Origin of the sequence: Parasedimentitalea huanghaiensis, from assembly GCF_009753675.1 — a bacterium.
GTDB lineage: Bacteria > Pseudomonadota > Alphaproteobacteria > Rhodobacterales > Rhodobacteraceae > Parasedimentitalea > Parasedimentitalea huanghaiensis.
Genome location: NZ_WQLV01000002.1, coordinates 510,486 through 625,828 on the forward strand (window position 1 = coordinate 510,486; position 115,343 = coordinate 625,828).

Annotated in this window: 108 protein-coding genes (2 of these 108 cut by a window edge); 62 read left to right on the forward strand and 46 right to left on the reverse strand. The window is 55.0% G+C overall.

Annotated elements, in window-relative coordinates:
* The 4 genes from GO984_RS06240 to GO984_RS06255 all read right to left on the reverse strand — a co-directional run.
* Positions 1-679: the 5' portion of an isocitrate lyase/PEP mutase family protein gene (locus GO984_RS06240; protein ID WP_157021676.1), read on the reverse strand. The gene continues 206 nt to the left of window position 1, outside the view; the window shows 679 of its 885 coding nt (coding positions 1-679); the start codon lies at positions 677-679; its stop codon lies beyond the left edge, outside the window.
* A gap of 5 nt (positions 680-684) precedes the next feature.
* Complete coding sequence (locus GO984_RS06245) at positions 685-1,956, reverse strand: TRAP transporter large permease subunit (protein ID WP_167740256.1); 1,272 nt, start codon at positions 1,954-1,956, stop codon at positions 685-687.
* Positions 1,956-2,444 carry a TRAP transporter small permease gene (locus GO984_RS06250; RefSeq protein ID WP_138161114.1) on the reverse strand — a complete coding sequence of 163 codons (489 nt, stop codon included), beginning with the start codon at positions 2,442-2,444 and terminating at the stop codon, positions 1,956-1,958. Before GO984_RS06250 ends, GO984_RS06245 begins: the two co-directional genes overlap by 1 nt.
* Before the next feature lie 76 nt (positions 2,445-2,520).
* Positions 2,521-3,510, reverse strand: a complete 990-nt coding sequence (locus GO984_RS06255) for a TRAP transporter substrate-binding protein (protein WP_157021678.1) — start codon at positions 3,508-3,510, stop codon at positions 2,521-2,523.
* A gap of 484 nt (positions 3,511-3,994) precedes the next feature.
* On the opposite strand from GO984_RS06255, the gene ugpB reads away from it, so the two are divergent.
* The 7 genes from ugpB to GO984_RS06290 all read left to right on the forward strand — a co-directional run bounded on the left by ugpB (position 3,995) and on the right by GO984_RS06290 (position 10,830).
* Entirely contained in the window at positions 3,995-5,308 is a 1,314-nt protein-coding gene (gene ugpB, locus GO984_RS06260) for a sn-glycerol-3-phosphate ABC transporter substrate-binding protein UgpB (protein ID WP_157021679.1), read from the forward strand.
* Positions 5,309-5,385: 77 nt separating this feature from the next.
* The gene (gene ugpA / locus GO984_RS06265) at positions 5,386-6,267 is read left to right on the forward strand and encodes a sn-glycerol-3-phosphate ABC transporter permease UgpA (RefSeq protein ID WP_157021680.1); all 882 of its coding nucleotides are present in this window, start codon (positions 5,386-5,388) and stop codon (positions 6,265-6,267) included.
* On the forward strand, positions 6,267-7,115 hold the full coding sequence (gene ugpE, locus GO984_RS06270) for a sn-glycerol-3-phosphate ABC transporter permease UgpE (protein ID WP_138161110.1): 849 nt from the start codon (positions 6,267-6,269) through the stop codon (positions 7,113-7,115). Before ugpA ends, ugpE begins: the two co-directional genes overlap by 1 nt.
* On the forward strand, positions 7,116-8,207 hold the full coding sequence (gene ugpC / locus GO984_RS06275) for a sn-glycerol-3-phosphate ABC transporter ATP-binding protein UgpC (protein ID WP_157021681.1): 1,092 nt from the start codon (positions 7,116-7,118) through the stop codon (positions 8,205-8,207).
* Positions 8,204-9,130 carry a glycerophosphodiester phosphodiesterase family protein gene (locus tag GO984_RS06280; RefSeq protein WP_157021682.1) on the forward strand — a complete coding sequence of 309 codons (927 nt, stop codon included), beginning with the start codon at positions 8,204-8,206 and terminating at the stop codon, positions 9,128-9,130. The genes ugpC and GO984_RS06280 overlap by 4 nt, the downstream gene beginning before the upstream one ends.
* Complete coding sequence (locus tag GO984_RS06285; protein ID WP_157021683.1) at positions 9,127-10,020, forward strand: HAD-IIA family hydrolase; 894 nt, start codon at positions 9,127-9,129, stop codon at positions 10,018-10,020. The genes GO984_RS06280 and GO984_RS06285 overlap by 4 nt, the downstream gene beginning before the upstream one ends.
* A gap of 30 nt (positions 10,021-10,050) precedes the next feature.
* A complete protein-coding gene (locus tag GO984_RS06290) occupies positions 10,051-10,830 on the forward strand; it encodes a DeoR/GlpR family DNA-binding transcription regulator (RefSeq protein WP_157021684.1) in 780 nt (259 codons plus the stop codon).
* 41 nt (positions 10,831-10,871) lie between these two features.
* On the opposite strand, the gene GO984_RS24060 is transcribed toward GO984_RS06290, so the two are convergent.
* From GO984_RS24060 to GO984_RS06325, 7 genes are all read right to left on the reverse strand, one after another.
* Positions 10,872-11,429, reverse strand: coding sequence for an Imm26 family immunity protein (locus GO984_RS24060; RefSeq protein WP_483414167.1), 558 nt, complete (start codon positions 11,427-11,429; stop codon positions 10,872-10,874).
* 478 nt (positions 11,430-11,907) lie between these two features.
* Positions 11,908-13,173, reverse strand: coding sequence for an ABC transporter permease (locus GO984_RS06300; RefSeq protein WP_157021686.1), 1,266 nt, complete (start codon positions 13,171-13,173; stop codon positions 11,908-11,910).
* Complete coding sequence (locus tag GO984_RS06305; RefSeq protein WP_157021687.1) at positions 13,170-14,090, reverse strand: ABC transporter permease; 921 nt, start codon at positions 14,088-14,090, stop codon at positions 13,170-13,172. The genes GO984_RS06300 and GO984_RS06305 overlap by 4 nt, the downstream gene beginning before the upstream one ends.
* A 14-nt stretch (positions 14,091-14,104) precedes the next feature.
* Entirely contained in the window at positions 14,105-15,217 is a 1,113-nt protein-coding gene (locus GO984_RS06310; RefSeq protein WP_157021688.1) for an ABC transporter ATP-binding protein, read from the reverse strand.
* A 145-nt stretch (positions 15,218-15,362) separates the two neighbouring features.
* Positions 15,363-16,487: an extracellular solute-binding protein gene (locus tag GO984_RS06315; RefSeq protein WP_157021689.1), complete on the reverse strand. Its 1,125-nt coding sequence runs from the start codon at positions 16,485-16,487 to the stop codon at positions 15,363-15,365.
* 318 nt (positions 16,488-16,805) lie between these two features.
* On the reverse strand, positions 16,806-18,491 hold the full coding sequence (locus tag GO984_RS06320; RefSeq protein ID WP_157021690.1) for a Na/Pi cotransporter family protein: 1,686 nt from the start codon (positions 18,489-18,491) through the stop codon (positions 16,806-16,808).
* A gap of 48 nt (positions 18,492-18,539) precedes the next feature.
* The gene (locus tag GO984_RS06325; protein WP_157021691.1) at positions 18,540-19,340 is read right to left on the reverse strand and encodes a DeoR/GlpR family DNA-binding transcription regulator; all 801 of its coding nucleotides are present in this window, start codon (positions 19,338-19,340) and stop codon (positions 18,540-18,542) included.
* Positions 19,341-19,523: 183 nt separating this feature from the next.
* Between GO984_RS06325 and GO984_RS06330 the strand changes: the two genes are divergently transcribed.
* A complete protein-coding gene (locus tag GO984_RS06330; RefSeq protein ID WP_157021692.1) occupies positions 19,524-21,059 on the forward strand; it encodes an alkaline phosphatase family protein in 1,536 nt (511 codons plus the stop codon).
* Between the two features lie 151 nt (positions 21,060-21,210).
* A complete protein-coding gene (locus GO984_RS06335; RefSeq protein ID WP_157021693.1) occupies positions 21,211-22,470 on the forward strand; it encodes a glycerate kinase type-2 family protein in 1,260 nt (419 codons plus the stop codon).
* A gap of 144 nt (positions 22,471-22,614) precedes the next feature.
* Here GO984_RS06335 and hpaR read toward each other — a convergent pair whose 3' ends face one another.
* Positions 22,615-23,049: a homoprotocatechuate degradation operon regulator HpaR gene (hpaR, locus tag GO984_RS06340; RefSeq protein WP_138161096.1), complete on the reverse strand. Its 435-nt coding sequence runs from the start codon at positions 23,047-23,049 to the stop codon at positions 22,615-22,617.
* A 127-nt stretch (positions 23,050-23,176) separates the two neighbouring features.
* Between hpaR and GO984_RS06345 the strand changes: the two genes are divergently transcribed.
* The 7 genes from GO984_RS06345 to GO984_RS06375 all read left to right on the forward strand — a co-directional run bounded on the left by GO984_RS06345 (position 23,177) and on the right by GO984_RS06375 (position 30,054).
* The gene (locus GO984_RS06345) at positions 23,177-23,575 is read left to right on the forward strand and encodes a 5-carboxymethyl-2-hydroxymuconate Delta-isomerase (RefSeq protein WP_157021694.1); all 399 of its coding nucleotides are present in this window, start codon (positions 23,177-23,179) and stop codon (positions 23,573-23,575) included.
* Positions 23,568-25,079 carry a 5-carboxymethyl-2-hydroxymuconate semialdehyde dehydrogenase gene (gene hpaE / locus GO984_RS06350; RefSeq protein WP_157021695.1) on the forward strand — a complete coding sequence of 504 codons (1,512 nt, stop codon included), beginning with the start codon at positions 23,568-23,570 and terminating at the stop codon, positions 25,077-25,079. Before GO984_RS06345 ends, hpaE begins: the two co-directional genes overlap by 8 nt.
* 38 nt (positions 25,080-25,117) lie before the next feature.
* Positions 25,118-26,098 carry a 3,4-dihydroxyphenylacetate 2,3-dioxygenase gene (gene hpaD, locus GO984_RS06355; RefSeq protein ID WP_157021696.1) on the forward strand — a complete coding sequence of 327 codons (981 nt, stop codon included), beginning with the start codon at positions 25,118-25,120 and terminating at the stop codon, positions 26,096-26,098.
* Positions 26,099-26,205: 107 nt separating this feature from the next.
* A complete protein-coding gene (locus tag GO984_RS06360; protein WP_157021865.1) occupies positions 26,206-27,615 on the forward strand; it encodes a pyridoxal phosphate-dependent decarboxylase family protein in 1,410 nt (469 codons plus the stop codon).
* A 2-nt stretch (positions 27,616-27,617) separates the two neighbouring features.
* Positions 27,618-28,475: a fumarylacetoacetate hydrolase family protein gene (locus tag GO984_RS06365; RefSeq protein ID WP_157021697.1), complete on the forward strand. Its 858-nt coding sequence runs from the start codon at positions 27,618-27,620 to the stop codon at positions 28,473-28,475.
* On the forward strand, positions 28,472-29,272 hold the full coding sequence (hpaH, locus tag GO984_RS06370; RefSeq protein WP_157021698.1) for a 2-oxo-hept-4-ene-1,7-dioate hydratase: 801 nt from the start codon (positions 28,472-28,474) through the stop codon (positions 29,270-29,272). The genes GO984_RS06365 and hpaH overlap by 4 nt, the downstream gene beginning before the upstream one ends.
* An 11-nt stretch (positions 29,273-29,283) precedes the next feature.
* Positions 29,284-30,054, forward strand: coding sequence for an aldolase/citrate lyase family protein (locus GO984_RS06375; RefSeq protein ID WP_157021699.1), 771 nt, complete (start codon positions 29,284-29,286; stop codon positions 30,052-30,054).
* Between the two features lie 43 nt (positions 30,055-30,097).
* On the opposite strand, the gene GO984_RS06380 is transcribed toward GO984_RS06375, so the two are convergent.
* From GO984_RS06380 to GO984_RS06390, 3 genes are all read right to left on the reverse strand, one after another.
* Positions 30,098-31,720 (reverse strand): DUF4139 domain-containing protein, encoded by a 1,623-nt coding sequence (locus tag GO984_RS06380; protein ID WP_157021700.1) that lies wholly within the window; start codon positions 31,718-31,720, stop codon positions 30,098-30,100.
* A 342-nt stretch (positions 31,721-32,062) separates the two neighbouring features.
* Positions 32,063-32,296, reverse strand: coding sequence for a hypothetical protein (locus GO984_RS06385; protein ID WP_209279379.1), 234 nt, complete (start codon positions 32,294-32,296; stop codon positions 32,063-32,065).
* A 252-nt stretch (positions 32,297-32,548) separates the two neighbouring features.
* Positions 32,549-33,571 (reverse strand): aspartate-semialdehyde dehydrogenase, encoded by a 1,023-nt coding sequence (locus GO984_RS06390; RefSeq protein WP_157021701.1) that lies wholly within the window; start codon positions 33,569-33,571, stop codon positions 32,549-32,551.
* Between the two features lie 224 nt (positions 33,572-33,795).
* Here GO984_RS06390 and GO984_RS06395 point away from each other — a divergent pair, with 224 nt between their 5' ends.
* Positions 33,796-34,950, forward strand: coding sequence for a DUF3095 domain-containing protein (locus tag GO984_RS06395; protein ID WP_157021702.1), 1,155 nt, complete (start codon positions 33,796-33,798; stop codon positions 34,948-34,950).
* On the opposite strand, the gene GO984_RS06400 is transcribed toward GO984_RS06395, so the two are convergent.
* A complete protein-coding gene (locus tag GO984_RS06400) occupies positions 34,940-35,590 on the reverse strand; it encodes a carbonic anhydrase (protein ID WP_138161084.1) in 651 nt (216 codons plus the stop codon). The genes GO984_RS06395 and GO984_RS06400 overlap by 11 nt on opposite strands.
* Positions 35,591-35,744: 154 nt before the next feature.
* Here GO984_RS06400 and GO984_RS06405 point away from each other — a divergent pair, with 154 nt between their 5' ends.
* The 3 genes from GO984_RS06405 to GO984_RS06415 all read left to right on the forward strand — a co-directional run bounded on the left by GO984_RS06405 (position 35,745) and on the right by GO984_RS06415 (position 38,338).
* Complete coding sequence (locus GO984_RS06405; protein WP_245226965.1) at positions 35,745-36,125, forward strand: hypothetical protein; 381 nt, start codon at positions 35,745-35,747, stop codon at positions 36,123-36,125.
* Positions 36,126-36,218: 93 nt separating this feature from the next.
* Positions 36,219-37,601: a leucyl aminopeptidase family protein gene (locus GO984_RS06410; protein WP_157021703.1), complete on the forward strand. Its 1,383-nt coding sequence runs from the start codon at positions 36,219-36,221 to the stop codon at positions 37,599-37,601.
* Positions 37,598-38,338 (forward strand): C40 family peptidase, encoded by a 741-nt coding sequence (locus GO984_RS06415; RefSeq protein WP_157021704.1) that lies wholly within the window; start codon positions 37,598-37,600, stop codon positions 38,336-38,338. The genes GO984_RS06410 and GO984_RS06415 overlap by 4 nt, the downstream gene beginning before the upstream one ends.
* A gap of 71 nt (positions 38,339-38,409) precedes the next feature.
* Here the strand turns inward: GO984_RS06415 and GO984_RS06420 are convergent, their stop codons facing one another.
* On the reverse strand, positions 38,410-38,754 hold the full coding sequence (locus GO984_RS06420) for a DUF2794 domain-containing protein (protein WP_157021705.1): 345 nt from the start codon (positions 38,752-38,754) through the stop codon (positions 38,410-38,412).
* A gap of 133 nt (positions 38,755-38,887) precedes the next feature.
* A complete protein-coding gene (locus tag GO984_RS06425; RefSeq protein WP_157021706.1) occupies positions 38,888-39,577 on the reverse strand; it encodes an ArsR/SmtB family transcription factor in 690 nt (229 codons plus the stop codon).
* 295 nt (positions 39,578-39,872) lie between these two features.
* On the opposite strand from GO984_RS06425, the gene GO984_RS06430 reads away from it, so the two are divergent.
* Entirely contained in the window at positions 39,873-40,304 is a 432-nt protein-coding gene (locus GO984_RS06430; RefSeq protein WP_245231013.1) for a c-type cytochrome, read from the forward strand.
* A gap of 75 nt (positions 40,305-40,379) precedes the next feature.
* On the opposite strand, the gene GO984_RS06435 is transcribed toward GO984_RS06430, so the two are convergent.
* The gene (locus tag GO984_RS06435; RefSeq protein WP_157021708.1) at positions 40,380-40,997 is read right to left on the reverse strand and encodes a TetR/AcrR family transcriptional regulator; all 618 of its coding nucleotides are present in this window, start codon (positions 40,995-40,997) and stop codon (positions 40,380-40,382) included.
* Between the two features lie 140 nt (positions 40,998-41,137).
* Here GO984_RS06435 and mbfA point away from each other — a divergent pair, with 140 nt between their 5' ends.
* The 7 genes from mbfA to GO984_RS06470 all read left to right on the forward strand — a co-directional run bounded on the left by mbfA (position 41,138) and on the right by GO984_RS06470 (position 47,297).
* On the forward strand, positions 41,138-42,112 hold the full coding sequence (mbfA, locus tag GO984_RS06440; protein ID WP_157021709.1) for an iron exporter MbfA: 975 nt from the start codon (positions 41,138-41,140) through the stop codon (positions 42,110-42,112).
* Positions 42,113-42,177: 65 nt separating this feature from the next.
* Complete coding sequence (locus GO984_RS06445; RefSeq protein WP_157021710.1) at positions 42,178-43,119, forward strand: AEC family transporter; 942 nt, start codon at positions 42,178-42,180, stop codon at positions 43,117-43,119.
* 100 nt (positions 43,120-43,219) lie between these two features.
* On the forward strand, positions 43,220-44,053 hold the full coding sequence (fghA, locus tag GO984_RS06450; protein WP_157021711.1) for an S-formylglutathione hydrolase: 834 nt from the start codon (positions 43,220-43,222) through the stop codon (positions 44,051-44,053).
* Positions 44,054-44,056: 3 nt separating this feature from the next.
* Positions 44,057-45,526 (forward strand): Si-specific NAD(P)(+) transhydrogenase, encoded by a 1,470-nt coding sequence (gene sthA, locus GO984_RS06455; RefSeq protein WP_157021712.1) that lies wholly within the window; start codon positions 44,057-44,059, stop codon positions 45,524-45,526.
* Entirely contained in the window at positions 45,526-45,975 is a 450-nt protein-coding gene (locus tag GO984_RS06460; RefSeq protein WP_157021713.1) for a YaiI/YqxD family protein, read from the forward strand. Before sthA ends, GO984_RS06460 begins: the two co-directional genes overlap by 1 nt.
* A 13-nt stretch (positions 45,976-45,988) precedes the next feature.
* Positions 45,989-46,624: a hypothetical protein gene (locus tag GO984_RS06465; protein ID WP_157021714.1), complete on the forward strand. Its 636-nt coding sequence runs from the start codon at positions 45,989-45,991 to the stop codon at positions 46,622-46,624.
* A 274-nt stretch (positions 46,625-46,898) separates the two neighbouring features.
* Entirely contained in the window at positions 46,899-47,297 is a 399-nt protein-coding gene (locus GO984_RS06470; protein WP_157021715.1) for a RidA family protein, read from the forward strand.
* Positions 47,298-47,386: 89 nt separating this feature from the next.
* Here GO984_RS06470 and GO984_RS06475 read toward each other — a convergent pair whose 3' ends face one another.
* Positions 47,387-48,625: a lytic murein transglycosylase gene (locus GO984_RS06475; RefSeq protein WP_157021716.1), complete on the reverse strand. Its 1,239-nt coding sequence runs from the start codon at positions 48,623-48,625 to the stop codon at positions 47,387-47,389.
* Positions 48,626-48,820: 195 nt separating this feature from the next.
* Between GO984_RS06475 and GO984_RS06480 the strand changes: the two genes are divergently transcribed.
* Genes GO984_RS06480 through GO984_RS06490 form a run of 3 tightly spaced genes read left to right on the forward strand, consistent with a single transcriptional unit; the run spans position 48,821 to position 51,332 of the window.
* A complete protein-coding gene (locus GO984_RS06480; protein WP_157021867.1) occupies positions 48,821-49,783 on the forward strand; it encodes a DMT family transporter in 963 nt (320 codons plus the stop codon).
* A 14-nt stretch (positions 49,784-49,797) separates the two neighbouring features.
* Positions 49,798-50,418: an HAD family hydrolase gene (locus GO984_RS06485; protein WP_157021717.1), complete on the forward strand. Its 621-nt coding sequence runs from the start codon at positions 49,798-49,800 to the stop codon at positions 50,416-50,418.
* The gene (locus GO984_RS06490; RefSeq protein WP_157021718.1) at positions 50,415-51,332 is read left to right on the forward strand and encodes an ornithine cyclodeaminase family protein; all 918 of its coding nucleotides are present in this window, start codon (positions 50,415-50,417) and stop codon (positions 51,330-51,332) included. The genes GO984_RS06485 and GO984_RS06490 overlap by 4 nt, the downstream gene beginning before the upstream one ends.
* A 116-nt stretch (positions 51,333-51,448) precedes the next feature.
* Here GO984_RS06490 and GO984_RS06495 read toward each other — a convergent pair whose 3' ends face one another.
* Positions 51,449-52,696 carry an MFS transporter gene (locus tag GO984_RS06495; protein ID WP_157021719.1) on the reverse strand — a complete coding sequence of 416 codons (1,248 nt, stop codon included), beginning with the start codon at positions 52,694-52,696 and terminating at the stop codon, positions 51,449-51,451.
* Between the two features lie 158 nt (positions 52,697-52,854).
* On the opposite strand from GO984_RS06495, the gene zapE reads away from it, so the two are divergent.
* Complete coding sequence (gene zapE / locus GO984_RS06500) at positions 52,855-53,922, forward strand: cell division protein ZapE (protein ID WP_157021868.1); 1,068 nt, start codon at positions 52,855-52,857, stop codon at positions 53,920-53,922.
* A 229-nt stretch (positions 53,923-54,151) separates the two neighbouring features.
* Here the strand turns inward: zapE and GO984_RS06505 are convergent, their stop codons facing one another.
* From GO984_RS06505 to GO984_RS06515, 3 genes are all read right to left on the reverse strand, one after another.
* Positions 54,152-55,426, reverse strand: a complete 1,275-nt coding sequence (locus tag GO984_RS06505; RefSeq protein WP_157021720.1) for a bifunctional folylpolyglutamate synthase/dihydrofolate synthase — start codon at positions 55,424-55,426, stop codon at positions 54,152-54,154.
* Between the two features lie 106 nt (positions 55,427-55,532).
* Complete coding sequence (gene accD / locus GO984_RS06510) at positions 55,533-56,489, reverse strand: acetyl-CoA carboxylase, carboxyltransferase subunit beta (protein WP_157021721.1); 957 nt, start codon at positions 56,487-56,489, stop codon at positions 55,533-55,535.
* Positions 56,490-56,551: 62 nt separating this feature from the next.
* Positions 56,552-57,442, reverse strand: a complete 891-nt coding sequence (locus GO984_RS06515; RefSeq protein WP_157021722.1) for a CPBP family intramembrane glutamic endopeptidase — start codon at positions 57,440-57,442, stop codon at positions 56,552-56,554.
* 314 nt (positions 57,443-57,756) lie between these two features.
* Between GO984_RS06515 and GO984_RS06520 the strand changes: the two genes are divergently transcribed.
* Together GO984_RS06520 and GO984_RS06525 are read left to right on the forward strand one after the other, a co-directional pair.
* Positions 57,757-58,518 carry a DUF6478 family protein gene (locus GO984_RS06520; protein WP_157021723.1) on the forward strand — a complete coding sequence of 254 codons (762 nt, stop codon included), beginning with the start codon at positions 57,757-57,759 and terminating at the stop codon, positions 58,516-58,518.
* Between the two features lie 11 nt (positions 58,519-58,529).
* Complete coding sequence (locus GO984_RS06525) at positions 58,530-58,907, forward strand: hypothetical protein (protein WP_157021724.1); 378 nt, start codon at positions 58,530-58,532, stop codon at positions 58,905-58,907.
* A gap of 81 nt (positions 58,908-58,988) precedes the next feature.
* Here the strand turns inward: GO984_RS06525 and GO984_RS06530 are convergent, their stop codons facing one another.
* The 5 genes from GO984_RS06530 to gpmI form a co-directional block, all read right to left on the reverse strand.
* The gene (locus GO984_RS06530; protein ID WP_157021725.1) at positions 58,989-59,741 is read right to left on the reverse strand and encodes an isocitrate lyase/PEP mutase family protein; all 753 of its coding nucleotides are present in this window, start codon (positions 59,739-59,741) and stop codon (positions 58,989-58,991) included.
* Positions 59,738-60,796 carry a bifunctional transcriptional activator/DNA repair enzyme AdaA gene (locus tag GO984_RS06535; RefSeq protein ID WP_157021726.1) on the reverse strand — a complete coding sequence of 353 codons (1,059 nt, stop codon included), beginning with the start codon at positions 60,794-60,796 and terminating at the stop codon, positions 59,738-59,740. The genes GO984_RS06530 and GO984_RS06535 overlap by 4 nt, the downstream gene beginning before the upstream one ends.
* 140 nt (positions 60,797-60,936) lie before the next feature.
* Positions 60,937-62,268, reverse strand: a complete 1,332-nt coding sequence (locus GO984_RS06540; protein ID WP_157021727.1) for a S41 family peptidase — start codon at positions 62,266-62,268, stop codon at positions 60,937-60,939.
* Positions 62,269-62,274: 6 nt separating this feature from the next.
* Complete coding sequence (locus GO984_RS06545) at positions 62,275-63,405, reverse strand: murein hydrolase activator EnvC family protein (RefSeq protein WP_425339641.1); 1,131 nt, start codon at positions 63,403-63,405, stop codon at positions 62,275-62,277.
* Positions 63,405-64,922, reverse strand: a complete 1,518-nt coding sequence (gpmI, locus tag GO984_RS06550) for a 2,3-bisphosphoglycerate-independent phosphoglycerate mutase (protein ID WP_157021729.1) — start codon at positions 64,920-64,922, stop codon at positions 63,405-63,407. Before gpmI ends, GO984_RS06545 begins: the two co-directional genes overlap by 1 nt.
* Positions 64,923-65,191: 269 nt before the next feature.
* Between gpmI and GO984_RS06555 the strand changes: the two genes are divergently transcribed.
* Positions 65,192-65,656 carry a DUF1203 domain-containing protein gene (locus tag GO984_RS06555; protein WP_157021730.1) on the forward strand — a complete coding sequence of 155 codons (465 nt, stop codon included), beginning with the start codon at positions 65,192-65,194 and terminating at the stop codon, positions 65,654-65,656.
* 571 nt (positions 65,657-66,227) lie between these two features.
* The gene (locus tag GO984_RS06560; protein WP_157021731.1) at positions 66,228-66,482 is read left to right on the forward strand and encodes a hypothetical protein; all 255 of its coding nucleotides are present in this window, start codon (positions 66,228-66,230) and stop codon (positions 66,480-66,482) included.
* Positions 66,483-66,570: 88 nt separating this feature from the next.
* On the opposite strand, the gene GO984_RS06565 is transcribed toward GO984_RS06560, so the two are convergent.
* Entirely contained in the window at positions 66,571-67,062 is a 492-nt protein-coding gene (locus GO984_RS06565) for a DUF6428 family protein (protein WP_157021732.1), read from the reverse strand.
* 84 nt (positions 67,063-67,146) lie between these two features.
* Between GO984_RS06565 and GO984_RS06570 the strand changes: the two genes are divergently transcribed.
* Positions 67,147-67,473 carry an ArsR/SmtB family transcription factor gene (locus tag GO984_RS06570; protein ID WP_157021733.1) on the forward strand — a complete coding sequence of 109 codons (327 nt, stop codon included), beginning with the start codon at positions 67,147-67,149 and terminating at the stop codon, positions 67,471-67,473.
* Positions 67,474-67,510: 37 nt separating this feature from the next.
* Here GO984_RS06570 and GO984_RS06575 read toward each other — a convergent pair whose 3' ends face one another.
* Entirely contained in the window at positions 67,511-68,440 is a 930-nt protein-coding gene (locus tag GO984_RS06575) for an ABC transporter ATP-binding protein (protein ID WP_157021734.1), read from the reverse strand.
* 71 nt (positions 68,441-68,511) lie between these two features.
* Here GO984_RS06575 and GO984_RS06580 point away from each other — a divergent pair, with 71 nt between their 5' ends.
* Positions 68,512-68,691: a zinc-finger domain-containing protein gene (locus GO984_RS06580; protein WP_157021735.1), complete on the forward strand. Its 180-nt coding sequence runs from the start codon at positions 68,512-68,514 to the stop codon at positions 68,689-68,691.
* 105 nt (positions 68,692-68,796) lie between these two features.
* Here GO984_RS06580 and GO984_RS06585 read toward each other — a convergent pair whose 3' ends face one another.
* Positions 68,797-69,261, reverse strand: coding sequence for a hypothetical protein (locus GO984_RS06585; protein WP_157021736.1), 465 nt, complete (start codon positions 69,259-69,261; stop codon positions 68,797-68,799).
* A 42-nt stretch (positions 69,262-69,303) separates the two neighbouring features.
* Between GO984_RS06585 and polA the strand changes: the two genes are divergently transcribed.
* Together polA and GO984_RS06595 are read left to right on the forward strand one after the other, a co-directional pair.
* Entirely contained in the window at positions 69,304-72,105 is a 2,802-nt protein-coding gene (polA, locus tag GO984_RS06590; protein WP_157021737.1) for a DNA polymerase I, read from the forward strand.
* 439 nt (positions 72,106-72,544) lie between these two features.
* The gene (locus GO984_RS06595) at positions 72,545-72,916 is read left to right on the forward strand and encodes a hypothetical protein (protein WP_157021738.1); all 372 of its coding nucleotides are present in this window, start codon (positions 72,545-72,547) and stop codon (positions 72,914-72,916) included.
* A 32-nt stretch (positions 72,917-72,948) separates the two neighbouring features.
* Here GO984_RS06595 and GO984_RS06600 read toward each other — a convergent pair whose 3' ends face one another.
* From GO984_RS06600 to GO984_RS06610, 3 genes are all read right to left on the reverse strand, one after another.
* Entirely contained in the window at positions 72,949-73,185 is a 237-nt protein-coding gene (locus tag GO984_RS06600) for a DUF2798 domain-containing protein (RefSeq protein ID WP_138161045.1), read from the reverse strand.
* A 93-nt stretch (positions 73,186-73,278) separates the two neighbouring features.
* Positions 73,279-74,031, reverse strand: a complete 753-nt coding sequence (locus GO984_RS06605; protein ID WP_157021739.1) for a hydroxypyruvate isomerase family protein — start codon at positions 74,029-74,031, stop codon at positions 73,279-73,281.
* A 126-nt stretch (positions 74,032-74,157) separates the two neighbouring features.
* A complete protein-coding gene (locus GO984_RS06610; protein ID WP_157021740.1) occupies positions 74,158-74,739 on the reverse strand; it encodes a DUF1285 domain-containing protein in 582 nt (193 codons plus the stop codon).
* A gap of 64 nt (positions 74,740-74,803) precedes the next feature.
* On the opposite strand from GO984_RS06610, the gene GO984_RS06615 reads away from it, so the two are divergent.
* From GO984_RS06615 to GO984_RS06630, 4 genes are read left to right on the forward strand one after another with little or no spacing between them, the layout of a single operon-like run.
* Positions 74,804-75,811: an AAA family ATPase gene (locus GO984_RS06615; RefSeq protein ID WP_157021741.1), complete on the forward strand. Its 1,008-nt coding sequence runs from the start codon at positions 74,804-74,806 to the stop codon at positions 75,809-75,811.
* The gene (locus GO984_RS06620) at positions 75,808-76,698 is read left to right on the forward strand and encodes a DUF58 domain-containing protein (RefSeq protein ID WP_167740243.1); all 891 of its coding nucleotides are present in this window, start codon (positions 75,808-75,810) and stop codon (positions 76,696-76,698) included. The genes GO984_RS06615 and GO984_RS06620 overlap by 4 nt, the downstream gene beginning before the upstream one ends.
* Entirely contained in the window at positions 76,695-79,466 is a 2,772-nt protein-coding gene (locus tag GO984_RS06625; RefSeq protein WP_157021742.1) for a DUF4159 domain-containing protein, read from the forward strand. Before GO984_RS06620 ends, GO984_RS06625 begins: the two co-directional genes overlap by 4 nt.
* On the forward strand, positions 79,463-81,505 hold the full coding sequence (locus tag GO984_RS06630) for a hypothetical protein (protein WP_157021743.1): 2,043 nt from the start codon (positions 79,463-79,465) through the stop codon (positions 81,503-81,505). Before GO984_RS06625 ends, GO984_RS06630 begins: the two co-directional genes overlap by 4 nt.
* A 169-nt stretch (positions 81,506-81,674) precedes the next feature.
* Here the strand turns inward: GO984_RS06630 and pbpC are convergent, their stop codons facing one another.
* The gene (pbpC, locus tag GO984_RS06635) at positions 81,675-83,687 is read right to left on the reverse strand and encodes a penicillin-binding protein 1C (protein ID WP_167740257.1); all 2,013 of its coding nucleotides are present in this window, start codon (positions 83,685-83,687) and stop codon (positions 81,675-81,677) included.
* Between the two features lie 110 nt (positions 83,688-83,797).
* Entirely contained in the window at positions 83,798-89,236 is a 5,439-nt protein-coding gene (locus GO984_RS06640) for an alpha-2-macroglobulin family protein (RefSeq protein WP_157021744.1), read from the reverse strand.
* 147 nt (positions 89,237-89,383) lie between these two features.
* Between GO984_RS06640 and GO984_RS06645 the strand changes: the two genes are divergently transcribed.
* Positions 89,384-91,801, forward strand: coding sequence for a response regulator (locus GO984_RS06645; RefSeq protein ID WP_157021745.1), 2,418 nt, complete (start codon positions 89,384-89,386; stop codon positions 91,799-91,801).
* 12 nt (positions 91,802-91,813) lie between these two features.
* On the opposite strand, the gene yaaA is transcribed toward GO984_RS06645, so the two are convergent.
* The 3 genes from yaaA to GO984_RS06660 all read right to left on the reverse strand — a co-directional run bounded on the left by yaaA (position 91,814) and on the right by GO984_RS06660 (position 95,078).
* Positions 91,814-92,587, reverse strand: a complete 774-nt coding sequence (yaaA, locus tag GO984_RS06650) for a peroxide stress protein YaaA (protein ID WP_157021871.1) — start codon at positions 92,585-92,587, stop codon at positions 91,814-91,816.
* Between the two features lie 30 nt (positions 92,588-92,617).
* Positions 92,618-94,666, reverse strand: a complete 2,049-nt coding sequence (recQ, locus tag GO984_RS06655) for a DNA helicase RecQ (RefSeq protein WP_157021746.1) — start codon at positions 94,664-94,666, stop codon at positions 92,618-92,620.
* 124 nt (positions 94,667-94,790) lie between these two features.
* Positions 94,791-95,078: a YggT family protein gene (locus GO984_RS06660; protein ID WP_138161035.1), complete on the reverse strand. Its 288-nt coding sequence runs from the start codon at positions 95,076-95,078 to the stop codon at positions 94,791-94,793.
* A 194-nt stretch (positions 95,079-95,272) separates the two neighbouring features.
* On the opposite strand from GO984_RS06660, the gene GO984_RS06665 reads away from it, so the two are divergent.
* The 11 genes from GO984_RS06665 to GO984_RS06715 all read left to right on the forward strand — a co-directional run bounded on the left by GO984_RS06665 (position 95,273) and on the right by GO984_RS06715 (position 104,400).
* Positions 95,273-96,637 carry an MFS transporter gene (locus tag GO984_RS06665; RefSeq protein ID WP_157021747.1) on the forward strand — a complete coding sequence of 455 codons (1,365 nt, stop codon included), beginning with the start codon at positions 95,273-95,275 and terminating at the stop codon, positions 96,635-96,637.
* 44 nt (positions 96,638-96,681) lie between these two features.
* Positions 96,682-97,503 (forward strand): penicillin-insensitive murein endopeptidase, encoded by an 822-nt coding sequence (mepA, locus tag GO984_RS06670; protein ID WP_157021748.1) that lies wholly within the window; start codon positions 96,682-96,684, stop codon positions 97,501-97,503.
* The gene (locus GO984_RS06675) at positions 97,476-98,384 is read left to right on the forward strand and encodes an esterase-like activity of phytase family protein (RefSeq protein WP_157021749.1); all 909 of its coding nucleotides are present in this window, start codon (positions 97,476-97,478) and stop codon (positions 98,382-98,384) included. Before mepA ends, GO984_RS06675 begins: the two co-directional genes overlap by 28 nt.
* Before the next feature lie 109 nt (positions 98,385-98,493).
* Positions 98,494-99,126: a queuosine precursor transporter gene (locus tag GO984_RS06680; protein WP_157021750.1), complete on the forward strand. Its 633-nt coding sequence runs from the start codon at positions 98,494-98,496 to the stop codon at positions 99,124-99,126.
* Positions 99,127-99,183: 57 nt separating this feature from the next.
* The gene (gene arfB, locus GO984_RS06685) at positions 99,184-99,603 is read left to right on the forward strand and encodes an alternative ribosome rescue aminoacyl-tRNA hydrolase ArfB (protein WP_157021751.1); all 420 of its coding nucleotides are present in this window, start codon (positions 99,184-99,186) and stop codon (positions 99,601-99,603) included.
* A 63-nt stretch (positions 99,604-99,666) separates the two neighbouring features.
* Positions 99,667-100,413, forward strand: a complete 747-nt coding sequence (locus GO984_RS06690; RefSeq protein WP_138161027.1) for an SDR family oxidoreductase — start codon at positions 99,667-99,669, stop codon at positions 100,411-100,413.
* On the forward strand, positions 100,410-100,769 hold the full coding sequence (locus tag GO984_RS06695) for a cupin domain-containing protein (protein WP_157021752.1): 360 nt from the start codon (positions 100,410-100,412) through the stop codon (positions 100,767-100,769). The genes GO984_RS06690 and GO984_RS06695 overlap by 4 nt, the downstream gene beginning before the upstream one ends.
* Before the next feature lie 3 nt (positions 100,770-100,772).
* Positions 100,773-101,798, forward strand: a complete 1,026-nt coding sequence (locus GO984_RS06700) for a P1 family peptidase (RefSeq protein WP_167740244.1) — start codon at positions 100,773-100,775, stop codon at positions 101,796-101,798.
* A 114-nt stretch (positions 101,799-101,912) separates the two neighbouring features.
* Positions 101,913-102,374: a c-type cytochrome gene (locus tag GO984_RS06705; RefSeq protein WP_138161021.1), complete on the forward strand. Its 462-nt coding sequence runs from the start codon at positions 101,913-101,915 to the stop codon at positions 102,372-102,374.
* A 146-nt stretch (positions 102,375-102,520) separates the two neighbouring features.
* Complete coding sequence (gene idi / locus GO984_RS06710) at positions 102,521-103,063, forward strand: isopentenyl-diphosphate Delta-isomerase (protein ID WP_157021753.1); 543 nt, start codon at positions 102,521-102,523, stop codon at positions 103,061-103,063.
* An 80-nt stretch (positions 103,064-103,143) separates the two neighbouring features.
* Positions 103,144-104,400: a flavin-dependent oxidoreductase gene (locus GO984_RS06715; RefSeq protein ID WP_157021754.1), complete on the forward strand. Its 1,257-nt coding sequence runs from the start codon at positions 103,144-103,146 to the stop codon at positions 104,398-104,400.
* 66 nt (positions 104,401-104,466) lie between these two features.
* On the opposite strand, the gene glpK is transcribed toward GO984_RS06715, so the two are convergent.
* The 3 genes from glpK to panB form a co-directional block, all read right to left on the reverse strand.
* Entirely contained in the window at positions 104,467-105,951 is a 1,485-nt protein-coding gene (gene glpK / locus GO984_RS06720; RefSeq protein WP_157021755.1) for a glycerol kinase GlpK, read from the reverse strand.
* 65 nt (positions 105,952-106,016) lie between these two features.
* On the reverse strand, positions 106,017-106,874 hold the full coding sequence (panC, locus tag GO984_RS06725; RefSeq protein ID WP_157021756.1) for a pantoate--beta-alanine ligase: 858 nt from the start codon (positions 106,872-106,874) through the stop codon (positions 106,017-106,019).
* 11 nt (positions 106,875-106,885) lie between these two features.
* Complete coding sequence (panB, locus tag GO984_RS06730) at positions 106,886-107,710, reverse strand: 3-methyl-2-oxobutanoate hydroxymethyltransferase (protein ID WP_157021757.1); 825 nt, start codon at positions 107,708-107,710, stop codon at positions 106,886-106,888.
* Positions 107,711-107,874: 164 nt separating this feature from the next.
* On the opposite strand from panB, the gene GO984_RS06735 reads away from it, so the two are divergent.
* Positions 107,875-109,353, forward strand: a complete 1,479-nt coding sequence (locus GO984_RS06735) for an ABC transporter substrate-binding protein (RefSeq protein WP_157021758.1) — start codon at positions 107,875-107,877, stop codon at positions 109,351-109,353.
* A gap of 41 nt (positions 109,354-109,394) precedes the next feature.
* On the opposite strand, the gene sigJ is transcribed toward GO984_RS06735, so the two are convergent.
* From sigJ to GO984_RS06750, 3 genes are read right to left on the reverse strand one after another with little or no spacing between them, the layout of a single operon-like run.
* A complete protein-coding gene (gene sigJ / locus GO984_RS06740) occupies positions 109,395-110,273 on the reverse strand; it encodes an RNA polymerase sigma factor SigJ (protein WP_157021759.1) in 879 nt (292 codons plus the stop codon).
* Complete coding sequence (locus GO984_RS06745) at positions 110,266-110,805, reverse strand: hypothetical protein (protein WP_245231015.1); 540 nt, start codon at positions 110,803-110,805, stop codon at positions 110,266-110,268. The genes sigJ and GO984_RS06745 overlap by 8 nt, the downstream gene beginning before the upstream one ends.
* Positions 110,802-111,188 carry a hypothetical protein gene (locus tag GO984_RS06750; RefSeq protein ID WP_157021760.1) on the reverse strand — a complete coding sequence of 129 codons (387 nt, stop codon included), beginning with the start codon at positions 111,186-111,188 and terminating at the stop codon, positions 110,802-110,804. The genes GO984_RS06745 and GO984_RS06750 overlap by 4 nt, the downstream gene beginning before the upstream one ends.
* A gap of 195 nt (positions 111,189-111,383) precedes the next feature.
* Between GO984_RS06750 and GO984_RS06755 the strand changes: the two genes are divergently transcribed.
* The 5 genes in view from GO984_RS06755 to GO984_RS06775 are tightly spaced (each overlapping or abutting the next) and all read left to right on the forward strand, a layout consistent with a single transcriptional unit that may run on beyond the window.
* Complete coding sequence (locus GO984_RS06755; RefSeq protein ID WP_157021761.1) at positions 111,384-112,331, forward strand: ABC transporter permease; 948 nt, start codon at positions 111,384-111,386, stop codon at positions 112,329-112,331.
* Entirely contained in the window at positions 112,328-113,143 is an 816-nt protein-coding gene (locus GO984_RS06760) for an ABC transporter permease (RefSeq protein ID WP_157021762.1), read from the forward strand. The genes GO984_RS06755 and GO984_RS06760 overlap by 4 nt, the downstream gene beginning before the upstream one ends.
* Positions 113,140-114,738, forward strand: coding sequence for an ABC transporter ATP-binding protein (locus tag GO984_RS06765; protein WP_157021763.1), 1,599 nt, complete (start codon positions 113,140-113,142; stop codon positions 114,736-114,738). The genes GO984_RS06760 and GO984_RS06765 overlap by 4 nt, the downstream gene beginning before the upstream one ends.
* The gene (locus GO984_RS06770) at positions 114,735-115,208 is read left to right on the forward strand and encodes a GNAT family N-acetyltransferase (RefSeq protein WP_138160997.1); all 474 of its coding nucleotides are present in this window, start codon (positions 114,735-114,737) and stop codon (positions 115,206-115,208) included. Before GO984_RS06765 ends, GO984_RS06770 begins: the two co-directional genes overlap by 4 nt.
* Positions 115,201-115,343: the start of an aldehyde dehydrogenase family protein gene (locus GO984_RS06775; RefSeq protein WP_157021764.1), read on the forward strand. It continues 1,315 nt past the right edge of the window; the window shows 143 of its 1,458 coding nt (coding positions 1-143); its start codon is at positions 115,201-115,203; the stop codon falls past the right edge of the window. Before GO984_RS06770 ends, GO984_RS06775 begins: the two co-directional genes overlap by 8 nt.

Consider the following 115,343-nt stretch of genomic DNA (forward strand, 5'->3'; position numbering starts at 1 on the left):
CGATATCCTGCAGCACCTCGCGCGACAGATCAGGTGTTTCGCCGCCTTCGACGATATTCGCCATATTGGGTGCATCCGTCGCTGCACAGATCTCACGCATTTCAGCTTCGGACCGTGGTGCCTCGACAAATAGAATATCCGCCCCCAGTTCACGAAACTTTTGGGCCCGCGTCAGGGCCTCAGCCAGACCATGCTCATGACGGGCATCAGTACGAGCCAGGATCAGGATATCCGCCCCTGATTCGCGCGCATCCACCGCGGCGCGGATCCGGTCATAGGCTTCCTCGCGGCCGACCACTGCCTTACCCGGCGTATGGCCGCAGCGTTTGGGCGCCAGCTGGTCTTCGATCATGACTGCCGCACAGCCCGCTGAGGCCATGCCTGCCACCGTGCGCCGCACATTCATCGCATTGCCATACCCGGTGTCGCCATCCCCAATCATTGGGATCGACACCGCGCCAGCAATGTTACGCGCATGATCCACCACTTCCCCATAGCTCATCAAACCCAAGTCAGGTGCGCCAATGCGACTGGCCGAAGCTCCAAACCCAGTCATGAAGGTCAGCGGAAAACCGGCCTGCTCAACAAGTTTGGCTGAGAGTGCATCATAGGCACAGGGCATGGTGTGCAAACGAGGTTGCGCCAGAAGGGCACGCAGTTGGTCAGCAGGAGTTGTCATGGCAATCACAGTTTGAAAGGAATGTAGAGGGCGAGGTCAGGAACCAAATACAGGATCACAACACAGAGGAACATCAGCAGCAGGAATGGTACCGCACCGCGTGCCACATCTCCCAGCGTTGCACGGGCTACCGATTGGATCACGTAAAGGTTCAGGCCGACCGGAGGAGTAATCAGCGCCGCTTCGACCATCAGCACCATGAAGATGCCAAACCAGATCGGGTCAAAACCCAGCCCCATGGCAGCGGGCAACAAAACTGGCGTCATGATCAGCACCATTGACAGCGCCTCAAGAACCAGCCCCATCACCAGCAAAATCAACGCCACCAGCACCACGAATCCGACCGGGCTGCTAACCGCATCGGACAAAAAGGCGCTAATGTCCTGAGGAATGCGGTACAGGGTGATGGCTTTGCCAAACACTTTGGCCCCGGCGACGATCATCAAGATCGCAACTGTGGTGGCCATAGCGTCTTTGGTTGCTTCCCAAAACTGTGGCCAAGAGAGTGTGCGCAGCACCAGCACGGTAATCACCACAGCGCCAGCAAAGCCAATTGCCGCTGCCTCGGTTGGGGTAAAAGCACCGCCATAGATACCGGCGACAACAACCGCCGCCAGCGCCATAGATGGAAAGGCGCGCAGCGTCGCGTGGCTGCGTTCTGGCCAACTGGCCTTCTCTGACCGCCCCATACCCCGCATTGACGCATAGACCATAGCGTAGCCGCCAAACAGCACCAGCAGCAGCAAGCCGGGCCCGACCCCAGCCAGGAACAGAGCAATCACTGATTCTTCGGTAACAAAGCCATAAACAATCATCGGGATCGATGGCGGGATGAGAATGCCCAGAGTACCGCCCGCCGCGAGCAAGCCAAAAACAAAACGCTTTTCATAGCCACGTTTCAGCATTTCGGGAATAGCTACGGTGCCGATCGTGGCTGCAGTGGCCACTGATGACCCCGAGATAGCCGCAAACAACCCGCAGGAAATCACCGTCGCAACAGCCAGCCCACCGGGCCAGTGGCCAACCCAGGCCTGTACAGCCGCGTATAGGTCTCTCCCCACTCCCCCTTTTAGCAAGACGTTTGACATCAACAGGAACAGCGGCACCGCCAGCAAGATAAACCCATCCAGCGTAGAGAGTATGGCCTGCGGTGCCATCAGCGGCGAAAACCCACCAACGACCAACATCGACAGGCCCAGCCCCCCCAATGCAAAGGCCACAGGAACACCCAACAGAAGCAGTGAAAACAGCGCCAGAAGAATCAGGAATACGGTAATCATTCATGTTCTCCTTCGGCTACTATTTCTCCTCGTGCAGCGCGTAAAACTTCAATTAGAGACTGAATAAACAACACAGCAAAACCAAAAGGCACGGCCAGTTCTACAATCCAGATCGGCAAGTCCAGCATAGAGCCTGTTGTGCGGCCTCTCACGAAACTTTCATGGAAGATCTTCCAGCCGTAAGCCCCTACAATTGAAGAAAATACCGCAACCGCTGCCATAGCAAAAACATCCGCAACGATGCGGCCAGATCGTGGCAAATGACCAATCACAGCGGTAATCCGGATATGTCGCCGCTCCCGCAGGCACCAAGGAGACGCAATCAGGGCGCCCCAGATCAAGCAACCTTGGCTTAACTCCGCAGCCCAAATCGTTGGGTTAACAAAGAAATAACGCGCCGCAACTTCGTAGGTGAGCATGATCCCGGCGACGACAAACAGAATCGCAGCCAGCCAGGCAAGCATGGTGACAAACCGGTTGAACATAGTCTTTTAACTTTCGGATTTTGAACAGCAAAAGGCCGGACCAATATTCAAGTCCGGCCTGATCTTTAGTTCAAGCTTAGTACTGCTCTGCTGCCGATAGGATCTGGGCGCCCAGATCGCCAGTTTTGGCGCGATATCCGTCATACACCGAAGCCGAGGCTGCTTTCCACGCGTCGATCTCTTCAGCGGTTGGGTGATAGACATTCATGCCTGCTTCCTCAGCTGCGGCATAGGCGCCAGCTTCGATCTCAGTCACCTTGTTGCGCACGGTCAGTTCTGCCATCAGCGCCGCGTCGCTCATGACCTTCTGATGCTCTGCAGACAGGCCATTCCACCAGTCAGTATTGGCTACAACGATGAATTCAATGTCTGCATGATTGGTCACGGTGATAGTGTCCATCACCTCCCACAGCTTGCGGGATTTAACACCAGATACGCCTGTCATACCAATGTCGACTGTACCACGCTGATAGGCGAGGTACTGCTCTGAACCCGAAATCAACGTCGGTGCGCCACCCGTTGAGGTGACGAAATCACCTAAGGTTTTACCAAATACGCGTGCTTTCTTTCCAACCATATCAGCTGGTGTTTTGACTGGGCCATCTTTGGACAACATAATCGCCCCGCCATAGGCCTGCCACCACATCACTGTAGACCCTGTTTCTGCAATGGCGGCATCAATTGGCCCACGCACATCACTACCCGGCGCGGTCGCTTTGCGTACTTTTTCTTCAGAATTGAACAGGAACGGCATATAGAACACGTCCACTGCGGGTACATCGCCAACGTAACGAGTCAGTGAAGCAACGCCCATTTCGATTGCACCAGATCCAACAGCGGCTGGAACTTCTTTGTCTTTGTACAGTTGCGCACTGTCATAAATCTCGACCGCGATTTCACCATTGGAATTTGCTTCGACCTCGGACTTGAACAGCGCAAGGTTTTGACCCAAATGACTTTTCAGCGGCAGTTGCAGTGAAATACGTGCGGTCACATCCGCTGCAAAACCTGGCACCGCAGTACCCAATGCCAGCGCGATACCCGTAAGTGTTGATGTCAGTTTCATAAAATTTCCTCCCAGAAAATTAGGAGGCATGATTATCAATCGTCTATTAGCCGTCAAGCACCCTGACAAAGTGGTCGAATAGCGCACGCAAAATTGGGTTCTTCCACGCCTTTTTCCATACAGGTACACATTGTACCAATGTATCAATCACGATTGTATCAAGAAGGGGTGCTCTTGTACTGCATATGGCAGATACATTGCTCTGCATGGTCGCTCTATTGAGTCAACTCATCCGTAGATTGTACCGAATCAAAGTACAGCCATTAACCAATATCAATTTACCGTAAGAGTCCAAACCAAAAAACAAGACCTCCCTCACCTTCGTTGTTGACTCAAAAGTTCATTTGAACGCAATGTGAATTCATATGAGCGTTACATAAGCGCTCTATGCTGCTTTAAGTGGGCACATGAACCCACACATATTACAATTCAGGGGACCAGACCGCGGTTCAGATGAACGTGGTACCGGTCGTAGGAGATCGAAATGAAACTGAAATCAATTCTTTCGGCAACCACGGTTCTTGCCATGGCTGCTACCACTGCTGCGGCTGACAAGGCCGAAGTACAGTTCTGGCATGCCATGGGCGGCCAACTGGGTGAGATCGTCGATAAATTTGCTGCAGACTATAACGGTGGCTCCGATAGCTGCCAGATCAACGCTGTCTACAAAGGCAACTACACAGAAAACATGACAGCTGCCATCGCGGCCTTCCGCGCCGGTGAACAGCCGCACATCGTGCAGGTATTCGAAGTTGGCACAGCGACTATGATGGCCGCTGGTGAAAAGGGCGCGATCTATCCTGTCCACGAACTGATGGCTGACGCCGGCGTTGACTTTGACCAGTCGGCCTACCTGCCCGCCGTTGTGTCCTACTATACCGACACTGATAACAAGCTTCTGTCGATGCCGTTCAACTCGTCAACTCCGGTTCTGTGGTACAATAAAACCGCCCTGGACGCTGCTGGTGTTGCTGTTCCAACCACATGGGATGAAGTCGAAGTTGCGGCCCGCGCACTAAAAGAAAGCGGCGTAACCAAACCATTCTCGTTTGGCTGGCAGTCCTGGTCCAACATCGAAAACTATTCAGCCTGGCACAACCTTCCGGTTGGGTCCGAAGAGAACGGTTTTGCCTCGTTGGAAACCGAATTCACCTTCAACAACGAAGCTGTTGTAAACCACATTCAGCGTATTGCTGACATGGGTAAAGAAGGCACATTTGTTTACGGTGGCCGCCGTGGCGATAGCCGTGCCCAGTTTGTGAATGGTGAAACAGCGCTCTGGATCAACTCCTCGGCCTATTATGGTGGCTTCAAGAAAGACATCACCGAGTTTGAATTTGGTCAAGCCATGTTGCCACTGGATACAGCTGTAGCAGACGCCCCGCAGAACTCGATCATTGGCGGCGCAACCCTGTGGGTTCTGCAAGGTCACGAGTCACCCGAATACGCCTGCGTTGCTGACTTCTTCCAGTTTGTGTCCGCTGCCGAGCAGCAGGCATATTGGCACCAGGAAACCGGTTATGTGCCGATCACCAACGCTGCCTATGACCTGTCTCAAGAACAGAAGTTCTATGAATCAGATCCTATGACTGACACAGCCATCAAGCAGCTAAGCCTGAACACCCCGACCCCAGCGTCAAAGGGTGTGCGCTTTGGTAACTTTGTGCAGGTCCGTGACATCATCAACGAAGAGTTAGAAGCTGTCTGGTCGGGTCAGAAAGACGCGCAGACTGCGTTGGACGAAGCGGTTGCACGTGGCAATAAGCTGCTGCGCAAGTTCGAAGCTGCCAACAAGTGATAGCCTAGATTATCAGGCTCGGGAGGCCCCCTGCAGGGCCTCCCATTTTTCAAGACTTCCCCCAAAGGTTCCCCCGCATGCAAAAGCGTGTCGTCTTTCGCTCTCGGCTGCTGCCCTATCTACTGGTCCTCCCGCAGATCGCGATCACCCTCATTTTCTTCTTCTGGCCAGCCTATCAGGCGCTGGAAAGCTCCTTCTTCATCGAAGATGCGTTTGGCTTTTCACGTCAATGGGTTGCGATGCAGAACTATGTCGAACTGTTCCAGGACCCTAGCTATCTTCGCTCGTTCAAAACCACACTGATCTTTGGTGTCTCGGTTGCCGTGATGGCGATGTCGATTTCACTAGGGCTGGCCGTGGCGGCAAACCGGGTGGTTAAGGCCGCGACCGGATACCGGACCATGCTGATCTGGCCCTATGCGGTGGCCCCTGCCCTGGCTGGTGTGATCTGGTACTTCCTGATGAATCCCTCTTTGGGCATTGTGGCCTATTGGCTAAAAAATGTTGGTGTCGACTGGAACCACTACTTGAATGGGGATCAGGCACTGTTGCTGGTGATCGTCGCCGCCGCATGGAAGCAGGTGAGCTATAACTTCCTGTTCTTCCTCGCCGGGCTGCAATCGATCCCAAAATCCTTGATTGAGGCCGCAGCCATTGACCGTGCCGGACCTGTACGCCGGTTCTGGACCATTGTTTTTCCGCTGCTAACCCCAACCACGTTTTTCTTGCTGGTAGTCAATTTGGTTTACGCATTCTTTGACACCTTTGCGCTGGTCCACGCCACCACTGAAGGCGGCCCAGTTGATGCAACATCGATCCTGGTGTTCCGGGTCTACAACACAGGCTTTATCGGCCAGGACTACGGCTCTTCAGCTGCTCAGTCCGTAATCCTGATGGGTCTGGTGATCATGATGACCTTTGTCCAATTCAGATTTGTCGAACGCAAGGTGCAGTACTGATGGTTGAAAATCGCCCCTTCCTGACCTTTCTCACCCATGCGGTGCTGATCATTGGCGTCTTGTTCCTGTGCTTCCCCGTCTGGATGGCATTGGTTGCGTCAACCCATGGCCCCGAGGCTTTGAGCAGTTCTCCGATCCCGCTGTGGTTTGGTGATCGTGCTTGGGAAAACTACAGCCAACTCTTGGTTGGAGGCCTGCCCGAAGCCGGCGGTGTACCGATCGGTTCGATGATGTTCAATAGCCTGATTATGGCGCTGGTCATCACATTCGGTAAAATCGCCATCTCCATCATCTCGGCCTACGCCATCGTGTATTTTCAGTTCCCATTCCGCATGGGTTTCTTCTGGATGATCTTCATCACTTTGATGCTGCCGGTAGAGGTCCGCATTCTGCCGACATTTGATGTGGTGGTGAAAATGGGGATGCTAAACACCTATGCAGGTCTAACCGTACCACTGATCGCATCGGCTACCGCCACCTTCCTGTTCCGTCAGTTCTTCCTGACGATCCCGGATGAGCTGGTCGAGGCTGCGCGTATCGACCGTGCAGGCCCTCTGCGGTTCTTCTGGGACATCCTGCTACCACTCAGCCGTACTAATATCGCGGCTTTGTTCATCATTCTGTTTATCTACGGCTGGAACCAATATCTCTGGCCCCTTCTGATCACGACCGACGAAAGCCTTTATACCGTCGTCATGGGCATCCAGCGCATGGTGAACTCGGGCGAAAGCCTGCCGGTCTGGCATTACATCATGGGCACCGCCGTGCTGGCCATGATCCCCCCGGTAATCGTTGTCGTTGCAATGCAAAAGCTCTTTGTCAAAGGGCTGGTGGAAAGTGAGAAATAAATGGCCACTCTAAGCATCAAATCTCTGGGCAAAGTATACCCGGGCGGTGTGACTGCGGTTTCCGACGTCAACGTCGATATTGCCGATGGTGAGTTCATCGTACTGGTCGGTCCATCCGGTTGTGGCAAGTCCACAATCCTGCGCATGATCGCCGGTCTGGAAGGCATCACCTCGGGCGATCTACAAATCGACGACCGTCGCGTGAATGACCTGGAACCCGGCGAACGTGACATCGCCATGGTGTTCCAGAACTACGCGCTATATCCGCATATGTCGGTCCGCGGAAACATGGAATATGGCCTGAAAAACGAAGGCCTGCCCAAAGCACAAATCGCAGAACGCATTGCTGAAGCAGCCCGCACCCTGCGGCTGGAGGAATTTCTGGATCGTAAGCCCGCCAATCTGTCTGGCGGCCAACGCCAGCGGGTTGCCATGGGTCGTGCCATTGTTCGCGATCCCAAGGTTTTTCTGTTCGACGAGCCTCTGTCGAACCTTGATGCGAAACTCCGCACCCAGCTACGCGCCGAACTAAAAGCCCTTCACAAACGACTGGGCGCCACGTTTGTCTACGTTACGCATGATCAGGTCGAAGCCATGAGTCTGGCTGACCGGATTATCATCATGAGCAACGGCAAGGTTGAACAAATCGGCACGCCGATGGATCTTTACCTGCGCCCCGCCTCTCGCTTTGTTGCGGACTTCATCGGTAGCCCATCAATGAACGTTTTGGATGGCACCGTCAGCTCTGACCGCCGCAGTTTGCAGCTGAATGGCAGTCACCAGATTGACTTTGGAACCGAATTGCCCACTGCAGCTGGCAACCAAATCGCCATCGGCATCCGCCCCGAACATCTGCATCAAAACACAGCCGGAGAGACCCGGATTGAGCTCTCAGTCGGATTCATCGAACAATTGGGGGCCGACACAGTGGTTCATGGAACCATTGCCGGTTCGCAATCACCACTGGCAGTTCGGCTAAACGGCGTGCAGGCGCGTGACAGCGGCGACAGCATCGCACTTAGCTGTGGGCGGGATCAGATCCATCTATTTGACGGCACAACAGGTCAGCGATTGAACTGGGACAACCAATGACCGCAATGCCAAAAGTTTTTGGCCACCGAGGTGCCCCGGTTGCCCTGCCCGAAAACACCCTAGAAGGTTTTCAATATGCAATAGACACAGGGGCCGATGGTCTGGAGCTTGATTTGCTGCTGACCCGAGACGGCATCCCAGTGGTCACTCACAACCCTCGACTGTCAGGTGACACCACCCGCAACAGTGCAGGTGAATGGTTGCAAAGTGAGGGCCCGGCCATCAGCGCGCTGACGCTCGAGGAATTGCGACAGTTTGATGTGGGCGGCATTCGCCCCGGCAGTGATTGCGCCCGAAAGACACCACATCAGGCGGTCCTACCCAACTGTCGCATTCCAACCCTGACCGAGTTCCTGTTGCTTATGAAAGACAACTCTACTGAGGTCGAGTTGCTGGTTGAACTGAAACACAGCCCCACTGCAAGTGATCAAGTCTCTGCGGATACCTTTGTTCAAATTGTTGCTGATGAGTTGCGACGCCATGGCATGGTCGAACAAAGCTATCTGCATGCCTTTAACTGGCAGATCCTCTCAGCCGCCGCACGCAGCTATCCGCAGCTGCGCCGTTCTCATCTGTCTCTCAACCGCAGCACCCATACGGACGGAACGCTGTTCCCTGGCTCGCCTTGGCTGGATGGTCTTGATCCTGAGTTTGCAGCTCTTCCAGAGCTTCTGAGCCAATCAGGCGCGGCGATCTGGAGCCCCTACTTCCGGGACCTTGACCGCGAAAGCCTAATGCACGCGCAGGAACAGGGGCTAAAAGTAATGACCTGGACGGTCAACGACAAGGATCTCCTGCGTGCTGAACTACAGTTGGGCGTTGATGGCATCATCACTGACGACCCCAAACTGGCGCTGGCATTGCGCGACGACGTGTCGGCAGCGCAGGGTCACACCCCCACTCTTGAGGACCAGTTGCAATGACACCGGATCAGGCCTTTGATCGCTACGAGGAAATTCGCTGTCGCTTGCCCGCCGCGTCAAACGCCGGGGCCTGTAAGAAGATCGCAGGCCTGCATGAGTTAGATGATCAAGTAGACGTTTTTGTGTTTGATGCATTTGGTGTTCTAAACGTTGGAGAAACCCCCATTGCAGGCGCGCATGATCGGGTGCAGCAGTTGCGCGACATGGGAAAACAGGTGTTGGTGCTGACCAATGCCGCCAGTTATACCCGTGCCCAAACTCAGGCAAAATTTGCCCAGTTGGGATTTGACTTCGCACCAGAAGAGATCATCTCGAGCCGTGATGTTTGCGAAGCACATCTCAGCATCGTCAGCCCTCATGGACCTTGGGGCGTGATCGCCCCAGCGGCCTTCAAAGCCGAAGACCTGAACGTCGACGCACAAGCGCTACTGGATGATCCGCGCGCTTACGATCGCGTTCAGGCCTTCCTGATGCTCAGCGCCGCTGACTGGAGCGCTGAACGTCAAGCCTTACTTCATGACAGCTTGCGCCGGAGGCCACGGCCCTTAGTTGTTGCAAACCCCGACCTGGTAGCCCCTCGCGAAAATGGCCTGTCGCTTGAACCCGGTTATTTCGCCCATGATTTGCAGGACCGTTTGGGCGTCGAGGTGATTTTCCACGGCAAGCCCTTTGCCTCAGTTTACGAGACTATTGAACGGCGCCTTCCAACAATCGAACGCAAGCGTATCGCAATGGTTGGCGACACTTTGCACACCGATGTCTTAGGTGCGCGGGCGCGTGGTTGGAGTGCGGCTCTTATTAGCGATCACGGGCTGTTTGCAGGTCTGGATGTGAAAAAGTTCATCACCACCAGCGGAATTTCACCGGATTGGATTGCGCCCTCCATTTGACAAGACATTTTATCTAGGCAATGCAAAGTCATGGACACTCTTTCCGATCTTAACGACCGTCAGCGCCAAATCGTTGAACAATTGCGCGGCGAAGGCTTGCTGTCGATTAATGACCTGGCCGAGTTTTTTTCGGTCGCCACCCAAACCATTCGGCGCGATATCAATGATCTTTGCGATCAGGGGCTGGCGCGACGCGTTCACGGTGGCGTTGCGCCACCTTCGAACCCAGTGAATCTCAACTTTCGGTCACGGGCAATTCTGAATGAACAGGTCAAGCGCGCCATCGCACGCACCGCCGCCGACCGGATACCAGCTGGATCAACCGTATTGTTGGGTATTGGCACAACCATTCAATATGTAGCCGAGGCTCTGGCACAGACGCCAGATACCACCATCGTCACCAATAACCTCGAGGTAGCCCGCCTACTCTGCAACGCCCCCTCCTGCGAAGTGCATATGGTTGCCGGGATGCTGCGCCCAGAGGATCGCGACCTTGTTGGTAGCTCGGTTTTGAACGGCTATAGCCGTTTTGCTGCGGATTATGGTGTAGTTGGCGCGGGCTCTCTCGATGCAGAGTTTGGTTTGCTGGACTTCAAGCAGTTCGATGCCGAGGTTAGTAATGTAATTCAAACCAATGCTCGCCAAGTGATATGCGTCGCTGATCACAGCAAGTGGAACCGCGGAGCATCACATCGGGTGGCCGCGTTTTCGCAGGTAGACGAGTTTGTCACTGACAGACTCCCGGAAGCCTTCGATCTGGCCCGCACCGCTCCCAATGTCGAACTCCACCTCGCCCCGTCTGGGATTTGAGTATTTTTGGCAAAAAGAAGCCTTCGGTCGCGCAATCACCTCTAGTGAACGTCATTCTGGTGCGCGGGGACTGTAGACAAATCTATAGCTAAAGAACTTGCCCACTTACATTTCCGACCATCACGCGTTGCGATGATCCGGTCTTCAACGTGGCCTGCCTCCCAAACAGCTACGCATTCCAATCCAAGACACTCACTTAAAAGCGCTGGCTGTTTCCAGTTCTGATCCTCAAATTCCGAATGATAAAGAGATAGAGCACCGGTATTTGTGTCCTGCATAAAACGGTATTCTTCATGGAGCACATCGCTCCGAGGCTCAACCCGGCCGATTTTCAGCCAGTACCCTTTGCTGATAACATCTTGATAGACAAAGGATTTGAACAAAATCGGGAGGTGAATGATGTCCTCTATTGATGGGGGGACCGAGAAGCATCCTTCAAAAACCGCAACGACATACTCTTCGCCTAATTGCCCATAGGCCCAGCAGTTTTCACCTAGTGGAATCTCAACCAGCGCACCAGCCTGCCATCGCTGTCGCTTGGTGGGTAGCCCTCTTTGAGCCCTTAAATTTATTTTTTGTCCATACCTTATGCATCGCATGTGGAACAAGTTTTCTCAATATTGAACGAGTGGCCAAAAACTGACTTTCACTTCAGGTGTGGCGCTCCCAATCAGACTGCTGTCCGATGGCATGCAGAACCTATTGCATAGCTCTACACCGTGCACCTCCTTTTTATTCCCACCCGCCTCACCCCAAAGGTGTTGCGCACCCAGCGTTCAGTCTGGTTACCACTTATCAGAACAGGTGTTGCAGAGTGCAGCCATTCGCGAATACCGCTGGGCCTATCAACCCCGGCACTTGGAACAGGGCCCCATCACGTTAGGGGCGCGCAGAGACAACGTTTAGCACGCGGGGTTTGATCCCCGTCCGCATCCGCTTTGGCGGTACCGCCTTTCTTATCACTGCACAGACGACAAACAGTATTGGAAGGATCGAAACCGATGGGGAAGCCCCCCAAGGCGGGGTTTTCGTATGCCGGAAAGAAAAGAGGCGGCCCCAAGGCCGCCTCTGGTACTTTTAGTTGCTTTGCAAATTACCGGGGTCAAAGACACCGCCAGACCCAGAGTTCTCTGGCTCCTCTTCAGGTGTCTCGGTACCGCCATCCTGCAATGTGCCAGGATTGAAGACATTGCCAAAACCGGAATCGTTGGACGGCTTTGGTGTCGCATCTGTAGCAGGGGCCTGATCAGACTGTTCGCCTTCCTCGGCTGCCCGACGGGCGGCTTCGTCAGCGCGACGCTGAAGCAATTCCTGAATACGCAGCTCAGTTTCCAATCGCTTCGTCTCTTTAACATCCGCGATACACTGTGCCGGGCTGTAGACCGTTGCTGTGCCCACAACCGCGATCGTGGCCATAGCAACAACAACCAACAGCACCGCCGCCGTGTTTGAACTCAGGAAGCCCGGCAAGCGCAGCTTGCCCGTTTCCAGCTCTTCCACGGTGGCCGTTTTACGGGCCGCTGCAACCAGTTCCTGACGACGAATTTTCGCCTCGTTGAACAGGGCTGCAAACACGGTTAGCAACACGATGATAAAGGCCAGGGCCGAAATCGCTGGTGTGATGCCGTAACGTACCTTTTGTGCCAGCTCGATGGTCAGAGTTGGGTATTCGCCAAAGGTAAAGGTGGTCGTGTTGTAGTTCTCGAACGAAGCGAGGAACGCCAGCACCGCAGCCGAAGCAATCGCCGGACGCATGAACGGCAGCAGAACCTTGCGGAAGGTCTGCGCGTGGCTGGCGCCCAGATCCAGTGCCGCTTCGGTCAGGGCATTGTCATACCGCTGCAGACGCGCCACCAGCACCAGCATGCAGTAGCTGGCAATAAAGGTGGACTGGCCAATAACGGTCAGGAACAAACCACTGCTGAGGAAGCTGTCAGCATCCAAGCCGAGCATACGATTGACGCGGTCCCAGAACACCAGTGTCGAAATACCAATGACCACACCGGGCACCAAGATTGGCGCAATGATGATGGTATAGTAAGTCGCCCGCAGTTTAGGCCAGATCTGGGTCAGCATCAGCGCCCCAGCCAAACCCATCGCCACTGACAGTATCACGGTACCGATGCCCACCAAGACCGAGTTCTTGATACCATTCAGGATACGTTCGTCCTGAAACAGCGCCGAGAACCATTCAAAGGTCAGGCATTCCCAAGGGGCCGCCCGAGGGAACCCCGGAGAGTTGAAGGCCGTGACCGACATGATCACCAGAGGACCCAGCAGGTAGGCAAAGAACAGGGCCAGATAGACCCAAATGCTTATGCGCATCAAAGAGAAGTTCTTCATTTGCCGATATCCCCCATGTTCACTTTGAACACGCGCATCAGTGCCAGAACCAGCAAGATACAGGTGACCAGTAGAACAACCGCATAGGCGGCGCCTTGTGGCCAATCGCTATTGTCGTTGAATTGCTGATAGATCAACTGAGTGAACCATAGGCTGCTTGGGCCGCCCAGAATTTGTGGCGCAGCCAGCGCACCGGCAGACAACATGAACACCATAGTGCAACCCGAACTGATGCCCGGCTTGGCATAGGGAATAACCACCCGACGATGAATACGGGTCCAGCTGGCGCCCATATCCCGTGCCGCCTCGATCTGGTTGCGATCCAGGCTTTCGATCACGTTATAGATCGGGAAGATCATCAGCAGGATATAGGCATAACCCAGACCCGCATACAGCGCGATGTCATTGCGGATAAAGTCGAACGGCGTGTCGAACACACCCGCGCCCACCAATAGGTTATTCAGCACACCAGTTTCGCCAAAGATAATCCGCAAAGCAAAGGCTCGCAGAATTTCGTTGATCCAGTATGGGATAATCAACATCAGCGCCAGAATGCGGATGTGATTGCCCTTGGTCTGAGCCAGATAGTAGGCGATCGGATAACACAGCATCAGATTGAACAGGGTCACAAGAATAGCTGCAATCAGCGTGCGGTAAAACACCTTCAGATCGACCGCGTTATAGTCCTGACTGCCACCTTCGGGGCCAAAGATCAGATATTTGTAGTTCTCCAGCGTATAGACATCCTTTGGACCACCGATTTCAGGCGGCGGCAGATTTGGCCGGAATGAAAAGTCGAGCATCGACAGCTGGGGCAGGATGATCAGGCCAATGGTCCAGAACAGGACCAGACCCAACATGACCGAGCCTAGCCCAACGCCGTTGCGGTTGAAATATTCCCTTAGGAAACGGGGCATCTGTCCAAGCCCCCCTATTCCGTTGCCAGCACGCCGGCAGGCAGTGCTACGGCATTATGAACGTCATACTCCAGGGTCATCGGTTCACCCCTGTGGCTTTCGAATGATTGCCCAAGGTTTGGCAGTGACACCTTCATCTCTTTGCCGCCTTCACCTTCCATGAAGATGTTAAAGACATTACCTTCAAACTCTTCCTTGTGGACCTCGGCAGTGACAAAGTGATCGCCCTGAGTGCCAAGCGGCGCCAGAGAGAAGGCTTCGGGACGGATGAACAACATGGCATCGTCACCCTCTTTCATCTTGCCCACATTGTTGGACGAGATGCGTGCCATCAGATCACCAGAGCGGTTGGTGTTGATCATGACTTCGTTGCCGATGACCTTTTTGACCGTACCGCGGAACACGTTGTTTTCGCCAACGAACGAAGCGGCAAAGGCTGTGCTTGGATCGTTGTAGATTGTTTTGCCATCACCAATTTGATCAATCACCCCGGCGCGCATAACTGCGACGTTGTCTGACATGGTCAGCGCTTCGCCCTGATCGTGGGTGATGTAGATAAAGGTAATGCCAACCCGTTTCTGAATTTCGCGCAATTCAGACCGCATGTGTTGGCGCAGCTTTAGATCAAGCGCTGACAGCGGTTCATCCAACAACAAAACATCTGGTTCAGCACAAAGCGCGCGGGCAATCGCAACACGCTGCTTTTGACCACCAGACAGTTCGGCTGGCAGCTTGTCGCCCTGACCAGTCAATGCGATCATGTCCAGCAGCTCATCCGCACGCTTGCGGCGCTCTTTAGCCGATGCACCTTTGATCTCCATCGAGAAAGTGATGTTTTCCCAGACTTTCATCAAAGGGAACAACGCCAGGTTCTGAAAGATCAGCGCAGTGGGGCGTTTGTTCGGGCCAATGCCCTTCATATTATTGCCACCGATCAGCACGTTGCCTTCGCTGGGCTCAAGAAAGCCTGAAACGGCTCTCAGAATGGTTGTTTTACCGCAACCCGACGGCCCGAGGAACGAAAAGAAATCGCCCCCGTTAATGTTCACGTTTGCGTCGCGAACCGCGACAAAATCTCCAAATCGGATCCAGAGATTTTCAAGATTTACGCCAACCCCAGCACTCATGTGGCTTCCCCCTCGGTGCAGCACAGCACAGACCCGGCGGTTTCCACCGGTCTAATCAGGCTGCATCCAGTTTCACATATTTGATTTTGCGCCATTGGCGCGAAAATGGCCCCCTCCAAACAGAGGGGGCCAAACGTTCAAAAGCTTAGGCGCTCTTGAACTTATTCACGAACTCAGTCCGTACATCTGCATACCATGGAGCTTCAGCAGGCCATGGGTTCAGATTGGCCAAGCTGTCGCCTGGATAGGCTTCGGCAAAGTTCTTCTTGTAGACGTCACCCGAGAAGGTGTCCGCGCCCAGAACTGGCGAGTTGTAGCCGTGGCTATCAATCGCAACACCAGCAGCTTCTTTGCCATAAGCAAAGTCGATAAAGGCGTAGATCTGATCGATGTTTTTCGCGCCAATAGGCATGGACATGCCGTCAACCCATGCCATCGCACCTTCGACAGGTGCCTGGTAGTGAACAGGCTCACCAGCAGATTTCAGTGCCAGCGGTGGACCATCCCAAGTCTGGCCAACAACAACACCTTCGTTCAGAAGACCGTTTTTCTGAGTGTCAGCGTCGTTCCAGATCAGTTTGATGCGCGACTTGCGCTCAACACACCAGTCAGCGATCTGACCCCAGACTTTGCGCATGGTGTCTTCGTCGTTGTAAGCCGCCCAGACAGATCCGGCATCCATTTGACCGGAGGCTTCCATGTACAGACCAGCACCCAGCATCATCGAGTGTGCGCGACCCATGGTCTTACCAGCATTTTCTTCGGACCAAACGTCGCCATAAGATGGTGCATCACCAGCTGGCAGCCATTTGTCGGTACGGTATGCGATACCTTCGGTACCCCAGATGTGCGGCAGCCAGTGTGCGCCAGCGTCGCCAAAGTTCCACGCATCGGTGCCGATTTTGGACATCGATGGGTTCACTTTGTCCAGCGCAACCTTGTTCAGATCAAACGGCTGAAGCAGCTCCAGCGGGCCCCACTGCAGCGAACGGTTGTTGGTGGGCGATACGATGTCGAAGCCCTGGCCTTTGGTGGCCTTCATCTTGTTGATGATTTCTTCGTTCGAACCAATACCAGTGTAGTTCACTTTGATGCCGGTCTCGGCCTGAAAGGCCTCAAGGAATGCTGGTGGCAGATAGTCCGACCACATCAGGATGTTGATTTCACCCGACGATGCCAGCGCACTTTTGGAATAAAGTGGTGCTGCCAGCGCTGCTGCGCCTGCTGTTTTCAGCAGCGAGCGGCGGGTTACAGATGTTTTGATAGTCATAGTGTTTTCCCCGTTGGAAGATTGTATTGTTTTTCTTGCTGTTTATTACTCGGTAGTTTTGCGGATGGTTGCGGCTCTCCTACAGTGACAGTTTCAATAATTGATAAGACCAGAATCGAATATTCCAAACTCAAATCGGTCCAGTTTGCGCAATGCCTCTGGATTGGGAAACCCAGGTAAAGACCTGCGGCATTCTAACCCACCTTACAGCTTGCGCTTGCATGTAGCCTTACGTCAACGGCGTAACTTCAGTATGACGTTCACAAATTAAGTGCCCAGTCTCTGTGACGTTCAATTCCAAACGAAAACAAAAAATTTTCAAGTTTCTAATTGCTCCTGCGGCATATCCTCGATCAGGCGTGTCTCAAGCAGCTGCCCATTCAAATACAGAATCGGATAAGCAATTGCGGCAATGTGGCTGTTAAATTCACGCAGGGCTCTTAGGGTTTCCAGATGGATATCTGAGGTTTCAAAACTATCAGTACTGCCACTCTGCAACCGTTTCAGATGGCGTTTGCGACTATCACGTTCAGCTCGTTTCAGCTCTGTCTTTTCTAGGCTGAGCAAGCGGGCGCTTTCCAAGTCGTCTGAGATAAGAACATTCGATGCCAGACACAGGTTGGCCAGAATGCTTTCATGCATGCGCGTCAGTTCCATCCAACCTTCATTCGAGAAATCAGCCCCATTTGCACCCATTTCACCGGCCAGCACACTCAGTCTCTTGGCCACAACATCGCCCGCGGTTTCTAATCGAATCGCATATTCCACCATATCCCGCGCCACTTTGGCGTTGGCCTTGCCAAATTCTTCGGGCGGAATAGCCGCGACAAATGAACGAATACCAGACAGGCAGGCGTTGACCTCAACATCGAGATCCTGAATCGCCTTAATCTGGGCTTTGTCACCCGATTTATACAGCCCTAGCACGGGTCGAAACATTGCCTCGACCAACCCCGACATCCGCAACAACTCACGCTTAAGACTAGAAAGAGCCTGCGTTGGTGGGCCAATGTTAGTGAGATCCAGCGTGCTTGCAGGCAGGCCGGTTGCAACCTCGATATTTTCCTTAACGGCCGGATCGGGCATCAGGCCTTCCATAACGCGCTGAAACGACATGCACACAGGAAGCGCCAACAGCAGTAGAGACGCATTAAATGCAAGATGGGCATAGACCAACATCTGTCCGCCTTGCGGATCTCCCAATGCCCCAGATCGTAACGCCAAATTGGCAGCAAACAGCGTGATTACAGCCCAAGTTCCGCGCAGGATCAAATTGGCAAAAGGAATTCGGCGCGCCGATAATGTCATACCCCGACTTAGCCAGACCGGGATAAATGCCGATCCAAAGTTCGCGCCCAGCACCAGTGACAGGCCCGCCGCAAAAGGAATCGCATCAATCTGTACCAGGGTCACACACATCAAAATCGCCGCCACCGATGAATGCATCACAAAGGCCAGCGCCGCGCCTACCAAAAAGGCTGTCATATAGTCCCGCGCAAGGTATTCGGCGACCGCAGGCAAAAAGGCACTATCACGAATCGGATCCATCGCCTCGCGCAGGAAACGCAGCGAAATCAGGATAAACGCCACGCCCATTAGGATTCGACCCAACTGTCGTACTTTTCTGGCTTCGGTTTTGACAAACATGTAACCGCCCACAGCCAACAGCAGCGGCACCAGCCAATCCAGCTTGAAGGACAGTATCTGAATGATCAGCGCTGAACCCAAATCGCCGCCCAGCACAATCGCCAGCCCAATTGGAAAGCTAAGCATTCCACTGGCGGCAAATCCCGAGGTCAGTAGCGCCACCGCTGCCGAACTCTGCAGCACGATTGCCAGTGCGACACCAACCAGGCTTGCCTGGGACAGGCTGCGCTGCCCGGTCAGCACCCGTTGAAATGAGGCGCCATAGCTCCGTTCGATTCCCGTTCGCACCATCCGCACCGCGAACAGCAATAACATGGTGGCCCCCATCAAACTGACCAGAAAGCTTACGATCGCCATGTTAGGCTCCTCTTTGCGGCGACCTGATACCAACAGCCTTTGCCAATACTACTTGCCATCTTCGCCGCTTCCGTCTTTGGCAATATCAATGCCGATCCCGTGGCCCGCCAATGCCGCCGTCAACTTCTTTCCCGGCGCCTTATCGCTGACAACTCGATCCAGATTTCCGAGCAAGGGTCCACGATGCGGAGCAGTCTCATCAAACTTGGGATGGGCCAGCGCCAACACGGTACATTCAGCGCAGTCTGCGACCACAGTCGCCAACTGGGCCTCGCCGGCGTTCTGATACAGAACACCGTGCTTGGCGGTCAGGGCATCCGCTGACAGCACCGCAACATCGAACACAAATCGGCGCGCCTGGTGTTCCGCCACATAACCAAATGTCCCGCGCTCATTGCTTTGCATTTCCCCGCCCAACAAATGCACGCGGTTGCCGTTGTGACTGGCCAGCGCCTGGGCCACGCCTATCGAATTGGTAACGACGGTTAAGTTGGATTTTCGCTGCAATGCCTCGGCGACATAGGCGGTGGTAGAGCCTACATCCAGAAAAACCGTCATTCCATCCCGAACGATCCGAGACACCTGCGCTGCGATCCGCTGCTTAACTGCGGAATCCTGGCCAAACCGGTGATAAAAACTGGGTTCACTTTGCGCACCAACGAGATGTGCACCGCCATGCACCCGCAACACTGCTCCGGCCTTGGACAAGGCCTTAACGGTGCGGCGTACAGTTTCTTCAGATACATCCAGTGCTTTGGCCAAATCTGCACTTCGAGCGGACCCACCCAAGCGGCGCAAAGCCCCCAGCAGCTCCAGTTCACGGTGGGAAAGGGATTGTGTGCCAGTCAAAGGTGGCTCTCTCGCGCAGTCAAAGTTAGCCCCAAAAATACACAAAAACCCACAACCATCAAGAAAATTTCCTCACCAAATCCACATTACCCCAAAATTCCATAGATTACCCACAAATACCCTCTTTTCTCCGAGCGCATTTCACGTTTATCTGACATTCAGACTCGGTGAAGGAGATGCACCATGGCCAATCCCAAAAATGTTTTGTTCATCCTGATCGATCAAATGCGGGCTGACTGCCTGTTTGGCGCCATGGCAGATCATGTTAAGCTGCCAAACCTGCGCTCCTTTATGCAGCAAGCAGTGACATTTGAACGCAATTATACAGTGGTAAACCCCTGCGGCCCGTCGCGCGCATCATTGCTAACCGGGCAATATGCGATGAACCATCGTTCGGTTCGCAACGGGACCCCTTTGCGCCACGACACGCCAAACATAGCGACAGAAATGCGCAAGGCCGGATACCTGCCGATGCTGTTTGGCTATACCGATACCTCGCAAGATCCGCGTGCTCATCATGCCAATGACCCTGCCGTTCGCTCCTATGAATACCAAATGAATGGTTTTCAGGAGATGCTGGAGATGCGGATGGAGATGTCTTATCCGTGGCGCTCGCACTTGCTCAATCAAGGGTATCAGTTTGACCACTACCCGGACGTTTACAAACCTGTTTCACCGACAGGTGGCACGCCCCGACTGAACGATCCTGCTCTTTACAGCGCTGAACACAGTGACACCGCATTTCTAACCGACCGTTTTCTGGCCACCATGCCAGCCTATGCGGATCAAAGTTGGTTTGCGCATCTCACCTATATACGCCCTCACCCACCACTGGTGGCACCGGCGCCCTATAACGATATGTATGATCCCGCCGCGCTCCCGCTACCGGAACGCCTTGATACACCAGATGCAGAAATCACACTCCACCCGTTCTTTGCCCCAACCCAACAAGCCTACACGCCTGCAGATTTCGTCATGGGCTTTCCCGATTTGCAGCCGACGGATGACAACATCCAAACCTTGCGCGCGCTCTATCTTGGGCTGGCAACAGAAGTCGACAACCATATTGGACGCGTCCTGCAGTTTCTGAAAGACAGCGGTCAGGAGGATGACACACTGGTGGTGATTTCAGCGGATCACGGTGAGATGCTGGGTGACCGCCACAGCTGGGGCAAGTTCTCGGTTTATGACGCAGCCTATCACACTCCACTGATCATTCGCCAGCCGAGCAATGAGGCTCGCGCCGGAGCTGTCGTGACCCAAATCACCGAATCCATCGACCTGACACCAACAATTCTGGACTGGATCGGGCAAGACATTCCAAATGCTATGGATGGGCGTTCGCTGCTGCCTTTGCTGCATGGTGAGACCCCAGCGGATTGGCGGCAATACTCTTTCTCCGAACTCGACTTTGCCAAACCAGGCTCTCCCTCCGAATGGGAGCAAACCCTGGGCACCACCCCCAGTAATTCATCACTTGGCATCCTACGTGATGAACGATTTACACTGGTGGAGTTCGCTGCTGATCTGCCCCCGATGCTGTTCGACCACCAAGGCGCGGGTGAATTCGAAAACGTCGCAGAAAAGCCCGAGTACCAGAAAGACCTAACGCGGCTTTTGCGGGGAATGCTGAAACATCGGATGCAAAATATGGATCACACTCTCTCTTTACATTCGATCACCGCAGATGGCCCGCAAATGTATAAACGGCGTTCTTGACCCAACCCCTGAGCTACGGATTGACCTGCCCGACCTTTTTCGGGCACAACCTGCCCAGCATTTAGCGTTAACATTCCCATCCCTGCCGTCAGGTAAGGTGCTCCGACACAGCGGGCGTCAGGATTGGGTATAATTCACGGACGGGACTTTTATGTCAGATCTTCGCACCACTGCTCTTTCTCTCTTTGACGCAGCAGTGAAACGCGCAGATCCTGCCGCGGCTCTTCGCAGGCAGTTGGCCGATCAACCGCTGCCTACCCTACAAAATGGCGGCCGCAACATTGTAATCGCCATTGGCAAGGCCGCTTCACCAATGATGAAAGAGGCCTTGGATCTGATCCCAGAACCACGTGTTGCATTGTCGGTGACCAACCCAGAAAACCTGTGCGACATTCCCGGCGCCACCACTCTCAGCGGTTCGCACCCGGTTCCGGACGAAGCCAGTGCCGCTGCAGGACGTGCAGTTATTGACCTACTGACCTCCGCTACTGACAATGATCGGGTCATCGCCCTGATCTCGGGCGGCGGATCCGCTCTTGTCGTTGCGCCAGCCGCCGGCCTGACCCTGGACGACAAGGCAGCCGTCAATGAACTGCTGCTGGCCTCAGGTCTTGAAATCAACGACATGAACCTGATCCGCCAACAACTGTCCGCAATCAAAGGTGGCGGCTTACTGCGTCATGCCGCCCCAGCCCCGGTCACCGCTTACATCCTATCCGACGTAATCGGCGATGATCTGCGGGCCATCGCCTCTGGCCCCAGCGTAGCACCCATTGGCACTCCGGCACAGGCGCGCGATGTCATGCAACAGGCCGAAATATGGGACGCAGCTCCTGCATCAGTCCATGCACACCTTGACGCAACACCTAACCAATACGCCTCTCTTCCTGAGGCATCCAACACCCTGATTGGATCAAACCGCCACAGCCTGCAATCTATGCTCGATACGGCGTCAGACTGGGATGCCCAACTGATCAGCGATCAACTAACCGGAGATGTCGAAGCCGCCGCGCAAACCATCCTTGATGCTGCGCTCGCGGCCCCAACCGACAGACCCGTGGCCTTGCTCTTTGGCGGAGAGACAACAGTGCAAATCAAGGGAACAGGCCTGGGTGGTCGCAATCAAGAGCTGGCGCTCTGGCTGGCGAAACTGGGTGCAGAACACCTCACCGGAGATTGGCTTTTCCTGTCTGGCGGAACCGATGGCCGCGATGGTCCGACACAGGCCGCCGGCGGGATAGTCACTGCCGAAACCTGGAACCAAATTCGCAAGAGCGGTGCCAACCCCGATGCCTTACTGGCCGATAACGACAGCAACGCAGCCCTCGCAGCGGCTGACGCCTTGCTGATCACCGGCGCTACCGGCACCAATGTGGCGGATGTGCAAATTTTCTTGCGACGCCCATCGTAAAACGATCCGCGTAGTATTTGCCTTGCCAAGCCGCGCTAAACGATGAGTGGGATCAGGATGCATTTGCTGAATGGCACCCATTTCAACACTGACACGCAAGGCGTCAACTGAGAGTTTTCACGTTACGACTGCAAGATGTGCGTACTACAACTCGATCCGGTCCAGTTCGTTCAGGAGATCCAATAGCGCCTCATAGCGGTCTACGCCCATTTTTGCGCGGGTTTCAGCGACCAGCGCCAGACTTGCTTCCAAGTTGGCAGCAATCACGGCCTCTCCTGCGGCAGTGATGGTAATCACCTGCTTGCGGCGATCCTGCTGATCTCGCGCACGACCAATCATCTGTTTGTCTTCCAGTTTTTGCAGAATGCGCGTCAAGCTGGGCAGCAACAAACAAGCCTGTTCAGCGATCTGTGTCGGATCAATTGAGCCGCTTTCCTGCACCACCCGCAGAACCCGCCACTGCTGCTCAGTCAGATCCACGTCGCTAAGAAGGGCTCGAATAGGTCCCATCACCCTCTCACGGGCACGCAGCAGTGCAATAGGCAAGGATCGGTCGGTGGTGGGAAGAGCTTTTGTCATGGCTAATTATCACCTTACATGCCCGCAAAGGCAATTGCCCGAATGAAGGAAGTTCAGGGCCAATTCAAAACTTGACCCCAAATCCTCAAATTGCTACACAAGTTAAGTAATTATCGGGTCACAAGCCATGCCACACATCACCCTGGACTATTCGGCCAATCTAGAGCCGCATCTAGATATCGCTGACTTGTGCGACACCCTTCGTCGAGCCGCGATCGACACCGGCGTATTGCCGCTGGCTGGCGTTCGGGTCCGTGCTTTTGCCGCCACGCACGTATCTATCGCAGATGGCTCTGACAAGCACAGTTATATCGACATATCGGTTCGCCTGCGTGCAGGGCGGGATCTGGACACCCGCAAACGGGCCACGGCTCACATATTTGATGCTGCAAGAACATACCTTGAACCGACTATGCAAACCCTCTCTCTCGCGCTGTCATTTGAAATGCGCGACATCGACCCCGAACTTTCGCCAAAATGCGGCACCATCCGCGATCACCTGACAAAGGTTGACTCCAATGACTGAACTCACCTCCAATATCGCAAAGTTGAATGGCTATCTTGAGCGGTTTCGCAAAAATGGCATTCAAAACCTGATTGGCGGCGAAAGCAGAGCTGCCCTGTCAGGTAAGACATTTGAGACGGTCTCACCCACCGACAAGAGCGTGATCTGCCAGGTGTCGCATGGCGGCGCCGCTGATATTGACACCGCCGCCCAAGCCGCCAAAGAAGCTTTTCCTGCCTGGCGCGACATGCCGGCACTGCAGCGCAAGAAAATCCTGATCCGCATTGCCGAAGGTATCGAGGCACGCGCCGAAGAGATCGCGTTTTGCGAATGCTGGGACACGGGTCAGGCGCTGCGCTTTATGTCAAAAGCGGCGCTGCGCGGAGCCGAGAATTTCCGCTATTTCGCCGATCAGGTGACAGCGGCCCGCGATGGTAAAAACCTGCAATCGCCCACTCTGATGAATGTCACCACGCGGGTGCCGATTGGTCCGGTTGGGGTGATCACCCCATGGAACACGCCATTTATGTTGTCTACCTGGAAGATCGCGCCGGCGCTGGCCTCAGGCTGCACGGTGGTGCACAAGCCGGCCGAACTGAGCCCGCTAACCGCGCGCATACTGGCCGAGATCGCCCATGAGGCCGGATTGCCTGCCGGGGTGTGGAACCTGGTAAACGGCTTTGGTGAAGAGGCCGGAAAACGGTTGACTGAACATCCCGCAATCAAGGCGATTGCCTTTGTTGGTGAAAGCCGCACTGGTTCCCTGATCACCAAACAAGGTGCTGATACCCTGAAACGGATGCATCTGGAGCTGGGCGGCAAGAACCCGGTGGTGGTCTTTGATGACGCTGATCTGGACCGCGCGTTGGATGCGGTGATCTTCATGATCTATTCGATCAACGGCGAGCGCTGCACCTCGTCCTCGCGTCTATTGGTTCAGGACAGTATCGCAGAAGAGTTTCAGGCAAAGCTGATCGAGCGGGTCAACAATATCCGCGTCGGCCATCCGCTGGACCCCAAAACCGAGGTTGGGCCGCTGGTTGCACAGGAACATTTCGACAAGGTGACCTCGTATTTCGAGATCGCCAAAGAAGACGGCGCAATCACGGCTGCCGGTGGTGCGGTTGTAGGTAACGAAGGTTATTTCATACGCCCCACCCTGTTCACCAATGCCAACAACAAAATGCGCATCGCGCAGGAAGAAATCTTTGGCCCGGTGCTGACGGCAATCACTTTTGAAACCGAAGAAGAGGCGCTGGAAATGGCCAATGACACCCAATACGGGTTGACCGGCTATGTCTGGACCAACGACCTGACCCGCGCGTTGCGGTTCACCAACCATCTGGAAGCCGGGATGATCTGGGTGAACTCGGAAAACGTGCGTCACCTGCCAACCCCGTTTGGCGGCGTCAAAGCCAGCGGCATTGGCCGCGATGGCGGCGACTGGAGTTTCGATTTTTACATGGAGCAAAAGCACATCGGCTTTGCTCTTGGTCACCACAACATCCCGCGCCTTGGCGCCTAAACAATTCCCGGAAACGCGCGCCTTCGGAGGAGACATATATGCCCATCCCTGCCCCCAATCTCTACCCGCCTTTCAACATCGTACGACTGTCCCATGTCGAATACATGGTCACCGACCTGGCTGCTTCGCGTGCGTTCTATGTCGACACGTTAGGATTGCAAGTTACCCAAGAAGACGACCAGCGCATCTACTTGCGCGCCATGGAAGAACGCGGTCACCACTGCATTGTGCTAGTGCAGGCAGACAAGGCCGAGGTCGGAGTGCTCGGCTTCAAACTGTTTGATGACCCCGACCTGGACAAAGCCGCCGAATTCTTTGCCTCCCGCGATCTACCGGTAGAATGGGTTGATCGACCGCACATGGGCCGTTGCCTGCGCACCCGTGATCCGTGGGGCATCCCACTAGAGTTCTACGTCAAGATGGACCGGCTGGAACCGATCCATCAGAAGTACAAACTATACAACGGTGTGAAACCGCTGCGTATTGATCACTTCAACATGTTCAGTGCCGATGTGGATGCCTCCGTTGCGTTTTACAACGACATCGGGTTCCGGGTGACCGAGTACACGGCGGACGACGAGAGCGGGAAAACCTGGGCGGCCTGGATGCATCGCAAGGGCGGCGTCCATGACGTGGCCTTTACCAATGGGTTAGGTCCCCGGCTGCATCACACGGCGTTCTGGGTGCCGACACCGCTGAACATCATCGACCTGCTGGATCTGATGTCGACGACTGGTTACATCGACAACATCGAGCGCGGCCCCGGTCGACACGGGATTTCAAACGCTTTCTTTCTGTATGTGCGTGATCCGGATGGCCACCGGATTGAGATTTACTGCTCGGATTACCAAACCTGTGACCCGGACCTTGAACCGATCAAATGGTCGCTGACTGATCCGCAACGGCAAACCCTGTGGGGCGCTGCTGCGCCGCGCAGTTGGTTCGAGGAGGGGTCGACCTTTGCCGGGGCTGAGACGAAACCAAGTGCCTTGACCGCGCAGCCGATTATTGCACCGTAGCGAAACATAAGGGCAGTGCCCGGACCGGCGGGTGGGCGTAAAGCGCGCTCCCCGTAGGGAGGTCCGGGCACTGTCCGTGCCATAGGCGCGGACCAAAGGATAAGATGATGAAATGGGATGAATTTTCCGAATGGGGCCGCCGGGTCGCTGACTGGACACAAGACTACCACCAAACCGTGGGGGATAAACCGGTTCGGGCGATGACTGAACCGGGTGATGTGCTGAACGCCCTGCCCGCGACCCCACCAGAATCTGGCGAAGGGATGGAGGCAATCTTCAGCGATTTCGAAGACATCGTGATGCCCGGCATCACCCATTGGCAGCATCCCCGGTTCTTTGCCTATTTCACCTCAAACGCCTCAGCCCCATCGGTGTTGGCTGAATTCCTGAGCAGCGCCATCGCGCCGCAATGCATGCTGTGGCAAACCTCGCCCGCCGCGACCGAGATGGAAACCCGGATGATGGACTGGCTGCGGCAGGCACTAGATTTGCCCGAACCGTTCCAGGGGGTCATTCAGGATAGCGCGTCATCAGCAACGCTCGCCGCGGTGTTGACCATGCGGGAAAAGGCGCTGAATTGGCAGGGCAATCAACAAGGGTTGTTCAAGCAAAAACCGCTGCGAGTTTACTGTTCATCCGAAGTGCATACCTCGATCGACCGAGCAATCTGGGTGTCGGGTATTGGCCAACAGAACCTTGTCCGCATCCCGATCAAAGGTGATTGGCGCGGCATGGATCCGGACGCATTAGAGGCCGCGATCGAGGCTGATATTGCAGCCGGATTGCAACCCGCGGGCCTAATCCTTTGTGTTGGTGGCACCGGAACCGGCGCAACTGATCCGGTGGAACAGTGCCTTGATATCGCAGAGAAATACGGATTGTATTCGCATATCGACGCGGCCTGGGCCGGGTCGGCAATGATCTGCCCCGAATACCGCCATTACTGGCCGGGTGTTGAGCGTGCCGACAGCATCGTGTTCAACCCACATAAGTGGCTGGGCGTGCAGTTTGATTGCTCGGCGCATTTCCTGAAGAACCCGGATGATCTGGTGCAGACGCTGGCGATCAGCCCCGAATACCTGAAGACACACGGTAAAGACGGCATCATCAACTACTCGGAATGGTCGGTGCCGCTGGGCCGTAGGTTCCGCGCGCTCAAGATCTGGTTTGTAATCCGAACCTATGGGCTTGAAGGATTGCGGCAACGGCTGCGCAATCACGTCAACTGGTCAAACCAACTGCATGACAAGCTGGCTGAAACCGATGCGTTTGAAATCATCACTGCGCCGATGTGGTCGCTCTGGACGTTCCGCTATGCGCCTGCCGGGGCCAGCGATTTGGATGATTTAAACCTGCGCTTGGTCAATGCCATCAACGATGATGGCCGCATCTACCTGACCCAGACCCGCGTGGATGGCGACCTGGTGATCCGGTTCCAGGCCGGACAGTTTGAAACAACCGAAACCGACGTGATGGCTGCCTATGATGTCATCACCGAGATTGCGAAAGGCCTGTGACTATGCGCTTTGCCACGTACACAGCAAACGATGAAACATTTTATGGCGCCGCCACCGATGCAGGCATGATAGCCCTGTCACCACAGTTTCCAGATTGGCCAACACTGCGCGAAGTCATTGCAGCGGACGGCTTGCACCAACTGGCAGTCGCCGCCAAAGGTCAGGAAGTGACCCACCCCAACGGTGGTTTCACCTATCAAATCCCAGTTCCCAACCCGCAGCGGATCCTCTGCGTGGGGGTCAATTTCCCGGACCGTAACGCCGAATACAAAGACGGCTCCAATCAGCCAAAACACATGTCACTGTTCCCGCGATTTCCGTCCTCCTTTACCGGCGCTGAAACGCCACTGATCCGCCCGCCTGAAAACCACACGCTGGACTACGAAGGTGAAGTGGCTGTCGTCATTGGCAAAGGTGGACGCCGTATCAAAGCCGAAGACGCCTATGATCACATTGCGGCCCTGTCCCTGTGCAACGAAGGGACCATTCGCGACTGGGTCCGCCATGCCAAGTTCAATGTGACCCAGGGGAAGAACTGGGACAACTCTGGCTCCATCGGTCCTTGGCTTGTGCCCTTTACCCATGCTGCACAGTTGGACAGCGCCAGGATTATCACGCGCGTAAATGGTGAAACCCGCCAAGACGACACCCTGAACCGTATGATGTTCCCAATCCGCGAAGAGATTGCCTATATCTCGACCTTCACAACATTGGAACCCGGCGACATTATCATCACCGGCACCCCAACCGGCGCAGGCGCGCGGTTTGATCCGCCCAAATACCTGGTACCCGGCGACATCGTAGAGATCGAAGTCGAAGGGATCGGTACCCTGCGCAACACAGTTGAGGACGAGGCATGACCCCCGATCAGCATGCTGAAGCTGCCGAATCTCTGTTTCGGGCGGAAGAGACAGGTCAGCAATGTGGGTTGTTGTCTCTGCAATACCCCGGCATGACATTGGACGACGCCTATGCGGTACAAAAAGCACTGGTGTCCCTCAAATTGGCCTCAGGACGACAAAAAATTGGCTGGAAGATCGGCCTGACCAGTCGCGCCATGCAGGATGCGCTGAAAATTGACACCCCCGACAGCGGTGTGTTGTTGGATGATATGTTGTTTGAAAGCGGTGCAACCGTGCCTGCGGGGCGATTTATCCAACCACGGATCGAGGCCGAGATCGCCTTTGTTATGAAAAGCCCATTGGCTGGAGAAGACTGCACGCGCGCGGATGTTTTGGTAGCAACCGACCACGTTGCGCCATCGCTGGAGATCCTAGATACCCGCATCCAGCGCGCGGACCCCGCAACTGGACAGGCCCGGATCATCACGGACACCATCAGCGACAATGCGGCCAATGCCGGCATCGTTCTAGGACGCGAGCGCCATTCGGTTGATGCGCAAGATCTGCGTTGGACCGGGGCAATTGTCAGCCGCAACAGCACCGTTGAGGAAACCGGGCTGGGCGCTGGCGTATTGAACGATCCGGTGACATCCGTTTTGTGGCTGGCCCGATGCATGGCCAGCTATGGACAACAGATCGAAGCCGGAGATATCGTTCTGTCTGGGTCATTCATCCGACCCATTGAATGCCCATCGGGCAGTAAAATAACCGCTGATTTTGGCCCATTTGGGTCGGTAGACATTTCTTTTGCCTAAGAGGTACCCCCATGGCTGCACCACACAATTCGTTCAAGCAGGCTCTTGCAGACGGGGAACGCCAGATTGGCTGCTGGGTCGGTCTGGCAGACGGGTACGCCGCTGAAATCATGGGCACCGCTGGATTTGACTGGCTGGTAATCGACGGTGAACACGCGCCCAACGATATCCGATCCCTGCGCGATCAGTTGATTGCACTGCAGGCAAGCGACAGCCACCCGGTTATCCGCCTGCCCGTGGGTGAAACCTGGATGGTCAAACAAGCACTGGATGTCGGCGCCCAGACCATTCTTGTGCCTATGGTAGAAAGCGCCGAACAGGCTGCCGAACTGGTGCGCGCCTGCACTTATCCCCCACATGGAACGCGCGGTGTTGGGGCGGCGCTGGCCCGGGCGACGCAGTATTCATCCGTCAGCGATTATATTCCCACTGCCGACGCTCAGATCTGCCTATTGGTGCAGGTGGAAAACCGGGCTGGCATTGCGGCCTTGGACGATATTCTTGCGATTGAAGGTGTGGATGGTGTCTTCATTGGCCCGGCAGATCTGGCCGCCGATCTGGGATACGGAGGCAACGCCGGCGCCCCTGAAGTACAGGCAGTGATTGCAGATGCGCTGGCCCGAATCAAAGCAGCAGGTAAGGCACCCGGTATTCTGGGTGTCACAGAACAGGCCACGCAGGGCTATCTGGATATGGGCGCGCAGTTTCTGGCGGTGGGAATTGATGTACTGATTCTAGCCCAAACCGCCCGCGCACTGGCAAAACACTGGAAAGCTAAGTAAGAGCCGCGCCCGGCGGATCTGCCGGGCGCTAATTTGGTGTAAGTTACCGTAATTCCATGCCCTCGGGCCAACTGAGGCTGGTTTCCAGCTCGATCTTACGGCTGTCGCCGGAAGCAATTTCCAGATCCCAGGCCAGAATACCGCGGCGTTTGTCGAGATCTTCTACACTGGGGCGCGGCGTGGCCGTCCAAGTGATTTGTAGATCCTCCTGCTCGGAATAAGGCACCCTATCCCGGAGGTGCAGTGGCCAAGTTTCTCCGGTCAGGTTTTCAATTTCAATCTCGACCTTTTGAACCTGCTGGTTGCTGCGAGAGATGATGCCGCGACCGCCTTCGCTTTGGTCCAGAGTATCCCGGCGGATTTGCAATCCTTCGATGGGACCAAAGCCAAGCTCGTCTTCTTCACCCGCTGCAAGACCGTCAAATTTATCGATCCCAATAAATGTACCGTCAATGTAGCGCGCGGCGTACTCAGCAGAGAGTAATTGCTCACCTGACGTATTGGTGAAACGAACGACACGATAAGCCATTTCATCCTGCATTGGGACGGCGCGGGCCATGACCTCTCCCGGTTCATTCAGAACATCCAATTCAAGGCGCAGTGTTTCCGCTCCCGTGGTGATCGATACGGGTTCACCGTAGGAATACGTCACACCAGTGTCATCCGTCTCAGCGCTCCACATGGAGCCTGCCTCTTCTATGATAACAGGTGGTTCCACTAAAGGTTCGGCGTAGCTACTTACCCTAGAGTCCAGCGCTACGGGTTCGGGATCTTCGATCCAACGGTAATGTGTACCAAGCAAACTTGGACTCACCTGACCGATGGGGGCCAGTGTCGACAGGTGGAGAGTAACATCGGTCCAATTCTCGCCGGTATTCTGTTGTACAAATGCGCCCCTTCCAATTGACAGTTTAGGGCTGTCTCCGGTCTCCAGCTTCAAATCGTAAACCGGGGTCCAAGAAGTTCCCCAACCACTCAGATAGTTCAGAACAATCGCACCCTCACTCGCCTCATCTGCCTCAACCTCGACTGCAATGAAGACTCGGTTTTCGCTCTCTACATCGAGTGCTTCGAGCGCCTGTTCGGCTGTGTCCAATTCATCCTCTAGCTCCTGCAACTGGCGCTCGATTCGGCGTGCTTCGATTTCGGCGTCCAATGCAGTTTGCCCTGCGGTTTCCGCTTCTGCAGAAATCATCCGGGCAATGTCACGCAGGGCATCGGGAGTGGCATCGGCCAGACCTTCGTTCTCGCCCAATTGACGCAGGAACCCGATCGAGACCTCAGCGGCCGCACCTTTTAGACCTGCCCGCGTGGCATCATCCTTGACCGCCTGAATGCGCTGTTCGATTTCGTCAATACGCGCCTCGGCCTCTTCGATTCTAGGATCATTGAATTCGCGTGGAGGTGCGTATTCATCGCGAAACACGGTGCCGATCTGGCGCGCGCCCGTCAGATCGATTCGTAGTGTTTCTAACGTCGCTGTGTTTGGCACCCCCTGCAGCACCAGCCGGTGTTTACCCGCCGAGATCTGGAATTCAGCGGTCCGCGTAATGGCTGCGCTGTCTGGGTACATGGTGACCTCGGTCACCTTGCTGGAAACGGGGATGGTGTCGGCCCAGGCTGCGGAAGCAGACAGTAGGGCGAGCAGGGAAAAACAAAAACGCATAAATATGACCTCAAATGACATTGGGTCTAATCTGGAGAATAGATCGGTACATGGCAAGAACCGGAGAGGCGTGCGCCTGAGGAAATTGTGGACTTGCGTGGCGGTCCAAATGGTCCAGCGGTCATTGACCACAAAAGAACTGGTTTGAAACAAAAATCTATGACCGGACAAGTTTAAGCCCAAGGAAGCAACCCGAAAGCTTCCTTGGGCCTGATAGCTTGAACTTAGCCTACCTGCTCATTGTTTTTATTAGCCTGCTTTTTTGATCGGCTCGTTCAAGAATTGGTCTGTCCCATTTCCCATTGCCTACCGCATTTTTGCGTGTTCGACTTAGGAAGTTAGTTAGCCTGCTGATGCTGCCCGCATTTCTGCAAACCTGGTCGTAAGTTGGGCCGAAGGAAACCCAAGGAAGCGGCAAGAACAGATATCTACATTGCTATAGGCGTCTCTTAGGCGGACGCTATCTTTGCCTTGCTTGAGGTAGAAGCCTTTGCTGATAAGGCGTCGACGCAGATCTAGCCAGCTGCGTGCTTTTGAAAACTCGTCATAAACGTAGGTCCGCAAAGAAACTGCCATTTCTGTGTCCCAGCGGTTGGTCTCCCGAGCGCTGGCCCATGCGGATTGCCTGAATGTTACGTCTTGCTTTTCCTGCTCTATGCTGTGTCTGGCGAACACTGTCCCGGCCTCCGTATTTGTGTTTCTATTTGCCCGTCTGCCTGTTGATATTGTGTATTTAGATTACGCATTTTATCCACAGGCTGTCTATTGGTGCAAAAGAAAAGGGGGCACCTCTTTCGAGACACCCCCTATCCTAAAGGTTAGTACGGCTTAGCCCTTTTTCAGAATTTCGCGCCCTAACAATTCAGCAATCTGTACCGCATTCAACGCAGCGCCTTTGCGCAAATTGTCGGAAACACACCATAGATTCAAACCGTTATCGATTGTGCTGTCCTGACGAATCCGGCTGATAAAGGTGGCAAAATCGCCGACACATTCCACTGGTGTTACATAGCCACCGTCTTCACGTTTATCGATCACCATGATGCCGGGCGACTCACGCAGGATGTCGCGGGCTTCATCTTCGTCCAGGAAATCTTCGAACTCGATATTGATCGATTCCGCATGACCCACAAAGACCGGAACACGCACACAGGTCGCAGTGACCTTGATGTTCTTGTCGACGATTTTCTTCGTCTCAGCGACCATCTTCCACTCTTCTTTGGTGGAACCATCATCCATGAACACATCAATATGCGGAATCACGTTGAACGCGATTTGCTTGGTGAATGTCTTAGGTGGCTTATCGTCGGTTGGATTGTAGATCGCTTTGGTTTGATCCCACAGCTCATCTATACCTTTGGCTCCGGAACCGGATACCGACTGATAAGTTGAAACCACCACCCGCTTAACCTTGGCACGGTCATGCAATGGCTTCAGCGCAACAACCATCTGGGCAGTCGAACAGTTGGGGTTAGCGATGATGTTTTTCTTGGCATAGTCGTGCACGGCCTCGGGGTTCACCTCGGGCACGATCAACGGAATGTCCGGATCATAACGGTATAGTGACGAGTTATCGATCACCACACAGCCGACTTTTGCAGCCTTAGGAGCATAGATCTTGGTCGCATCCGAGCCAACGGCAAACAATGCAATATCCCAGCCCGTGAAATCAAACGTATCCAGATCCAGGGTTTTCAAAGTTCGCTCACCAAAGCTGACTTCAGTTCCCAATGATCGGCGGCTTGCCAATACGGCAAGTTCATCAACTGGAAACTGGCGTTCAGCCAGGATATTTAGCATTTCACGGCCCACGTTGCCCGTGGCGCCGACGACGGCGACGCGATAACCCATAGTGTCTCTCCAAAAATAATGCCGATCCTATGACCGGCTGCGGTCTCATATCTGGAAACGGCTCCGCCGGAAAGGTCAGAACCGTCGCCGGGTACCGCTATGGTGCAGATATGTGCATTTATGCCTAATAATTGCGCAATTCCTGATCGGCTCCAATCAGCAAGTTATGGACCAGCCTGTGTTTTCAGCTAGTCTGGTACGGTATCAGGTCGCATGGGTCAGCAATGGTAAAACTCAACTTCTATGACAGCTTACCACGCACAACTAACTTTTCAGACCTTGCCCGAGCTGAAAATTTCACCCCCTTGCCCGATGATTGGTTTATTGGGTGCTGTGACATTGTTGATTCAACCGGGCTAATTGCAGCGGGTCGCTACAAGACCGTCAACATGATCGGCGCCTCGGTGATTTCGGCGCTAACCAATGCGATGCAGGGACGTGCCTTTCCCTATGTATTTGGAGGCGACGGCGCGTCCTTTGCCATCCCCCCCTCTGAAAAAGAGTCCTGCCAAACGGTACTAGCCAACCTGCGCAGCTGGGTTGCTATCGAATTTGACGTCGAATTGCGCGCTGCCTTGTTGCCGTTGCAGTGGGTCCGTGCCGAGAACTTGGACGTAAGGGTAGCCCGCCACGCCGTCTCTGCTGGCGTGGACTACGCAATGTTTAGCGGCGGAGGTCTGGCCTGGGTCGACAAACAAATGAAGCTAGGCGGCTTTTCTGTCTCCCCGGCTGAACACGTCATTCCACCAGATCTGACAGGGCTGTCCTGCCGCTGGAGCAACATCAAAGCGAGAAACGGCACCATCGTTTCTTTGGTCTTACTACCGTCCAAAGGTGGCGAAAGCCGTGCCTACACAGATGTTATCAGCAAGATCTTGGTGCTAGCAGCAAAGCTGGAACGCAACGGCCACCCTGTGCCACAGAACGGTCCGCCACTGGGCTACCCGCCACCGGGTTTGACACTTGAAGCCCAGGTTTCGCGCGGCAGCGTGCCGTTGGTACTGCGTAAACTTCGCCTACTGTTAAACACTGCAGTGGCCGGGTTGATGTTTTGGAGTGGTCGGACCTTTGGCGGATTTGACCCCACTCACTACCGTAGAACCTTAAGCGCCAATGCCGACTTTCAAAAGTTCGACGATGGACTAAAGATGACACTGGACTGTGACACTGACACCCGCAATCAGCTGACCGAACTGCTGCAGAGCGCAAAAACAGCTGGCCACATCCGTTACGGGCTACATGAACAGGACGAGGCCATGGTCACCTGCATAGTTCCATCTGCTTTGCGCGATGACCATGTTCATTTTGTCGATGGCGCGGCGGGTGGCTATACCAGCGCCGCCGCACGCATCAAAGCTGAGGAAGCGATCACACCTTAGTAAAAAGCTCCAGCTTTGGATCATAACATTCCAAGCCACCTTCACCGATATCAGTCCACAACCCATGCAGGCTCAGCGAACCATCCCGTACCTTTTCGTCAACAAAAGGAAAGGTCATCAGGTTTTCCAGAGAGGCAACAACAGACTGTCGCTCCAACTGACGCGCCTGCTGTTCTTCATCTTCGATATCTTGCACCAGTTGGTACTTTGGCTTCAGAATATCCATCCAGCGACCAACGAAGCTGGTTTTTTCTTCCAACTGCGGTGCATGACCTTTGCACATATCGATGCAGCCCTGAACGCCACCACATTGCGAGTGCCCTAAAACGATCAGATGCGAGACCTGTAACGCTGTAACAGCGTATTCGACTGTTGCACTGGTGCCATGGTGGTCGCCATCGGGCTGATAAGGTGGAACCAAATTAGCGATATTTCTATGTATAAAGAACTCGCCTTGGTCGGCGCCGAAGATCGAAGTTACATGAACCCGGCTGTCACAACAGGAGATAACCATCGCACGTGGGCGTTGTCCTTCGGTGGCCAAACGTCGATACCACCCCTTATTTTCCTGATAAGAAGTAGCTTTCCATCCGTGATAACGGGTCACCAGATAATTAGGCAGAGGCTTGGCAAATTCCATTTGTCGATCCCTGTGTTGACAGTTCGCTGGGCTGATACAATGCATTGATAGCAAATTCGAGAGATATGATCATCCCGAAGAAACCTTTTGAAAACCACTAACAGCCAATGTTGGTCCCGTGCCGTGGGGGCACTGAAATTTAGGGTGATATGTGGTGGCTAATATTCTTAACGTTATACACAACGAAACGGTCCGGCTTGATCCGGGAAAACTCAGCGAGCTCTATGCCCAACTGGGCGAGGTCGGCGCCGAAGATGTGATCTGTCGCGCGATTGAAGAGCTTGCGGTACGATTGTCACATTGCGAGCGGCTCTGGCGGCAAAACGATATGCCGAATTTGCGCAAGAGCGCACGGTCATTGATCGCTATTGCTGACCAGATTGGCATGAGTGCCATGGCTGGTATTGCACGCGATGTAACCTGCGTGATTGATGACGAAGATCACGCCGCAACAGCAGCGACGTTGTTTCGACTGCTGCGCGTAGGTGAACGCTCCTTAACTGCAGTTTGGGATCAGCAAGACCTATCGGTTTGATCGCTGACAAGCACACACCTTTAAGCAGGGCTTGCAGATAGCGCGGTGCCGGATACTCTGGGACAATATTGTCCCCACATCCGGAGTATCCTGATGCCGCCTGTCTTTGCCCTGCCTAACGATGCCGCTGTACCGCTGCATGTTCTAGATCAGGACAGCTGCGCCGATTGGCTAGAGCAACAACCGCAACACATTTCTCACTGGGCGCAGGCAAACGGGTTTACCGGTGCTTGCGGTCAGGCGCTGTTGATTCCAAATACTGACGGAAAACCAGCGCTGGCGCTGGCTGGGTATGGAACAGGGGCCCAACGGGCTCGGCGCCGGTATGTGCTAGCCGCAGCCGCTGAAAAACTGCCGCAAGGCACATACGCCATTGCATCAGGATTGTCTCATGACGCGCTGAACATCGAGTGTTTTGGCTGGCTTCTTTGCGGGTATCGCTTTGATCGTTATCGCGAGCAAAGCGCATTCAAAGCAAATCTTATTGCCCCTGCGGGGGTTGATGCTGCAGCAATCGAATCATTGGTTGCTGCCGAAAGCCTGACCCGTGATTTGATCAACACACCTGCGTCGGACATGGGCCCGGATGAATTACAACGTGCCGCTGAAACTTTGGCAGAAGCGTTCGACGCCTCGATTACAACAATTCAGGATGATGCGCTTTTGGCGCAAAATCTTCCAATGATCCATGCAGTTGGCCGTGCCTCAGACCTCCGCCCGCGCTTGATCGATATGAACTGGGGCGCTTCCGGCCCCAAGCTAACACTGGTCGGCAAAGGTGTTTGTTTCGACACCGGTGGGCTAAATCTAAAACCCGGCGCCAGTATGGGCCTGATGAAAAAGGATATGGGGGGCGCAGCTGCAGTGTTGGGGTTGGCTAAGGCAATCATGGCCGCCAATCTCCCTCTGCAACTGCGGGTGCTGATCCCTGCGGTCGAAAACTCGGTATCTGGGTCGGCGTTTCGTCCTGGCGATATCCTAACATCACGCAAGGGGCTGACCGTCGAGATCAACAATACTGACGCCGAAGGTCGGCTTGTGCTGGCTGATGCTTTGGCATTGGCAGATGAGGACAAGCCGGATTTGCTAATTTCGATGGCCACGTTAACCGGTGCGGCGCGAGTGGCGGTCGGGCCGGATCTGGCGCCCTTCTTTACCGACGACGAACAAGTCGCAACTGCGCTTGCGACAAATGCAGAGCCCAGCGCTGACCCTGTTTGGCGGCTGCCGTTTCACACGCCTTACGAGACCAAGATCGAGCCTGGCATTGCAGATCTCGACAATGCGCCCGCTGGAGGGTTTGCCGGATCGATCACCGCAGCGCTGTTCCTTCGCCGTTTTGCTGGGGACAGCCGCTATGTGCATTTCGACATTTACGGCTGGAACCCGACGCCCGCCGCGGCCCGCCCCAAAGGTGGTGCCGGCCAAGGAACCCGTGCCCTCTTTGCCGCCCTACCTGAACTGTTGAACCTATGAAAACTAAACAAATCATCCAGCCCGTCACTGATTTGTTCCACTCACCCTATGGCGCGCGTGATCGCCAAATGATCTATGGCGACCTAATCACCGTTGAGGCCGAGGAAAACGGGTGGGCACAGATACTGTCAGTCAAAGATGGATATCAGGGGTATTTGCCCAGTATCGCGCTGGGCGCACAGACCAAGGCTACACATAGGATCTCCGCTGCCTCGTCTCATATTTATGTGCAACCGGATTTCAAATCCCGCGATCTTTGCAGCCTCAGTTTTGGCAGTCGGGTTCAGGTGCTGACATACGGTGATCGTTTCTGCGAAACCCCAAATGGTTTTATACCGACACCACATTTGAAACCTGCTGACACTATAGATGCCGATCCTGTTGCACTTGCTGAACTGTTTCTGGGCACACCCTATCTATGGGGGGGCAACAGCCGTTTTGGCATTGATTGCTCTGGTTTGGTTCAAGCTGCCTTGCTGGCTTGCGGTATCCCCTGCCCTGGCGACACCGGCCCGCAAGAATCAACTGTGGGCCATACTCTTCCCCCTGACAGCGCCTATCAGCGTGGAGATCTACTGTTCTGGAAAGGCCATGTTGCATTTGTCTACGACCCTGAAACCATAATTCACGCCAATGCACATGATATGGCGGTTGCTCTGGAACCGCTGCAGGCTGCTATTGATCGGATTCAAGCTCAAGGCGATGGCCCGGTGACTGCGCACAAACGGCTGGCCTAACTCTTCACGACTACAATGAACCGAACATGGGTGAATACAGGGCGGTCGTCACGGTCTTTACAGATGCGCAGCTATTTCACTGCACGGATCAGTTTTCGTTCCAACACGCGAAGGACGGATTTTAGTTCGTGGCCCCGCTTCAAGATTTGCTGATCCATGCTAACCACAGAATACATCCCTTGGCGTTGCCTTAACTTGGGGCGCTTTTCTATCCGGTACAGCGGAGTTTCTGCTGTGCGTTTGAACACCGAAAACACCGCAAGTTCACGCTGGCAGGAAATACCATAATCGCGCCACTCTCCTGCAGCGACCATACGGCCATACAGGGCCAGAATCAGCGAAAGCTCAGATCTATTGAAAGCAACCTGAAGAGGGGCAGATGGGCTTGGAAACGATTGGGAGTTTTGAAAGCTCATAACGTAAGACTCGCCCTAATCCTGCAACAAATCAAGTCTCTTTGCACAATCGGGCCGATAGAACCTACCGGATCATGTGATAAATTCCTGCGCAACATGGGTCGTGCCTCGGTCATAAACGTCCGGTATCACGTTATGCAGAGGCTGCCACCTCGGGTCTTACATCCAAAATTTGATCATAGGCTACACGTCCTGGCGCCGTCACAACCAATCCTCGCTTATGCTTGTGGCGCTTTAACCATCCAACATCTAACCCATGGGTCAATATCTGCCGCCCCAAAGGCCCAGCCACATGAGGTTGACGTTCAGTCCAATCCAAACACGGCCGAACAAAGGGCTGACGACCCGGTCTGTCAGGAAGCAACACCCCAATTCGATGCCATAGATCTGATGGTACAGCGCGATACCCGCCGTTCTCATCAATCAGCATCCCTTGGGACAAAAAAGCCTTGGCCATGGCCACCGCAAGTGGTCCCGCAAGGTGGTCATAACAACTGCGAACCGTCGCCAACCCGCCAGCCTTGCGCTGTTGGGCGCGGTATAAGCTGTCAGCAGGGGCAATCGCCGCCAGCTGTTCCAACGCTTGCGCAACTTCTGGACCTGCGAGACGGTGATAGACACAGCGGCCGCTTTTTTCCGCCAGCACCAGACCGGCTTCTTTCAAAATACGCAAATGCGCCGTGGCCGTTTGTGGTGTGACACCAGCTGCGCTCGCCAACTCTTTGTTGGTAAAGGCACGGCCATCCAGCAGTTCGCATAACATGCGGGTGCGACTTGCATCGCTGATGGCCTGACCTAGAATATCAAAACGGGGTGTTGTCATACTTCAAGCATACTGCGCGCGCTATCAAAGCCCTACGAAAAACACTTCGTCATAGGGCGAAATGTCGGTCTTAGCGCCCAAGAAAAATCAGCGAATAGACAGCTCCAGATGAGGGACAGGCCATTTAACGCGGAAATAACCTACCTATTGGATAGTTCCGCTATCACGACCGCAGCCTCGACGCTGCGCGATCCGTGTGTGTTAAGTCAAAGTTTCGGCCATTGTGGCTGCTCAAACGGGGATCCAATATATGGCCTACTCGCTTTATCGCCTTCCAGTACTTGCCATACTTGTCATGACACTTGCCCTATCGACACCTCACCTGACGGCACAGGAGCAAATTACGAACAAAGGCGTAAAAAAGAGGGTGGCCCTGATGCTGACAGCCCAAGCTGCCGTTGCCACGCTCACCGATATGATGGCCGGGCGGGTGGTGTTTCACCCAACCAGAGCCCGCGCGGCACGACGCACTTTGATGCAAACTAGCCGCAACACCATCAAGCGTTTCAAAAGACCACATAGCGACCCATTGTCGAACGCTCGGCCTGAAATCTGGACCTACTGGAGCGATTTCAAAGCCAATGCAGAGGTCGCGGACGACGCTGCCAGACAGCTAAACGTAAATTCATTAGCCGGACTTCGACGCACCCTGCCGAATGTGCTGCAAAGCTGTCTGAGCTGCCATGATAGCTACCGGGTCGAACCCAACGAATTTACAACGCACTAAGATCCGGTTGTTTGCGAAGCAAACCTTCAAAAACCTAAAGTTGCCTCACACTCAAAACTGAACTCAGTCTTGGGTTCAGGCCCCATAGCGGGCCAGAAAAGTTTCTACAGCACCCTTGATTACTCGTTCACGCTCAACCTCGGTGAATTCAGTGTCTATATTGAACACAAGCCGAGGGAACAGATCCGCTTTGCACAGTTCGGCCAGTTGATCCGCGGCCAAGTCAAAGTCTTCAATCCTTAGTTCGCCCCGTGCGGTTGCCTGCTCTAGATATTCTTTGACCCGCGCGCGCACAACCATTGGGCCGCTCTCATAGAACTGCCGCCCCAAATCTGGAAAACGGTCGGCCTCGGCCACACAAATCCGGAACATTTTCTGGCCAAAGTCAGAAAGAATCACCGACAAGATCTGTCGCGCCGCCACTGCTATAGCTTCTGGAGGCGTACAGCAGGTTTCGACCATATCAACAGCGTCGCATGCTTGGCGGGCGCATTCATTGCGGGCCACTTCCATGAACAACAAACGCTTGTCGGGAAAATAGCTATATAAGGTGGCCTTGGACACGCCAGCTGCGCGGGCAATGTCATCGACGCTCGCCCCCTCAAAACCATCCGCCATAAACACGTCGCGTGCGCCTTCCAGCACCTGATCAAATTTGCGGCCGGTCCGCAGAATGGTGGCTGGATGGTTCATCGAGATCCCTTCAAAACACTGGCAATAGCTGTGTGAGTCAACTTAGCGTGCCAACCCTATCTTCAACAACCATTCTCGCGAAGACTTGTACGTCGTTCGAATATAGTTATCTTAGAATCATTCTAATATCGAGGTCAAATATGCGCTTCTTTTCGCACCGCAAGCATTTCTCAGACCTGAGTGAGCAGGAAATCATTGCACTCGCCATTTCATCGGAAGAAGACGACGCACGCATCTATCGTGGCTTTGCCGAGCGATTGCGCGGAGAGTTTCCTGCAACCGCCAAAGTGCTGGATGGCATGGCTCATGAAGAGGATGAACACAGGTCCAGGCTGATTGCGCTGCACCAGAGCAGATTTGGCCCCACCATTCCCTTGATCCGCCGCGAGCATGTCGCTGGATCTTATGCCCGCCGCCCGGTTTGGCTGCAAAACACATTGAGCCTTGAACGAATTCGTGGCGAGGCCAAGATGATGGAGCGCAACGCCGAGCGCTTTTACCTGGCCGCCGCCGCCCAAAGCCCGGACGCTGCCACACGTAAATTGCTGGGGGACCTCGCCGCTGAAGAAGCAGGTCATCAGGTTTCGGCCGAAGGGTTGGAGCAGGCCCACCTGACTAAGGATACCCTGGCGCAGGAGGACGATAGCGCCCAACGCCAATTTATCCTGACCTGGGTGCAGCCTGGGCTGGCGGGATTGATGGATGGATCAGTATCGACGCTGGCCCCAATCTTTGCCACCGCCTTTGCCACGCAAGACACCTGGACGACTTTCTTGGTTGGCATTGCCGCTTCCGTTGGTGCCGGAATATCGATGGGCTTTACCGAAGCCGCGTCAGATGATGGTGCGCTCTCTGGACGTGGATCACCGATCAAACGCGGTATTGCCTCTGGGGTAATGACTACAGTTGGCGGATTGGGTCATGCATTGCCCTATTTGATCCCCGACTTCTGGACCGCCACCGCCCTAGCCATGGTCGTGGTGTTTATCGAGCTATGGGCCATCGCATGGATACAGAACAGATACATGGAGACGCCCTTTTGGCGCGCAACGATGCAGGTCGTTTTGGGGGGCGCGCTGGTGTTGGGAGCCGGCATTTTGATTGGCAGCGGCTAGGAACAAGAAGAAAAGCTGTTCAATAGGTCTTTGCGTTTAGGCCCGATCAGAGTAGCAAGTCATCCATGGTCGATATCTTCCTCAGAACGCTACCCTTTTTCGCCATTATTGGCCTTGGTTATTGGGCCGGACGAACGCGGTTCTTTAGCGCCGAGGCCACAGCTTATCTAACCAAGTTTGTTTTCTTCTTTGCCCTTTCGGCTATGATTTTTCGGTTTTCAGCCAATCTGTCATTTGCCGAAATTTTCGACCTGCGGCTGATCCTTGGGTATCTGGCGGGCACAATGGCTGTTTATCTGCTGATGACACTGATCGCCGCCAGCCGTGGCTTAGACATGCAAACCGCTGCTGTTGAGGCGCAATGTGCAGCCATCGGCAATGTTGGTTTTCTTGGGCTGCCAATGATGGTGATTCTATTTGGCGAAGCGTCCATTGGCCCAATGATGCTGGTGCTCAGTGTCGATCTGGTCGTGTTTTCTTCGCTGATCGTCATTTTAATCAATGTCGGACGCGGTGCAGGAGTGGGGCTGGCAACCCTGCGATTGGTGGCAAACGGATTGATCAAGAACCCAATGATCGTGTCTATCTGTGCTGGGTTGATCTGGTCCGCGCTGGCACTGCCAATCCCGGCCCCCGCAAACGAATTTCTAACAATTTTGGGTGGCGCTGCCACACCGGGGGCCCTGTTTGCCATTGGTGCCTCTCTGGCCACCAAAGCCGCAGAGCGGGTTCATGTCGCTCTCTGGCTCAGTTTTGCCAAATTGGTGCTCCACCCGTTGCTGGTTGCGATCGCAGTCTTGCTGATTTTGCCATTGGACGGTTATTCCGCCACCATAGTGATTTCCGCTGCTGCGCTGCCCGTAGCGGGCAATGTCTATATGCTAGCGCAACACTATGGCGTGGCGCCACAGCGGGTCTCGGCAACGATCCTGTTTTCGACACTGGCTTCAATATTAACAGTGCCAATGGTGATCACCTGGGTAGGTGCGCTGGTGACGGTCCCCTAGCAAGGGTGGATATGCCACAAAAACAGCGCTGCTACATTGCATCCTCTGGACGATTGGCGCGCCGCCGGGTAGCGATGCATAACCATTTTGGAGGCTATCGATGGAAACTTTGTCGGAAAACCGAGCTTTTGGCGGCACGCAGGGTGTTTATAAGCACGCCAGCACAGCAACCCAATGCGATATGACCTTTGGTCTGTTCCTGCCCGAAGAAGCCCGCGATGGACCTGTGCCCGTGTTGTGGTACCTGTCCGGCCTGACCTGTACCCACGATAATGCCATGACCAAGGCCGGTGCGCAGACTTGGGCCGCCGAACAGGGCATCGCTTTGGTGTTTCCTGACACAAGCCCACGGGGTGAGGGCGTCGCAGATGATGATGCCTATGATCTGGGTCAGGGCGCAGGGTTCTATGTCAACGCAACACAGGCACCATGGGCACCTCATTTCAACATGTGGGACTATCTGGCCGAAGAGCTGCCTGCACTGCTGGGCGAAAAGTTTGCGATAGATTTGGATCGGCAGGCGATCACCGGGCATTCGATGGGCGGCCATGGTGCGCTGACACTGGCGATGGGGCTGCCGGGGCGGTTTCGGTCGGTTTCGGCCTTTGCGCCGATTTGCAACCCAAGTGCCAGTGATTGGGGTCGCAAACAACTGACCGCCTATCTGGGCGAAGATGAAGCCGTCTGGGCGCGCCACGACGCGACGCTTATGATGCGCGAAACGGGGTTTGATGGCCCCGTCCTGATCGACACAGGAACCAGCGATCAATTCATCGACCTGCTGCAACCCGAGGCGCTGGCCCAAGCTATTGCCGAAAAACGCCAAGAAGCGACCCTGCGTTTGCAACCGGGCTATGACCACAGCTACTTCTTTGTCTCCTCCTTTATGGAAGAGCATATCGCCTTTCACGCTGACGCGCTTTACCGGGACTAAGCCATGACTGAATTCGACTATGACCTCGTCATTATTGGCTCCGGCCCCTCCGGCCGGACTGCCGCCATTCAAGCTGGTAAGCTGAAACGCAAGGTGCTGGTAATCGATCGTCAGGATCGTCTTGGCGGTGTTTCCGTTCACACCGGCACAGTGCCTTCCAAAACCCTACGCGAAACGGTGCTGAACCTTAGCGGTTGGCGAGAGCGTAGTTTTTATGGCCGTTCTTACCGAGTGAAGGATCAGATCGGTGCCGAGGACCTCAAGGCCCGTCTGCACATGACGCTGGATCACGAGGTGGATGTGCTGGAGCACCAGTTCAACCGCAACCATGTGGACTGGCTGCCGGGGCTAGCGAAATTCGTTGGACCAAATGAGGTAGAGGTGGCAACCGAAGCGGGCGACACCAGCCGGGTAACGGGCAAGAATTTTCTGATCGCTACGGGCACCCGTACCTATCGCCCTGACACCGTGCCGTTCAACGGCAAAACCATTGTCGATGGCGACGAATTCATTGAAATGGCGGAAATTCCACGTTCCCTGATCGTGGTTGGTGCGGGCGTGATTGGTGTCGAATATGCCACTATGTTCTCGACCCTGGATGTACGTGTCACCCTGATCGAACCACGTGATACCTTCCTCGATTTCATCGACACTACACTGATTCAAGAATTCACCCACCAGATTCGTGAAAACGGCGTTGATCTGCGCCTTGGTGCGGCTATTGAAAAGGTCGAAGATGCAGGCAGCCATGTCGAGGTCACACTGGACAACGGTCGCCACGTACGCGGCGAAATGCTGTTGTTTGCAGCGGGCCGCATGGGCAATACCGGAGGCCTGAACCTCAAGGCAGTGGGACTGGAAACAGACCACCGCGGACGGTTGAGCGTCGAGCGTAAAACCTATCAAACTGCCGTGCCACATATCTATGCCACCGGTGATGTGATCGGCCACCCGTCGCTGGCCTCGACATCATTGCAACAGGGCCGCGTTGCCGCCTGCCACGCGCTGGAAACCCCTACCCTGCCAGAAAGCCCCTGGTACCCCTACGGTATTTATTCGGTGCCGGAAATGTCCACCTGCGGTATGTCCGAGGAAGAACTGCAAGAGCGCGGCATTCCCTATGAGGTTGGTGTGGCCCGGTTCCGCGAAACCTCGCGCGGGCATATCATGGGGCTGGAACACGGCATGCTGAAGATGCTGATCAGCCTGAAAACCCGCCGGGTTCTGGGCGTTCAGATTGTCGGTGAAGGCGCCACCGAACTGATCCACATTGGTCAGGCGGTGATGAACCTGCAAGGCACAGTGGATTACTTTGTCCAAAACACCTTCAATTACCCAACTCTGGCCGAAGCCTACAAGATCGCTGGTCTGGATGCCTTCAACCGGATGCCAATCCCGGAAGAATTCAAAGTACCGAAAGAACCGAAAGCTGGTAAAAAGCCTGCGGCTAAATCAACCAAGGCCAGTAAGTAATGGTGCTCTACATTGATGCGGATGCCTGCCCGGTCAAGGAGGAGGCTGAACGGGTCACCACCCGCCATAAGCTAAAGATGTTTGTGGTGTCTAACGGTGGATTGCGCCCCTCGCGCAATCCATATGTGGAAAATGTCATTGTGGATGCCGGTGCCGATGTGGCGGACATGTGGATTGCCGATCGTTGCGGCAAGGGCGATGTTGTGGTGACTGCGGACATCCCATTAGCCGCCAAATGTATCGCGACTGGTGCACGCGTGCTGCGCCACAACGGCGAGGCGTTTAGCGAGGCCAATATCGGCCAGCAACTGGCAATGCGCGATTTGATGGCCGACCTGCGTGCTGCCAACCCACTGGGGACTGGCGGTAGTGGCAAAGGGTTCACCAAGACCGACCGGTCGCGGTTTCTAGAGGCGCTGGAGAGGGAAATCCGGGCGGCGGCACGCTAATAGAATTTGAGGTATGACAATGAACACAGTGCGGGCTTCTTTATTGACAGTTGGTTTGCTCGCAAACAGCCATACAGCCGCAGCCATGTCATGTGCCGACCCCTTGGAAATCATCTCAGGCAGGTTTCACAGTGAGGAACCACTAACCGCGAGGAACCTTGCAGCTGGCCTTTATCACAATTACTTCAAAGTACCCGAACTGCAGAGTTCTGAACACATCGCAATCGGTACGTTCGAACTGAACCCAGAGCTGAAAGATGAACATGGCAACATGGCCGGTGTTGAACCATATAACACGGTGCGTCTGAAGACCAATTGGGCAGCACCCACCCGATTTGTCGGCATCGACTACAGCTTTCACGACGGAATTTGGTTTTCGGGAGTGTTCTTCAGCCCAGATGGCACCGAACACGATCTAAAGGGGGACTTCGACCTCAAGCTTCATTGTGATGAGTATTGCGCTGAGCCCCCGCGTACTCATGATCCTATCTTTTATAAACTGAACGGACCCAAACCCGAGTACTTTCGAATCAATGGATCCATGTGCGATGCTACTTTCGCTCCATCGGCTCAGCCTGAAGTTGTCACAGCCTTCCGCATCTGCATGCGTGATAGAGGTTGCAAGGACTGGCTCTACGGCAGCAAGTGAATCCTCCTTTGGAGAGGGTCAGGCGCGGTCCGGGCTCGCAGCTCCAACCACTTCAAACAATTTACCCTATCCTATTCACTTCCAAATGCGGATTTTCACAGTGACAGTGAAATCACACCGACGGCGCGTTTGCGGTTTCTGGAAGCGCTGGAGCGGCAAATCCGGGCGGGGGCACGGCAGATCTAGATCAAACTAGCAGCACTAAAGCCCGCAGCTTGTGACTTTGTCAGCCAAGCGGCAGTATTCCTGTAGTTTACTTCGATAGGATATTTCCATGGTTATACGTGCAGTTATTCCCTCTAAGCTTCGTACAGCAACTGAACAGCTCAAATTCTCGCCCGCAATTGTTTCCGGCAATCACGTTTTTCTCACCGGCTCCACCGGGGGGGATATGAATGGGAAGATGCCAGCGGACGCCGAAGCACAGTTCAGGAATGCCTTTGACAAAATTGAACTCATTTTGCGAGAGGAAGGTTTGACCTTTCAATCGGTCGTCGAAATGACAACGTATCACATCGGCCTACGATCGCACTTTGATCTATTCGACAAGATTCGACAGGAATGTTTTGACGCCCCCTACCCAGCCTGGACCGCCGTAGAAGTCGCCGGCTTACGTCGCGAAGGTGCAGTTATTGAAATACGCATAATTGCGAGCACTGAAGCCAACCTCTAACCCTTTTCTGTGTACGGCAAGATCGACTCGGACGGGGCATGAATGGGTTCCAGCAATTCTCTCACCCTAGCTCGATTCAGTAGCGCAACCTACGGTGTAAGCGCGGATTTCATGCTGGCTTCGGGGAAACAGGTGGCGGCGCGGCCTGTTCCTTCTTGCCAGCGGCCAATGGACCGACGGGTTTTAAAGCCCGGTAAGCCGTCAGCCCCACCAACATCGTGTCCCTGCCCTTCAAGTGCGCGCTGCATGACGGCCACATCCGAGCGGTACAACCCACCGACAGCCCCCCAGCGGGCCGAGAAATCACCGACGCCGTATTGGATGCGGTCCCCAACGTGGCCCACAAACAAAGCATACAGATCGCTTTTGTTATACTCTTTCAGAACATAGAAATTTGGCGTGACGATAAAGGCTGGACCGCTGCGTCCCGCTGGCATCAAAAGGTATCCCTCACCCTTCAACTCATGCTTGGGAAACGGTCGCCCTGACACACGTGTGATCCCCATCTTCTCCCATTTGGCAATGGACTGCCCCTGATCCGGGCCTTCCAGCGTACAAGACACCGAGGACGGTACGGTGACCTCAAACCCCCAATCGCGGCCACTGACCCAGCCGTGGCGGTCAAGGTAGGTTCCGATTGACGCAATTGTATCAGCTTCGGATCCCCAGATATCAGCGCGACCATCGCCATCGCCATCCGCGGCATATTCCAAGAAATTTGTCGGCATAAATTGCGGTTGTCCCAGTGCCCCAGCCCAGCTGCTTTTCATGGCGCTCTCGGGCGCATGACCCGCCTGCGCAATCATCAGCGCCGCCACCAGTTCCTTGGTGAAATAGTCCGCTCGCGTGCTCATAAAGCCTTTGGTGCCCAGAACTTGAAAAACATCGTGCGGAATTGAGACTCGCCCATAGCCACTTTCACGTCCCCAAATCGCCAAAATGATCCGACCCGGCACACCTGTGTCCTGTTCAACCTTAGCCAACGCGGATGCGTGACGCTGCATCATCTGCCGTCCAACCGAAGTCGCGCCGTCGATTGAGCCTCGGTTGAAGTATTTACCCGGTGAGCCAAACTCCGCCTGACGCTGGCGTTTTGGTGTCTGCGGTTGGGTCCCCGGGGGCACCAGATCCGGCAATTTCCAGTTTAACGTTACGCCTTTGAACGCATTATCGAACGTCCTGCGGGAAACACCCTTGGCCTTGGCTTGAGGCCAAACCGTCTGCTTCAGCCAGCCTTGGAATTGCCGTTCAACACTGGCGCGATCCTGCGCAAAAGCCGACCCAGAGAGAACAACCAGCGTGGCAAAAATGAAGATTGCGCGAAACATATTAAATGGGCTCCTGATCGAACTGTCACCGGTATGTCCACTGTACGCTTATGTGTAACTGCAACACCAGTTCCGTTACTCAGGTATGAGCAGAACATAAATCATCGGTTGAAAAACACACATTCAATTCTCCCCCCCATTGCCCTGCCCCAAAGTTTACGCCACTGATCAACCAATCACTACGCGAGGCCGATGATGAGCGCACAGGCAAAGGTCAATATCTGGGGCATTTTGGCTGCCCTTGGGGCGGGTGTCGCCTTTTCGATCATCGATACCATTTTCAAGTTTCTGTCCGGCGACTACCCGCTTTACGAAGTGGTATTGTTTCGATCGATCGTTGCGCTGGCAGTTTTACTGGCAGTGATCGTTCCATTGGAAGGTGGCTTTCACCTGCTCCGCACCCATCAACCACGTCTGCATGTGTTGCGTTGCCTGGCGGTGCTATTTGCCAACCTGTGCTTTTTCACCGGTCTGGCGCTAATGCCGCTGGCGGAAGCCGTGGCCATTGCCTTTGCCACACCGTTGATTGTCACCACCCTGTCCGTCATCTTCCTGAAGGAACACGTTGGGCCGTGGCGCTGGGGGGCCGTAGCCGTTGGGTTCTTAGGTGTACTGGTGATTATCCGGCCCGGCAGTGACGCATTTCAGCCCATCGCAATACTGCCGTTTCTAGGGGCCTGTGGCTATGCCACCCTGCATGTTCTGACCCGCCGCGCTGGGGGTTCTGAATCTGGTTCGACCCTGGCGTTCTATCCGATGTTGGGTTTTCTGGTTGTCAGCGCGCTTGTAGGGCTCACACTGGGCGATGGCCGGTTTTCTGACGGCAACAGCCCAGCGATTGATTTCATCCTGCGGGCTTGGGTCTGGCCCGCTCCACAAGATTGGCCTCTGTTCATCGGTGTTGGCATTGCGGGATCTTTCGGTGGTTACCTTGTGGGTCAAGCTTATCGGTTGTGCGAGGCTGGATTGGTCGCCCCGTTTGAATATATCGCCATGCCAATGGCCGTTTTGTGGGGGGTATTGGTCTTCAATGAATGGCCGGAAACGCCCGTTTGGATCGGCAGTGGTTTAATCATTGGGTCAGGCCTAGTTTCGGTTTGGCGCGAGACCCGCAACCATCGCCCTACAAGTCGCCCCAGACCCCGTTCCAACGGATAAAGAGGACATCAATTATGCCCATCCAAGCTATTGTATTTGATATCGGAAATGTTTTGCTGGAATGGCACCCTGAGCGATTTTATGACGCTCAGATCGGCCCTGAACGCCGTCGCGCCCTGTTTGCCGAAGTCGACCTACACGGCATGAACCTGAACGTGGACCGCGGCCACGACTTTTATACCTCTGTCTACAGTCTGGCCGAGCAACACCCAAAATGGCAGGATGAAATCCGGCTGTGGCACGACAGTTGGCTCGCCATGGCAACACCTGAAATCCCACATTCCACCCGGTTACTGCGAGCCCTGAAGTCCAACGGTCACCCGGTGTTTGCACTCAGCAACTTTGGTGTTGGGACTTTTGAACTGGCCTGCAAGGCCTATCCGGTCCTGACTGAATTCGACCGCAGCTATGTCTCGGGCTATATGCAGGTGATCAAACCCGACACAGAAATTTATGCCCAACTGGAATCTGATTGCGGCATCCCCGCTGCTCATTTGCTGTTTGCCGATGACAGGCCAGAAAATATCGAATCCGCGTCTGATCGCGGCTGGCAGACACATCTTTTCACCTCACCAGAGGGTTGGGCCGAACGGCTTGTCTCTGAGGGGTTGCTAACCAAGGAACAAGCCACATGAACATCCCCATCATTTCTTTCGACGAAGGCAATGCCCTGCTGGAATGGGTTGAGTTCACCGAGGCACTGGCCAAAGGACACAGCCTGCCCAAAGCAGAAATTGGGGACACGTTTTTATACCGCAAGCCTGACACGCTCCTGACCCGTTCGGCCTGGATTGATGGTATGGGACTGGCCGTTAAAACCGCCAATATTTTCCCCGGCAACCCCAAGGCTGGTAAACCGATGATCAACGGGTCGGTCAGTTTGTATTCTGACAGTGACGGTTCACTCGAGGCATTGGTCGATTTCCATCTGGTCACCAAATGGAAGACCGCCGGTGACAGCCTGCTGGGGGCGCTGCGATTGGCGAACCCCAATGCCGCAGAAATTTTGATCGTCGGGGCGGGAACCGTTGGCGGATCTCTGATTGACGCGTTTGCCGCTGGCTTTCCTCAGGCACAAATTCGTGTCTGGAACCGGACCTCCCCCAAAGCAAGTGACCTGGCAGCCAGCCGGCCCGGCACCCTGACGGCCCCTGATTTGGAATCCGCAGTACGGGCTGCTGATATCATTGTCACTGCTACCATGTCGTCATCTCCGGTTATCAATGGCGACTGGCTCAGGCCTGGCCAGCACCTGAACATGATCGGCGCCTACCGCCCTGACATGCGCGAAGCAGACGACGTCGCCCTGACCCGTGCGCAGATCTATACCGACAGTTTTGACACCACTCTGGACCATATAGGTGAATTCATGATCCCTCTGGCCGCGGGCGTGATCAAACGAGAGGATGTGCTGGCCGATTTTTACCAGCTGGATCGCTTCCCAGCCTACGATCCGTCCCAGATTACCCTGTTCAAGAATGGCGGCGGTGCACATCTTGACCTGATGACAAGCCATCATGTTTTACAAAAATGGAAGGTCAAAGCGTAATCTGGGAACAGCGACCAATTACGCGACACCTGATCCGTTTCTTCATCTAGCCACAAATATCCCGGGGTCCGGGGTTGGCCCCGGCCTGACGTGAAAAATTAATCAATCCAACGCAATCAGGCAGCCGCTGCCGCAACCTCTTGTTTTGGGTTTTCCCGGATCGGCAAATGCACGATCGCACTGAATGCACCAATACCCACGCCAATCCACCAAACCATAGTATAATCGCCGTAGATGTCATACATCCGGCCACCCAACCATACACCCAGAAAACTGCCCAACTGGTGGCTAAAGAACACGATACCATACAACGTTCCCATGTAACGCAGCCCATAGAGATGCGCGACCAACCCTGACGTCAGCGGCACAGTCGCCAACCACATCGACCCCATTGCAACCGAAAATATGATCACCGACATTGGCGTGATTGGCATCATGATGAAAACAGCCGCTGCAATCGTCCGGCCAGCGTAAATCCCAGCCAACAGATATTTCTTGGAATAACGTTTACCAGCCCAACCCGCCAACAATGTGCCACCAACATTGGCCGCACCAATCAGCGAGATAGCAATCGCGCCCAGCGAAGAGGTTGTTGTGATACCCAGACTGTGAAGCGCGCCTCCGGGCAGGATTGGGCCGCACATTTCGGTGATAAAGGCTGGAAAATGCGCGGTGACAAAGGCCAGTTGATAGCCGCAGCTGAAAAAACCCAGAAAAATCATCGTATACGAGGGGTCCTTAAAAGCCTTGAGCAGAATTGCCCCCATGCTTTCTTCCAGTTCAACCTTTGACGCCACTGCCGGTGCCCTCATCAGGGGTAAGGTCAGGATCAACGCCAAAATCACCCCGGCGAAAACCAGAAATACCTGCTGCCAACTGATAAACCCCAGCAGCCATTCCGCGGTTGGCGCACCAAAAATCTGCCCTGCCGAGCCTGCAGCGGTGACGATTGCCAACGACATTGAACGGTTATCGTCAGAACTGGCCCGTCCCACCACTGCCAAAATCACGCCAAAGCCCGTACCGGCAATGCCAAATCCAACCAGCCATTCATAGCTTTGCATTTCAAAGGCTGTCGTCGCCCCGGCACTCAACACCAAGCCAGCGGCATAGATCAGTGCACCCAATACGATAGCTTTCCGGTCACCAATCTTCTCAGCAACAGCGCCAAACAGCGGTTGGCCAATGCCCCAAGCCAAGTTTTGGATCGCAATTGCCAGCGAAAATTCACTGCGCGCCCAGTTGAATTCTTCGGCGATTGGAATCTGGAACACCCCAAATGACGCACGCACAGCAAAGCTGACCATGATAATCACGCAGCCGACAATCAAAACCGGTGTAAATAGAGGGGCCTGCCGCTGCATTGGATTCTCCTGTTAAGCGTCCGGCGACCCTATCGAAGCCAGCCCGTCTACTCAAATCAGGTTTTTTGCGGTCATGTATTAGAATAACTGATGTGACAGGGGTGGTGGATAAAGTCTCAGTGCTTTTCAAGGTTTCCGAGGCGCGCTATGGCTGGCTGATGACAAATTTGACCACGCTCTATACCGATAAGATTGCCAAGGGTGAATTGCGCCCGGATCCCGCGCAAGAGGCTGTGCTGCCACAATTCGACCGGATCAGTGACGGGCTACAGGCGGAACCGATCAAACGCGGGTTGTTCCGCCGTGCGACACCGCCCCCTCCTCCTAAAGGGCTATATCTGTGGGGTGGCGTAGGTCGCGGCAAGTCGATGCTGATGGATCTGTTTGTCGATAGTCTGGGCGACATTCCGGTGCGGCGGGTGCATTTCCATGCCTTCATGCAAGAAATTCATGCCGCTATGCACGAGGCGCGCCAAAACGGGGTCGAGGATGCCTTGGCTCCAGTTGCGGCTGACGTAGTCGCCAGCGTCCGAGTGCTGGCCTTTGACGAAATGCAGATCAGCGACATCACTGATGCAATGATTGTTGGGCGACTGTTCGAGGCACTGTTTGCCGCGGGTGTGGTTGTTGTCACCACATCAAACAGAGTACCGGATGATTTGTACAAAGACGGATTGAACCGCCAATTGTTCCTTCCGTTTATCGCATTGATCAAAGAAAAGATGGAACCCTGGGAAATGGTCAGCCCGACCGATTACAGGCAGGACCGGTTGCAGGGGTCGCAGGTCTATTTCACCCCTACCGGACCTGACGCCAGCACCGCAATCCAGGCAATATGGCAGGATTTGAGCGGTGGAACCGCGGACCCGCTCGTACTAAAAGTGAAAGGCCGCGATCTGGTACTCCCTGCGTTTCGCAACGGCGTAGCAAAGGCAACATTTTATGACCTCTGCGGCAAGATGCTTGGCCCTGGCGACTACCTGGCCATCGCGGCTGAGGTGAAGGTGTTGATTTTGGAAGACATTCCCAACCTTTCGCGCAGCAATTTCAACGAGGCCAAGCGCTTTGTCACCCTGATTGATGCACTGTACGAGGCAGAGGTGCGACTGATCTGCTCAGCCGCCTCTGCGCCAGAAATGCTGTATGTCGAAGGCGAAGGTACATTTGAATTTGAACGCACCGCCAGCCGATTGCGTGAAATGCAGGGCGAAGACTGGGGGACGTAGATCCGCTACACCTCTTTGCGTTTTTCGATCGCTTTGCTCTCTGACTTAAGGAAACCGGTTGTAGAGCCCATTTTTTCCTCAACGATGTCCAAACTTGCTAGAGCGGTCACGATTTTTGGCGTGATGTTGGAACTACCAAAGGAAATGGTTTGTTTGTGAGGCGTCTCACATTCTTGGACTAGGTTGGCGGCATTCCTCGGACTTTTGATCAATCACCGCATCAACAAGGTCAGCCATTTTCACGCAAGATTGCGCCTGCCAAATACAGCGAGCCACAAATCAGTACTCGGGCTTGTGGGTCATTGGCGATGATGGTGGACAGCGCTGTGGCAGCGTGTTCAGCCGTTGTCGTTGTCAGCCCAACCTTCACGGCAGCTGCGGCTGTGTCTTCTGCGGACAATGTGTTGACTTCATCCGGGATCGTGATCGCTGTGAGGCTGTCAGCATGGTCAGCAAGCGGACGCATATAGCCGGTCACGTCCTTGGTGTTCAGCATACCGCAGATCAAATGTGTTGGACGCTTGGGCAGATTGGCCAGCACCTCTGCCAACGCCAGACCAGCGGCGGCGTTATGGCCTCCATCAAGCCAAAGCTCGGCCTGTGGCGCTGACTCGACAAGTGGTCCGGATTTTAACCGCTGCATACGGGCGGGCCAATTGGCATCTGTCATTGCGGCCTCACAGGCCACCTCATCTGCGCCTAGGTGACGTAAGGCTGCCAGGGCTGCCCCGGCGTTTTGAACCTGATGGGTCCCAAGCAACGCAGGTAGCGGCAGATCCAGCAATCCGTTTTCATCTTGGAAGACCAGACGTCCGTGTTCTTCGTATACGTGCCAGTGTTGACCATGGGCAATCAATGGCGCGCCGAGACGGGATGCCGTGGCTTCAATGACATCCATGACTTCTTCGGGTTGCGGGCCAACCACACAGGGCACTCCGCGCTTGATAATGCCGGCCTTTTCAGTGGCAATCTTGGCCAGCGTATCCCCCAGGAACTGTTCATGATCGATCGAGATCGGAGTGATAACGGTCAACTCGGGTTTGTCGATGACATTGGTGGCATCCAATCGTCCGCCCAGCCCCACTTCGAGCAGGGTATAATCCGCTGGAGTTCGGGTGAAGGCCAACAGCCCTGCAACCGTTGTGATCTCAAAATAGGTGATGGTTTCACCACCGTTCTTCTCATAACACTCATCTAACATTTCGGTCAGGTGCTCTTCGCTGATCAGCTCACCTGCCAAACGGATACGCTCGTGAAACCGTGCAAGATGCGGCGAGGTATAGGCGTGAACTGATTTACCGGCCCCCTCTAGCCCGGCGCGGATCATCGCCTGAGTTGAGCCCTTGCCATTGGTACCTGCCAGATGAATGACGGGAGGAAGCTTCTCCTGAGGATTATCCAATGCCTCTAGCAACCGCCAAACTCGACCCAGTGTAAGATCCATCAGCTTTGGATGCAGTGCCATCATACGTGTCAGGATGGTATCGGAAGAAGTATGAGACATCGGAGTCTATTCCCTGAGGCAGGTCACTTAAGTAAAAACCGCCCGCCGTTTCGGGCAGGCGGCAATTGCAGGTGCGATGTCCTGCAGATAGTGCAGATTAATCTGCTTAGGTCGCGTCAGCTTTGTCTTCAGCGGCGTCCTGCACATCATTTTCGGCATCCGCAATCGCGTCGTCCAACTGTTCCGGGGCCGGAAGGTCGCCAACAACCTGCGGCGATTGCCCCATCAACATGCGAATGATCGTCACCAGTTCCTTGCGCATTTCGGTGCGTTTGGTCACCCGATCCAAGATACCATGATCCAACAGATATTCGGCGCGCTGGAACCCTTCGGGCAGCTTTTCACGGATGGTCTGTTCAATTACACGTGCCCCGGCGAAACCAATCAAAGCATTGGGTTCGGCAATATGGACATCGCCCAGCATTGCATAAGACGCCGTTACACCACCGGTTGTCGGATGTGTCAGCACCACGATATACGGCAAGCCCGCCTGCTTCAGCATCTGCACCGCAATGGTGGTGCGCGGCATTTGCATCAGGCCCAGAATGCCTTCCTGCATCCGCGCTCCGCCTGCAGCAGAGAACAGAACTAAGGGGCGTTTGAGTTCCACCGCGCGTTCGGCAGCAGCAAGAATGGCGTTTCCGACGTACATGCTCATGGATCCACCCATGAACGAGAAGTCCTGGGCTGCAGCAACAATTGGGGTGCGACCAATTTCACCTTCAACCACCAGCATGGCTTCTTTTTCGCCGGTTTTCTTCTGTGCCGCTTTCATCCGGTCTGGATAGCGTTTCTGGTCGCGGAACTTTAGCGGATCTGCCACCGGCTCGGGCACATCAATTTCAACAAAAATGCCGCCATCAAACAACGCATCAAAACGCGCGCGCGGAGTGATCGCCATGTGATGATCACAGTTGGTGCAGACATTCAAATTGTCGCTCAGCTCTCGGTGAAACAACATGGTGCCGCACTCAGAGCATTTCTGCCACAAGTTTTCGGGGACTTCACGGCGCGAGAAGATCGAATTGATCCGCGGCCGGACGTAATTGGTAATCCAGTTCATGATCCAGGCCTCTGCTGGGACGATTTGTGCACTCAGATAAGGCCCCTTGACGGTAAATGCAATCAGCGGCGTATCGCAAGTCGCGCAACCAGCCAGCCAATGAGCATCAGTGCAAAGTCAACGACCATCCAGGGCCTGAGCGCCTGAACATCTGACATCTCGTAAGGCAGTATATATAGGGCCAGCCCATTCAGGCTAGTTGGCGAGGCAAACAAGACAAGAGCTGTTAGGTTATTGAAAAGATGTACGGCAATTGCCGGTCCGAGTGTCCCAGAACGGGCTGTAAGATCAGCCATGAGGAAGCCGAACAACCCAGCCCAAACTGCGATTATTACTGCATTTTCACCTGCTTCAGCGGGCAAGTAATGACCTAAGGCAAACAATGCCGACGGTAGAACCAGCCAAATTATAGGGTGACTAAACCGCGCTGCCAGGGCTTGCTGGATATATCCCCGAAACAAAATTTCTTCGGCACTTGTCTGGATTAGTAGTGCCAACAATGACAGGGGCAGCAGGGCAAGCCAGGTCAAAGCCGGTAAGTTGGACACCATAGGGGCATCCATTTGATACGGCGGCAACAGCATCAGGACCACAAACAACGCCAAGAGAAAAAGACTAACCCGACCAAATTGAGAAACCAACAGACGTGGCACTCCGATGATGCTGGTCAACGAACGGTATTGCAGCAATCGCGCCGCTACCGCCACTCCAACAGTAATAAAGCCAAATCCCCCCAACAATGCTAACATGGCAGCCGGGTTGGAGCCATCTTGCAAACCAGCCACCCAATCGCCTGAAAATGTCCCCAACAGTACCGAGTACATCGCTGACGACAGCAAATACCCGACGATCACCACCACGACCAAACCTGCAATTAGCCGCCACAGTTGTGGGTGGGTCCGCGCATTGAAAACCAGCGCCTCATGTGCTGCGTAGCGAAGACTAGGCCGCATTACAGGTCACTCGGAACTAGACACGGCACGATCTTCGCAAAAGTTGGGTATCTCAGTTGATGCACCTGTGGAAGTGAAGTCATGATCTGCCCTTTTAGAAAAAGTCGTCCAGTTGAAACAGCGACAGTTTTGCTGACGGTATTCACCTACAGGTACAAATTCAAGACAGTGCCCCTCCTCCTGTCCGCAAACACAAAGGGACCCAACTGCGAAGCAAAACATTGCAACAAAAGCGAATTGCCGGTTTGGGTTACAAACGTTACATTGCAAGTAAATGCAGGGCAAAATCGCCCGCTGAACAATTTGAGGACAACATGGGCAGGATACTGGACCGGCTGTTACACCGACGTGCCTTGCGCCATTGGCGTCGGGATGCACATCTAGCCGACCACGCCCCATTGAGTGACTTGCGAAATCAACGCAACCGCGCCCTCCAGTTGCGTGCCCATCTAAATCAGCTACTGCATGTGGCCGAAGGGCGGCTGGCGCTGCCACAAATTGGATCATCCTACTTTTCCAAGCCCCAAGGCACTGACTGGTCCTGGCGGCCTGCCTTATGGCGAGGCCCATTGCCCGAACCTGGTATTTCATCTGTTCCCACCAAATCCAAGTTGGGCGATGAGGTGCAATTGTTCCACGATTGCACCTCTTCCGAGCTAACGCTGCGCCAGCTGCGCAATACCCGCGAACAAGATTTGGCTCCCTTTGGCCTGCGCATGGATGTGTTTCAATTTGACGGATCGTTTCTGTCGCTGGTCGTAGAATTGCCGCCTGAAGCTGCTGCGGACATGACCCGCCAGCATCTCTTACGTATCGATGCCATAATTGAGACTGAAAAACCGCAGGAAATATTTGCCCGGCTGAACATCAAGCATGGCCCAAACACGGAACAGCTGGTTCGGGAATTGCCGCTGAGCGAACAAAACGTCATGGTCGAGTTCGATCTAGCCTATTCACGTCTCAACGAAAAACGAATCGAAAAAATCTGGCTCGATCTGATTTTTGAATCACCTGATATGAATCAGGTGATCTTGCGTGACCTTACCTTCTCGCGCCATCTCCGCGCCGCCATCTGAGGAGTCCAAATATGAGCGAGCTGATCCTAACCAAAATTCATTTTGGGAATGGCCTGTGGAAGGGCAAAATCAGTAATGTGCCCGACACCGGCGCAAAGCCCGACATTCAGGTGCGATATCTGGACCAACTGGTGGAAGGCGTGACTGTCAAAGAGGGTAGCAACGGTACTGAATGGGATTTACAAGTACCGGTGCCTAGCCATGCTGTGGCAGACGGTGTGCATAGCTTTCTGATCCACGACGGTGCGACAGATACAAAGCTGGGCAATTTCACCTTGATTGCCGGTGAAACCGCTACTGACAACTTGCTCGCCGAAGTTGAGCTGCTGCGTGCAGAACTGGATATGCTGAAACGCGCCTTTCGTCGCCATTGTCTGGAAACCACTTAGCAGCGCATTTCGAAAAGTCTCTTTCACAGCGACCGGTCTGACCAACACTCTCGGGCCAGACCAGCGGAGCTGCAGGCCAATTTAGCCTAGCGCCTGAAACCTGTCCGTGATCGCCTGCATTGCGTCAACAAACGGCTGTGGGCCATAGCTGGCACGGGCAACCCCTGCTTTTGCGACCGATTGGCGTGTCATCGTATCACCGCGCATCATCACATTGACCGGCAGTGGGCAGGCCTCACATACCTGTGCGATCAGATCCAGATCCGTCAGCCCCGGCACAAAGAAGCCGCTGGCACCAGCTGCAGCAAAGGCCTGTGATCGTTGCACCGCCTCGTCCAGCAAACCTCCATGCTTGCTACTGTCACGCTCTTTCAGAAACAGATCGGTGCGGGCATTAATAAACAGATCCGCACCAGTCGCGCGAGCGGCACGCAAGCGTTGGGACTGTTCTTCAATGCTGTACAACCCTGCACCACCAACTATCTGATCCTCGAAATTGATACCAACTGCGCCGGCGCCAATCACTTGTGCAACATTGGCCGTCAGTTCCGCACCACCAGCAGCATAGCCTCCTTCGAAATCCACACTGAGAGGCACATCGACGCTGTGTGAAATGCGCGTGGCGATCTGCACAAGCAAAGACAGTGGAATTTGTTCGCCATCCCCATAGCCCTGCGCTCCGGCCACTGACCAGCTGCCTGTGGCGACCGCTGTTGCGCCCGCTTTGGCCACAGCCACGGCGCTGCCTGCATCCCAAATGTTGTATAAAACCAGGGGGTTTCCAGATACATGCAGGGCGGCAAAGTCCTGCGCCTTTTGCGATTGGGTTGTCATATTGCTCTCCTATAACTCTGCTCTATCTCGATCAGCCGCTGCTTGCGCCAAAGCCCGCCGCCATATCCGGTCAACGACCCATCGGCCCCCAGCACCCTGTGACAGGGCACGATCAGCGCCAATTGGTTGGTTCCGTTGGCCCGTGCCACTGCCCGCACCGCTGAGGGCCGTCCGATGTTTTGGGCCAGTTGCGAATAGCTCCGCGTCCCCCCCGCAGGAATTTCCTGCAAAGCCCGCCAAACCTGCTGCTCAAACTCAGTTCCATGCAGCGCCAGTGGCGTTGAAAACGACGCGTTTTCACCTGCAAAAAACTGTTCCAGTTCCTCGGCAACCTGTTCGGTTGGTTCCGGACGTCCAAAGCCAATACCGCAGTTCGAACTCTTTTGCAGTTTTGCCAACTCACGTGGCAACGCCTTGCGGTCAATAAACTCCAGCAGGTGCAGCGCGTGTTGGCAACTGACTGCGATCAAGGATCCCAGCGGCGTTTCGATCCAATCTGCCTGCAACAGTGCATCACGATTAAATTGCCCCGGTGGCTTTCCGATCAAACGGGAAAAGGCCGCACGAAAAGCACTGGATGATTCAAACCCAGCATCTATTTGCGCGGCAATCACGGGATCCCCGGCACTGAGCGCGGTAAAGCCATCGCGTAGACGGCGCTGACGCGCCATCTCGAGGAAGGTCATGCCAAAATGGCGTTTGAAACTGCGTCTCACAGTTGAAGCATCCAGCCCCATTGCCGCCATGTCGCCTTCGGACCAGCGATAGCCGGGACGTTCTTCGAGGGCTTGCAGCAACCGGTCGACAACGGGATCTGCCTCAGCCATAGGCGCCAGTGGGTGGCACCGTTTGCAAGGCCTGAACCCAGCATCAATGCAGGCCCCAACCGAACTATAGAACTGGCAGTTCTCTGATTTGGGTTTACGTGCGGGACAGGTCAGTCGGCAAAAAATACCGGTAGAGGTCACGCCCACATAGGCCTGCCCATCATAGCTGGCATCGCGCGCCACGAGCGCCTCATACAGGGTGTTGGTATCGGGTAAATCAAACATCATCGCACAGTAATAGCCAATGCAATCCCACTCCGTCGCCGGAAATCGGGCGTGAATGTAAATTGTGATTGTTTGTGATGGTCGGAAAGACAAAAGGGCCGCCCAAACTCGGACGGCCCCTTTGTTTTACATGCGTAACCTACTTATTTTGCCAGTGCAGACATACCGGTCAAAATATCGATGGCGTAGGCCAACTGATAGTCGTCTTCGCGCAGATCAGCCGCGGCTTCTGCTTTAGCGCGATCTTCCTCGATCTGACGAATCTCATCGTCGGACAGGCTGTCGTTGTTCAGACTTCCACGCAGATCCGCCTCTGAGCGGGAACGGCGGGCATTCTCAGCCTCGTCCTCTTCGCCGGCGGCAACACGGCGTGGCTGCTCGACAATAATGTCAGGCGAAACGCCCAGCGCCTGGATCGAACGACCGGACGGGGTGTAATAGCGCGCTGTGGTCAGACGCATCGCACCATCGCCGCGCAATGGCATTACCGTCTGCACCGAACCTTTACCAAAGCTCTTGGTTCCCACCACGATGGCCCGGCGATGATCCTGCAACGCACCGGCAACAATTTCAGAGGCCGACGCGGAACCACCATTGATCAGCACCACAACTGGCAAGCCCTCGGCCAAATCACCCGGTGTGGCGTTGAAACGCTCGCCATCCTCTGGGTTACGACCACGCGTGGAAACGATCTCGCCACTTTCCAGGAATTCATCCGAAACCCGGATTGCCTGATTCAACAAGCCACCCGGATTGTTGCGCAGATCCAGAATCACACCGTTTACATTTTCAATGCCACCAGCAGCCTCAACCTGTTCTTTCAGGCCTGAAATCAGGTTTGGCGTTGTCTGATCGTTAAAAGTCGAAATCCGCAGGACAACAGAGGAGCCTTCGGTCCGGGCCCGGACCGCAGTCAGTTTGATGGTGTCACGGATTATCGAAACATCAAACGGCTCGTCCTCACCTTCGCGGACCACAGTAATGATGATTTCTGACCCCACCGGCCCGCGCATCATATCAACCGCTTCGTCCAGCGACAGACCCAACATGCTCTCGCCATCGACGTGGGTGATAAAGTCGCCGGCTTCCATACCAGCCTCATCCGCTGGGGTGCCATCCATCGGCGAGACGACTTTTACAAAGCCCTCTTCTTGCGTGACCTCGATGCCCAGACCGCCAAACTCGCCACGGGTCTGCACCCGCATCTGCGTTGCATCATCAGGTGACAGATAGCTTGAATGTGGATCAAGCGAGGCCAGCATGCCGCCAATGGCCGCTTCAATCAGATCGGTTTCATCGACCTCTTCAACATATTGCACGCGGATGCGTTCAAAAATGTCACCAAACAGATCCAGCTGTTCATATACTGTCGCCGAGCGGGCGTTTTCCTGTGCCAGAAGTGGTCCCGCCACATAGGTGGTCGCAAGGATTCCCGCCAGCGTTCCGCCGACGGCTGCCATCGCAAACTTTTTCATATGCCTCTATCCATCCTTGTCGGTGCGGAACCAGATTTCCGGGTCCACGGGGCTGTCATTCAATCTAACTTCTATATAGAGCGTTTCTGTCCGGTCAGTTCCAGCCCCTTCACCGCTTAGTGACAAAATCGCACCAACTTCTGGGGTTACACCGCCCATTAATCCCACTGGAGTGCCTTTGGGGATCACCTGTCCCGCCTCGCCAAACACCTCAGCCAGCCCAGACAGCACAAACAACATGTCTGGCTGCGGCTCCAGAATCACCACATTACCAAGATCCAGCAAAGGGCCGCGATAGCGAATCGTTGCCGCAGTGGGCGATGCAACCATTGCCCGCGGTCGTGCTGCAATAAGCAAACCGGGGCGCGAAATGCCGGCCGCGTCTTGTGCCCCATACCCACGCAGTACCAAACCCTGTACCGGCAGGGCGATCTCTCCACGTTGGGCAGTTATGTCCGCACTGGACTGGGCAATCTCTCCTTCAACGATGTTCGCCAGCCCGCTGGCAAACCCCTCCAATGTTTCGATTGAAGAAATCAGAATTGATGTGCGTACAGGATCGTAGGTAAACCGACGCGGTAAATCTGTGCGATCGGCAATTGCCGTAGACAATGCCGCGCGGGCCTGCTGAATGCCTGCCAGACCAGTATGCAGGGTTCCGGCAGCGTTTTGCTGTAACAGACGAAGCGTCTGCACTTCTTTCAGGTCCCGCTTTAACGCTTCGACCCGGGCCTGTAGCCCAGGTGTCACTTCGGCCAGCATCATTGCAGAGCGCGCAGATCCTAATGGACCCGATGGATGCAGCAACAAAACCGGCGGCGCTGAGGTTTCAATGGTCTGCAGGATACCCAACAGATCTGCCACCTCATCCTCGCGTGACCGCAACTGAGCAATCAGTTGTGTTTCACGGCGGGCCACTCGGCGCAAACCATCGCGCATTGCACCCAGCCCGGCCTCATAGGCCTGTACTGTGTCTGTTAACGCTTTGACCCTGTCACGGGCACTTTCAGCTTCTTGCAACTGTACCGTCGCCGCTTCCAGCTGATCGCTAGCAGCGCGAGCGGCGCTCGCCGGGTCCTCGGCAGCAGCCGCAGCACCACTTGCCAAGCATAAGAGCAAGACCGCAATGCATTTCATCATGCCAACAGGCTCTTTCCAGTCATCTCAACAGGTTTTTCCAACCCCATGAGTTCTAACAAGGTTGGAGCAAGGTCAGCTAATCGGCCGTCGCGCAATGTTGCACCCTGAGGTCCACCAACCAAGGCCAAAGGCACCAAGTTTAGCGTATGCGCGGTATGCGGTTCACCGGTTACCGGGTCCACCATCACTTCGCAATTGCCATGATCCGCAGTCAACAACATAGCACCACCCACCTTGTTCAGCGCCTCAACGACCTGCGCCAATCCATGATCCACCGCCTCGCAAGCCGCCATAGCTGCCGCCAGATCACCCGTATGACCCACCATATCCGGGTTAGCGAAATTGGTCACAATAAGATCATAACCCGCTTCAATCGCCTCAACAAACTTAGCGGTTACTTCGGGTGCCGACATTTCCGGCTGCAAGTCATAAGTCGCGACATTCGGTGATTTAGGCATAAACCGGTCCTCGCCTGACTCGGGTGCTTCTTTACCACCGTTCAGGAAGAAGGTCACATGTGGGTATTTTTCAGTCTCCGCCAGTCGAAACTGACGCAACCCCTGTTTGGCAACCCAAGCGCCCAGCGTATTGACAATTTCAGCCTTGGGATAGGCGGTCGTCATATAAGTGTTGTGGTCGTCCGAATACCCAACCATGCCAAGGAAAGCTGCCAGTTTTGGCCGTTTCCCAACTTCAAACGCTTCAAAGCCTGGCTGACCAATAGCCGCAAGGATCTCTCGTGCGCGATCAGCGCGGAAGTTCAGACAGACAAATCCGTCACTGTCGCGCATCCCGGGATATTCACCAATCACAGTGGCACTAATGAATTCATCTGTCTCCGATCGTGCATATGCTTGTTCGACCGCCGCCTTGGCGTCCATCGCTACGCGGCCGCCGCCGTTAATCATTGCAGTATAAGCTTGGCTAACCCGGTTCCAGCGGTTGTCGCGATCCATCGCGAAGTAGCGGCCGGTCACACTGGCGATATCTGCTCCCTCTGGCAGCGCCGCTTGCAGTGTTTCAAAGTACTCCAACGCTGACTTTGGGGCCACATCGCGCCCGTCGGTGATCGCATGCAACCAGACTGGCACACCGGCATCAGTCACTGCTTTCACCGCAGCCAAAATATGGTTGATGTGCCCGTGCACTCCACCATCGGACACCAGCCCCATCAAGTGCGCTGCACCGCCAGTGGATTTCAGCTTGTTGATAAAGTCCTGCAAGGCAGCATTTTCGAAGAAAGAGCCATCCTCGATCGCCAGATCTATCTGCCCCAGATCCATCGCCACAACCCGGCCGGCACCAATATTAGTGTGTCCTACTTCCGAATTGCCCATCTGTCCGCTGGGCAACCCGACATCGGGCCCATGGGTAATCAACCGCGCCTGTGGTCCACTGGCCATAATTGCATCAAAGGTTGGTGTCTTGGCGAGATGCGGTGCATTCGCAACGCCCGGCACGCCACTGCCCCAGCCATCAAGAATACACAGGACAACAGGTTTCGGCGTGGGCATATCAAAGCTCCGGAGTTTGGTTGTTTGGCAACCTTTTACAACCTATCCCCGGGATGGTGAACAGCCCATATGAGCCGCACCTCTCCACACTGTGTTTCCTTCGCTGTTGAGCGCAACCTGCACCTGGCCCAAGCCAGGTGCCATGCCCAACGGGCGAGGCCCCCATCAGGGGCCGGCAACCGGCGGGAGCCTCTGTCGGATGCGCAACAAACGGGTCGCTTGGGACCACCCAAATGCGCCAGTGTCTGGGCAACCAAAGGAGATATACCATGACCAAATTCAACGCTTTGCCAACATCACTCGTCCGCGCCCTGCAAAATGGTGGGCCGGATGCCCACGGACAAACACCAGAACGCACCCTGTCCGACGGTGGTGGCAACCCCTGTCGCCACTGCCTTCAGTATATCCCAAAGGATGCGGAGATGCTGATACTGGCCCACCGCCCCTTTCCATCCCAACAACCCTATGCAGAAACTGGCCCTATTTTCCTCTGTGCGGATCAATGCGAAAAGCACCAGGGCGATCAAACTCCCGAGATTTTTGAACGGTCTCCAGACTACCTGATCAAAGGTTACAATCATGAAGACCGCATCGTTTATGGCACGGGTGTCGTGATTTCCAAGGAACACATGTTGAGTCAAGCTAGTGACATTTTCAACGATGATCGAGTGGCCTATATCCATATCCGGTCTTCCCGGAACAATTGCTACCAAGCGCGGATTGACCGGGCGTAAAACGCTACCATTTTTCAGACCCAAACCGCAGGTATCTAGCTGGAGAGACTTTCTCTTTGGCTAGATACTTTCCGGTGCTGGTGTCTCATCCTGAACTTTGATTTTGATGACACTGGCGCCGGACCTGTTCTGCTTTTTCTCCCTGGTTCGCACAGCACACCCGCGGCTTGGAAGGGTGTACAACACTCACTTAAAGGGAAATATCGCCTGATCTCGACCAGCCAACCCGGTTTCTTTCAATCTATGCCCAAGCAGGTCCAACAGTAATGCCGCCAAACAGCGGTTCCAATAGGTTCAAAACACGTTGTGAATGGATCCGGTCATTTCTTGTTGTCCATTCATGAATTCAAGAATGAGTTGCCACTATTGTTTCATACATGGACACCCTGATCGGGGTCTAATGGCTCACAAAACCAAAGGCCCAATCTTACCTGTCCGGGTCGCCAGACGATTCTGCTCGAATTGCTGTGTGAAACGTCTGTTGGAACGCTGGAACCGATATATAGCCACCATTTTGAATTGACCCAGCTGGAGGGCGAACCGGTACACGGCCTGACAATTGAAATGACCCATGCCGCGAATTGAACCGCATACATTGGTTATCCCAACAGTTCCGACCATCTTGCAATTGGATTTGCATACTGCCGCTTGCCCCTACCTGTGTGGAATTGTTTGGGACGTCGCAGGCTGCAACGGCAAAGAATACTGGGACGATGCAAAGTGCTTTCATGTGGCCTCCGATCTGCCGGATTCTCTTGATGGGATGCGTCTCCCCATATGTGCCTTCACATTAACCTGCCAGCAAGTATCGGTAGAACATATTTAAGTGTACGCCGTTCTCACCTGCACGCTCTTAAGGGTAGCCAATGCCTCCACCTGGCGAAAAGACGCAGCCAAGTAGAGGTATGATCCGTTTATGTGCAGCAGGCCGATTTGGAGCTATTTGAGCTGCAGCACCCGTTGGCAGTTTCCACCGCTTTGCCCGCAGCAGCGGGCTTACACACAGCCCGCCCTTCAGTAAGCAAAACTATGATCTTTGATGCGTCGGGTGTCAGCGCCTCTATTTGGTAGCGCCGAAGCCCATTATTTTTCAGGGCAAATTCAAAATACAAAGGCGCCTCACCCAGATGTTGTACCTTGGCCATGCTTTTGTCCGCTATGGCAGCAAACTTACCAACGCTCATGTGCTCTCCGGTTTGCCCGTCTAACAGTTGAACATGCGTTTCACGCCAGTCATCGATGTTTCCGCCACAATCGATACTCGTGATGATCGCCTGTTTCAGTTCGGTCACGTGATAGCCACCGCCTATCTCACCCTCATTCGTTTCAAACACCAGCGGCGCATATGCATTCTGTAGCTTAAGCAGAGTCACCACGCTGTTCAGCGTTGTTGTTTCATGTGTCATCGTGTATTTCTCCATGATATCTCAACGTTTCAAGTATTATTGAAATAATGGGGAGTCAACGAATACTTCAATAGGAGTTGAAATATGGATGAAAGCCAAGTCATAGACGCGTTAGGCGCGCTTGCGCAGGAAACACGGCTGCGCATTCTAAGGTTTCTGGTCACCAAAGGCAGCGATGGCGCTTCAGCCGGAGAGATCGGTGAGGCCGTTGATGCTGCCTCGTCGAGGGCCTCTTTTCACCTGTCGACCCTTGCCAATGCCGGGCTGGTGACGGCAGAGCGTAAGTCACGCCACATCATCTATCGCGTCAATTTTGATGCTGTGGGGGGCATGATTGGCTATCTGATCAATGATTGCTGTGGCAATCATCAAGCTGTGATCGCGTGTTGTCAGATCCCAGGTAAGTGTTGATCCAGCGAACCGCGCTGCAGTTCCTCCACAATCTGCATTAGCGGGATGAAGTCAGCGACAAGAACACATCTTCCAGATCCGCCTCCTCCGTTTTGACATCGCGAATGGTGATCCCGGCTGACCGAACAGCTGCCAGAACCTGTTCGGCGCTGGTAGAATTGGTGTGATAACGCAGTACAACGGCGCCATCGCCGCGCAGCTCAGCAGCGATCCCTTCTGCGTCAGGCAATGCCGACACAGGTGAATCTGGGTGCACAACCATGGCTTTGGCATCCAGCCGTCCCAATAGATTGGCCGTGCTGTCGCGCACAACCACTTCACCTTGGTTGATGATGGCAATCTCGTCACACATCTCTTCGGCTTCTTCTAGGTAATGAGTAGTCAGGATGATGGTCATTCCCTGCTCATTCAGCTTGCGGATATTGGTCCACAACATCTGGCGCAGCTCGATATCAACTCCGGCGGTTGGTTCGTCCAGCACCAAAATATTAGGACGATGCACCAGTGCCTTGCCCAGCAATAACCGCCGCTGCATCCCGCCAGACAGGGTACGGGCATAGGCCTCAGCTTTGTCCTCTAACCCGATCATCGCCAGAATTTCATTGCTACGACGCTCTGATTTTGGGACGCCATATAACCCGGCCTGCACCTCCAACGCCCCACGGGGCGTGAAGAATGGGTCAAGGTTCAACTCTTGTGGCATTACACCGATAGCCGCCCGTGACTGGCGCGGATTGGTGTCCTGATCAAAGCCCCAGATATCAACCTTGCCAGCGGTCTTGAGCACCAATCCAGCCAGAATGTTGATCATCGTCGATTTGCCCGCCCCGTTGGGACCCAACAATCCAAACACCGATCCACGCGGCACCGTCAAATCAACGCTTTTCAACGCGTGTTTTTCAGGCTGACCACGTTTACCGCGATAGGTTTTGCTCAAACCAGTCAATCGGATTGCATCCTGTGTCATCGCAGCTCTTGCCCCCAGTTTTGCCTTAGCTCATAAAAGCCCCTAATGGATTAGCAAGAGGACTGCCAGCGATGACCATCCAAGCGCCGGAAACCAAAATCGTCGACAGCTATAAAGTTGTCTGTGACGGCAGCGAAGGCGCATTGGGTCATCCCCGCGTCTATCTGCAGATCCCCGAGGATCAGGGTTGGGTTGAATGCGGCTACTGTGATTGCAAGTTTGTGCACAAGGATCACGCTGGGAAGGCATAGTAAGATTGTTATGTCGCCAATTTGGATAAGCGCCTCGGGTATCTGGCGGCGCTTATCTGGTCCCTGCAGAAAAGCCTGCGGTGAAAACTACGTGTTACGATCACGTCAGTACGAACAAGGGCCGTCCATCAACAGCTGTCCGGTCTGAACATCAATATGATCCTGAGCGGCGTAGCCAGATGCCCAGTGAACAATCCCGCCATCAACAGTATTTCCCATGCCATTGGGAAAACCAACTGAACCAATGACGGGGTCCATCACAACGATCTTAGTCTCTAAACCATCGGCACAGGATAAGGTCGCGATCCTCGTAAAATCGTCATCGCCGAGTATCTTACCTGTGCAAATCGTACCGTCGTTCAGATTGCCACTGATAGTACTGTCTTTGATACCAATTACAGTCCCTACGAACCAACGTGTTGTTTCGGCGCTGATACAGGCAAAAGCACGTTGGCAGTGGAATTTGTCAGAACTCATTGGGCAATTAGGCGCGCCATAGGTTTCGGCCTGGATGGTGGTTGTTACCAATGTAAGGGCACAAACAACGGCTGGCAGGTGAAGAACATTCATGCGATGTATTCCTTCGAAAACGCGATCCGAGGAGCAGTAGATATGGACGGAACTTTTGGCAAAGGATGCCATCTGCATCTGATCGACGGCTCTGCCTTTATCTTTCGCGCCTATCACGCGTTGCCGCCGCTGACGCGTAAATCCGACGGGTTGCCGATTGGCGCCGTGGCTGGGTTTTGCAACATGCTGCAGCGTTATGTCGAGGGCAACACAGGCCCCGATGCGCCAACCCATGTGGCGGTGATCTTTGACCATTCGGGCAAGACGTTCCGCAACGACCTGTATGACCAATACAAGGCCAACCGTCCCCCTGCCCCCGAAGACCTGCGCCCGCAGTTCCCACTGACCCGCGACGCCACCCGCGCGTTCAATATCGCCTGCAAAGAGGTAGAGGGGTTTGAGGCCGACGACATCATGGCCACACTTGCTTGTCAGGCGCGTGACGCTGGCGGGCGCTGTACCATTATTAGTTCTGACAAAGACTTGATGCAGCTGGTTGGCGGCGGCGTTGAAATGCTGGATGCGATGAAGAATAAACGCATCGACCGCGATGGTGTGATCGAAAAATTCGGGGTTGGCCCGGAGCGAGTGGTCGATGTACAAGCGCTGGCTGGCGATAGCGTTGATAACGTGCCCGGTGCGCCCGGAATTGGTATCAAGACTGCCGCCCTGTTGATCAATGAATATGGCTCACTTGAAGAACTGTTGGACCGCGCCGAAGAGATCAAACAGCCCAAGCGTCGACAGACCCTGATCGACAAGCGCGAGCAGATCGAAATGTCCAAAACGCTGGTGCAGTTGGACTGCAACATGGAGCTGGACTTCACCATCGAAGATCTTGAGGTTCTGGACCCGGACCCTGAGGTGCTGCTGGCTTTCCTTGCCGAAATGGAATTCCGCACTCTGACAAAGCGGATGGCGGATCAACTGGGGCAAGAGGCTCCGGTCATCCCCGAGGCATCACCTCAGGCAGCCGAAGTTGCCGCACCCGAAGCTGTTCCGTTTGATCGTAACGCATACACCTGCGTGACCAGTGCCGAAGAGTTGCAGCCTTGGATCGACCAAATTCAACAGCGTGGCTGGGTGGCTGTGGATACTGAAACCACGGGCCTCGATTCAATGGTTGTGGATCTCGTTGGTATCTCGCTTTGTGTGGAACCTGGCCAGGCCTGCTATATTCCGCTGACGCACCGCGAGGCTGCGGCAGATGATCTGTTTGGCAGCGACGAGCTGGCCAAGGATCAGATGCCTTTGGCGCAAGCTCTGGAGATGCTGAAATCCGTTCTGGAAGACCCAGCGATCATGAAGATCGGCCAGAACATGAAGTACGACGCCAAGATTTTTGCTCGCCAAGACATCGCAGTAGCGCCGATTGATGACACCATGCTGATGTCTTACGCGCTGAACGGTGGTAAACATAACCACGGCATGGATACCCTGTCGGAACGCTATTTGGACCACACTCCAATCCCGATCAAACCCTTGCTGGGCACTGGCAAGTCCGCGATCACCTTTGACAAGGTGCCGGTCATTGACGCAGTCCCCTATGCCGCCGAGGATGCCGATATCACCCTGCGCCTGTGGCAGCTGTTCAAGCCGCAACTGCATCAGGAAAAAGTCACCACCGTCTATGAAACACTGGAACGTCCGCTTGTTCCGGTTCTGACAAAGATGGAAATGGACGGCATTAAGGTCGACCGCGACACCCTCAGCCGCATGTCCAATGCCTTTGCGCAGAAGATGGCGGGACTTGAGGATGAGATTTATGAGCTGGCTGGGGAAACCTTCAACGTTGGTTCGCCCAAACAGTTGGGTGAGATCCTGTTCGGCAAGCTGGAGCTACCCGGCGGTAAAAAGGGTAAGACTGGCGCCTATGCGACAGGGGCCGACATTTTGGAAGATCTGGCCACCGAACACGACTTGCCAGCGCGGGTGTTGGACTGGCGGCAGCTGTCCAAGTTGAAGTCGACCTATACCGACGCGCTACAGGACCACATCAACGCCGACACCGGTCGCGTACACACCTCGTACATCCAGACCGGCGCCAATACCGGCCGCATGGCCTCGTCCGATCCCAACCTACAGAACATTCCAGTACGATCCGAGGAAGGCCGTCGCATTCGCGAGGCCTTTATTCCCGAAGAAGGCAATGTGCTATTGTCGCTCGACTACAGCCAGATCGAACTGCGCATTCTGGCCCATATCGCAGGCATCGATGCGCTGAAACAGGCCTTTGCGGATGGCATCGACATTCACGCGATGACCGCATCAGAGATGTTCGGCGTGCCACTGGACGAAATGACCCCGGACATCCGCCGACAGGCCAAGGGCATCAACTTTGGTGTCATCTACGGGATTTCCGGCTTTGGTCTGGCGCGCAATCTGCGTATTCCAAGGGCCGAGGCGCAGGGCTTTATTGACCGCTATTTCGAACGCTTCCCAGGCATCCGCAAATACATGGACAACACGGTGGAGTTCGCCAAGGAGCACGGCTATGTGCAGACGCTGTTTGGACGCAAGATCCACACGCCGGAAATTTCTGCCAAGGGGCCGCGCGCCGGGTTTGCCAAACGTGCCGCGATCAACGCGCCAATTCAGGGCACGGCAGCCGACGTGATCCGCCGCGCTATGATCCGGATGCCGGATGCCATCGCCCACCTGCCAGCGCGCATGTTGTTGCAGGTACATGATGAACTACTGTTCGAAGTTCCCGAGAATGCAGTCGATGACACCATCGCCACCGCAAAATCGGTTATGGAGAACGCCGCCGATCCAGCGGTACATCTGGACGTGAAGCTGATCGTTGATGCAGGTCGTGGGGCCAACTGGGCCGAGGCGCACTAGACACTTGCATGCCCCTCAGGGACCACCAAACACTACCGCGCCTGTTTGGTGAACCGGCTGCGCCGCTCACACCAAAACAGTCTTGGGCCAGGCACCGCGCCTTGCGCGGTGCTGTTGCGAGACCAAGCCAGCACAGTAGTATTTCGATTCGGTCGCAGCCCATTTCCTGACCCATTGCACAGGCAGCTCCCAACCCATCTGCGCGGTACCGCGCCTCGCAACCTGTTTTTGCAGCATTCCTTAAAAGGACTATCGTTAACGAAAGGGTTTCGACCTTGGCTATGCAGCCACCTGTGCCGTAAGCGGCACAGGCTACGCCCAACGGAAAGAGTGCCTCTGCCAAGAGGCCGATGACGGGCGGGAGACCACCATTGTCCCATTTTAAACACCTTGCGAGAACGCAACCACTGAGAAACTATAAAGATGGGAGGTTTAAATCATGAAAAATCTGTTTGCAGTGGCTGCTGTCATTCTGACCACAAACCAACCAATTATGGCATTGGCTCAGATGGAACTGATCTATGTTTCATCCGAAGGCCATCAGTACAGGTTCAGCAACAACCCAGATGGTGCCGTACTGGAATCGCTGTATCCGGTGGCACGTTTTACTGGCACTGGGGCAATGACACAGGTCATCACAGGCATCGAAACGCTGTATCTAGGGCGCGATTGTGACGCCTTTGCCAAAATGCTCGGTAACGGAACATGGTCTTGGGCAAATGGCGGCTTTGTTGTGGAGTTGGGCGCGGGTAGAATTGGATTTCCACGCCAGGAGATCGATGCCAACAATGATCTTCGCTGCGCTATGTAATCATAGAGTGCAAGCCCATATAACCTGCAAATCTAACTTTCGATGGGTTGCTTCACCAATTTCCCTACCAGCCTCCGCACCAGTGGCGCCACGACCAGCACCACTGCAAATGCAATTGGCCAGCTAAAGCTCCACGATGCGACCCAAGATGAAAACATCGGGGCCTCAAAACCGAAATTCTTGATCGAAACCACCAGCGTCACGATACAAGACATAATTCCAGACAAGATTAGGCCAAACAAAATGGGAGCAAAGCGAGCTGGGATCATGTCAACGTCTCATGGTTATCTGTGATGCATGTTCACATGCAATAAACGGAATGGAAAGACCAGTGCGCTGCTGCACAGCCCATGTGAATACCGCTACGACATCCAGCCCAGACTGTCCTCGGTGCGCGCCGTTGATGGGTTATATTCTGCACTGACCCATCCGTCATAGGCACTGGCGTCAATAGCCGCGAACAGCGCGTCAAAATCGACCGGACCGCTGCCCGGTTCACTTCGGGATGGGGCCGCGCCAATTTGCACATGGACAGTGTTGGCAGAAAATTCGTCCCAAACCTTGGCCGCGTCACCGTGGATCAACTGGGCATGATAAGCATCATATTGCAGCCCCACATTAGGCCGCTCCACAGCAGCTAAAATTTCCCGCGCCAGATTAAAATCATCCAGAAAATATCCAGGCTGGTCCCCACTATTTAGCGGTTCGATAGTGAACTGCTGCTGTGGCGCTTGATCCGCAGCCCACTTCAGATTGCGGACAAAAGTTTGCAGAGCCTCTTCGCCCTTTTCATATCCTGCCATCACATGGATAATTCCTGGCCGCAGGACGTCTGCGTACCGCAACACTCGTCGAATATCGCGCTGGAACCGATCTTCACCACCCGGAATGGCAGCGTATCCCGGTTCACCACCCGTATAATTCGGAGGCGGCGCATTTATAAGCAGCAGTTCCAAACCATTGGCCAGCAGTGCTCGCTGAGTCTCCTTTGCAGCGGTTTCGTAGGGAAACAATATTTCTACAGCTTCGAATCCAGCTGCGGCGGCGGCCTGAAAACGATCCAGATAGGGCAGTTCAGAAAACAAGAGCGAGATATTGGCTGCGAATTTAGGCATCAGAAATCTTTCGCGGTTACGGTTGGCTCATCCGGAATTCAGCGACCGAATTGATCAATTACTGCCATACCAGTGTGAAAATGTAGTGTGAGTATTGGTTCAAATTTTGCATATTTGACCGGGCCGCTAAATGCCTTCCAGGTCTGCAGAAGGAATCACCGGGAAAAACTCTCCTGAAGACCAGAGCCCAAACCAGCCTTCATGATGTGTGCCTAGATCCACCAACCGGTAAAAACTTTTGCGATCTATCAACGCCTCAAGGTCTGCGCGTATCAACACATATGGTGACGGTTCACCAGTTTCAGAATCACGCACCACGCGGATCGGGTGGTCTGTCCCTGCGACAGCTTTGTCTCCAACATGAGTTTCGAATGTCAAAACCTGCTGATCACCGTTGCCACTGCTTTCGAAATCCACTGCAACAAATGGCGCGTCATCAACGGTGATGCCGACCTTTTCAACCGGAGTGACAAGGAAGTATTTGCCGTCTTCACGTTTTAGAATCGACGAGAACAGTTTGACCAATTCGAAGCGACCGATCGGTGTACCAAGGTAAAACCAGGTGCCATCGCGCGCAATCCGCATGTCCAGATCGCCGCAAAACGGCGGATTCCACAGGTGCACAGGCGGTAATCCACCGCTCTTGGCAGCTTTGACCGATGCGGCAATGCCTTCGGCGGATGGACTCACGTCTTTTTGTTTGCTCATTACTTTTGCCATTTCCCCTCAGCACGATACAGTGTCACCATATATCCGCGACAAGGGGAATGTCATGTCCGAACCCGACGACCTGCTGATCGAAATTGAAGCTCTGCAAAAGAAGCTGCAACAGGCACGGGATTCGATCACCCGGCAATTTATAGGCCAGGAACGGGTGGTGGATCTGACGCTCAGCACATTGCTCTGCGGTGGCCATGGCCTGCTCATCGGATTGCCCGGTCTGGGCAAGACTTTGCTTGTGGAAACTTTGTCCACAGTGATGGGTCTGGATGGCAACCGCATTCAGTTCACTCCTGACCTGATGCCCGCCGACATCCTTGGCTCTGAGGTGCTAGATACCGACACAGATGGCCACCGGTCGTTCCGATTTGTACCCGGCCCGGTGTTTTGTCAGTTGCTGATGGCGGATGAGATTAACCGCGCCAGCCCGCGCACTCAGTCGGCATTGTTACAGGCAATGCAGGAGAAAACCGTCACTGTCGCTGGTGAGGACCGGCCTCTTGGCGCACCTTTCCATGTGTTGGCTACCCAAAACCCGATTGAACAAGAGGGCACCTATCCCTTGCCCGAGGCCCAGCTGGACAGGTTCTTGCTGAAGATCGACGTGGATTACCCTAACCGAGATACCGAACGTGAGATCCTGTTGGCCACCACCGGCACCATCGACACCAAGGCGGTGCAGGTGTTCACAGGGGAGGAACTGATTGCCGCACAAACCCTGCTGCGCAGGATGCCTGTAGGCGAGTCAATTGTTGAACTGATCCTTGATCTTGTTCGTGCCTTCCGCCCGGATGAACCCGGAGCTTCAGAGCAGGTCGCACAGACTGTTGCCTGGGGGCCGGGTCCACGCGCGGCACAGGCTTTGATGCTGGCAGTACGGGCACGCGCTGTTTTGCAAGGCCATATGGTGCCCAGCGCCGAAGATGTAATTGACATGGCACACCCCGTTCTTAGCCATCGTATGGCGCTGAATTTCGCCGCCCGTGCACGCGGTGACAGTTTGGCCGACCTGATCAACGACACTGTCACCTCACTGACCCGGGCCAAGGCGGCAGCGTGACCACCACTGCTCCCTCCAACGCCACGGACCTCAGACATCGCGCTGAGGTCGAAGCCGACAGCTTGCCACCTTTGTTGGTGCAGGCTGAACAGTTGGCTGGATCGGTGCTATTGGGCGAACATGGTCGCAGGCGCGCTGGAATGGGTGATGACTTCTGGCAATACCGCCCGGCCCAGCCGGGCGACAGCCGTCGTCTGGTCGACCACCGCCGTTCGGCACGGGGTGATCAGCAATTCATCCGTGAACGCGAATGGCAGATCGCCCAGACTGTACACATCTGGGTAGATCAGGGTGGTTCAATGCGCTTTGCATCAAACCCCAATCTGCCACAGAAAATTGACCGGGCCCGCAAGCTGGCGCTGGCCGCGTCTATCCTGATGGTGCGCGCGGGTGAACGGGTTGGGTTGACGGGGACCACGCTGCCGCCGCGCAGTGGTAATATGCAGATCCTGCGTCTGGCTGAGGCCCTAAGCCACGACGACAGTACCGATTACGCCCCGCCTGAGCACCACGCGATGATCCCACATGCACGCGGATTGTTCATCTCTGATTTTCTTGGCCCTTTTGACGAGTTGCAACTGGCCCTTACCAAGGCAGCAGATCGCGGATTGCGCGGGGTATTGCTGCAGATACTAGATCCCAGTGAAGAGCAGTTTCCCTTCACCGGTCGCACAGTTTTTGAAAGCGTCACAGGTCAGCTGCGACATGAAACGCTCAAGGCCTCGGCATTGCGGGATCGTTATCTTGAACGCCTGGCAGAGCGGCGCGATGCTCTCGATCAGCTGTGCCGGGCTACCGGATGGCGGATGGGGCTGCATCACACCGGCGACAGCGCTCAGACAGCGCTGCTATGGCTGTATCATGCACTGGAGAACTCAACCTCATGACCACATTGGCAGGCATTGGATTTACCACGCCCTGGCTTTTGCTGGGATTGCTAGCACTGCCTATTCTGTGGCTGTTGCTAAGGGCCGTGCCACCTGCACCAGTGCGGCGGGTATTCCCGGCTGTGACGCTTTTGTTGGGGCTGAATGATGACGACAGCCTATCAGACCGCACTCCCTGGTGGTTGTTACTTTTGCGTTTGCTGGCGGTTGCGGCAGCTATCATCGGATTGTCAGGACCTGTGTTGAACCCCACACAGGGCAATACAGGTAACGGACCACTGTTGCTGGTGCTGGATGCCAGTTGGGCGGGTGCCGATCACTGGACCCAGACCAGTGACCAGATTACTGCGCAGCTAAACGAAGCAGGCCGTGCCGGGCGCACTGTGGCAGTGATACGGCTAACGACGCCTGAGCCGCTGCAGTTCCTGTCAGCTGATGTCTGGCGCAAGCGGGTGGCAGGACTGTTGCCGCAACCCTGGCAGCCAAGTCCAGACCAGATCACTGCTACACTGGATTACATCGTCGCGAGCGAGGTTGAATTTGACACCCTGTGGTTTAGCGACGGGTTAGACTACTCCAATCGCGATCAACTGACAGCAACCTTGCGCGATCGCGGCGAGCTGAAAATATATCAAACCGCCATAAATACACTGGGGCTGCTGCCTGCAAAATTCGCCGATGGCGCTATCGAATTGCAGGTTATCCGCAGTACACCCGGTTCAGCTGAACAAGTCACCGTTCTGGCTCAGGGGCGTGACCCCGGCGGTACCAAAAGAGTACTCGCCTCTGCCACCGCAGAGTTTTCTCCGGACGCAGAAGCTGCCTCGGCCAAGCTGATCCTGCCCTCAGAGCTACGCGCCCGCATTACCCGGTTTGAACTGAAAGGCGCACGATCTGCTGGTATGGTCGCCCTGACCGACGACAGCCTGCGCCGACGCGAAGTTGCACTGATTTCGTCGCAGACTGACAACGAGGGATTGGTATTACTATCACCGCTGCATTACCTGCGTCAGGCTCTGGCCCCCACTGCTGAGCTGTACGAAGGCGCACTGGGCGATCTGCTGCCCGCCAACCCTGATGTAATCATATTAGCAGATGTGGCACAGCTGGCGTCGGATGAAGAACAAAAACTCACTGACTGGGTTGAACAAGGCGGCATGCTGTTGCGATTTGCCGGGCCTCGGCTTGCAGCCAGCGACATTTCCCGCTCTGAAGAGCACCCGCTGATGCCCGTACGGCTGCGTAGCGGTGGCCGCAGCCTAGGTGGCGCAATGAGTTGGGGCGAACCCAAAACCTTGGCTCCCTTTGTCGAGGATTCTCCCTTTTATGGTTTGGCCATCCCGGACGAGGTTACAGTCAGCGCTCAGGTCATGGCCCAACCAGACCCGAATCTGGCAGTACGGGTGATTGCCGAATTGGGTGATGGCACCCCGTTGGTCACCCGCAAGACCCTGGGACAGGGTCAGATTGTCCTGTTCCACGTCACAGCCAATGCCGAATGGACCACCCTGCCTCTCTCTGGCTTGTTCGTTGATATGTTGGAACGGCTGGCTGTTTCAACCGCTGCCAAACCTCCAAGCCTTGCTGAGATGGAAGGAACAACCTGGACACCAATTGGTATTCTGGATGGGTTTGGTCGTCTCAGCGACGCAGGCACCCTGTCAGGTGTGGACGGGCCAAAATTGATGACTGAGCTTGTCGGCCCTGATCTGCGTCCAGGACTTTATGACAGCGGCAGCCGGAAACTGGCGCGGAATGTGCTACGACCCGATGATGTTCTGCGTCCTTCGGCCTGGCCTGCGGGTGTACCGGTTATCGGAACAGTTGCGGCTCCGGAACGGGCTTTGGGTGGAATATTGTTAAGCTTGGCATTGGTCTTGCTGGCGTTGGATGTGGCGGCTTCATTGTTGGTTTCCGGCCTGTTGCATCGATCGCGCAGCGCCGCCATGATCTTAGTCCTTGTCCTAGCTGGCGGACTGGGCCTTCCAGCGTATCAGGCACAGGCACAACAGGATCAGGGTCTGCTAGGCCTCAGCTCTGAGCTTGCACTGGCACATGTGTTGACCGGAGTTGATCAGGTGGATGGAATTGCCCACGACGGGTTACGCGGGCTGTCCAGCACATTGAGATTTCGGACATCAATCGAGCCGTCAGAACCGGTAGGGGTAAATCTGGAACGCGACGAGCTAGCCTATTATCCGTTACTGTATTGGCCAATCACTACCGATCAGCCGATCCCCTCCGTCGAGGCCTATGCCAAGCTGAACGCTTACCTTCGCGCCGGCGGTATGGTGTTGTTCGACACGCGGGATGCAAACCTTGCCGGATCAGGTGCCAACAGCCCCAACGCCCGCAAACTGCAACAACTGGCACGCCCATTGGATATTCCGCCTCTGGAACCTCTACCGGCAGATCATGTGTTGACCCGCGCCTTTTATCTACTGCAAGACTTTCCCGGCCGTCACCAGCGGGGCGAGCTTTGGGTCGAAGCAGCACCAGCTGATGCAGAACAGATAGAAGGCATGCCATTTCGCAATCTTAACGACGGGGTGACACCGGTAGTGATCGGCGGCAATGACTGGGGTGCGGCCTGGGCGGTAGACGGCAACGGGCGACCACTTTTGCCAGTGGGACGTGGCTTTGCCGGCGAACGTCAGCGCGAGCTGGCCTATCGCTTTGGTGTCAATCTGGTGATGCATGTGCTGACCGGAAACTACAAATCCGATCAGGTACATGTACCTGCACTGCTGGACAGGTTGGGACAATGACTCAGACAATCCTTTTTGATCCGCTGGTCCCTTGGGTGGTAATCTGGGTACTTACTGCAATTACACTGCTCAGCATCGTGGCAGCCCTATGGCGGGGATTGTCCGGTTGGGCGCTTCGCGCTCTGTCTGCTTTGGTTCTGCTCGCCGCGTTGTCGGGACCTGTCTATCAGGTCGAGGATCGTGCACCACTGAGCGATATCGTTCTCGTGGTTACAGATGAAACAGCCAGCAACCAACTCTCAGATCGAGCCACCCAACTGGCCGATGCCAAACAGGAACTGACCGAGCATCTGACAGATCGCCCCAATACCGAGACCCGCTGGATCTCGCTCGCAGACGGTGAAGGAGACACCGGCTCGCAGCTAATGACCGCAATCTCCGAAGCTTTGGCCGAAGAACCCCGCGCCCGGATCGCAGGCATCATTGCACTGTCGGATGGTCAGGTTCACGATGTTCAAGATGCGCCGGCCCTACCAGCGCCACTCCACCTGTTGATGACCGGCAAAGAAACCGATTGGGATCGCCGTTTGATCGTTCGAAACGCGCCAGGGTTTGCGATCATCGGGGAGCCTGTAACCCTGACCCTGCGCATCGAGGATCAGGGCGCCGCACCAGAGAACACGCCTCTGGCACCTTTAGAGATCTCAATCGACGGGGAACCCCCGCAACGTTTTACTTTGCCGATTGGCACCGACATTGATCTACCGCTGACCCTGCCTCACGGGGGGCGCAACGTCATTCAGTTTACGGTACCCGAAGAAGCGGGCGAGCTGACCGCGCGAAACAACACTGCTCTGGTACAGATCAACGGAGTGCGTGACCGGCTGCGCGTATTGCTTGTGTCAGGTGAACCTCATCCCGGTAGCCGCACTTGGCGCAACCTTCTCAAATCCGACAGTGCTGTGGATCTGGTCCATTTCACCATTTTGCGCCCTCCCGAAAAACAAGATGGGGTGCCGGTGGACGAGCTGTCTCTGATCGCTTTCCCCACTCGTGAGCTGTTTCTGGAAAAGATCGACGATTTTGACCTGATCATTTTTGATCGTTATCAGCGGCGCGGAATATTGCCCGCGATCTATCTGGACAATGTCGCCGATTACGTGGCCAAGGGGGGCGCTGTTTTGGTGGCCGCCGGGCCCGATTTCGCCACTGCCGACAGCATCTATCGCTCCCCCCTATCCACCGTCCTTCCTGCACGCCCAACCGCGCGGGTTATTGAACTGCCCTATCAGCCTTCCGTGACCGATCTTGGACAACGACATCCCGTGACCGCTGATCTAGGTGACGTCAGCACCTGGGGACGTTGGCTGCGTCAAATAGAGATAGATCAACCACAGGGGCATGTGGTCATGTCAGGCTTGGAAGATCGCCCATTACTGGTACTGAACCGAGTGGGTGAAGGTCGGGTAGCCCTATTGGGCTCGGATCATGCCTGGCTCTGGAGTCGTGGCTACGAAGGCGGCGGGCCACAACTGGAATTACTGCGTCGACTGGCACACTGGATGATGAAAGAACCGGAGCTGGAAGAGGAAGCACTCTGGGCCGAGGCCACGGGTCAACGTATGCGCATCCTACGCCGCACGCTGGACGACACTATCGGCCCGGTCACAATCACCCAACCCGACGGCGCCACAGTAGAACTTACCCTGGCCGAACGTGTTCCGGGGCTATGGGAGACCAGTTTTGAAGGGCCTGAAATCGGACTGTATCGTCTCAGCGAGGGAAACCAATCCGCCGTCATTGGTCTGGGCCCTGCCGCCCCACGCGAGTTCGAGGAAACCATGGCCACGGCAGACGTCTTGCAGCCCGTGATCAAACCCACCCGTGGTGGTCTATTGCGACTGCAAGATGGTGTTCCTGTCCTGCGCAACATCCGCGCCGGACGGCCGGCGGCAGGAAGAGGCTGGATCGGATTAACGCCGCGTGATGCCTATGAAACCTTGTCAGTGGTGCAATCACAGTTGATGCCACCGTGGCTAGTGCTATTGCTGGCGTCTTTCTTCATCACGGTTGCCTGGATGCGCGAAGGTCGGCGATGATTTTCAAATCCACCACTCCCGCCCGTCGCTCACCTCCTATCGGAGGCTGACCTCCCGTTGGGCGTAGCGCCGCGCAACGCGCGGCGCTACGCCCAAATCCGCAAGGGGTACCGGCACTAGCCGGTGGCTCGCGCGGGTGCGGGAGATCATCAATACTAGCATGACAGAGCTATTCCACGCGCACCCTTGTGCGGGCAGATTGGCCCTCACTGTCCACCACCACCAATGCAGAAAACCCCTGCCCCGGATTTGGGATTTCGAACTCACGTAAATGCTGTCCCTGCGCCACCGGTAACCCATTTGCCAGCACCAGAAACGGGGCTGCGCCTCCGCGAAGTTTTAGGGTCAAGGGGCCATCCCTCAGTGCCAGCCGGGCTCCATTTGGTGGAAATAGCAGTTGCGGCGCACCTGCTGGTTCTTCAAAAGCCGCAGTGCGGGGACGAAAACGACGCAGCGGCTGCGGCAATTCCGCCGAACTGACAATCAGCGTTGCGGGAGGTGGCGGTGGTAACGGTTCAAACTCAGGCTTCAACCGGCCAAAAGCCTCAAACAACACAGGTGCGGCCAAACTGCCACCAAACACCCCGGGCACCGGCGTCCCATCGGCGCGTCCCACCCAAACGCCAATTACATGACGCCCATCCCAGCCCAAAGCCCAAGCATCACGATGCCCATAAGATGTCCCGGTTTTATAGGCCAACACACCTGCACGCGCACCCGGTGGTGGCGCCAACCCGCGTAGAATGTCCATCACCTGCCAAGCCGCCACGTCTGAGATTAACCGACCCTGATTTTGCAGCTCGGCGTCAAGCCGCAACCGCAACACCGGCCCCTGACCTCCAGCACCCAATCCAGCGTACAATTGAACCAAATCCTGTAAACTGACGCCAACCCCACCCAATGCAATGGCCAGTCCCGGTACTCCACCGGGGAGTTTGGGCGTGGCACCTGCCCGGCGCAAGGCCGCCATAATTCTGGGTGCACCTAACTCATTTGTCAGTTTCACCACCGGGATATTGCGCGACTGTTGCAGCGCCTCACGCACCCGCAGATCTCCGCGAAATTCGCCGTCAAAATTCTGCGGTGCATAGCCATCAAAGTTGACGGGGCCGTCATGGATCAAACTTTCGGGGTGCACCAACCCCTGATCAAAGGCCAACCCGTAGATAAGAGGTTTCAAAGTAGATCCGGGAGAGCGCAGCGCCTGGGTCATATCTACATAGCCAAGCCGGCTCCCATCGCGGTAGCCTGGTGAGCCAACCGAGGTAAGGATATCTCCGGTTTGGACATCTGCCACGATTAGTGCCGCTGACATCTGTGCGCCGCCCTGTTGGGCCGCATTGTGCAACAGCTGCTCCATGCGCTCCTGCACACCTGCGTCAACCGTTAGATCAATTTGCGTCGTTGTCGGGTCTTCGGCCCGCATCCGGTCAGACAGATGTGGCGCCAATTGAGCAAACGGCAACATTTGGCGTGGAACTGGTGCGCGCTGTGCCACCATCATCTCTTCGTCGTCGATCACCTGTTGACCTGCCATACGGACCAGCACCCTGTCACGCGCGCGTTGTGCTGTTTCAACTGCCCGGTCGGGGCGACGGCGCTCGGGCGATTGTGGTAGGGCCACCAACAATGCTGACTCAGAAGGCGTTAGCCGGTTCGGCTCTTTACCAAACCATGCCAACGTTGCTGCGCGGATACCTTCCAGATTCCCGCCATAAGGCGCGTGGGTCAGATAGAGGGTCAGAATTTGCTGTTTGGTCAGTTGCCGTTCCAATGCCAGAGCCAACCGCGCTTGACGTAGCTTACCTGACCAGCGTCCGGTGCTGCCATCCTCTAGCAGCCGCGCCACCTGCATGGTCAGCGTAGATCCCCCCGATACAGCCCGACCATTCCACACGGCTTGCCCAACCGCCCGCGCCATCGCTCTGAGATCCACACCAGAGTGTGACCAGAATCGCTTGTCTTCGTAGCGGACCAACATCGTCAGATATTCGGGATCCACCTGATCAGGGTGTACAGCCAACCGCCATATACCTGTCCCAACCGGGTAAGCGCGCAACAATGCTCCATTGCGATCCCGGATCTCGGTCGATGTTTCAGCCAACGTGACAGGCAATTCGGTACGATCAACCCAGCTATTAAAGGCATGACTGCCAATGAAGGCGAGAAAAAGAAGTAATATTGCAGATCCGACCGCCCACCTTTTCCATTTTTTTAGTGAACGATAACTCGGGCTGCGTCTTACCTCCCCCAGTGAGGTGGAGGCATTCTTCGAATATTGCTGTTCAGGTTTCACCGGACTGTAACGCGACCAGTCGCCGTGCGGGCACGGTAGGCTGGGCGGTACATGTCCTCGACCGAGGCTGCAGGGTGGTGAAAGCTACCCGGCGTCACGGCACGGGCAATATAACCAAGTGTCACCCGCCCTGTACCACGCAAATCAACCGCTGCAAGAAACCGGTCTGACCGGAATTCTGCATGTTCTGCTTCGGCCAGTTTCAACCAGTCCAGATCGCGCAGATCGCCGGAGCGCAGCAGGTTGGGGTTGTCGATTTCAAAGCCGGCAGGCAACGGGTCGTTGATCATCAACCGTGCACCCAGATCCTCATGCGGGATGACCCGCAACACCGTGACAAACCGCTCACCTATGGCAAAATCACTGCGTTCAATCGGCGTGCCGTCCAGTTCGTAGTAAAGACGCTGCAGCGTGAAGCCCGCGCCTCCAGCTTCGGGTGCTATTTCTGGCACACCCAAGGTGGTCAGGGTGATATCGGTGCTACGACCGGATGCCGCAGAGATTTCAATAGCTTGCCCGCTTGCATCACCTTCCAACACCTGCACAAAGGCGCCGGGAACTGGTTGACCATCGACCAGAAGTCCCGAGTTCTCAGGTGTGGTTATGAGTGCCTGCGCCGCCATCAGCGTCCATGCAGCCTCTTGTGTGGACCGCTGAGTGCTGGCGCGCACGATGCGATTGCTCAGGTCATCGCGATTGATTGCATCGCTGCCAGCCTCAACTGCTAAGGCCAGAACACCAGCTATATCGCGTTGATTACTGCCAAAATCTGCGCGCCACAGTGAGGCTTCGGGGGTGAAACGGCCAAGTTTGTAAGCCGCCCGTGCGAACATTTTGTCGGCGCGATTCTGATCACCATAAGCTGCCAAGGCCGCCCCCAATTGTGCCGCCGCCAGAGCAGAGCCGAAATCCTCGCCTTTTACATCAGCATAGTAGCGCAGATCCCCCATTGCTGCCGCGCCTTCACGCGCTAATACCAGTAGGGCATAAGCCAGGTCTTCGCCGCCATGGTCAAAGTCCGAAGCATAGTTCACACGATTACGCAGGTTATCCATCGCTTGGCGAAAGGCCTGTTCAGGCACATCATACCCCTGTGCCCGCGCCCGGCTGAGGAAGTCACTGGCATAGGCATCCAGCCAGAAGTAACCACTTTCAGCACGCCATAATCCAAAGGCACCGTTGCTGGCCTGACGGGTCAGCACCTTGGCGATTGCATCCTGCACCCGCGCCTTGACAGCCGGGCCATCACCCAGCCCTGACGCCTGCGCAACAGACGATAGATAAAGCAAAGGCATCGCCTTGGAGGTCACTTGCTCAGTGCAGCCATAGGGATACTGATCCAAGGAGCTGAGCAGTCCCGGCACATCAAATTTTGCCAATGGCCCAGCTGACATAACCGCCCGTCCAGTACCCGCTCGCAAACCCGAGAAGACATCGCTGCTGAACCTGAAAGTACTCCCCGATGCAAGCGAGAACCGCCGTGTCTGTGACACCATTGGATCATTGGCACGAACCGGCAGACGCAGATTTTGTACCAGCTCCTGCCCACCTGGCGTGGTCAGTGTCAATTCAATCTCTGGATTTCCGACCTGTATAGCTGTCACCGGTAGCTCCAGCGTGAGTTTTCCCTGATCAGCAAGTGCCACCGAACTGGGCAATTGGCCAAGTTGTAGCCCTTCACCCAAGATCTGCGCAGAAAGGGCCATTTCACCACTTGGTCCATCAGCATGGACAATTTCCAGCAACACCCGGCTGGTATCGTCGGGCGCCAGGAACCGAGGGGCTGAGGCCGTAACCACCACTGGATCGCGCACCAGCATATCCTGTTCCGCCTGACCAACAGCACGGCCAGACCAAGCCACCACCATCAGCCGAACGGTGCCATTAAAGGCAGGCAGGTCGATCGGAAAATCAACCTCACCATTGGCATCCACCTGAACGGGACCAGAAAACACCGACATCAAATCTTGCGTCGGTGGCGGCGATTGCATGGCAAGGCCAGTATCAGCGTCACCACCGGACCGAACCTGTCCCAATGCACCGTTTTGACCATCAATCAGGCGGCCATAGACGTCCCGCAGCTCCATTCCCAAACGATGCTGACCATAGAAATATGCGCTGGGATCTGGGCTCTTAAAACCTGTGAGGTTGAGGATACCTAAATCCACCGCTGCAACACTCAACCAGACTTCATCCCCGGCAGTTGCGCCATCGACGTGGATTTTGGCAGTTTCGGTCCCGCGTGGGCGCGCGACCTCTGGAACGTCAACGGTGACGATCAACTGCTGACCAGGTTGGGTGACACTGGCATGCGCCAGTCCTAATGCCCGCGCTGGGATTTTATCCGTTGCGCCTTCCATTGGTTTGATCACCATGGCGCTGACATAGGCACCACTGCCCCAGTCCTCGGTCACGGTGAGCGGAATGACCGAAGCCCCAGCAGGGACCTCTACTGCGTGGCGTTCAATCAACTGGTTCGACATCACCGATATCAGGGCGGTTCCTGCCGCGCGTGGCACGATGCGCAGCTGGGCGGTATCGCCGGGCTGATAGGTTTTACTATCGAGTGACAGCTCCAGTTTATCTGGCGTCGAAGATCCATCTGCCGGAGCATACCAGCCGGCGTAAAAGTCCAGCGCAGCCGAAACATGTTCAGTCCCATCCAGCCGTTCGATCACCAGCTCATACCGGCCCCAGTCCACTGGTTGGGACAGCGCCAATGGTACCTCAGACAGCATGGCCTCACCGGTGGCAATGCGGGTACGTCGGGTGGTTGGTTCCCAGTTCCAGTTGCCATAGAGCTGGTACCACTGGTAGTGGGTCCGGACCCGATTCACAGTCCATTTCACCGGCATCGACATCGCCTGCAGATCCGGACTGAGGGCCACCACCTCAAACGCGGCCTCGCTGCCTTCGCTCACTTCGTCCTCGAACAAAGGTTTAATTCCGATGACGGGTCCATCTGGCCGCACAGGAACGGAAAGCCGGCGTTCAACGGGGCGAGCGGCGCCATCTGCAATGCGCGTGGTGACCGTTGCCGTCATTGGTTTGCCTTCGGCTGCGCCGGTGGGGATTTCAATGGCAACGCTGGCCAGTCCGGCAGCGTCAGTTTTGTCACCGCCGAAATAGCTGGTCTGAGTGGTGCTACGCCCATCATAGCGGCCAAAGCGGTAACCCGGCCAACCCTCAACCGTCGCAGCAGCCCGGAGGCTGACTTCACCCTCGATCTTAAGATCTCCACCGGGTGCACCAAACAGATAACGCGCCTCAATATTTAGCGGTGGGCTGTCACCTGGACGTAGGGTAGCAGTGGGAAGTGTTTGGGTGAAATCAATGCGTTCAGGTAAGAAATCTTCGACCAAAATTTGACGACTGGTCAAAGCAGGGGCTTTGGGGTCGTTCTTGATATCCAACCGCCAAGTGCCACGCGGCGCGGACACTCCAACCGGAAGGGCAAAAACATGCCCGCCCATCTGACCACCGTCCGAGATATGTCGGCTGTACTCCACCCCATCAGGACGGGACAGAATAGCAATCAATGGCAGTCCTTCAATTGCTCGCGCCTTGCTGTCGCGAGCCAAAGCAGTGACATTGATCACCTCACCCGCGCGATAGGCTCCGCGATCAGTCGCCAGGAACACATCAACAGGACCGGGAGCAGCCCGTCCCTCGACTCCACGGTCGGACAGGTCAAAACCAGGATCGGTCAGCGACAGAAAGCCAAAATCCGTATCATTTTGCTGCGCCAAAAGCATTGCGGGCGCAGAGGCCCCAAGACCACGGGCCAGACCCGGCGCAAAACTGGCATATCCGGTTTCATCGGTTTCAGCAGTGCCCAGCACCGCATTGGCACGTGACACCAGAGTAATCTTGACCCCGGATTTGGCAGCGGCATCAGAAAGCCCGTTCACCTGCACATGCAGACCGTCCGAACCAGACATCGAACTGATGCCCAGATCTGACAGTACAAACCATTGGGTTGCTGCCGGATTGTCATAGGGATCAGCACCGGGAATGCGTGCGCTTAGCGCGTAGATGCCAACCGGCTGCCCTGCGATCGCCTCGGCCAATGGCAGCCTGGTTGTCATATCGCGATTCAAGTCCCCTTGGACCTCGGCAGAGCCAGTCCAGACTTCCTGGGCGATATCCTTGGAAAAATACTCGTCCTGCCACTGTGATAGTGGGCGGCCAAACAACCCGTCTTGCACTGCACGCAGTAGGTTTCGATCACTGACCCGGCGCAGGCGTAGGTCGACCTCTGTCAGGTTCACGGTTTCAATGGGCAACGCCGCCAGATCAGATTTAGGCAGCAGATACGAACGACCAGGAAAGCGGACTGCAGGGCTGCGATCCCGAACATAATGAGTCAGTTCAATATCTCGAAACAACATCTCACCGCTCGCAGCAGGCAGTCCCCGACGCAGAGTAAGACGATAGCGCTGACCATGTTCGGCACCGTCAATGCACAGCTGTTTTCCATCGGCCTCTGCCACCATACGGGTGTCCGGCAATTTGAGATAATCACTGTAGTCAACACCAGTTTTAACCAGCATCTCTGAGAACTCTATGCAAATGCGCGGTGCTGCGCTGTCGCTTTCAATTGTGCTGTCGCTAACTCTGAAACCATACTTAGCAATTGCATCATCCAACATTTCTGAAGTGGATTGGCGGGGTTGGATATCTTCGGCAAGACGCAGGACAGGCAACATGTCTCGTCCACGACCCAGTTTTTTCAGGGCTTTGGCAGTGGTGATCAATGCTGTGACCCTGCCCCCTTCCGTTTCGCTACGAAGGTAACTGTTTAGTGCTGCCGAAAGAGCGCGCTCTCGGTATTCGCGCTGGCGGCCACTTACGTTATCTAGGCGCAGCAGGTATCCGGCATATTCCTCCCATAGCTCCGCTTGATCCCCTAGCGAAATCGCGGAGCCCATCCAACGCATCGCGGCTTGATAATCCCCAACACGCGCCCGGTTGTGGGCGGCTTCGATCATCCGATCCTGTCGGCGGGTTCCTGCCGGATGACGCAACCCAATGTCGCGCGCCAAATCACGGGCGCGGTTCAGATCTCTGGGTTTGACGAACGATAGCTCCGAAGCCCTCAACTCGCCCCTTGCGCGAATCACCGATGGGATTTGCTGCTTAAACGCGGAGAACGCCCCTTCATAGGCCGTGGAGTCCCCTATTTCACTCTTAGGGAAGCAAGAATTCGACCTGGAATTGAAGGAAAAGCCCGCACAATTGTCTTGATTTACGCAGACGCGGATACAGGACTTGAGGTCGGTATCGAAAATCGCTTGTAAATCAGAGCCATAAAAATCGACATCTTTGGTTGCTACAAAGCGGAATGGAGGAACAAGCGAGTCGGCTTTCGCCGCGGGAGTTTGAGATAACCCGATGAAAAATAAAGCGAATAGACCAAAAACAACTCGTAACATGATACCCTCCAAATTCTCAATCAGGCTGTCACGCAATTAACCACATGGCAAGGACGACAACGTAGCTAGAGCTTAAGTGCTTTTTCACGTTCTGAATTGATCTTGGGTATTCCAACACCCGTGTCGTCGCATCTGGAGCCCGTAGGGATGCCTATTGCTAACAAACTTGCTGAAGAGCGGCGTGCCCGCTTAGCTGCTGAACGCCTGCTTGAACTAAAGCAGGCGGAGCTTTCGGCAGCCAACCGCAAGTTGGGGCGTCATGCACTGGCCTTGACCAAACAAATTGGGGCCACTCAAGCCGAGGTTGCGACGTTTAGAGATGAAGTTGCCTCTGTCAGAGGTGAAAATGAAAAGGTCAAATCTGACCTGCACGTGGCCAACGAAAAAATTGAAGTTGCAGAACGCCGTCTCTGGCATTCAATCCAAACGATTCAAGACGGCTTTGCCTTTTTTGGTGCTGATAGCACGCTGATTGGCGCCAACACTGCCTATCTGAATACATTTGATGGTCTGGAAGAGGTGACCCCCGGCGTCTCCTATATGCGCATCCTGCAAATTCTGACTGACGAAGGATTGGTCAACACTGGGCGGATGAGCACAAATGAATGGCGCGAGATGATGGCCACCAGGTGGACATCACCAACACCAGAACCCGTGGTCATTCGCCTGTGGAACAACAGTTACCTTAAACTGATTGACCAACGCGGCCACGGTGGTGACGTGGTTAGTCTGGCGTTGGATATTACGTCCACAGTTCAATATGAGGAAGAACTACGCACTTCACGCGAACGTGCCGAAGCCGCCAACCGTGCAAAATCCGCATTCTTGGCCAATATGTCCCATGAAATCCGCACTCCAATGAATGGGGTTGTTGGCATGGCTGAACTGCTGAACGACACCAGTTTGACCAATGAACAGCGGCTTTATGCTGACACCATCAAAAACTCTGGTGAAGCGCTGCTGGTTATCATCAATGACGTGCTCGACTATTCCAAGATCGAGGCCGACAAGCTGGTGTTGCACAGTGAAGATTTTGATCTGGAACGCTGCATCCACGAAGTGGTGATGTTGCTACAACCCACTGCGCGCGACAAAGGGATCGCGATGGTGGTGGATTATGACTTGTTCCTGCCTACACGCTATCTAGGGGACCCTGGCCGTATTCGACAGGTGTTGACCAATCTCGTCGGCAATGCGGTCAAATTCACCAAAGAGGGTCATGTTGTTTTGCGCATAACTGGTGTCCCCAATACGGACGGCGGTAACAGCGCTATTCACGTTGCGATCGAAGACACTGGTATCGGGATTCCCGAAGAAAAAATTCAACATATCTTTGGTGAATTCAACCAGGTCGAAGACGAGAGAAACCGCCAGTTCGAAGGCACGGGTTTGGGCCTGGCCATTTCGAAGCGCTTGATCGAGATGATGGGTGGATCGGTTTGGGTTGAAAGCGAAGAAGGGCAAGGGTCTTGTTTCGGATTTCAAATCCCACTGCCCATGGCCGAGGGACCACAACCCAATGCGGAAATTCTGCCAGCCGCGCTGCAACACGTAATGGTTGTCGATGACTTGCCAGTAAATCGCGACATTCTGCAAAGGCAAATGCAGGTACTTGGGGCTAAAGTGACCGCAGTTGGATCAGGTGCTGAAGTCTTGCAGCAGATGGACAACACGGTCGACCTTCTGATCAGCGATCATAATATGCCCGATATGGATGGTGTTGAACTGGCAAGCGCATTGCGGAAGGGCGACTGGCCGGATGTGCCATTCCTGCTGATCAGCTCAAACTCAAATTTCGCGATGGACGATTCTACCCGCGATATGATCCAGGGTATTTTGCAAAAGCCCGTGCTTCGGGCTGATCTGTTTGCCAAGCTGTCCGCCATGGGGGCAATGGTTCCAGCGAAAAGGCATGAGAGTGCGACCGAGGACACACCACCCTCCGGCGAAGACAATAGCATTACACAGACCTCTCCTGCGGAAATCGCGGTCTTGCCCAGTTTTCGGTCCCATCGCCGCGACAGCATCACAGCCACCGACCCCGCCAAGGTTGAGCCTGACTTAGAGGTCAAAGCACCTGTTGTGGAACCCGAAGTCGAGACCACAGACAGCGCCCCAGTTGTGGAGGCTCAACCGGAGCCGGAGCCACAACCCGAAGCCAACACCCTGCGCCGAATGCGTATTTTGGCCGCCGAAGACAACAAGACCAACCAGCTGGTATTTCGTAAGATGATCAAAGATCTGAACATCGAAATTCGCTTTGCCAACAACGGGCTTGAAGCGGTTGAGGCCTATTCAGATTTTGACCCTGATCTCATTTTCATGGATATCTCCATGCCAAAAATGGATGGCAAGCAAGCCACCGGTGAAATTCGTAAGCTCGAAGCTAGTTCGGGTCGTCATGTCCCCATCGTTGCACTCACCGCTCACGCCATGGACGGTGACTCCGAAGGTATTCTGGCTGCAGGCTTAGACTTTTATCTGACCAAGCCACTCCGCAAAGCGGTTATTCACGAACGCATCGCGTTGCACGTCCCAGAAGAAACACAGCAAGTTCAGCCCTAATTTCCCAGCCAACTACTTGTTGACGTAGGGCCTCAGGAAGACCGGTTTTTCTGGCGTAGAAAGTTTGGGCTGATAGGCATACCCACCGCTATCAAATTCAAGCAGGCCTTCCGGGTCTCTCAACCGGTTTTGGATGATGTAGCGCGCCATCGCACCGCGTGCACGTTTGGCAAAGAAGCTGACCACTTTGGGTTGACCGTCCTTGTCCTCCATGAACACTGGAGTGATCAGTTTCAGCTTTAGCGCCTTGGGGGCAACCGCACCGAAGTATTCCTGGCTGGCGCAGTTTACCAGAACCTGACAGTTGGTCGCTTCACCCTGTGCATTCAACGCCTTACTGAGCTGGTCACGCCAGTATTCGTACAGGTTCTTACCGCGTCGTGTCTTTAACCGGCTGCCCATCTCAAGACGGTACGGTTGCATGGCATCCAGAGGTCGCAAAACACCATAGAGACCCGACAGAATTCGCAAATGGTCCTGTGCCCAGGTCATCTCCTCAGCGTCCAGTGATCCCGCTTCAAGACCCTGATAGGTATCACCAGCAAAAGCTAATGCTGCCGGGCGGGTAACGTCCGCAGCGGGCTCATCTGCAAAGACACGAAACCGGTCGCGGTTCAGCCGAGCCAGATCATCGCTCAGATCCATCAGTTTTTTCAGATCGCCCAGTGTCAGGTTGCGCGCAGTGCGGGCCAAACGGATCGCATCATCCTGAAAATCCGGCTGTGTTTCCGCGACATCACGCACCGCCCAATCCAGCTTTTTCGCTGGCGAAATGACTACCAACATACCAGATCCATTGTTTACATCCGACATTCTCTAATCCTCTGCCCGCAGCACATCCAAAAAGGCCGCTGAAAATCTTTCGGCCCGCCGTTCACCCAATAACCGGATAAGGCCCGTCTCGTCACCCGACCGCATTTGCGCCACTTTGGCTAACAGGCTGGCAGAACAGCTGAGCGGTTTATCAGTGCCCTCGGCACCACGAGCCAGTTTAGACTGCGCCTCAAGAAGCGCATCATACAGCGATCCGGCGGATCGACCAGCCAGCTTGCGCCGGGCGGGATGGACCTCTTCGACTGCACCGTTGATCACTTCTAGGAACATGTCGCCATAGCGCTCCAATTTCTTGGCTCCCACCCCGCCAACATGGGCCATACCGTCCAGTGTTGTTGGTCGCGTTTCTGCCATTTCGATCAGGGTACGATCAGGAAAAATAACATAAGCCGGTACCTTTTGCGCCTCTGCCAGTGCCCGACGTTTGGCCTTTAGCGCAGACAACAGTGGCGCGTCTTCCTCGCTTACCAATGTCTTGATCGCGGGACGACGGTTGGCTTTTTTGATAGAGTCCTTGCGCAGCGAAATCTGGGCCTCGCCCTTTAGCACCGGCAAGGCCGCCTCGGTCATTTTTAGCGCACCGTGGCGTTCGGGATCAGGGCGCACCAGATCATGCCCCATCATCTGCCGGAACACGGCCTGCCATTGTCGTTTATCATATTCGCCACCACAGCCATAAACCGATAGCTGATCATGGCGGCGCGTGCGGATCTTCTCCGTTTCGGTGCCCGTCAAAATATCGATCAGGTGTCCCGCCCCAAACCATTCCTCGGTCCGCAATATCGCAGACAGCGCCTTGCGCACTGCGGTAGTGCCATCAAAGACTTCGGCTGGACTGTCACACAAATCACAATGCCCGCAAGGCTCAGTGGTTTCTCCAAAATACCCCAGCAGGTTTTTACGTCGGCAGTGCAGCGCCTCAGCAAGCCCCAACAATGAGTTCAACCGGGCATGATCGGCTGCGCGGCGTTCAGGCGGGGCCAATCCTTCGTCAATCTGGCTGCGGCGCAGGCGGATATCATCAGGTCCAAACAGGGTCATCGTTTCGGCCGGGGCACCGTCTCGCCCCGCCCGGCCGATTTCCTGATAGTAGGATTCGATGCTTTTGGGCAGGTCAGCGTGGGCGACCCAGCGGATGTCCGGTTTGTCGATCCCCATGCCAAAGGCAACAGTGGCAACTACAATCAACCCATCCTCACGGGCAAACCGGGTTTCGACAACGCGCCGGTCCTCGGCCATCATGCCACCGTGATAGTGACACGCGGTATGGCCGTCATCCCGCAGCGCCTTGGCCAATGCCTCTGTCTTGGCACGGGTGCCACAGTAGACAATGCCCGATTGCCCCTTGCGCGCAGAGGCAAAGGACAGGACTTGCCGCCGAGGCCCATCCTTGGCCGCAAAGGCAAGGTGGATGTTTGGGCGATCAAACCCGCGCAAAAAGGCACGCGGAGGCTGCCCGTCGAAAAGCTTTTGAACAATTTCATCACGGGTTTCTGCGTCAGCAGTGGCGGTAAAAGCCGCCAACGGCACGTCCAACGCCTGTCGCAACTCACCAATGCGCAGATAATCAGGTCGGAAATCATGGCCCCATTGGCTGACGCAGTGGGCCTCGTCCACCGCGATCATACTAACTCCGATACGTCGCAACATGCCCATTGCGGCCCCCGATGCCAGACGTTCAGGGGCCATATACAACAGCTTAAGCCGCCCGGCCTCTAGAGCTTCCCAGACTGCATCGGTTTCTTCTTGGGTATTGCCTGATGTCAGCGCCCCAGCAGCGACACCCGCCTCTTGCAGCCCGCGCACCTGGTCTCGCATCAATGCGATGAGCGGTGAAATCACCACTGTCACGCCATCTCGTATCAGTGCAGGCAGCTGAAAACAAAGAGATTTACCGCCACCTGTTGGCATGATTGCCAGAACATTTTCACCGGCAGTCACGGCATCAACGATTTCTTCCTGCCCGGGGCGGAAGTCGTCAAAACCAAATACATCGCGCAAAAGCGGGGAAGCGCCTGGCAGGGCGGTCATGGGCAATGGCCCTCATCGTGGGAGTGGTGCTGCTCGTCTTGGCGGCACAATCTCACATGCGGAATCGGGCGGCAAGAGGGTAAGGTCCGCGCCCGATGATACAATCGGACACGTCCCGAGTTTCTTACATAAAGCCGAACATTGTCGGGAGGATGTAGGCACGCAACGAAATGACGATCAGAATTGCCACCAGCGGAGCCAGATCCAGCGGGCCGGTATTGGGCAGAATGTTCCGGATGGGTTGATAAATCGGCTGCAACAACCGGTTCAGGCCATCCCAGATCTGCCCAACCAATTGCTGGTGCAGGTTCAACACCTGAAAATTGATCAGCCAGCTCATGATGATATGTGCGATCATCACAAAATAAACCACGCTCAGGATCAGATCCAGAGGTCCGTAGATTGCCATCATTTGCACAAGTCCTTTCTCGTTTGAGTCACAGGTAAGCAGCAAGGAGCCAAAGCGCAAGTCTTGCACGGGTTTGTGGTTGACGCGAGGTTTCGATGACACATGAAAAGTTCACATCAGCCCGCCGCCCTCAGGATGGGCTTGCCTAGGGGCAACCGCCCCTGTCATACCGGGTAAAAGATATTTTAGGGGCAGGTATGCAAGAGATTTCAACGCGCAAGCGCATTTGGGGCTGGTACTTCTTTGATTGGGCCAGCCAACCCTATCATACTCTGCTTGTCACCTTTGTTTTTGGCCCGTTCTTTGCGGCCGTCGCGGCTGATTTCTTTATGGGACAGGGTCTGGAAGACGAAGCCGCCAAGGCACAGGCTCAGACAATCTGGTCACTGTGCCTGACAGTCACCGGGCTGATTATCGGATTCGGTGGTCCGGTATTGGGGGCTTTGGCCGATATTTCGGGGCGACGCACGCGGTGGGTTCTCGGGTTTTCGATCATGTATGTGATCGGCGCTGGTGGGTTATGGTTCATGGATCCGGAGGGATCTAACCTGTGGTGGATGTTAGGCAGTTTTGGCTTTGGCTTTATCGGCGCTGAATTTGCACTGATTTTTATCAACTCTCAGCTACCATCCCTGTGCGGTAAAGACGACGTTGGGAAAATATCCGGGTCCGGGTTTGCCTTTGGCTATCTGGGCGGTGTGATTTCGCTGTTTATTCTGTTGCTGCTGTTTGTCGAACAAAGCAACGGCAAAACTTTGATCGGGCTGGACCCGGCATTTGGACTGGATGCAACTGCCCGTGAAGGCACTCGCGCTGTTGGTCCAATCACCGCCATTTGGTTTGCAGCGTTCATGATTCCCTACTTCCTGTGGGTGCGCGATGGCAAAAGCACGGGCCAACGCGGCAGTTTTGGCGACGCGATCCGGCTGGTAGTTCAATCTATCGCCAATCTACGCAACCGCCTGAGCCTAGCCAGTTACCTCGGTTCTTCCATGCTGTATCGCGACGCATTGAATGGGCTGTATGGATTTGGTGGCGTCTATGCCCGTCTCGTACTGGGCTGGGAAATAACCTCGATTGGGATTTTTGGCATCGTTGCGGCGATTTCTTCGGCTGTGTTCAGCTGGTTCGGGGGCCATCTAGACCGTCGCCTTGGCCCCAAGCCGGTAATCATTGCGTCGATCGTTGTGCTGACTTTGGTCTGCATTACCGTAGTGGGGATGTCGCGCGAACAGCTGTTTGGGGTTCCGCTGGCTGAGGGATCTACGCTGCCCGACACGATTTTCTTTGGTTGCGGCGTATTGATTGGTGGGTTCGGCGGAATCTTGCAAGCCGCCAGCCGCAGCCTGATGGTGCGCCATACCAACCCTGAACGCCCCACTGAGAGCTTTGGCCTATATGGATTATCGGGTCGCGCCACCGCGTTTTTGGCCCCTGCCCTGATTGGGGTTGCCACAACCGTTACCGGTAGCGCACGCTTGGGCATATCACCAGTCGTCTTCCTGTTTATACTGGGACTGATTCTTTTGATTTGGGTACGTGCCGAGGGAGATCAGGAGTGAAACACCTAATTGCCAGTTTGGTTTTAGTTTTCTGCGTTACGAGTATGGCAAATGCCGAGACACCGGCCAAGCAGCTGTTTGGGGCTAAATCTGATGGCTCGGAACAGCAACCAGCCCCTTTCGGATCATATGCCAAGGGATGCGTGGCTGGCGCTGTGCAACTGCCTGAAACCGGCCCCACCTGGCAAGCGATGCGGCTTTCGCGCAATCGCAATTGGGGGCACCCCGAGACGATTAGTTTTATCGAAAAGCTCAGCCGATTTGCGGCCAAGCAACGCGGCTGGGACGGGTTGTATATCGGTGATATCAGCCAACCGCGAGGCGGCCCGATGTTGTCCGGCCATCGCAGCCATCAAGTTGGTCTTGATATTGATATCTGGATGCTGGCCCCTGACCGTTTGGATCTAAGCCCCAAGCAACGCGAGAATATTTCATCCATCTCGATGCGGCGAAATAACGGTGCGTTTGTAAATTCTAAATGGACGTCGCAACACCACGCCATTTTGCGCGCAGCCGCCAAAGACAAACGCGTTGCGCGGATTTTTGTGTTTCCGGGCGCCAAGGTCCAGATGTGCAAGGATGAAACCGGTGACCGTCGCTGGCTGCGCAAAATCCGGCCTTGGTGGGGACATCACTATCACTTCCACGTCCGGTTAAAATGCCCCAAAGGTGCGCGCGGTTGTACCAACCAAGCAGCCCCCCCCAAAGGTGACGGCTGTGAGGCAGCGCAGACATGGGTGAACGACATTTTAAACCCACCAAAGCCAAAGCCGGTTGACCCCAACGCGCCAAAGCCTAAACCTCGCCGCGAATACACACTCTCGGATCTGCCCAAACAATGCGCCTCGGTTCTACAATCAAACTAACACTTGGCCTGCTGATTGCCGCGACCATGGCAGTTGTTGCCTATGCAGCAAACCTGCCGGCCGCCCCCAGTAGCGCACGCTATTTGGGCAGCTATGTCTGGGATATGAACGACAGTTGGTTTGGCGGGTTTTCGGCGCTGTCGCTTGGCAGGGATGGCCGTTCAATGACCGTTCTCAGCGATCGTGCCACCCTGGCCACTGCACGCATTCGCCGCCAGGGTGGGCAAATTTCAAGTATTGAAGTCAAAACCACCCGACCGCTTCAGTCGTCTTCCGGAAAAATTTTAAAAGGCCGCATCGTTGACAGCGAAGGTCTGGCAATTGCTCGTGACGGAACAATTTACATTTCGTTTGAAGGCATTTCACGCGTGGTTAAGCACCGTAAGGCCAGCAGCCGCGCTCAGGTACTGCCACGCCCAAGCGAGTTTCGAAGCCTGCCGATCAACAAAGCGCTGGAAGCTTTGGCCATTGATAGCCGTGGACGGCTGTACACTCTGCCCGAACGCGCCTTAAACGACGACGGTCAGATCCCAGTCTGGCGTTGGAATGGTAGAACATGGTCCACCCCATTCACTCTGCCCCCATTGGGAAATTTTTTGCCCGTCAGTGCTGATTTCGGCCCTGACGGTCGGCTATACCTACTGGAACGGGATTTTGGCTTGTTTGGCTTTCGCAGCCGGTTGCGGCGTTGGGATATCACAGCTGAGGGTCCGGCTAACGAGAAGATCCTGCTTAAAACAACATTTGGCACTCATGACAATCTGGAAGGCCTGTCAGTTTGGCGTGATGACAGTGGCACGCTGCGTGCAACCATGATTTCCGACGACAACTTCTATTCCATCCAACGTACCGAGCTAGTGGAATACGCCTTGCCGCGCTGACGCCGTTTATCAGAACACTTGCCAAATGAGGTCAACACGGCTAACTGGGCCGGTCTTCTGCGTTTCGCGCAGAACAAGTCGCCGCTACCTTGTAAAAACGGGCTCAAAAATGACACGTATACATCTCCCTGGCATTCTTGCCATGGCCACGATTGTGGTCGCTTCCAATATTCTGGTGCAATTTCTGTTCGGCCAATGGCTGACCTGGGGCGCCTTTACTTATCCATTCGCCTTTCTGGTAACCGACGTGATGAACCGCGTTTATGGGGCCGGGCCTGCACGCAAAGTCGTGTTTGTCGGCTTCATTGTCGGCGTCATCTGCTCGCTGATTGGCACCCAAATCATGGGCGAGTTCGGCCCGCTGGTCACTCTGCGTATTGCCATCGGCTCTGGCTTGGCATTCCTCACCGCGCAAATGCTGGATGTGTCGATCTTTTCGGCTCTTCGTCAGGGCGCATGGTGGCGTGCACCGCTGGCCTCCACTCTGGTTGGCTCGGCGGTTGATACCACCATCTTCTTTAGCATTGCTTTTTCCGGTGCGTTGACCTGGATCGAACCAGGAAACGACGTTTCCTGGGCTGGTGAGATGCTGCCATTGCTGGGTACTGGCCCTGTAGCCCCATTGTGGGTCTCACTGGCCGTTGCTGACTGGATGGTGAAACTGTCGCTGGCTCTGTTGGCGCTGGTGCCGTTCCGTATCATTGTCAATCGCTTGATGGCGGGACAACAATCCCACAGCTAGGAAAAAACTGCGGGCGCACTCTTTGCCAGTGCGCCCGCTCACGTTACGACGCCACTCATGTTGCGTATCAATGACTCCATCACCCTGCAGGACTGGGAACTAAGCGAAAGCTTCATGCGCGCTTCGGGCCCCGGTGGTCAGAATGTGAATAAAGTATCTTCGGCTGTTGAACTTCGGTTTGAAGCTGAACGCTCACCCTCGCTAAGTAGTCCGGTCAAGAATCGTTTGAAACGACTTGCAGGTCGCCGCTGGAACAAAGACGGTGCGCTGATTTTGCAGTGTGATGAAACCCGTTCACAACAGCGCAACCGTGACCTAGTGAGGGAGCGTCTGGTGGAACTGATCCGCAAATCGCTAACCGCCCCAAAACGCCGCATCGCCACCAAACCCACCCGTGGTTCAGTGCAACGCCGTATCACCGCTAAAAAACAACGCAGTGAATTGAAAGCGACGCGTGGTAAATTCGGCGACGACTAGAACCTCTGATTGCGCCTGCCAATTACGCTGCTACCTTGCGGCCGAACTAATTGGGAGAAGATCATGCGGCTGAACGGAAAAACTGCCATTGTCACCGGTGGAGCCTCGGGGTTTGGGGCTGGTATTGTTGAAAAGTTTCTGGCCGAGGGCGCCCGGGTTATGGTTGCCGACATCAACGGCGATGCCGCTGCTAAGATGGCAGAAACCTGCGGAGAAAATGCAATTGCGCAAACCGTTGACGTGGCAGATGCTGCATCGGTTGATGCCATGGCGCAGGCCGCAATCGCCACATTTGGTCATGTCGATATCCTGATCAACAACGCTGGTGTGACTCATTTGCCAACACCATTGGACGAGGTCAGCGAGGATGATTTTGACCGGGTATTCAACGTGAACATGAAGTCCGTTTATCTGACTGCTCGTGCATTGGTCCCCCACATGAAGAGCCGCCAATCTGGCGCGATTCTAAATGTTGCCTCTACCGCTGGTGTCAGCCCGCGTCCCAACCTGAACTGGTACAATGCTTCTAAGGGCTGGATGATCACCGCCACCAAGGCCATGGCAGTGGAACTGGCACCGCAGGGTATTCGTGTGAACGCAATCAACCCTGTTGCGGGCGAAACACCGTTGCTGAAATCCTTCATGGGGGAAGACACGCCTGAAATCCGCGCCAAATTTATCTCGACCATTCCAATCGGGCGGTTCTCTACCCCAGAAGACATGGGCAACGCAGCCTGTTTCTTATGCTCGGATGAGGCCAGCATGGTGACAGGTGTCGCAATGGAAGTAGACGGAGGACGTTGCATATGAGCCGTGTAAATTTGGTAGAGAAATTAGCCCTATTCAGCTCTCATTGGGATCCCAAAGTTATTGCAGACTATAATGACAACGACGTTATGGTGGTTAAATTCCAAGGCGAGTATCCGTATCATTTTCATGCCGACACCGACGACTTCTTTCTCGTTCTCGAAGGAGAGATGGTGATGGACATTGAAGGCGAACCCTCGGAAACCGTGCGGGCGGGCGAATTATATATCGTCCCCAAAGGTGTGACCCATCGTCCCCGAGCTGAGAATGAATGCAAAGTATTGTTGATCGAACCTAAGGGCGAACCCAACTCTGGTTCCGGTGACCCGGCCACTGCTGCCCCCAAGCCAAGGATCTGAAACGTGATCCCCGGCCCCAAAAACCTGATCACTGACGTTCCAGGTCTAAAAGTCGGCAACGCCCATGATGATGCGTTGAAATCTGGCGCAACCGTCTTGACTGCCGACCAGCCATTTACTGCGTCGGTGCATGTCATGGGCGGTGCCCCGGGCACGCGGGAAACCGATCTGCTTGCCCCCGACAAATCTGCGGGAGGCGTTGACGCGTTGGTTCTGTCAGGTGGATCGGCCTATGGGCTGGATGCCTGTTCCGGCGTAGTTGACGGATTGCGCGCGCAAGGGCGGGGTTTCAAATTGGGGCCTGCCATCATCCCACTGGTTCCTGGTGCCATACTGTTTGACCTTCTAAATGGCGGTGACAAAAGCTGGCTGAACAACCCGTACCGTGATTTGGGTCGCGCAGCCTATGACGCCGCAGATGAAGATTTTGAAATCGGGACGGTAGGAGCAGGCACAGGTGCGCTGACTTCAATGCTGAAAGGCGGGTTAGGATCAGCTTCTTTGGTTCTGGACGATGGTACAACTGTCGGCGCATTGGTCGCAGCCAACCCTTTGGGAGCAGTGACCACGCCCGGTGACCGCCATTTTTGGGCCGCCCCGTTTGAAATTGACGATGAATTTGGCGGATTGGGTCCTGATCCAACGGCTGGTCTGGTTGCGCCACAAGAAAGCCGCAAGAAGCAACAGATGTTGCGGCAGGCCGCAAATTTACCGCTGAGAGATGAGCGTGGGAATACCACAATTGCGATCGTAGCTACTGACGCGCCGCTCACCAAGGCGCAATGTCAACGATTGGCGACCGCCGCACATGACGGCATTGGACGGGCTACGGTTCCAGCACACACCCCGTGGGACGGAGACTTGGTGTTTGGCCTGAGCACCTCAGAGCAAACAACACCAGGTGGCGAGCCAGATCTTGCCCTGATTGGGCACGCCGCCGCTGTTTGCCTGAGCAGGGCCATCGCCCGGGCGGTATATCTCGCAAAACCCGCACCCGGCGACTTACTGCCATGTTGGAAAAACTCTTGAATTGACAACTTTCGCGACATTTTAGCTGATATAGATCAAACTCGCAGCCTGACAGTTGACTATTGTGCAGCCAAGGCTCGTATTGCCAACAGCCACATGAACCGGAGCAAAAATATGAAAACACTTATTGCAACTGCATTTATTGGCCTGCTGGCCGTGCCGGCATTTGCCGAAGGTGACATTGCCAAGGGCGAGAAAGCCTTTAAAAAATGTAAGGCCTGCCACAGCGTGACATCCGCAGACGGCGAAGCGATTGTCAAAGGCGGCAAGACTGGCCCGAACCTATTTGGACTTCCTGGCCGCGCCGCAGGTACGGTTGAAGGATTCAAATACGGCAAGGATATAGTTGCCGCCGGTGAAGGAGGCCTGGTCTGGTCCGAAGAAACGTTTGTTGGCTTTGTAACCGATCCCAAAGGATACCTGCGCGAAGTCACAGGAGATGGTAAAGCCAAATCAAAAATGTCCTTTAAGCTGAAAAAAGGTGGCGAAGACATTTTTGCCTTCCTGGCCAGCGTTAGCCCTGCTCCCGTAGCGGAAGAAACTGAAGAAGCTGCTGAAGCACCCGCCAGCAACTAAGATAACACTCTTCGAGTAAGTGAAAGGCCGCAGCTCGTTGCTGCGGCCTTTCGTTCTATTGCAATCACGGTCACCTGATATTAGCGATTAACTTCGACGATGCCCTTGGTGGGCCTGACCCGACTCGTAACAATCGTGGACCCGGTATGAACACAATGATTCCAGCCTGGATTGACGGCACTCTGACCCCAACGGACAAGCTGCTGGCCCATAAAAAAGGCCTGAAACACAAGGCGGTATCGGTATTTGTTGTAAAAGGGCTGGATATCCTGCTGCAACGCCGAGCTCTTGGCAAATATCATACCCCTGGTCTGTGGGCGAACACCTGCTGCACCCATCCGATGTGGGACGAGCAGGCCTCTGCCTGTGCAGTACGCCGAATGCAGGAAGAGCTTGGAATTACGGGACTTTACCCAGAGTACCGACATCGCCTGGAGTACCGCGCTGATGTCGGCAACGACCTGATCGAGCACGAAGTTGTAGATATATTCTTGGCCCATGTGCATCGCCCCCTGAACCTGAAGGTAAACCCGGATGAGGTCATGGACACCCGTTGGGTAAACTACCACGATTTGATTGCCGAAGTTGCCCGACATCCCGAGCGGTTCACCCCTTGGTTAAAAATCTACCTGCAAAATTATGCCGACACAATTTTTGGCCCAGACTTAATCATCGCATCCAAGAGCTGAACCGAGAGCGGGTCTATCTGCCGTCTTGCCCTGCTTTGTCCAATGTGCTTCCTAGATGCCCATAACTAGGAGGTATACTTATGACTATTCTCATCGCGGGTGGCGGCATCGCAGGACTGACGCTTGGGCTGACCCTACATCAGATTGGTGTGCCTTTTCATATTTATGAGGCCACCGCCGAGATTAAACCGATGGGAGTTGGCATCAACCTTCAACCCAATGCAGTGCGCGAGTTGCTGGATCTTGATCTTGCTGACGAGCTCGACGCGATTGGGGTAAAGACCAAGCAATATGGGTTTTATTCAAAACTTGGGAAAACCATCTGGGAGGAACCGCGCGGAACTTGGGCTGGCTATGCCTGGCCGCAATACTCTGTCCACCGCGGTGCGCTGCAAATGATGCTGTACCATGTTTTGCTGGATCGTGCGGGTCCAGACTGTATCACCACCGGAGCGCGGGCTGCAGGGTTTGAAAATACCGAAACCGGCGCTGCATTATTACTGGCAGATGGTCGTCGAGTTGAGGGAAACTTGGTTATCGCCGCCGATGGCATTCATTCCGCCCTGCGGGCCCAGATTGCACCTGATGAAGGAGCGCCAATCTGGAATGGCCGCATCCTTTGGCGCGCCACCACCCGCGCCAAAGCGCTATTGGGCGGTGCTGCCATGGTGATGATTGGCCATGACCACGTTCGGCTGGTAGCCTATCCAATTTCGGAACCCGATGAAAATGGCATCGCAACGATTAACTGGATTGCCGAGAAGAGCTTTGATCCATCAGCACCGTGGAAGAAAGAAGACTGGAACCGAGCAGCCGATATCAACGATTTCCTACCGGATTTTTCCGATTGGAAGTTTAACTGGATCGACGTACCCGCCCTGATCAAAGGGGCTGAAGTGGTTTATGAATATCCGATGGTTGACCGCGATCCGTTGGATCAATGGACTTTTGGCAATGTCACCTTGATGGGTGATGCAGCACACCCAACCTATCCGGTTGGATCCAACGGAGCAGGACAGGCTATCCTTGATGCTCGTATCATCGGTGCGCGTCTGATCGAGCACGGTATCACAGCACAGGCACTGCAAGCATTTGAAGACGAAGTCCGCCCCATCGCTACCGGGGTTGGTAATGCCAATCGGTCAGGCAACGGCCCCGATGGGGTGTTGCAACAGGTCGAAGATTTATGTGGTGGCGATTTTGAAGATATCGGCAGCGTGATATCTTTGGACGATCTGGCTGCACATGCCGAAAAATACAAAACCTTGGCCGGGTTTTCCATTGAAACGCTGAATGCCAAACCGCGCATCATCGCCGAAGGGGCGCGGGTCAGCTAAACAAAACGCGCCTGACCCGATATTGTAGGTCAGGCGCCTGCCTATTTCGCGCAAGGCGAAGCGGGACTACACCCCGATCACAGCCTGTACCGCCCGTTGCCAGCGGGCGTATGCCGCCTCGCGCGGGGCGGTGTCCAATTGTGGTGTGAACTGACGGTCCAGCGCCCAAGTCTCTGCAAACCCATCCTGGTCAGGATAGATTCCAGCCCACATCCCGGCCAACCAGGCTGCGCCCAGCGCGGTGGTTTCCTGCATTACCGGCCGATCAACCGCAGCACCCAATAGGTCGGAGAGGCTCTGCATGGTCCAATTGCTGGCGCTCATTCCGCCATCAACGCGCAGGGTGACATGGGTATCTCCGCCCCAATCGGCGCGCATTGCCTCCCAGAGATCACGGGTCTGATAACCAACACTTTGCAATGCAGCACGGGCGACTTCCGCCGGCCCTGAATTGCGGGTCAAGCCAAACACGGCGCCGCGACATTCGGGCTGCCAATAGGGCGCGCCCAAACCAGTAAACGCGGGCACTAACAACACATCCTGACCAGGATCAGCCTGTGGAGCCAGATCGCCCGTTTGCGCTGCATTTTCAATCACGCCCAACCCGTCGCGCAGCCATTGCACCGCAGCACCGGCGATAAAGATGGAACCTTCCAGAGCATAGGTTGGCTTGCCGTTCAGCTGATAGGCGATGGTCGTCAACATTCGATTTTTAGACACCACTGGAGTTTCCCCAGTGTTGAGCAGGGCAAAACATCCTGTGCCATAAGTAGATTTCATCATGCCGGGTTGGAAACAGGCCTGCCCGATCGTCGCTGCATGTTGGTCACCAGCTACACCCAGAATGGCAATCTCTTTACCCAAAATATCAGCACGGGTGGTGCCAAAATCAGCTGCACAATCTTTGACCTCGGGCAGCATAGCCATCGGTACATCCAGCAAGTCGCAGATCTCAGCGCTCCACTGACCTTCGCGGATGTCGTACATTAGCGTTCGCGCTGCATTGGTGGCATCAGTCACATGCGAGGTGCCGCCAGACAATCGCCAGATCAAAAAGCTATCCACGGTGCCAAACAGCAACATTCCATTCGCCGCCCGTTCACGACTGCCGGGTACAGAGTCGAGGATCCATTTGAGTTTGGTACCCGAAAAATAGGGGTCAAGCAGCAAGCCTGTCTGATGGCTGATCGACGCCTCATGACCTGCATCACGCAGATCTTCACATATCCCGGTGGTCCGCCGATCCTGCCAGACAATGGCGTTGTGGATGGGTTTGCCGGTTTCACGATCCCACACAACGGTGGTTTCACGCTGGTTGGTTATACCAATACCCGCGATTTGGGATGCCGTGATCTCGTTTTCAGCCATCACCTGCCGACAGGTTTCAACCGTTGTATTCCACAGATCTTCGGGATCATGTTCAACCCAACCCGCCTGAGGGAAGTGCTGCGTAAATTCCTGCTGAGCGCTACCAACAACCTGCATCTGAGCATCAAACAAAATTGCCCGTGTCGATGTGGTGCCCTGATCGATTGCCAGAATATTGCTCATGTCCGCCCCTCCAAAACGTTTAGAGTGGACACTAGCCGTAAATCCGCTACCGCTACCAGTCCTTACTAATCATTTAGTACAGGAACTTCGATATTGTCGATCAAGCGAATGCCATCCATCCATGCCGCCACTAGCAAACGGCCGGGGCGGGTTGGTGTTTGCAACAATTGCAGGCGATCCTCGCAACGCAGGTCAAAGTATTCGATATCGGCAAAACCCAATGCTTCCAATTTACTCCGGGCTTCATCCGCCAAGGGGCCAAACCCTTCCCCCCCAGCCAACCGCGCAGCTACTTGTTGCATGACCGGATACAAGCCGGCCGCCCGATCCAGTCCTTCGGCAGAAAGACGCAGATTGCGCGAAGACATTGCAAGGCCAGATGGTTCGCGCACTGTGGGGCAACCGATTACCTCAATCGGGATATCCAGATCCCGCGCCATGCGTTTGACAACCATCAATTGTTGAAAATCCTTTTGACCAAAATAGGCCCGGTGCGCCCCGGTTTGCAGGAATAGCTTAGCCACCACAGTTGCCACACCATCAAAATGCCCGGCGCGGAACTCACCCTCTAGCACATCGCTCACACCTGAGACCGACACGTTAGTGGCGTAACCATCTGGATAGATCTGGCTGCCGTCAGGAACATAGATCACGTCCACATCAAGCCCGGCCAGCTTCTCGGCATCTTGATGTTCGGTACGCGGGTAGTTGGCCAAATCCGCTGCATTGTTAAATTGCCGCGGATTGACAAAAATGGTCACGACCACACGATCACAATCAATACAAGCCGCCTCAACAAGTGACAAATGACCAGCATGCAACGCCCCCATTGTAGGAACCACTGCCACGCTCTCACCCGCACGGACCCACGATGCATGTTTAGCGCGCAACTCGTTCAGATTGCGCAAAATAGGTACTGTCATTTCTTGATACTCTACTTAGGGGTCTGATCGCCAAATACATGTTCAGCCGCAGGGAACTCCCGCGCCCGAACTTCGGCGGCATATTCGGCAATAGCGGCTTCGGCTGATTCGCCAAGGTCGGCATATCGTTTTACAAATTTCGCTTTGAATGCAGTGAAGAAACCCAGCATGTCATCTACCACCAAGATTTGCCCGTCGCATCCAGCGGACGCCCCAATGCCAATGGTTGGGATTGAAACCTCACCTGTAATTTGGTCAGCCAAACGTTGGGGAATCTTTTCAAGCACCACCGAAAACGCCCCGGCATCGGCCACCGCTTGGGCATCGGCCAGTACCAAAGCACCCTGCTCGTCTCGGCCTTGCACCTTGTATCCACCTAGCGCGTTGACGGATTGCGGAGTCAAACCAACATGCGCCATGACTGGAATTCCTCGCGCGACCAAAAACCGGATGGTTTCTGCCATCTCCACTCCGCCCTCCAGTTTCACGGCTGCAGCCCCAGTTTCTGCCATCAATCGGGCAGCATTGCGGAACGCCTGTTGCGGGCCCTCTTCGTACGAACCAAACGGCATATCTATGACTAACATTGCATGATCCAAACCGCGTGATACCGCCTGACCGTGCAGGATCATCATCTCCATCGTCACACCCAGTGTCGAAGGCAACCCATGCAGCACCATGCCTAGGCTATCGCCGACCAACACAAAATCACAGTGACGGTCCATCAACCGTGCCATGGGAGTCGTATAAGCCGTTAGGCTGACGATAGGTTGGTTGCCCTTGCGGGCACGAATATCATCGGCTGTCATAGCTGATTGTTTGGATGTCGCACTCATTAGCAGTCGCCCCCGTTCGAATAGCGCACGACTAGCAAGTAACGCGGCGTGCTTCTAGTGCGCCAAATGAACCCATGGTCTTGATTACCTATCGCAAAGCGGGAACACTCAACGTCAAAGCGCCGGGATTAAACGGTGCGAGCAACCAAACGGGGAGTTTTGTTATGTCATTCAGATCCATCATACTTGCGGCCAGTTCGGCCTTGGCGCTGACCGCAGGTGCAGCCGCCGCGAAAGACTCGATTATTGTAGCCATGCAGTTGGAGCCACCCCACTTGGACCCGACCAGTGCAGCAGCTGGCGCAATTGACTCGGTGCTCTATTCCAATGTTTTCGAAGGTCTGACCCGGTTTATGGGCGATGGGGCTGTGGTGCCCGGACTGGCCGAAAGCTGGGAGATTTCCAGCGATGGGTTAACCTATACCTTCAAATTACATTCTGATGTCATGTTCCACGATGGTACTGCCATGGACAGTGAGGATGTAAAATTCAGCCTGGATCGCGCACGCGCTGAAGACAGCACCAACGCACAAAAGGCACTGTTCGCAGGTATCACCGATGTTTCGGTTGTCGACCCGCAGACCGTCACGGTCACCTTGGCCGAGCCAAATGGCAACTTCCTTTTCAATCTGGCCTGGGGGGACGCGGTTATCGTCGCACCTGAGAGCATCGACGACATCAAAACCAATCCGGTTGGCACAGGAGCTTTCAAGTTTGCCAACTGGGTTCAGGGTGACAAAATTGAACTGGCCAAAAATGGCGACTACTGGGGCACCCCCGCAGTTCTAAACAGCGCAACTTTCAAATTCATCAGCGATCCGACTGCGGCCTTTGCAGCTGTCATGGCCGAAGATGTCGACGTGTTCAGTGGTTTCCCTGCTCCAGAAAACCTGCCCCAGTTTGAAGCCGATCCCCGGTTTCAGGTTCTGGTCGGCTCGACCGAGGGTGAAACCATCCTGTCGACCAACAACCAGCAGCCCCCCTTTGATGATGTCCGCATCCGTCAAGCTGTGGCCCATGCTATCGACCGTCAGGCAATTATCGACGGCGCTATGTTTGGATATGGCACTCCAATCGGTAGCCACTTTGCGCCACACAACCCGGCCTATGTCGATCTGACCGGCAACTCTGCCTATGACCCAGCGAAGGCAAAGGCATTGCTGGCCGAAGCGGGTATGGCCGATGGGTTTGAAACCACACTGCACTTGCCACCGCCCTCCTATGCGCGTCGCGGCGGAGAGATCATTGCGGCACAGCTGGCCCAAGTCGGTATCAAAGCTGAGATCATCAATGTGGAATGGGCCCAATGGCTGGAAACAGTATTCCGCGGCAAAGATTTTGGCCTGACCATTGTCAGTCACACTGAACCGATGGATATCAATATCTATGCCCGGCCCGACTACTACTTTCAGTATGACAACAAGGGTTTCCAGGAGTTGATGACAGGCCTGAATGCCACCACTGATCCCGGCAAGCGGATTGACCTGATGCAGCAGGCGCAAACCATCCTATCCGAAGATTACGTGAACGGATACTTGTTCCAACTTGCCCAACTGAGTGTGGCGAAAGCCGACGTTCAGGGGTTGTGGACCAATGCGCCCACTCAGGCCACAGACCTGACAGCTGTAAGCTGGGCCAAGTAATACCTTTAGAAGCTGTTCAAGGCCCCGGAAACGGGGCCTTTTCAATTCAATGCAGCCAGTTTTTCGGGTGCGCGCATAAAGTACATCCACGCCACCTGTCCCTGCGCGTCGGGCAGCAATGTAATGATATCCTCGATCCTGTCGCCTACGAGATACATGAGAGCTGGAAGACTATTGGCAAAACAGGGGAAGATCCGCCCACCAGGTTGTCCCAACGTTTTGGCCGCAACTGACAACATGACCAGTCCGATTTCCTCTGGCCCAAGCAGCGGCCGACGAGCGGCGCGCACAGATGGGCCTCCGTCCGTTATCGCAACCGCATCCGCTGCCAGCAATTTGGTGACAGCATCAAAGTCTCCGTTAGAAGCCGCCGTAAAAAATTCCCCGATCAGAGTTGAGATTTGAACGTTGGACACATCAAATCGTGGCCCGCTGTTGTGAACACGTTTACGGGCGCGACTAACCAACTGACGGCAGGCGACCTCGGACTTACCCAAGGTTCGAGCCAGATCAATATAGGCCACATCAAAAGCCTCGCGCAGGATAAACGCCGCCCGTTCTGTCGCATCCAACCGCTCCATTGCCCAAAGCAGCGCCAATCCACAGTCCTGAGCTTGAATAAAATTTGCTTCAACCGAATGCTCAGCTGTCACGACCAGTGGTTCGGGCAACCATGGACCGACATAGGTTTCCCGCCGCCGCTGTGCCACGCGCAAGGCATCTATGGCGATGCGAGTGGCCACTCGTGTTAGCCAGGCTTCGGGGTTCCTCACCGCATCCTGGTCTGTACCAGCCCACCGCAGCCAAGTGTCTTGTACAACATCTTCGGATGCCGCACGTTCACCTAACATACGATAACAAATCGAAATGAGGCGTGGCCGATGTCGTTCGAACTCCCGAGCTGCCACATCACTACTCATTCAGAACCAGCTCCTCTTGCTCACCAAACCTTAGACGACTGCAGGTCGCTCCGTGCCCCAATGACTTTTTGAAAACAGGGTAGAACCGCCCCGATGCCGAAGCATAAGCAACCGCAACAAGCCCTTTGCGCCCAAACTTCTTTGTAATCTCTTGTGCCATTCGGTCAGTTTCTAAATCGCCAGCGATGGCAGACACGGCGAACCTATATCCCAGCCCCACATCCCCGGCCAGTTCGCTGTACCCATCTGCACAGGACCGCAATTTTTCTGATGACACACCAGCATCGATCCACATGTCGATCACCAGCTGCGTACAGGGTCCACAATCCCCGTCCAATGTCGAGGCCAAGAGCGCACCTGCAATCACCTCATCAGCATTTTTCAAACCGCGATAGCCAATTACCGCCGGATACAAAGCCAGTCGCGCTCCGGCAGATCTAGACACGTCAATCACATCTAACATGTAGGAAACATCATATTGGTACTTCCGACCAAAGGCACGCGTTGCGCGTTGCAGGAACCAGCGGATCATCGGTTCACCTCCTTATTACGGAGGCGCACAATCATAGTCACGGCCAACCACGCTGGGAGCTGAATCCCGATCAAGTTACTCAAGGCGATCATATCCATGGGACCGCCCCGCGCACCCCAGATCCAAAAATGAAACACAGCATGCATCACTGGCCAAGCAACCCCAAACACACATGCGGTTTGATCCTGTCGCAGAGCGCCCCAGATCAATCCACTGCCCGATACCAAAAAAATCATAGCAATGTCGCGGACGAAATGCAGGTTGAATGGCCCCGTCATTCCCACTCCGGGGGTCAACTCGTACCAGAGTTCTGGTGTCAGCCACATCAACACCCCTAACCCCCCAAAATATGCCCCAATTACTAGCAGTACAGATCGCACCATCAGATCTCTCCTTTTTGCCAGTTAGACGAGGGAGAACCTGCTTCTGTGACAGCAAAGTCAAAAAAATGATAAAGGCGCGTATCACGCACCAAACATCCCTTAAACCGTTAACAATATACAGTTTTCATAAGTGCCCTTACGTTTCTTCCTTCATAACTCTGGACGTTGGCAAAACCCGCTCCTAACGTGACTGTAATGTTACGCTATTCCATCAAACGTCTCTTCTCCCTAATCCTCAGTCTGGCCGTTGCCTCACTGGTGATTTTCTTTGTCATCGAAATCGCGCCCGGCGATCCGGCTTCCTTTATGCTGGGTATCAACGCACAGCCCGACACAGTGGCTGCACTGCGTACTGAATTGGGGCTAGATCAGTCCAAGTTCAGCCGCTATGCAGCTTGGGTCGGCGGCATGCTAAGTGGTGATTTTGGAACCTCTTACACCTATCGCACCCCAGTAGCAGAAATGATCGCGGACCGGTTGTGGGTGTCTCTGCCGCTTGCCCTATATGCGCTGGCCCTATCAACATTGATTGCCTTTCCTGCAGGTATTTATGCCGCCGCACGCCGGGGGAAGGCAGGCGATATGGCAGTGATGGGTGCAACTCAATTGGGTGTGGCTGTGCCAAACTTCTGGTTTGCGATGATGTTGGTTCTGATTTTTGCTATTAACCTGCGCTGGTTCAACGCAGGTGGTTTTGTCGGCTGGGACGAAGGCCTGCTGGCCGGGCTGCATTCACTGACACTGCCCGCCATTTCACTGGCGTTACCGCAGGCCGCAATTCTGGCGCGGGTCATGCGCTCGGCACTGCTGGACATACTGGGCGAAGACTTTATGCGCACCGCCCGCGCCAAAGGGTTGAGCCGCCGTCAGGCCCTGTGGCGGCATGGACTGCGAAACGCATTGATCCCTGTACTGACCATCATCGGGTTGCAGTTTTCGTTTCTGCTGGCCGGTGCCATCATCATTGAACAGGTTTTCTATCTGCCGGGACTGGGACGTCTGGTGTTTCAGGCAATTTCAGCCCGTGATCTGATCGTTGTGGAATCGGTGGTCATGCTGCTGGTGTTTGCTGTGATCACTGTGAATTTCCTGGTTGATCTGGCCTATGCAGCCGTAGATCCGCGACTAAGGAGCCGCACATGAGCCGAAACCTGATCCTTGGTGGGGCAATGTCGGCGCTGGTGTTGCTGGCGGCAGCGGTGTCCTTTGTCTGGACACCGTTCGATCATACAGCGATGGATATCCCTTCAAAGCTACAGACACCCAATGTAATTCACTGGTTGGGCACCGATCACTTTGGCCGCGATATATTCTCGATGATCATGGTTGGCGCCCGTACCTCAATTGCGGTGGCCCTTGTCGCGGTTGGCATTGGTATGAGCATCGGTGTGCCGCTGGGGTTGGCTGCCGCCGCCCGAAGTGGCAACTGGCTGGACGAGCTGATCATGCGAGGCAATGATCTGGTGTTTGCCTTTCCGTCACTGGTTATTGCCATTCTGATCACTGCTATTTTTGGCGCGGGTGCGGTCAACGCGATCATCGCCATTGGTATTTTCAACATCCCGGTCTTTGCACGGATCACCCGTGGTGCAGCCCTGTCGTTGTGGCAGCGCGAGTTCATTCTGGCAGCCCGCGTAGCTGGCAAAAATGCAGCTCGCATCTCAGCGGAACACATCCTGCCCAATGTTGCCAACCTATTGATTGTACAGGGTACGATACAATTTTCATTGGGCATTCTCGCCGAGGCCGGACTGTCTTATGTTGGGCTGGGCGCGCAGCCCCCTACCCCCAGCTGGGGCCGGATGCTGGCGGATGCACAGACCATGGTCAGCTTTGCTCCGCATTTGGCGTTGATCCCAGGCACGGCCATCATCCTGACTGTTCTGGGCCTAAACCTGATGGGGGATGGGCTGCGAGACTGGCTTGATCCCAAACTGCGGGTGGCCCGGACATGAGCTTGCTTAACATTCAAAACCTGACCCTATCGATTGGCGACAGTGCTATCCTGAAAGATGTCTCTCTTTCGGTCGCCCCGGGTGAGATCGTCGCCGTCACCGGCGAAAGCGGATCCGGCAAGTCTATGACCGCGCTAGCCGTGATGCAGTTGTTGCCTGAGTTGGCACAGGCCAATGGCACGCTCTCGCTGGACGGCATCAATCTATTGGAACAAAGCGAGGAGCAGTTATGCGCCTTGCGCGGTGCCTCCATCGGAATGGTGTTTCAAGAGCCAATGACAGCGTTGAACCCGGTCAAAACGATTGGCGATCAGGTGATGGAGACCATCCTGATTCACAAGGCGATGCCTCCAGCCAGGGCGCGCCAACATGCACAGGAAATGCTGGAACGTGTTGGCCTGCCCGCTGACCGGTTTCCACTAAGCCGCTTTCCCCACGAGTTATCCGGCGGCCAGCGCCAGCGAGTGGTCATCGCAATGGCCATTGCCCTGCGCCCAAAGTTGCTAATCGCGGACGAACCAACAACAGCGCTGGACGTGACAACACAGGCTCAAATTCTGGCTCTTCTAAAAGATCTGGTGCAAGACTTTGGCATGGGGCTGTTGATGATCACCCATGATCTGGCGGTGGTCGCCGATCTGGCTGATCGCATTGTAGTGATGCGACACGGAGAGGTCGTAGAAAGCGGGACGACTCAGGGGTTGTTGGCCAACATGCAACATCCCTATACCCGGATGCTGTTTGCGGCATCAAACCATCAGGTCGCGTTACCACCAGCCCCAGCACCTAAACCGCTGCTACAGGTCAAAGGTGCAGTCCGTGACTACCGCCTGCCGCGTCAATCGCTATTTGGTGCGCCCGGCCACTATCGCGCGGTTCAAGATGTCAGCTTCACCTTGAACCGAGGGGAGCGGCTGGGGTTGGTGGGCGAGTCTGGCTGTGGGAAATCGACCCTTACACGGGCAATTCTCGGATTGGAACCGTTGCAAGGCGGTGAAATTCTGTTGGACGGTGGTCCTATCGGCATCAATCAATCTGCTGAACAGCGTCGTAAAATGCAGGTGGTGTTTCAGGATCCATTTGGTAGTTTCAATCCGCGCCACCGGGTTGACCGATTGATCACAGAACCCTTTCATCTGTTGGACAAGCCCCCCACAGGCAGCGCTAGACGTGACTTGATCGCTGAAACTCTCACTGCGGTTGGACTATCGCCCGACGATGCCGCCAAGTTTATCCACCAGTTTTCCGGTGGGCAACGCCAACGCATCGCCATTGCACGCGCCTTGATCACACGCCCAGAGTTGATCCTGTTTGATGAAGCTGTCTCGGCACTGGATGTGTCTGTACGGGCGCAAATTCTCGATCTACTAGCCGAGCTGTGCAAATCTTATGCGCTGACCTATCTGTTCATCAGCCATGACTTGAACGTGGTGCGGACGATTACGGATCGGGTACTTGTGATGAAAGCCGGTGAAATTGTTGAACAAGGTGCTACCGAGGCCGTATTCACATCACCAAAACACGCCTATACTCAGTCGCTCTTAGCTGCTGCACCAGTTTTACCTGACCTTGGTAAAGGGGCTGACGTTGCATGACCCTGTCATTGACCCTGATTTTACCACGTGAGCGTGCCCAACTGGCCGCTGCGCTGGCGCCTTATTTCTTTGAAATAGCCCCCACCGCCCCAATGAACCCGGATGACCGGGCTGAACAGGTGCTACACCGCAAAGATGTTACAGCGTTCTGGATCAACAATGGAGGCTCCCGTATTGGTTTTGCCATTGTCCTAAACCTGCCCGAAGACCGCCGGGAACTGTCTGAATTTGCAATTTTCCCAAAACACCGGCGCCAAGGGCTTGGATATCAGGCGGCGCAAATTCTGTTGCAGGAATTTCCCGGCCGCTGGCGCATGGGCCTGTCCGCCCATTCCAAGCAAGCCGCCGCCTTTTGGGGGACTTGCCTTAGCGGTATGCCCGGCGTGCGCGATCTGCGCGAAGGGGCCCCATTTTCTAAACACCAAATCAAAAGCTACACTTTCGATATTGCAGGACCAAACAATGACTGACGCTACTCCCCTATGGTTCAATCCCAGCACCTGCCTGATTGGCGGCGAATGGGCCAGCCCTACCGACGAAAAGACACTGACGCTGGTGAACCCGTCCGACGGTAGTGACATTTGTGAAATTGCGCGCGGTGGGCC

Excerpts from the sequence above, each read along its gene's own strand:
- GO984_RS06490 (WP_157021718.1), top strand. The coding sequence starts at position 50,415 with ATGAACATCCCCATCATTTCTTTCGACGAAGGCAATGCCCTGCTGGAA.
- GO984_RS06520 (WP_157021723.1), top strand. The coding sequence starts at position 57,757 with ATGGGCAGGATACTGGACCGGCTGTTACACCGACGTGCCTTGCGCCAT.
- GO984_RS06705 (WP_138161021.1), top strand. The coding sequence starts at position 101,913 with ATGAAAACACTTATTGCAACTGCATTTATTGGCCTGCTGGCCGTGCCG.
- GO984_RS06755 (WP_157021761.1), top strand. The coding sequence starts at position 111,384 with ATGTTACGCTATTCCATCAAACGTCTCTTCTCCCTAATCCTCAGTCTG.
- sthA (WP_157021712.1), top strand. The coding sequence starts at position 44,057 with ATGACTGAATTCGACTATGACCTCGTCATTATTGGCTCCGGCCCCTCC.
- GO984_RS06695 (WP_157021752.1), top strand. The coding sequence starts at position 100,410 with ATGAGCCGTGTAAATTTGGTAGAGAAATTAGCCCTATTCAGCTCTCAT.
- glpK (WP_157021755.1), bottom strand. The coding sequence starts at position 105,951 with ATGAGCAATATTCTGGCAATCGATCAGGGCACCACATCGACACGGGCA.
- ugpB (WP_157021679.1), top strand. The coding sequence starts at position 3,995 with ATGAAACTGAAATCAATTCTTTCGGCAACCACGGTTCTTGCCATGGCT.
- GO984_RS06615 (WP_157021741.1), top strand. The coding sequence starts at position 74,804 with ATGTCCGAACCCGACGACCTGCTGATCGAAATTGAAGCTCTGCAAAAG.
- GO984_RS06640 (WP_157021744.1), bottom strand. The coding sequence starts at position 89,236 with ATGTTACGAGTTGTTTTTGGTCTATTCGCTTTATTTTTCATCGGGTTA.
- GO984_RS06610 (WP_157021740.1), bottom strand. The coding sequence starts at position 74,739 with ATGAGCAAACAAAAAGACGTGAGTCCATCCGCCGAAGGCATTGCCGCA.
- GO984_RS06485 (WP_157021717.1), top strand. The coding sequence starts at position 49,798 with ATGCCCATCCAAGCTATTGTATTTGATATCGGAAATGTTTTGCTGGAA.
- GO984_RS06365 (WP_157021697.1), top strand. The coding sequence starts at position 27,618 with ATGCGCTTTGCCACGTACACAGCAAACGATGAAACATTTTATGGCGCC.
- GO984_RS06735 (WP_157021758.1), top strand. The coding sequence starts at position 107,875 with ATGTCATTCAGATCCATCATACTTGCGGCCAGTTCGGCCTTGGCGCTG.
- GO984_RS06410 (WP_157021703.1), top strand. The coding sequence starts at position 36,219 with ATGCCGCCTGTCTTTGCCCTGCCTAACGATGCCGCTGTACCGCTGCAT.
- GO984_RS06530 (WP_157021725.1), bottom strand. The coding sequence starts at position 59,741 with ATGACAACCCAATCGCAAAAGGCGCAGGACTTTGCCGCCCTGCATGTA.
- GO984_RS06330 (WP_157021692.1), top strand. The coding sequence starts at position 19,524 with ATGGCCAATCCCAAAAATGTTTTGTTCATCCTGATCGATCAAATGCGG.
- arfB (WP_157021751.1), top strand. The coding sequence starts at position 99,184 with ATGTTGCGTATCAATGACTCCATCACCCTGCAGGACTGGGAACTAAGC.
- GO984_RS06515 (WP_157021722.1), bottom strand. The coding sequence starts at position 57,442 with ATGCGGCCTAGTCTTCGCTACGCAGCACATGAGGCGCTGGTTTTCAAT.
- GO984_RS06400 (WP_138161084.1), bottom strand. The coding sequence starts at position 35,590 with ATGGAATTTGCCAAGCCTCTGCCTAATTATCTGGTGACCCGTTATCAC.
- GO984_RS06750 (WP_157021760.1), bottom strand. The coding sequence starts at position 111,188 with ATGGTGCGATCTGTACTGCTAGTAATTGGGGCATATTTTGGGGGGTTA.
- GO984_RS06630 (WP_157021743.1), top strand. The coding sequence starts at position 79,463 with ATGACTCAGACAATCCTTTTTGATCCGCTGGTCCCTTGGGTGGTAATC.
- GO984_RS06460 (WP_157021713.1), top strand. The coding sequence starts at position 45,526 with ATGGTGCTCTACATTGATGCGGATGCCTGCCCGGTCAAGGAGGAGGCT.
- GO984_RS06600 (WP_138161045.1), bottom strand. The coding sequence starts at position 73,185 with ATGATCCCAGCTCGCTTTGCTCCCATTTTGTTTGGCCTAATCTTGTCT.
- GO984_RS06390 (WP_157021701.1), bottom strand. The coding sequence starts at position 33,571 with ATGGGTTATCGCGTCGCCGTCGTCGGCGCCACGGGCAACGTGGGCCGT.
- GO984_RS06430 (WP_245231013.1), top strand. The coding sequence starts at position 39,873 with ATGACACTTGCCCTATCGACACCTCACCTGACGGCACAGGAGCAAATT.
- GO984_RS06595 (WP_157021738.1), top strand. The coding sequence starts at position 72,545 with ATGAAAAATCTGTTTGCAGTGGCTGCTGTCATTCTGACCACAAACCAA.
- GO984_RS06505 (WP_157021720.1), bottom strand. The coding sequence starts at position 55,426 with ATGTCTCATACTTCTTCCGATACCATCCTGACACGTATGATGGCACTG.
- mepA (WP_157021748.1), top strand. The coding sequence starts at position 96,682 with ATGGCAAATGCCGAGACACCGGCCAAGCAGCTGTTTGGGGCTAAATCT.
- GO984_RS06310 (WP_157021688.1), bottom strand. The coding sequence starts at position 15,217 with ATGAGTGCTGGGGTTGGCGTAAATCTTGAAAATCTCTGGATCCGATTT.
- hpaD (WP_157021696.1), top strand. The coding sequence starts at position 25,118 with ATGCCCATCCCTGCCCCCAATCTCTACCCGCCTTTCAACATCGTACGA.
- GO984_RS06445 (WP_157021710.1), top strand. The coding sequence starts at position 42,178 with ATGGTCGATATCTTCCTCAGAACGCTACCCTTTTTCGCCATTATTGGC.
- GO984_RS06480 (WP_157021867.1), top strand. The coding sequence starts at position 48,821 with ATGAGCGCACAGGCAAAGGTCAATATCTGGGGCATTTTGGCTGCCCTT.
- GO984_RS06495 (WP_157021719.1), bottom strand. The coding sequence starts at position 52,696 with ATGCAGCGGCAGGCCCCTCTATTTACACCGGTTTTGATTGTCGGCTGC.
- GO984_RS06645 (WP_157021745.1), top strand. The coding sequence starts at position 89,384 with ATGCCTATTGCTAACAAACTTGCTGAAGAGCGGCGTGCCCGCTTAGCT.
- GO984_RS06570 (WP_157021733.1), top strand. The coding sequence starts at position 67,147 with ATGGATGAAAGCCAAGTCATAGACGCGTTAGGCGCGCTTGCGCAGGAA.
- fghA (WP_157021711.1), top strand. The coding sequence starts at position 43,220 with ATGGAAACTTTGTCGGAAAACCGAGCTTTTGGCGGCACGCAGGGTGTT.
- ugpE (WP_138161110.1), top strand. The coding sequence starts at position 6,267 with ATGGTTGAAAATCGCCCCTTCCTGACCTTTCTCACCCATGCGGTGCTG.
- GO984_RS06255 (WP_157021678.1), bottom strand. The coding sequence starts at position 3,510 with ATGAAACTGACATCAACACTTACGGGTATCGCGCTGGCATTGGGTACT.
- GO984_RS06300 (WP_157021686.1), bottom strand. The coding sequence starts at position 13,173 with ATGAAGAACTTCTCTTTGATGCGCATAAGCATTTGGGTCTATCTGGCC.
- GO984_RS06435 (WP_157021708.1), bottom strand. The coding sequence starts at position 40,997 with ATGAACCATCCAGCCACCATTCTGCGGACCGGCCGCAAATTTGATCAG.
- GO984_RS06535 (WP_157021726.1), bottom strand. The coding sequence starts at position 60,796 with ATGATGTTTGATTTACCCGATACCAACACCCTGTATGAGGCGCTCGTG.
- GO984_RS06560 (WP_157021731.1), top strand. The coding sequence starts at position 66,228 with ATGCCGCGAATTGAACCGCATACATTGGTTATCCCAACAGTTCCGACC.
- GO984_RS06250 (WP_138161114.1), bottom strand. The coding sequence starts at position 2,444 with ATGTTCAACCGGTTTGTCACCATGCTTGCCTGGCTGGCTGCGATTCTG.
- GO984_RS06675 (WP_157021749.1), top strand. The coding sequence starts at position 97,476 with ATGCGCCTCGGTTCTACAATCAAACTAACACTTGGCCTGCTGATTGCC.
- GO984_RS06280 (WP_157021682.1), top strand. The coding sequence starts at position 8,204 with ATGACCGCAATGCCAAAAGTTTTTGGCCACCGAGGTGCCCCGGTTGCC.
- GO984_RS06765 (WP_157021763.1), top strand. The coding sequence starts at position 113,140 with ATGAGCTTGCTTAACATTCAAAACCTGACCCTATCGATTGGCGACAGT.
- GO984_RS06665 (WP_157021747.1), top strand. The coding sequence starts at position 95,273 with ATGCAAGAGATTTCAACGCGCAAGCGCATTTGGGGCTGGTACTTCTTT.
- GO984_RS06470 (WP_157021715.1), top strand. The coding sequence starts at position 46,899 with ATGGTTATACGTGCAGTTATTCCCTCTAAGCTTCGTACAGCAACTGAA.
- accD (WP_157021721.1), bottom strand. The coding sequence starts at position 56,489 with ATGAACTGGATTACCAATTACGTCCGGCCGCGGATCAATTCGATCTTC.
- GO984_RS06585 (WP_157021736.1), bottom strand. The coding sequence starts at position 69,261 with ATGAATGTTCTTCACCTGCCAGCCGTTGTTTGTGCCCTTACATTGGTA.
- GO984_RS06680 (WP_157021750.1), top strand. The coding sequence starts at position 98,494 with ATGACACGTATACATCTCCCTGGCATTCTTGCCATGGCCACGATTGTG.
- GO984_RS06540 (WP_157021727.1), bottom strand. The coding sequence starts at position 62,268 with ATGAAAAAGTTTGCGATGGCAGCCGTCGGCGGAACGCTGGCGGGAATC.
- GO984_RS06380 (WP_157021700.1), bottom strand. The coding sequence starts at position 31,720 with ATGCGTTTTTGTTTTTCCCTGCTCGCCCTACTGTCTGCTTCCGCAGCC.
- GO984_RS06385 (WP_209279379.1), bottom strand. The coding sequence starts at position 32,296 with ATGGCAGTTTCTTTGCGGACCTACGTTTATGACGAGTTTTCAAAAGCA.
- sigJ (WP_157021759.1), bottom strand. The coding sequence starts at position 110,273 with ATGAGTAGTGATGTGGCAGCTCGGGAGTTCGAACGACATCGGCCACGC.
- ugpC (WP_157021681.1), top strand. The coding sequence starts at position 7,116 with ATGGCCACTCTAAGCATCAAATCTCTGGGCAAAGTATACCCGGGCGGT.
- GO984_RS06425 (WP_157021706.1), bottom strand. The coding sequence starts at position 39,577 with ATGACAACACCCCGTTTTGATATTCTAGGTCAGGCCATCAGCGATGCA.
- GO984_RS06545 (WP_425339641.1), bottom strand. The coding sequence starts at position 63,405 with ATGAAATGCATTGCGGTCTTGCTCTTATGCTTGGCAAGTGGTGCTGCG.
- panC (WP_157021756.1), bottom strand. The coding sequence starts at position 106,874 with ATGACAGTACCTATTTTGCGCAATCTGAACGAGTTGCGCGCTAAACAT.
- GO984_RS06660 (WP_138161035.1), bottom strand. The coding sequence starts at position 95,078 with ATGATGGCAATCTACGGACCTCTGGATCTGATCCTGAGCGTGGTTTAT.
- GO984_RS06465 (WP_157021714.1), top strand. The coding sequence starts at position 45,989 with ATGACAATGAACACAGTGCGGGCTTCTTTATTGACAGTTGGTTTGCTC.
- GO984_RS06745 (WP_245231015.1), bottom strand. The coding sequence starts at position 110,805 with ATGATCCGCTGGTTCCTGCAACGCGCAACGCGTGCCTTTGGTCGGAAG.
- GO984_RS06475 (WP_157021716.1), bottom strand. The coding sequence starts at position 48,625 with ATGTTTCGCGCAATCTTCATTTTTGCCACGCTGGTTGTTCTCTCTGGG.
- GO984_RS06690 (WP_138161027.1), top strand. The coding sequence starts at position 99,667 with ATGCGGCTGAACGGAAAAACTGCCATTGTCACCGGTGGAGCCTCGGGG.
- hpaE (WP_157021695.1), top strand. The coding sequence starts at position 23,568 with ATGACTGAACTCACCTCCAATATCGCAAAGTTGAATGGCTATCTTGAG.
- GO984_RS06565 (WP_157021732.1), bottom strand. The coding sequence starts at position 67,062 with ATGACACATGAAACAACAACGCTGAACAGCGTGGTGACTCTGCTTAAG.
- GO984_RS06555 (WP_157021730.1), top strand. The coding sequence starts at position 65,192 with ATGACCAAATTCAACGCTTTGCCAACATCACTCGTCCGCGCCCTGCAA.
- GO984_RS06285 (WP_157021683.1), top strand. The coding sequence starts at position 9,127 with ATGACACCGGATCAGGCCTTTGATCGCTACGAGGAAATTCGCTGTCGC.
- GO984_RS06605 (WP_157021739.1), bottom strand. The coding sequence starts at position 74,031 with ATGCCTAAATTCGCAGCCAATATCTCGCTCTTGTTTTCTGAACTGCCC.
- GO984_RS06305 (WP_157021687.1), bottom strand. The coding sequence starts at position 14,090 with ATGCCCCGTTTCCTAAGGGAATATTTCAACCGCAACGGCGTTGGGCTA.
- hpaH (WP_157021698.1), top strand. The coding sequence starts at position 28,472 with ATGACCCCCGATCAGCATGCTGAAGCTGCCGAATCTCTGTTTCGGGCG.
- gpmI (WP_157021729.1), bottom strand. The coding sequence starts at position 64,922 with ATGCCCACGCCGAAACCTGTTGTCCTGTGTATTCTTGATGGCTGGGGC.
- GO984_RS06315 (WP_157021689.1), bottom strand. The coding sequence starts at position 16,487 with ATGACTATCAAAACATCTGTAACCCGCCGCTCGCTGCTGAAAACAGCA.
- GO984_RS06290 (WP_157021684.1), top strand. The coding sequence starts at position 10,051 with ATGGACACTCTTTCCGATCTTAACGACCGTCAGCGCCAAATCGTTGAA.
- panB (WP_157021757.1), bottom strand. The coding sequence starts at position 107,710 with ATGAGTGCGACATCCAAACAATCAGCTATGACAGCCGATGATATTCGT.
- GO984_RS06360 (WP_157021865.1), top strand. The coding sequence starts at position 26,206 with ATGAAATGGGATGAATTTTCCGAATGGGGCCGCCGGGTCGCTGACTGG.
- GO984_RS24060 (WP_483414167.1), bottom strand. The coding sequence starts at position 11,429 with ATGCGATGCATAAGGTATGGACAAAAAATAAATTTAAGGGCTCAAAGA.
- recQ (WP_157021746.1), bottom strand. The coding sequence starts at position 94,666 with ATGACCGCCCTGCCAGGCGCTTCCCCGCTTTTGCGCGATGTATTTGGT.
- ugpA (WP_157021680.1), top strand. The coding sequence starts at position 5,386 with ATGCAAAAGCGTGTCGTCTTTCGCTCTCGGCTGCTGCCCTATCTACTG.
- yaaA (WP_157021871.1), bottom strand. The coding sequence starts at position 92,587 with ATGTTGGTAGTCATTTCGCCAGCGAAAAAGCTGGATTGGGCGGTGCGT.
- idi (WP_157021753.1), top strand. The coding sequence starts at position 102,521 with ATGAACACAATGATTCCAGCCTGGATTGACGGCACTCTGACCCCAACG.
- GO984_RS06715 (WP_157021754.1), top strand. The coding sequence starts at position 103,144 with ATGACTATTCTCATCGCGGGTGGCGGCATCGCAGGACTGACGCTTGGG.
- GO984_RS06395 (WP_157021702.1), top strand. The coding sequence starts at position 33,796 with ATGGTAAAACTCAACTTCTATGACAGCTTACCACGCACAACTAACTTT.
- GO984_RS06580 (WP_157021735.1), top strand. The coding sequence starts at position 68,512 with ATGACCATCCAAGCGCCGGAAACCAAAATCGTCGACAGCTATAAAGTT.
- GO984_RS06760 (WP_157021762.1), top strand. The coding sequence starts at position 112,328 with ATGAGCCGAAACCTGATCCTTGGTGGGGCAATGTCGGCGCTGGTGTTG.
- GO984_RS06575 (WP_157021734.1), bottom strand. The coding sequence starts at position 68,440 with ATGACACAGGATGCAATCCGATTGACTGGTTTGAGCAAAACCTATCGC.
- mbfA (WP_157021709.1), top strand. The coding sequence starts at position 41,138 with ATGCGCTTCTTTTCGCACCGCAAGCATTTCTCAGACCTGAGTGAGCAG.
- GO984_RS06420 (WP_157021705.1), bottom strand. The coding sequence starts at position 38,754 with ATGAGCTTTCAAAACTCCCAATCGTTTCCAAGCCCATCTGCCCCTCTT.
- hpaR (WP_138161096.1), bottom strand. The coding sequence starts at position 23,049 with ATGACAAAAGCTCTTCCCACCACCGACCGATCCTTGCCTATTGCACTG.
- polA (WP_157021737.1), top strand. The coding sequence starts at position 69,304 with ATGGACGGAACTTTTGGCAAAGGATGCCATCTGCATCTGATCGACGGC.
- GO984_RS06770 (WP_138160997.1), top strand. The coding sequence starts at position 114,735 with ATGACCCTGTCATTGACCCTGATTTTACCACGTGAGCGTGCCCAACTG.
- zapE (WP_157021868.1), top strand. The coding sequence starts at position 52,855 with ATGACAAATTTGACCACGCTCTATACCGATAAGATTGCCAAGGGTGAA.
- GO984_RS06375 (WP_157021699.1), top strand. The coding sequence starts at position 29,284 with ATGGCTGCACCACACAATTCGTTCAAGCAGGCTCTTGCAGACGGGGAA.
- GO984_RS06345 (WP_157021694.1), top strand. The coding sequence starts at position 23,177 with ATGCCACACATCACCCTGGACTATTCGGCCAATCTAGAGCCGCATCTA.
- GO984_RS06415 (WP_157021704.1), top strand. The coding sequence starts at position 37,598 with ATGAAAACTAAACAAATCATCCAGCCCGTCACTGATTTGTTCCACTCA.
- GO984_RS06525 (WP_157021724.1), top strand. The coding sequence starts at position 58,530 with ATGAGCGAGCTGATCCTAACCAAAATTCATTTTGGGAATGGCCTGTGG.
- GO984_RS06335 (WP_157021693.1), top strand. The coding sequence starts at position 21,211 with ATGTCAGATCTTCGCACCACTGCTCTTTCTCTCTTTGACGCAGCAGTG.
- GO984_RS06320 (WP_157021690.1), bottom strand. The coding sequence starts at position 18,491 with ATGGCGATCGTAAGCTTTCTGGTCAGTTTGATGGGGGCCACCATGTTA.
- GO984_RS06625 (WP_157021742.1), top strand. The coding sequence starts at position 76,695 with ATGACCACATTGGCAGGCATTGGATTTACCACGCCCTGGCTTTTGCTG.